The 97,929-nt window shown below is 69.9% G+C and carries 95 protein-coding genes and 1 pseudogene (1 of these 96 only partly in view); 59 read left to right on the top strand and 37 right to left on the bottom strand.

Going from position 1 to position 97,929, the window contains the following annotated elements; translation table 11 throughout:
* A partial coding sequence (locus tag BLQ91_RS31720; RefSeq protein WP_143022906.1) for a 3-deoxy-7-phosphoheptulonate synthase occupies positions 1-441 on the top strand: 441 nt, incomplete at its 5' end.
* A gap of 72 nt (positions 442-513) precedes the next feature.
* Here the strand turns inward: BLQ91_RS31720 and pknB are convergent.
* Entirely contained in the window at positions 514-2,535 is a 2,022-nt protein-coding gene (gene pknB, locus BLQ91_RS31715; protein WP_090102806.1) for a Stk1 family PASTA domain-containing Ser/Thr kinase, read from the bottom strand.
* 77 nt (positions 2,536-2,612) lie between these two features.
* Between pknB and BLQ91_RS31710 the strand changes: the two genes are divergently transcribed.
* Positions 2,613-2,978: an Rv2175c family DNA-binding protein gene (locus BLQ91_RS31710; protein ID WP_236223445.1), complete on the top strand. Its 366-nt coding sequence runs from the start codon at positions 2,613-2,615 to the stop codon at positions 2,976-2,978.
* Between the two features lie 289 nt (positions 2,979-3,267).
* Here the strand turns inward: BLQ91_RS31710 and mptB are convergent, their stop codons facing one another.
* A complete protein-coding gene (gene mptB / locus BLQ91_RS31705) occupies positions 3,268-4,716 on the bottom strand; it encodes a polyprenol phosphomannose-dependent alpha 1,6 mannosyltransferase MptB (RefSeq protein WP_245733946.1) in 1,449 nt (482 codons plus the stop codon).
* A 168-nt stretch (positions 4,717-4,884) separates the two neighbouring features.
* Positions 4,885-5,988, bottom strand: coding sequence for a polyprenyl synthetase family protein (locus tag BLQ91_RS31700; protein ID WP_090102805.1), 1,104 nt, complete (start codon positions 5,986-5,988; stop codon positions 4,885-4,887).
* Between the two features lie 66 nt (positions 5,989-6,054).
* Here BLQ91_RS31700 and metF point away from each other — a divergent pair, with 66 nt between their 5' ends.
* Positions 6,055-6,936, top strand: a complete 882-nt coding sequence (metF, locus tag BLQ91_RS31695) for a methylenetetrahydrofolate reductase [NAD(P)H] (protein ID WP_090102804.1) — start codon at positions 6,055-6,057, stop codon at positions 6,934-6,936.
* Here metF and BLQ91_RS31690 read toward each other — a convergent pair.
* Positions 6,933-7,595, bottom strand: a complete 663-nt coding sequence (locus tag BLQ91_RS31690) for a DUF3153 domain-containing protein (RefSeq protein WP_245733945.1) — start codon at positions 7,593-7,595, stop codon at positions 6,933-6,935. The two genes, metF and BLQ91_RS31690, sit on opposite strands and share 4 nt — an antisense overlap.
* Positions 7,596-7,693: 98 nt before the next feature.
* Between BLQ91_RS31690 and BLQ91_RS31685 the strand changes: the two genes are divergently transcribed.
* Positions 7,694-9,346 (top strand): DUF885 domain-containing protein, encoded by a 1,653-nt coding sequence (locus BLQ91_RS31685; protein WP_090102803.1) that lies wholly within the window; start codon positions 7,694-7,696, stop codon positions 9,344-9,346.
* Between the two features lie 207 nt (positions 9,347-9,553).
* Here BLQ91_RS31685 and BLQ91_RS31680 read toward each other — a convergent pair whose 3' ends face one another.
* Positions 9,554-10,048 carry a VOC family protein gene (locus BLQ91_RS31680; RefSeq protein ID WP_090102802.1) on the bottom strand — a complete coding sequence of 165 codons (495 nt, stop codon included), beginning with the start codon at positions 10,046-10,048 and terminating at the stop codon, positions 9,554-9,556.
* Positions 10,049-10,072: 24 nt separating this feature from the next.
* Between BLQ91_RS31680 and BLQ91_RS31675 the strand changes: the two genes are divergently transcribed.
* On the top strand, positions 10,073-11,647 hold the full coding sequence (locus tag BLQ91_RS31675; RefSeq protein WP_090102801.1) for an alkaline phosphatase D family protein: 1,575 nt from the start codon (positions 10,073-10,075) through the stop codon (positions 11,645-11,647).
* On the opposite strand, the gene BLQ91_RS31670 is transcribed toward BLQ91_RS31675, so the two are convergent.
* Both BLQ91_RS31670 and BLQ91_RS31665 read right to left on the bottom strand, forming a co-directional pair.
* Positions 11,624-12,370 (bottom strand): maleylpyruvate isomerase N-terminal domain-containing protein, encoded by a 747-nt coding sequence (locus tag BLQ91_RS31670; RefSeq protein ID WP_245733944.1) that lies wholly within the window; start codon positions 12,368-12,370, stop codon positions 11,624-11,626. The two genes, BLQ91_RS31675 and BLQ91_RS31670, sit on opposite strands and share 24 nt — an antisense overlap.
* Positions 12,367-12,786: an SAV_6107 family HEPN domain-containing protein gene (locus tag BLQ91_RS31665; RefSeq protein ID WP_090102845.1), complete on the bottom strand. Its 420-nt coding sequence runs from the start codon at positions 12,784-12,786 to the stop codon at positions 12,367-12,369. The genes BLQ91_RS31670 and BLQ91_RS31665 overlap by 4 nt, the downstream gene beginning before the upstream one ends.
* Positions 12,787-12,991: 205 nt before the next feature.
* On the opposite strand from BLQ91_RS31665, the gene BLQ91_RS31660 reads away from it, so the two are divergent.
* On the top strand, positions 12,992-13,480 hold the full coding sequence (locus BLQ91_RS31660; protein ID WP_090102799.1) for a YbaK/EbsC family protein: 489 nt from the start codon (positions 12,992-12,994) through the stop codon (positions 13,478-13,480).
* On the top strand, positions 13,477-14,037 hold the full coding sequence (locus BLQ91_RS31655) for a GNAT family N-acetyltransferase (RefSeq protein ID WP_090102797.1): 561 nt from the start codon (positions 13,477-13,479) through the stop codon (positions 14,035-14,037). Before BLQ91_RS31660 ends, BLQ91_RS31655 begins: the two co-directional genes overlap by 4 nt.
* A 28-nt stretch (positions 14,038-14,065) precedes the next feature.
* Here the strand turns inward: BLQ91_RS31655 and BLQ91_RS31650 are convergent.
* Positions 14,066-14,557 (bottom strand): annotated as a pseudogene (locus tag BLQ91_RS31650) (peptide deformylase); the annotation flags it as partial.
* Between the two features lie 74 nt (positions 14,558-14,631).
* Here BLQ91_RS31650 and BLQ91_RS31645 point away from each other — a divergent pair.
* Positions 14,632-15,240 carry a GntR family transcriptional regulator gene (locus BLQ91_RS31645; RefSeq protein WP_245733943.1) on the top strand — a complete coding sequence of 203 codons (609 nt, stop codon included), beginning with the start codon at positions 14,632-14,634 and terminating at the stop codon, positions 15,238-15,240.
* A complete protein-coding gene (locus BLQ91_RS31640; protein WP_090102793.1) occupies positions 15,237-16,223 on the top strand; it encodes a 1-aminocyclopropane-1-carboxylate deaminase in 987 nt (328 codons plus the stop codon). Before BLQ91_RS31645 ends, BLQ91_RS31640 begins: the two co-directional genes overlap by 4 nt.
* A 357-nt stretch (positions 16,224-16,580) precedes the next feature.
* Here BLQ91_RS31640 and BLQ91_RS31630 read toward each other — a convergent pair whose 3' ends face one another.
* Positions 16,581-21,125: an ATP-dependent helicase gene (locus tag BLQ91_RS31630; RefSeq protein ID WP_425412566.1), complete on the bottom strand. Its 4,545-nt coding sequence runs from the start codon at positions 21,123-21,125 to the stop codon at positions 16,581-16,583.
* A gap of 111 nt (positions 21,126-21,236) precedes the next feature.
* Here BLQ91_RS31630 and BLQ91_RS31625 point away from each other — a divergent pair, with 111 nt between their 5' ends.
* The 7 genes from BLQ91_RS31625 to BLQ91_RS31595 all read left to right on the top strand — a co-directional run bounded on the left by BLQ91_RS31625 (position 21,237) and on the right by BLQ91_RS31595 (position 27,843).
* Positions 21,237-23,087, top strand: a complete 1,851-nt coding sequence (locus tag BLQ91_RS31625; RefSeq protein WP_090102789.1) for an Hsp70 family protein — start codon at positions 21,237-21,239, stop codon at positions 23,085-23,087.
* 53 nt (positions 23,088-23,140) lie between these two features.
* Positions 23,141-24,397 carry an MFS transporter gene (locus tag BLQ91_RS31620; protein WP_176960051.1) on the top strand — a complete coding sequence of 419 codons (1,257 nt, stop codon included), beginning with the start codon at positions 23,141-23,143 and terminating at the stop codon, positions 24,395-24,397.
* 9 nt (positions 24,398-24,406) lie between these two features.
* Positions 24,407-24,601: a DUF3046 domain-containing protein gene (locus tag BLQ91_RS31615; protein ID WP_090102787.1), complete on the top strand. Its 195-nt coding sequence runs from the start codon at positions 24,407-24,409 to the stop codon at positions 24,599-24,601.
* 159 nt (positions 24,602-24,760) lie between these two features.
* Positions 24,761-25,807, top strand: coding sequence for a recombinase RecA (gene recA, locus BLQ91_RS31610; RefSeq protein WP_053738425.1), 1,047 nt, complete (start codon positions 24,761-24,763; stop codon positions 25,805-25,807).
* 11 nt (positions 25,808-25,818) lie between these two features.
* A complete protein-coding gene (locus tag BLQ91_RS31605) occupies positions 25,819-26,325 on the top strand; it encodes a regulatory protein RecX (protein ID WP_090102785.1) in 507 nt (168 codons plus the stop codon).
* 136 nt (positions 26,326-26,461) lie between these two features.
* Positions 26,462-26,917: a MarR family winged helix-turn-helix transcriptional regulator gene (locus BLQ91_RS31600; RefSeq protein WP_176960050.1), complete on the top strand. Its 456-nt coding sequence runs from the start codon at positions 26,462-26,464 to the stop codon at positions 26,915-26,917.
* Between the two features lie 110 nt (positions 26,918-27,027).
* Positions 27,028-27,843 (top strand): alpha/beta fold hydrolase, encoded by an 816-nt coding sequence (locus BLQ91_RS31595; RefSeq protein ID WP_090102781.1) that lies wholly within the window; start codon positions 27,028-27,030, stop codon positions 27,841-27,843.
* A 54-nt stretch (positions 27,844-27,897) separates the two neighbouring features.
* Here the strand turns inward: BLQ91_RS31595 and BLQ91_RS31590 are convergent, their stop codons facing one another.
* Positions 27,898-28,698, bottom strand: a complete 801-nt coding sequence (locus BLQ91_RS31590; RefSeq protein WP_090102779.1) for a S1 family peptidase — start codon at positions 28,696-28,698, stop codon at positions 27,898-27,900.
* A 187-nt stretch (positions 28,699-28,885) separates the two neighbouring features.
* Between BLQ91_RS31590 and BLQ91_RS31585 the strand changes: the two genes are divergently transcribed.
* The 4 genes from BLQ91_RS31585 to BLQ91_RS40615 all read left to right on the top strand — a co-directional run bounded on the left by BLQ91_RS31585 (position 28,886) and on the right by BLQ91_RS40615 (position 32,114).
* A complete protein-coding gene (locus BLQ91_RS31585; protein ID WP_143022905.1) occupies positions 28,886-29,650 on the top strand; it encodes a hypothetical protein in 765 nt (254 codons plus the stop codon).
* Between the two features lie 41 nt (positions 29,651-29,691).
* The gene (locus tag BLQ91_RS31580) at positions 29,692-30,459 is read left to right on the top strand and encodes an RNA ligase family protein (RefSeq protein ID WP_090102774.1); all 768 of its coding nucleotides are present in this window, start codon (positions 29,692-29,694) and stop codon (positions 30,457-30,459) included.
* Positions 30,452-31,594 (top strand): AAA family ATPase, encoded by a 1,143-nt coding sequence (locus tag BLQ91_RS31575; protein ID WP_218130470.1) that lies wholly within the window; start codon positions 30,452-30,454, stop codon positions 31,592-31,594. The genes BLQ91_RS31580 and BLQ91_RS31575 overlap by 8 nt, the downstream gene beginning before the upstream one ends.
* Before the next feature lie 358 nt (positions 31,595-31,952).
* Complete coding sequence (locus tag BLQ91_RS40615) at positions 31,953-32,114, top strand: LuxR C-terminal-related transcriptional regulator (RefSeq protein WP_176960049.1); 162 nt, start codon at positions 31,953-31,955, stop codon at positions 32,112-32,114.
* Between the two features lie 13 nt (positions 32,115-32,127).
* Here the strand turns inward: BLQ91_RS40615 and eda are convergent, their stop codons facing one another.
* Positions 32,128-32,763, bottom strand: coding sequence for a bifunctional 4-hydroxy-2-oxoglutarate aldolase/2-dehydro-3-deoxy-phosphogluconate aldolase (gene eda / locus BLQ91_RS31570; RefSeq protein ID WP_245733942.1), 636 nt, complete (start codon positions 32,761-32,763; stop codon positions 32,128-32,130).
* A gap of 334 nt (positions 32,764-33,097) precedes the next feature.
* Positions 33,098-34,954 (bottom strand): phosphogluconate dehydratase, encoded by a 1,857-nt coding sequence (edd, locus tag BLQ91_RS31565; protein WP_176960048.1) that lies wholly within the window; start codon positions 34,952-34,954, stop codon positions 33,098-33,100.
* Between the two features lie 227 nt (positions 34,955-35,181).
* Between edd and BLQ91_RS31560 the strand changes: the two genes are divergently transcribed.
* The 4 genes from BLQ91_RS31560 to BLQ91_RS31545 all read left to right on the top strand — a co-directional run bounded on the left by BLQ91_RS31560 (position 35,182) and on the right by BLQ91_RS31545 (position 38,945).
* On the top strand, positions 35,182-35,472 hold the full coding sequence (locus BLQ91_RS31560; protein WP_090102769.1) for a hypothetical protein: 291 nt from the start codon (positions 35,182-35,184) through the stop codon (positions 35,470-35,472).
* Positions 35,473-35,556: 84 nt separating this feature from the next.
* The gene (locus tag BLQ91_RS31555; RefSeq protein WP_090102767.1) at positions 35,557-36,321 is read left to right on the top strand and encodes a hypothetical protein; all 765 of its coding nucleotides are present in this window, start codon (positions 35,557-35,559) and stop codon (positions 36,319-36,321) included.
* 9 nt (positions 36,322-36,330) lie between these two features.
* On the top strand, positions 36,331-38,199 hold the full coding sequence (locus BLQ91_RS31550) for a fumarate reductase/succinate dehydrogenase flavoprotein subunit (protein ID WP_090102766.1): 1,869 nt from the start codon (positions 36,331-36,333) through the stop codon (positions 38,197-38,199).
* Positions 38,196-38,945, top strand: a complete 750-nt coding sequence (locus tag BLQ91_RS31545; protein WP_090102765.1) for a succinate dehydrogenase/fumarate reductase iron-sulfur subunit — start codon at positions 38,196-38,198, stop codon at positions 38,943-38,945. Before BLQ91_RS31550 ends, BLQ91_RS31545 begins: the two co-directional genes overlap by 4 nt.
* On the opposite strand, the gene BLQ91_RS31540 is transcribed toward BLQ91_RS31545, so the two are convergent.
* Positions 38,932-39,600: a response regulator gene (locus tag BLQ91_RS31540; RefSeq protein ID WP_090102764.1), complete on the bottom strand. Its 669-nt coding sequence runs from the start codon at positions 39,598-39,600 to the stop codon at positions 38,932-38,934. The two genes, BLQ91_RS31545 and BLQ91_RS31540, sit on opposite strands and share 14 nt — an antisense overlap.
* Positions 39,601-39,713: 113 nt before the next feature.
* On the opposite strand from BLQ91_RS31540, the gene BLQ91_RS31535 reads away from it, so the two are divergent.
* Entirely contained in the window at positions 39,714-39,983 is a 270-nt protein-coding gene (locus BLQ91_RS31535) for a hypothetical protein (RefSeq protein WP_090102763.1), read from the top strand.
* Positions 39,984-40,057: 74 nt separating this feature from the next.
* Here the strand turns inward: BLQ91_RS31535 and BLQ91_RS31530 are convergent, their stop codons facing one another.
* From BLQ91_RS31530 to BLQ91_RS31515, 4 genes are all read right to left on the bottom strand, one after another.
* Positions 40,058-40,933, bottom strand: coding sequence for an amino acid ABC transporter permease (locus BLQ91_RS31530; protein ID WP_090102838.1), 876 nt, complete (start codon positions 40,931-40,933; stop codon positions 40,058-40,060).
* On the bottom strand, positions 40,930-41,577 hold the full coding sequence (locus BLQ91_RS31525; RefSeq protein ID WP_090102762.1) for an amino acid ABC transporter permease: 648 nt from the start codon (positions 41,575-41,577) through the stop codon (positions 40,930-40,932). The genes BLQ91_RS31530 and BLQ91_RS31525 overlap by 4 nt, the downstream gene beginning before the upstream one ends.
* A gap of 79 nt (positions 41,578-41,656) precedes the next feature.
* Positions 41,657-42,547: a glutamate ABC transporter substrate-binding protein gene (locus BLQ91_RS31520; protein WP_090102761.1), complete on the bottom strand. Its 891-nt coding sequence runs from the start codon at positions 42,545-42,547 to the stop codon at positions 41,657-41,659.
* Between the two features lie 40 nt (positions 42,548-42,587).
* Positions 42,588-43,316, bottom strand: coding sequence for an amino acid ABC transporter ATP-binding protein (locus BLQ91_RS31515; RefSeq protein WP_176960056.1), 729 nt, complete (start codon positions 43,314-43,316; stop codon positions 42,588-42,590).
* Between the two features lie 159 nt (positions 43,317-43,475).
* Here BLQ91_RS31515 and BLQ91_RS31510 point away from each other — a divergent pair, with 159 nt between their 5' ends.
* Positions 43,476-44,150: a response regulator transcription factor gene (locus tag BLQ91_RS31510; RefSeq protein WP_089924238.1), complete on the top strand. Its 675-nt coding sequence runs from the start codon at positions 43,476-43,478 to the stop codon at positions 44,148-44,150.
* 54 nt (positions 44,151-44,204) lie between these two features.
* Positions 44,205-45,590 (top strand): sensor histidine kinase, encoded by a 1,386-nt coding sequence (locus tag BLQ91_RS31505; RefSeq protein ID WP_090102760.1) that lies wholly within the window; start codon positions 44,205-44,207, stop codon positions 45,588-45,590.
* Positions 45,591-45,594: 4 nt separating this feature from the next.
* On the opposite strand, the gene BLQ91_RS31500 is transcribed toward BLQ91_RS31505, so the two are convergent.
* Positions 45,595-46,518, bottom strand: a complete 924-nt coding sequence (locus BLQ91_RS31500) for a TAXI family TRAP transporter solute-binding subunit (RefSeq protein ID WP_245733941.1) — start codon at positions 46,516-46,518, stop codon at positions 45,595-45,597.
* Positions 46,519-46,648: 130 nt separating this feature from the next.
* Here BLQ91_RS31500 and miaB point away from each other — a divergent pair, with 130 nt between their 5' ends.
* Both miaB and BLQ91_RS31490 read left to right on the top strand, forming a co-directional pair.
* Complete coding sequence (gene miaB, locus BLQ91_RS31495) at positions 46,649-48,130, top strand: tRNA (N6-isopentenyl adenosine(37)-C2)-methylthiotransferase MiaB (protein ID WP_090102758.1); 1,482 nt, start codon at positions 46,649-46,651, stop codon at positions 48,128-48,130.
* On the top strand, positions 48,127-48,594 hold the full coding sequence (locus BLQ91_RS31490; protein ID WP_090102757.1) for an Rv2732c family membrane protein: 468 nt from the start codon (positions 48,127-48,129) through the stop codon (positions 48,592-48,594). The genes miaB and BLQ91_RS31490 overlap by 4 nt, the downstream gene beginning before the upstream one ends.
* Before the next feature lie 63 nt (positions 48,595-48,657).
* On the opposite strand, the gene BLQ91_RS31485 is transcribed toward BLQ91_RS31490, so the two are convergent.
* Positions 48,658-50,004, bottom strand: a complete 1,347-nt coding sequence (locus BLQ91_RS31485; protein WP_090102755.1) for a DUF349 domain-containing protein — start codon at positions 50,002-50,004, stop codon at positions 48,658-48,660.
* 170 nt (positions 50,005-50,174) lie between these two features.
* Between BLQ91_RS31485 and BLQ91_RS31480 the strand changes: the two genes are divergently transcribed.
* From BLQ91_RS31480 to dapF, 3 genes are read left to right on the top strand one after another with little or no spacing between them, the layout of a single operon-like run.
* Positions 50,175-50,855, top strand: coding sequence for a class III extradiol ring-cleavage dioxygenase family protein (locus BLQ91_RS31480; protein ID WP_090102753.1), 681 nt, complete (start codon positions 50,175-50,177; stop codon positions 50,853-50,855).
* Entirely contained in the window at positions 50,852-51,760 is a 909-nt protein-coding gene (miaA, locus tag BLQ91_RS31475) for a tRNA (adenosine(37)-N6)-dimethylallyltransferase MiaA (protein WP_218130469.1), read from the top strand. The genes BLQ91_RS31480 and miaA overlap by 4 nt, the downstream gene beginning before the upstream one ends.
* Positions 51,748-52,554: a diaminopimelate epimerase gene (gene dapF, locus BLQ91_RS31470; RefSeq protein ID WP_090102751.1), complete on the top strand. Its 807-nt coding sequence runs from the start codon at positions 51,748-51,750 to the stop codon at positions 52,552-52,554. The genes miaA and dapF overlap by 13 nt, the downstream gene beginning before the upstream one ends.
* A gap of 21 nt (positions 52,555-52,575) precedes the next feature.
* Here the strand turns inward: dapF and BLQ91_RS31465 are convergent, their stop codons facing one another.
* Positions 52,576-53,457: an SMP-30/gluconolactonase/LRE family protein gene (locus BLQ91_RS31465; RefSeq protein WP_090102749.1), complete on the bottom strand. Its 882-nt coding sequence runs from the start codon at positions 53,455-53,457 to the stop codon at positions 52,576-52,578.
* Positions 53,450-54,691, bottom strand: a complete 1,242-nt coding sequence (locus BLQ91_RS31460; protein ID WP_090102747.1) for an MFS transporter — start codon at positions 54,689-54,691, stop codon at positions 53,450-53,452. Before BLQ91_RS31460 ends, BLQ91_RS31465 begins: the two co-directional genes overlap by 8 nt.
* Positions 54,692-54,799: 108 nt before the next feature.
* On the opposite strand from BLQ91_RS31460, the gene BLQ91_RS31455 reads away from it, so the two are divergent.
* Genes BLQ91_RS31455 through BLQ91_RS31445 form a run of 3 tightly spaced genes read left to right on the top strand, consistent with a single transcriptional unit; the run spans position 54,800 to position 57,706 of the window.
* Positions 54,800-55,249, top strand: a complete 450-nt coding sequence (locus BLQ91_RS31455; protein ID WP_281199704.1) for an ArsR/SmtB family transcription factor — start codon at positions 54,800-54,802, stop codon at positions 55,247-55,249.
* A gap of 25 nt (positions 55,250-55,274) precedes the next feature.
* Entirely contained in the window at positions 55,275-56,738 is a 1,464-nt protein-coding gene (gene hflX / locus BLQ91_RS31450; protein WP_090102745.1) for a GTPase HflX, read from the top strand.
* Positions 56,735-57,706, top strand: coding sequence for an SdiA-regulated/phytase-like domain-containing protein (locus BLQ91_RS31445; protein ID WP_143022903.1), 972 nt, complete (start codon positions 56,735-56,737; stop codon positions 57,704-57,706). Before hflX ends, BLQ91_RS31445 begins: the two co-directional genes overlap by 4 nt.
* A gap of 24 nt (positions 57,707-57,730) precedes the next feature.
* On the opposite strand, the gene BLQ91_RS31440 is transcribed toward BLQ91_RS31445, so the two are convergent.
* Positions 57,731-58,840, bottom strand: coding sequence for a cytochrome P450 (locus BLQ91_RS31440; protein WP_245733940.1), 1,110 nt, complete (start codon positions 58,838-58,840; stop codon positions 57,731-57,733).
* Between the two features lie 110 nt (positions 58,841-58,950).
* On the opposite strand from BLQ91_RS31440, the gene BLQ91_RS31435 reads away from it, so the two are divergent.
* Positions 58,951-59,700, top strand: a complete 750-nt coding sequence (locus BLQ91_RS31435; RefSeq protein ID WP_090102741.1) for a GbsR/MarR family transcriptional regulator — start codon at positions 58,951-58,953, stop codon at positions 59,698-59,700.
* On the opposite strand, the gene lexA is transcribed toward BLQ91_RS31435, so the two are convergent.
* On the bottom strand, positions 59,675-60,352 hold the full coding sequence (gene lexA, locus BLQ91_RS31430; RefSeq protein WP_218130474.1) for a transcriptional repressor LexA: 678 nt from the start codon (positions 60,350-60,352) through the stop codon (positions 59,675-59,677). The genes BLQ91_RS31435 and lexA overlap by 26 nt on opposite strands.
* A gap of 223 nt (positions 60,353-60,575) precedes the next feature.
* On the opposite strand from lexA, the gene BLQ91_RS31425 reads away from it, so the two are divergent.
* From BLQ91_RS31425 to BLQ91_RS31415, 3 genes are all read left to right on the top strand, one after another.
* The gene (locus BLQ91_RS31425) at positions 60,576-60,860 is read left to right on the top strand and encodes a hypothetical protein (protein ID WP_090102739.1); all 285 of its coding nucleotides are present in this window, start codon (positions 60,576-60,578) and stop codon (positions 60,858-60,860) included.
* A gap of 273 nt (positions 60,861-61,133) precedes the next feature.
* Complete coding sequence (nrdR, locus tag BLQ91_RS31420; protein ID WP_089924179.1) at positions 61,134-61,604, top strand: transcriptional regulator NrdR; 471 nt, start codon at positions 61,134-61,136, stop codon at positions 61,602-61,604.
* 68 nt (positions 61,605-61,672) lie between these two features.
* Positions 61,673-64,516, top strand: coding sequence for a vitamin B12-dependent ribonucleotide reductase (locus BLQ91_RS31415; RefSeq protein WP_090102738.1), 2,844 nt, complete (start codon positions 61,673-61,675; stop codon positions 64,514-64,516).
* Between the two features lie 170 nt (positions 64,517-64,686).
* On the opposite strand, the gene BLQ91_RS31410 is transcribed toward BLQ91_RS31415, so the two are convergent.
* Positions 64,687-65,208: an HNH endonuclease gene (locus BLQ91_RS31410; RefSeq protein ID WP_090102737.1), complete on the bottom strand. Its 522-nt coding sequence runs from the start codon at positions 65,206-65,208 to the stop codon at positions 64,687-64,689.
* Between the two features lie 98 nt (positions 65,209-65,306).
* On the opposite strand from BLQ91_RS31410, the gene BLQ91_RS31405 reads away from it, so the two are divergent.
* From BLQ91_RS31405 to BLQ91_RS31390, 5 genes are all read left to right on the top strand, one after another.
* Positions 65,307-65,858, top strand: coding sequence for a hypothetical protein (locus BLQ91_RS31405; RefSeq protein WP_143022902.1), 552 nt, complete (start codon positions 65,307-65,309; stop codon positions 65,856-65,858).
* A 215-nt stretch (positions 65,859-66,073) separates the two neighbouring features.
* The gene (locus BLQ91_RS43010) at positions 66,074-66,232 is read left to right on the top strand and encodes a hypothetical protein (protein WP_245733939.1); all 159 of its coding nucleotides are present in this window, start codon (positions 66,074-66,076) and stop codon (positions 66,230-66,232) included.
* 13 nt (positions 66,233-66,245) lie between these two features.
* A complete protein-coding gene (locus BLQ91_RS43005) occupies positions 66,246-66,509 on the top strand; it encodes an ADP-ribosylglycohydrolase family protein (protein ID WP_281199703.1) in 264 nt (87 codons plus the stop codon).
* Positions 66,510-66,591: 82 nt separating this feature from the next.
* Positions 66,592-69,108, top strand: coding sequence for a PEP/pyruvate-binding domain-containing protein (locus BLQ91_RS31395; protein ID WP_090102735.1), 2,517 nt, complete (start codon positions 66,592-66,594; stop codon positions 69,106-69,108).
* Between the two features lie 10 nt (positions 69,109-69,118).
* Positions 69,119-69,775 (top strand): EcsC family protein, encoded by a 657-nt coding sequence (locus tag BLQ91_RS31390; protein WP_090102733.1) that lies wholly within the window; start codon positions 69,119-69,121, stop codon positions 69,773-69,775.
* Here the strand turns inward: BLQ91_RS31390 and BLQ91_RS31385 are convergent.
* The gene (locus tag BLQ91_RS31385; RefSeq protein ID WP_090102731.1) at positions 69,772-70,530 is read right to left on the bottom strand and encodes a bestrophin-like domain; all 759 of its coding nucleotides are present in this window, start codon (positions 70,528-70,530) and stop codon (positions 69,772-69,774) included. The genes BLQ91_RS31390 and BLQ91_RS31385 overlap by 4 nt on opposite strands.
* A gap of 87 nt (positions 70,531-70,617) precedes the next feature.
* On the opposite strand from BLQ91_RS31385, the gene BLQ91_RS41705 reads away from it, so the two are divergent.
* The 4 genes from BLQ91_RS41705 (at position 70,618) to BLQ91_RS31360 (ending at position 73,702) form a co-directional block, all read left to right on the top strand.
* Positions 70,618-71,829: a DUF6923 family protein gene (locus BLQ91_RS41705; protein ID WP_425412565.1), complete on the top strand. Its 1,212-nt coding sequence runs from the start codon at positions 70,618-70,620 to the stop codon at positions 71,827-71,829.
* Between the two features lie 185 nt (positions 71,830-72,014).
* Positions 72,015-72,176 (top strand): hypothetical protein, encoded by a 162-nt coding sequence (locus tag BLQ91_RS41700; RefSeq protein ID WP_176960046.1) that lies wholly within the window; start codon positions 72,015-72,017, stop codon positions 72,174-72,176.
* A gap of 145 nt (positions 72,177-72,321) precedes the next feature.
* Positions 72,322-72,750, top strand: a complete 429-nt coding sequence (locus BLQ91_RS31365; protein WP_090102722.1) for a CBS domain-containing protein — start codon at positions 72,322-72,324, stop codon at positions 72,748-72,750.
* A 25-nt stretch (positions 72,751-72,775) separates the two neighbouring features.
* Complete coding sequence (locus BLQ91_RS31360) at positions 72,776-73,702, top strand: MBL fold metallo-hydrolase (protein ID WP_245733937.1); 927 nt, start codon at positions 72,776-72,778, stop codon at positions 73,700-73,702.
* Between the two features lie 96 nt (positions 73,703-73,798).
* Here BLQ91_RS31360 and BLQ91_RS31355 read toward each other — a convergent pair whose 3' ends face one another.
* The gene (locus BLQ91_RS31355) at positions 73,799-74,350 is read right to left on the bottom strand and encodes an SRPBCC domain-containing protein (RefSeq protein WP_090102720.1); all 552 of its coding nucleotides are present in this window, start codon (positions 74,348-74,350) and stop codon (positions 73,799-73,801) included.
* Complete coding sequence (locus BLQ91_RS31350; protein WP_143022901.1) at positions 74,334-74,525, bottom strand: hypothetical protein; 192 nt, start codon at positions 74,523-74,525, stop codon at positions 74,334-74,336. The genes BLQ91_RS31355 and BLQ91_RS31350 overlap by 17 nt, the downstream gene beginning before the upstream one ends.
* Before the next feature lie 182 nt (positions 74,526-74,707).
* On the opposite strand from BLQ91_RS31350, the gene BLQ91_RS31345 reads away from it, so the two are divergent.
* Positions 74,708-75,673 (top strand): DUF3500 domain-containing protein, encoded by a 966-nt coding sequence (locus tag BLQ91_RS31345; RefSeq protein WP_090102716.1) that lies wholly within the window; start codon positions 74,708-74,710, stop codon positions 75,671-75,673.
* On the top strand, positions 75,651-76,310 hold the full coding sequence (locus BLQ91_RS31340) for an endonuclease V (protein ID WP_342670677.1): 660 nt from the start codon (positions 75,651-75,653) through the stop codon (positions 76,308-76,310). Before BLQ91_RS31345 ends, BLQ91_RS31340 begins: the two co-directional genes overlap by 23 nt.
* On the opposite strand, the gene lspA is transcribed toward BLQ91_RS31340, so the two are convergent.
* The 3 genes from lspA to BLQ91_RS31325 all read right to left on the bottom strand — a co-directional run bounded on the left by lspA (position 76,288) and on the right by BLQ91_RS31325 (position 78,487).
* Positions 76,288-76,773, bottom strand: a complete 486-nt coding sequence (gene lspA / locus BLQ91_RS31335) for a signal peptidase II (protein WP_090102710.1) — start codon at positions 76,771-76,773, stop codon at positions 76,288-76,290. The genes BLQ91_RS31340 and lspA overlap by 23 nt on opposite strands.
* Before the next feature lie 38 nt (positions 76,774-76,811).
* Positions 76,812-77,033 (bottom strand): hypothetical protein, encoded by a 222-nt coding sequence (locus BLQ91_RS31330; RefSeq protein WP_090102708.1) that lies wholly within the window; start codon positions 77,031-77,033, stop codon positions 76,812-76,814.
* Between the two features lie 161 nt (positions 77,034-77,194).
* Entirely contained in the window at positions 77,195-78,487 is a 1,293-nt protein-coding gene (locus BLQ91_RS31325; protein WP_090102705.1) for a 6-phospho-beta-glucosidase, read from the bottom strand.
* 334 nt (positions 78,488-78,821) lie between these two features.
* Between BLQ91_RS31325 and BLQ91_RS31320 the strand changes: the two genes are divergently transcribed.
* Positions 78,822-80,846 carry a UvrD-helicase domain-containing protein gene (locus BLQ91_RS31320; RefSeq protein WP_281199701.1) on the top strand — a complete coding sequence of 675 codons (2,025 nt, stop codon included), beginning with the start codon at positions 78,822-78,824 and terminating at the stop codon, positions 80,844-80,846.
* On the opposite strand, the gene cutA is transcribed toward BLQ91_RS31320, so the two are convergent.
* The gene (gene cutA, locus BLQ91_RS31315) at positions 80,829-81,143 is read right to left on the bottom strand and encodes a divalent-cation tolerance protein CutA (RefSeq protein ID WP_090102704.1); all 315 of its coding nucleotides are present in this window, start codon (positions 81,141-81,143) and stop codon (positions 80,829-80,831) included. The genes BLQ91_RS31320 and cutA overlap by 18 nt on opposite strands.
* Positions 81,140-82,141, bottom strand: a complete 1,002-nt coding sequence (gene add / locus BLQ91_RS31310; protein WP_245733936.1) for an adenosine deaminase — start codon at positions 82,139-82,141, stop codon at positions 81,140-81,142. The genes cutA and add overlap by 4 nt, the downstream gene beginning before the upstream one ends.
* A gap of 107 nt (positions 82,142-82,248) precedes the next feature.
* On the opposite strand from add, the gene BLQ91_RS31305 reads away from it, so the two are divergent.
* Positions 82,249-84,048 (top strand): Xaa-Pro dipeptidyl-peptidase, encoded by a 1,800-nt coding sequence (locus BLQ91_RS31305; protein ID WP_090102703.1) that lies wholly within the window; start codon positions 82,249-82,251, stop codon positions 84,046-84,048.
* Between the two features lie 174 nt (positions 84,049-84,222).
* Complete coding sequence (locus tag BLQ91_RS31300) at positions 84,223-85,257, top strand: DUF4192 domain-containing protein (protein ID WP_090102702.1); 1,035 nt, start codon at positions 84,223-84,225, stop codon at positions 85,255-85,257.
* On the opposite strand, the gene BLQ91_RS31295 is transcribed toward BLQ91_RS31300, so the two are convergent.
* From BLQ91_RS31295 to BLQ91_RS31280, 4 genes are read right to left on the bottom strand one after another with little or no spacing between them, the layout of a single operon-like run.
* A complete protein-coding gene (locus BLQ91_RS31295; protein ID WP_090102701.1) occupies positions 85,227-87,224 on the bottom strand; it encodes a S9 family peptidase in 1,998 nt (665 codons plus the stop codon). The genes BLQ91_RS31300 and BLQ91_RS31295 overlap by 31 nt on opposite strands.
* A gap of 6 nt (positions 87,225-87,230) precedes the next feature.
* A complete protein-coding gene (gene galE, locus BLQ91_RS31290; RefSeq protein ID WP_090102823.1) occupies positions 87,231-88,193 on the bottom strand; it encodes a UDP-glucose 4-epimerase GalE in 963 nt (320 codons plus the stop codon).
* Positions 88,194-88,229: 36 nt separating this feature from the next.
* Positions 88,230-89,405, bottom strand: a complete 1,176-nt coding sequence (gene galK, locus BLQ91_RS31285) for a galactokinase (RefSeq protein WP_090102700.1) — start codon at positions 89,403-89,405, stop codon at positions 88,230-88,232.
* Entirely contained in the window at positions 89,402-90,097 is a 696-nt protein-coding gene (locus BLQ91_RS31280; protein WP_090102699.1) for an iron-dependent transcriptional repressor DtxR, read from the bottom strand. Before BLQ91_RS31280 ends, galK begins: the two co-directional genes overlap by 4 nt.
* Positions 90,098-90,175: 78 nt before the next feature.
* On the opposite strand from BLQ91_RS31280, the gene BLQ91_RS31275 reads away from it, so the two are divergent.
* Positions 90,176-91,027 (top strand): sulfurtransferase, encoded by an 852-nt coding sequence (locus BLQ91_RS31275; protein WP_090102698.1) that lies wholly within the window; start codon positions 90,176-90,178, stop codon positions 91,025-91,027.
* A 53-nt stretch (positions 91,028-91,080) separates the two neighbouring features.
* Here the strand turns inward: BLQ91_RS31275 and BLQ91_RS31270 are convergent, their stop codons facing one another.
* On the bottom strand, positions 91,081-91,683 hold the full coding sequence (locus BLQ91_RS31270) for a hypothetical protein (protein WP_090102697.1): 603 nt from the start codon (positions 91,681-91,683) through the stop codon (positions 91,081-91,083).
* A 100-nt stretch (positions 91,684-91,783) separates the two neighbouring features.
* On the opposite strand from BLQ91_RS31270, the gene BLQ91_RS31265 reads away from it, so the two are divergent.
* From BLQ91_RS31265 to BLQ91_RS31245, 5 genes are all read left to right on the top strand, one after another.
* Positions 91,784-92,956, top strand: coding sequence for an acetoin utilization protein AcuC (locus BLQ91_RS31265; protein WP_090102696.1), 1,173 nt, complete (start codon positions 91,784-91,786; stop codon positions 92,954-92,956).
* A 17-nt stretch (positions 92,957-92,973) separates the two neighbouring features.
* Entirely contained in the window at positions 92,974-95,652 is a 2,679-nt protein-coding gene (locus tag BLQ91_RS31260) for a bifunctional acetate--CoA ligase family protein/GNAT family N-acetyltransferase (protein WP_090102821.1), read from the top strand.
* Positions 95,653-95,821: 169 nt separating this feature from the next.
* The gene (locus BLQ91_RS31255) at positions 95,822-96,655 is read left to right on the top strand and encodes a glutamate ABC transporter substrate-binding protein (RefSeq protein WP_090102695.1); all 834 of its coding nucleotides are present in this window, start codon (positions 95,822-95,824) and stop codon (positions 96,653-96,655) included.
* 31 nt (positions 96,656-96,686) lie between these two features.
* Complete coding sequence (locus tag BLQ91_RS31250) at positions 96,687-97,454, top strand: GntR family transcriptional regulator (protein WP_090102693.1); 768 nt, start codon at positions 96,687-96,689, stop codon at positions 97,452-97,454.
* A gap of 340 nt (positions 97,455-97,794) precedes the next feature.
* A protein-coding gene (locus BLQ91_RS31245; protein WP_090102691.1) for a hypothetical protein crosses the window boundary here: on the top strand, positions 97,795-97,929 show its beginning. It continues 207 nt past the right edge of the window; 135 of the gene's 342 nt are visible here — the first part of the coding sequence; it begins with the start codon at positions 97,795-97,797; the stop codon falls past the right edge of the window.

The raw sequence follows: 97,929 nt of genomic DNA, 5'->3' as shown, positions 1-97,929 counted from the left end.
GTCGAGTACGTCGAGCGCCTCGACCCCCGCGGCGAGCCGGGCCGCCTGACGCTCATCTCCCGCATGGGCAACCACAAGGTGCGCGACGTGCTGCCCGCCATCGTGGAGAAGGTCGAGGCCAGCGGCCACAAGGTCATCTGGCAGTGCGACCCGATGCACGGCAACACCCACGAGTCGAGCACCGGCTACAAGACCCGCCACTTCGACCGCATCGTCGACGAGGTCCAGGGCTTCTTCGAGGTGCACCGCCGCCTCGGCACGCACCCCGGCGGCATCCACATCGAACTCACCGGCGAAGACGTCACCGAATGCCTCGGCGGCGCCCAGGAGATCTCCGACGACGACCTCGCCGGCCGCTACGAGACGGCCTGCGACCCGCGCCTGAACACGCAGCAGTCACTCGAGCTCGCGTTCCTCGTCGCGGAGATGCTGCGCTCCTGACGAGTCGCTGAAGACCGGCTGAAGAACGAAGGGCCCCGCGTCGAGAACGCGGGGCCCTTCGCTTCGCCCTGGTCAGAGGCCGACGATCGTGATCTCGGTTCCTCGTTTCACCCGCGTGCGCGGCGGGATCGACTGGTTCACGACGGTCGCGTTGTTGCTCTTGTTGAACTCGACCTTCACGCGCAGACCGGTCCGTTCGAGCTGCTCCTTGGCCTCGCGGACCTTCAGCCGCGTCACCTCGGGCACCTCGACCTCGCGGTTGTTCTGGAAGAACACGGTGACGCGCTTGTTGCCCGTCCCCTCCAGCACCGTGCCCGCGGCCGGGTCGGTCCGCACCACGCGCGACTGGTCGTTCTCGGCGGCGTCGTCACCGCCCGCCTCCACCGGCTCCAGACCGGCGCGCTGCAGCTCCGCGAACGCCTCGTTCTTCGTCTTGCCCGTCACGTTCGGCACCGGGGTGCGCGGCGACGGACCCTTGCTCAGCACGAGCGTCACCGGGCTGTCGAGGTTGAGCGCCGTGCCCGGACGCGGGTCGAGGCCGACGACCTTGCCGATCGGCACCGTGTCGTGGAACGCGTCCTTCGCGGGGTCCTTGACGGCCTTGAGGCCCGCCGCCTGGATCTCCTTGGTCGCGGCCTCCACCTCGGCACCGGCGGTGATGAACGGCACCACGGGCTTGCCGCGCGACACGACGAGCTTGACCGCCTGGCTCTTGCGCAGCTCGGTGTCCGGACCGGGGTCGGAGCTGATGACCGTGCCGGGCGGCACGTCGTTGGACGGCACCTTCTCGACCTGCGCCGTGAGGTCCGCCTGCTGGATCAGCGACACCGCGTTCTGCTCGGTCAGGCCCGTCACCGCGGGCATCGTCGTGTAGCGGCCGGCCGAGACGTAGTAGAAGAACACGCCGATGAGCAGCACCAGCACGCCCGCCACCGCGCCCCAGATGGCGAAGAGCTTCTTGCGGCGCTTGCGCTCCTCCTCGACCGGGTCGACCTTGGGCTTCTTCTTCTGCGGAGGACGGCGCCGCGGTGGTTCGGGCCGCTGCATCGTGCGCGTCGCGGCCACACCGGGAGGCGGAGTCGGCGGACCGGTGCTGACCGTGGTCATCGCCGCGTGCGCCGCCGGCTTCGGCACCGCGGGCCTCGTCGCCTCGGCGGCCACGGACGGAGGCGTGGCGCCGACCGCGACGGGGACGGGCCGCATGACGACGGTCCTGTCGTTCTCCGGCGCCGTGCCGGGCACGGGCACCGGCTGCGGTGTGAGACCGAGGTCCGCGCCCACGCGCTCCAGCTCGGCCAGGAACGCGTCGGCGTTCGCCGGGCGCAACGCCGGGTCGCGCCGCGTCGCCTTGCGCACGAGCGTGTCGAGGGCCAGCGGGATGTCCTGCACGGAGGGGACGTCGGAGTTGACGTGCTGGTACGCGACGGAGATGGCCGTGTCGCCGCGGTAGGGCGCCTGACCCGCCAGCATCTCGTAGAGCACGATGCCGGCCGAGTAGACGTCACTGCGCGCGTCCGCGGCGCCCGTCTCCACCTGTTCGGGTGAAAGATAGGCGACAGTGCCCAGGATCTCGCTGTCGCTCGTGACGCCGTTGCCGGCGATCGCGCGGGCCAGCCCGAAGTCCGCCACCTTCACCTGGCCACCGGGTCCGATCAGCACGTTCTCCGGCTTCACGTCCCGGTGCACGAGCCCTGCGCGGTGCGCGGCGCCCAACGCCGACAGCACCGGACCGAGGACGCTCAACGCCACCGCGGGAGCGAGCTTGCCGCGCTGGTTGAGCAGGTCGCGGAGGTTGCCGCCGTCGATGAGCTCCATCACCAGGTACACCTGGTCACCGTCGACGCCCTGGTCGTGCACGGACACCACGGCCGGGTGATGCAGCTGTGCCGCGGCACGCGCCTCGCGCACGAAGCGCGCCACGAAAGCGGGGTCGGCGGTCAGGTGAGGATCCATCACCTTGATGGCGACATCGCGATCGAGGCGGGTGTCACGACCTCGATAGACGGTGGACATGCCACCCCGTGCGAGCACGGAGTCCACCCGGTAGCGCTGCTCCAGCAGTCCACCCATCACGTTCGAAACCGACCTCTCCACAGTGCGAGATGGTAAAGCTCAGGATGACCCGGTTGGCGGAAGGGCGTTCCCAGTTCGGTTATGGCATCGTGACCCCCGTGAGTGCGATTCCTGCCGCTGCGGATGTACTGGCTGCCGACCTGGAGGTTCTCGGCCTCCCCGAGGTGGCCGACCGAATGGGACTTCCGGTCACCCGGGTCCACCAAATGCTGCGCGACGGGCAACTGCTCGCCGAGCGGCGGAACGGCGTTCTCGTCGTTCCTGAGGCTTTCCTCGCCGCCGGAACCGTGGTGAAGGGTCTGCCCGGCACCATCACGGTGCTGCGCGACCAGAACTTCTCCACGGAGGAGATCCTGCGCTGGCTGTTCACGGAGGACGACAGCCTCCCCGGCACTCCGATCGAAGCATTGCGCGGAGACCGTGGGCGTGAGGTAAAGCGCCGCGCTCAGGCCATGGGCTTCTAGTTCACCCGTTGCAGCGGTTCCGGGTGTCTCGCCGAGCGCGAGACACCCGGAACCCTTGAGCCTGCGCACTTGATCACCAAGACTTTGGGCCTCAACTGCCAGCCGAACGCGACGTTCACCATCGACGCCTCCGCGACGTCCAACATCGTCGCAGTGGTCGTGGTCTAAGGCGGGGCTCACCTCGTCGCCACGGGCGGAGCGCACGCGAGCAGCGCCCTGCCGGCTCCGGGCACCGCGGCCCGCCGCCACAGCACCTCGCAGCCGGTGAGCCCGAGGACGTCCACGGGGCTCATTCGTAGCGGGTGGACAGGCCGAACGGGTCCGGCTTCACCAGCGACCGCGCCGCGAGGCCCGACACCACCAGTGCGAAGAACAGGTAGCCCCACGAGTACAGCGCCGTGTCGCCGTTCGGGAACGTCACCAGCAGGAGGAACAACGACGCGACCGTCACCGCGACCAGCGCGCCCGTGGTCCACGCGAACCCGGCGGCCAGCGCGAGCGGCCAGCTGAAGTACCAGGGCAGTGTCGCGGGCGACAGCAGCGCGACGGCCAGCATCGTGAGCGCGCCGCGGCGGATCGCGTCGCGCACCTCGCCGTCACGGGCCGCCCACCACTGCGTGTACGCGATCCAGACCAGCACCAGGGAGCCGATGCCCCGCGCGACGCCGATGAAGATGCCGCCGTCGACGTAGACGAACCAGTTGACGACCATCCGCACGAAGTCGCCGACCGCGCTCGGCACCGACAGCCAGTTGATGATCATCGACGAGCTGCGCAGCGCCGGGATCCAGCCGAGGGTCACGCCCGCGACCACCGTGCACGCGGCGAACGTCCCGAGGAACGCGATCAGAGCCGGGACCAGGGCCTTGCGGAACTGGGTCCGCTTGTCGCCGTCGAGCCGCGCCGCCCAGATCCAGACGAGGAACGGCACGACCACGACCGCCGTCGCCTTCACCGAGAACGCGAGGGCGAGCAGCACGAAGCCGAGCACGTGCCTGCGGTCGAGCACCAGCAGCACGCCGGCGGCCATGAGGCCGATCATCAGCAGGTCGTTGTGCGCGCCGCCGATCAGGTGGATCAGCACCAGCGGGTTGGCGGCGACCAGCCACAGCGCGATCGCCGACCTGCCGCCCAGGTGCCTGCTCAGGCCCGGCAGCGCCCAGCACAGCAGCACCAGGCCGCCGGCGAGCGAGAAGCGCATGGCGACGACACCGAGGATGACGCTCGCGTCCGTGATCCACACGATCGCTTTGGCGACCAGGATGAACAACGGCCCGTACGGCGCGGGCGTGTGCTGCCACACCCAGCTGACGTTCTCGCTCAGCGTGCTCTGCAGCACCGCGGGCCCGACCGTGTAGGGGTCGTAGCCGCTCAGCGCCAGTTGCCCCTGCGCGAGGTAGCTGTAGATGTCCTTGCTGAACAACGGCGGCGCGAACAGCAGCGGCAACGTCCAGACCGTCACCGCGACCAGCACGGCGAAGTCGCCGATCTCACCCCACCGCACGAGGCGGCCGAGCCGGATCCACGCCCAGATGACGAGCCCCAGCCCCAGGTACAGGACCATGCTCGCGAGGTCGCGGCCGTGGCCGTAGCGCAGCCAGCTCAGCCCGACCTGGGCGAGCAGTGGGTCGCGCTCGAGGATCGCACCGGCACCCATGCCCCCGAGCGCGATCAGCGCCACGCCCAGCAGACCGAGCATGGTCGTGCGAATGGGGATGGCGTAGGTGTTCGCGCGCACGACTGGTTGAAGCTCCTGCGGAGACACCTCGGAGCTCGTTCGGGGGAGGGACGGAGTTGCTGCCATCGCCCGAACATCGTTGCACAACGCGCGGAAGCGTCAGCAGGCAACGGCCCACACGGTCACGAGGAGTTAATCAACTCAGGGGAACCGGACAACATGATCGTCTCAAAAGGTCCGCTTCGTCGAGCTGACCGCGAGGTCGGCCAGCTTGGTCGCGGCCGGTTCGGCCACCCCGGCCGCGTCGAGGGCGGCCAGCGCGCTCTTCGTCAGCTCCTCGATGCGCTCCTCGACGGCGTCGACGGCGCCGACCTTCACGAGCGCGCGGCGGACCTCCTCGACGGTGTCGAGGTCGAGGTCGGGCTTGCCCAGGGCGAAGTCCAGCACATCGGCGCCGTACTGCATGCCCAGGGCCACGAGCAGCGTGCGCTTGCCCTCGGCGAGGTCGTCGCCGGCGGGCTTGCCGGTGACCTCCGGGTCGCCGAACACGCCGAGCAGGTCGTCGCGCAGCTGGAACGCGACGCCGATGTCGGCGCCGAACGCCCGCAGCCCGTCGATGAGCTCCGGTGAGCCACCCGCCATCGCGGCGCCCATGTGCAGCGGCCGTTCGACGGTGTACGCGGCGGTCTTGAGCCGGTCGATGCGCAGCGCCGCGTCCGGGGACGAGTCGCCCCGCGCCTGCGTCAGCACGTCGAGGTACTGGCCGGCGAGCATCTCGGTGCGCATGTCCCGCCACGGCTCGCTCATGCGCCGCAGCACCTCCGGCGGCAGGCCGGCGGCGAAGAGCATGTCGTCCGCCCACGCCAGGGCGACGTCGCCGATGAGGACGGCCGCCGACATGCCGAACCGCTCCGCCGAACCGAGCCAGCCCTGCTCGCGGTGCCGCGCGCCGAACGCGATGTGCACCGTCGGCTTGCCCCGGCGCACCGAGGAGGCGTCCATCAGGTCGTCGTGGATCAGCGCGCACGCCTGGATCAGCTCCAGCGAGCTGACCGCCGTGAGGACCTCCTCCGCGAGGTCGCCGTACGGGTCACCGCCGGCCGCACGCCAGCCCCACCACGCATAGGTCGGGCGGATGCGCTTGCCCCCGCCCAGCACGAAGTCCGACAGCGCGTCGACCGCGCTCGCGAAGCTCGGGTCCATCGCCTCGCCGGACGCGCGCCGGGAGGCCAGGTACGTGGTCAGCGCTTCTTCGACGTGCTGGGGCAGCGCCACGTCGATGGGGTGGTGGGACACACGTCCATGGTCCGCTGTGTCCGGCACCACGCGCATGTCGGGGCGGCGTACCGCATGGTGAGCGGATGTCCCACTCCTCGGAAGTACCATTAGGGTTGACCCATGACGTCGGTGGTGGAGCGGCTCCAGGGAGAGTCACCCAAGTTCTCGGTGGAGTTCCTGCCACCGCGAGACGCGGAGGACGAGAAGGTCCTCTGGAAGGCCGTCCGCGAGCTGGAAGGCCTCGACCCGGCGTTCGTGTCGATCACCTACGGCGCCGGCGGGTCGCGCCGCGACCGCACGATCCGCGCCACCGGCCGCATCGCGCAGGAGACGACGCTGCTCCCCGTCGCGCACCTCACCGCCGTCGACCACTCGGTCGCCGAGCTGCGCAACGTCATCGGCTGGTACGCGGCGATCGGCGTGCGCAACGTCCTCGCGCTGCGCGGCGACCCTCCCGGCGACCCGATGGGCGAGTGGGTCGCGCACCCCGAGGGCCTGAACTACGCGGACGAACTGGTGCGGCTCGTCCGCGAGCTCGGCGACTTCTGCGTGGGCGTGGCGGCGTTCCCGTACGGGCACCCGCGCTCGGCGGACCTCGACACCGACCTGAAGTTCCTGCTGCGCAAGCTGAACGCGGGCGCGGACTACGCGGTGGCCCAGCTGTTCCACGCGCCGGAGCCGTTCCTGCGGCTGCGCGACCGGGTGGCGGCGGCGGGCTGCGACGCGGCGATCCTGCCGGGGATCATGCCGATGCTGTCGCCGCGCGGGCTGTCCAAGATCGTGGAGCTGTCCGGCGCCGACCTGCCGCCGGAGGTCTCGCGCCGGCTGGAGCCGTACGCCGACGACGTCGCCGGGTTCCGCGCGACGGGCATCGACATCGCGACCGAGATGTGCCGGCGGCTGCTCGACGAAGGCGTTCCCGCGCTGCACTTCTACACGATGAACAGGGCCAAGGCGACGCGCGAGGTGCTGGGGCGCCTGGGACTGGTCACCCGCGCTTAGGCGACGGTGCTGCGCCTGTGCGCGATGAGCGCGAGGACGACGACGACCAGCGCGGCACCGCCGGTGAGCCCGGCGACCAGCAACGCCCAGCCGAAGAACGAGCTGGAGTTCTCACCCGCGTACTGCACGGTGGCCTGCAGCATGGAGGCCTGACCGGGCTTCGGGGACCACGCGATCGTGTTGTTCTCCTCCTCGCGGCCGTTGGTGTTCACGACCTTGCCGGGGAAGCTGACCTTGACCTGGATGTCGGCCCGTTCCACGGGCACCTGGGTCAGGTCGACCGACCCGGAGAGCGTCACAAGATCACCCGACCGGCGGAAGTTCAGGCTGTAGCGGCTGTTCGACGAGCTCGTCGACGACGACAGCGTCCGCATCTCGTCGAACGACAGCCCGTTGAAGAACAGCTGCGTGCCCGCGTACGACTCCACCCGGTACGGCCTGGTGGTGACCCGGCTCGCGAGCTCCGGCGGAACCTCGAGCTGGGGACCGGGGTCGTTGTCCTGCGTGGGAGGTGTGGCCGCGATGATCTCGCCCGAGATGCGGTCGTCGTCGGACACGGCCATGGCCGCGTACACGCGAACGCATCCGCTCAACGAAAACAGGGTGAGCAGCAGGAAGACCGGCACCAGCAGTGCCCGGGATCGACGCACGGCGGCCATCCTGCCAGCACGGCGGGGACGACGCAGTCCCCGCCGTTGGTCGTGAGCTTGACTAACTACCTTTTCGAGTGGAAGAGGGCGCTGTAGCGTTTCGACGCATGTCATCCGTGCACGAGATCAGCAACAAGTTCGTCAGCGACTACGTCGCGCTGGACCCCATCGCGGCCACCAGCCTGGGCTTCGCGGGACACGACGACCAGCTGACGGACCTCTCCCCGGAAGGACACGCGGCACGCGACGAACTCGCCGTCCGCGCCCTCGCCGCCGTCACCGCCGCGCAGCCCGCGGACGCCTCGGAAGAAGCGGCCCGGGCCGTCTTCCTGGAGCGGACGGGCCTCGAGCACGAGCTGTACGAGGCCGGGGAGACCGAGTCCTCGCTGAACGTCATCGCGAGCCCGATCCAGTCCGTGCGCGACATCTTCGACCAGATGCCGACCGACACGCCCGAAGACTGGGCCACGATCGGACGCCGCCTCGCCGCCGTGCCCGCCGCTCTGGACGGTCTGCGCGCCTCTCTCTCACGTGCCGCCTCCCGCGGTCAGGTCTCCGCGATCCGCCAGGTCACCCAGGTCGCCAAGCAGTGCGACACCTTCGCCACGACCTTCTTCGGCCCGTTCGCGGCTTCCGCGAACGTCGACGGTTCGCTGCGCTCCTCTCTCGACGCCGGCGCCACCGCCGCTGCCGCCGCCTACGCCGACTTCGCCTCCTTCCTCCGCACGACGCTGGCCCCGCAGGCACCCGAGAAGGACGCCGTCGGCGAGGAGCGCTACCGCCTCGGCTCCCGCTACTTCACCGGCTCGCGCCTCGACCTCGCCGAGGCCTACGCGTGGGGCTGGGAGGAGTTCCTCGGCATCGAAGCCGAGATGAAGGAGGTGGCCGCGCGGCTCAAGCCGGGCGCCTCGCTCGCGGAGGCAGCGGCGTACCTCGACGAACACCCGCACTACCAGGTGCACGGCCAGGACGGCCTGCAGGCGTGGATGCAGGAGCTGTCCGACAAGGCCCTGCTCGACCTGCGCGACGTGCACTTCGACCTGCCCGACGCCCTGATGAACCTCGAGTGCAGGATCGCCCCGCCCGGCGGTGCCGTCGGCGCGTACTACACCTCACCGACCGCCGACTTCTCCCGCCCCGGCCGCATGTGGTGGTCGATCGCCGAGGGCAAGACGGTGTTCCCGACCTGGCGCGAGACCTCGACCGTCTACCACGAGGGCGTCCCGGGCCACCACCTCCAGTGCGCGACGGCGGTGTACCAGTCGGAGACGCTGAACGACTTCCAGCGCCTCATGTGCTGGGTGTCGGGCCACGGCGAGGGCTGGGCGCTCTACGCGGAACGCCTCATGCGCGAGCTCGGCTACCTCGACGACGACGGCGACCTGCTCGGCATGCTCGACGCGCACCTGTTCCGCGCGGCCCGCGTCATCATCGACATCGGCATGCACCTCGAACTGGAGATCCCCGCCGGCACCGGCTTCCACCCCGGCGAGCGCTGGACCCCCGAGCTCGGCCTGGAGTTCATGCTGACCCGGACCCTCTCCGAACCGGCGCACGTCCGCGACGAGATCGACCGCTACCTCGGCTGGCCGGGCCAAGCCCCCGCGTACAAGATCGGCGAGCGCCTCTGGCTCGCCGCCCGCGAGGACGCGCGGACCCGCAAGGGCGCCGACTTCGACCTCAAGCGCTTCCACAAGGAGGCCCTGGAGATGGGCGCGATGGGCCTCGACACCCTTCGTGAACGGTTGGCCGCTCTCTGAGGCACACCTCGTTGCAATGGCTCTGAGCTGCACTAACGCAGCCTTGTGCAAAAGACGTTTGCGGACGTCCGCAAACGTCTTTTGCACAACTGATATATCGGCTGTGACTCGGCACGGGTCAGTTGCCCGTCGAACCGGGGACTCCGCTCACTGCCCCATCTGCTGGAGGCGAGGCAGGCGAACTGATATATCGGGTATCGCCGTCGGTCAGGCCGGTTCCGCCCATCGCACGCGCACGCGGTTCGTGATCGGCTCCGGGTCGTCGGTCCGCACGAACTCGAGCCACGGCCCGGGCTCCGGCCGCACCGAGGCGAACCCGTCCCCGCTGCGCACCACCGGATGCCCGGTCGCCCGAGCCGACGCCAGCGGGTCGGGCGAGTCGACGACGACGGCCGCGATCGCGCCGGAGTACTCGGGCCGGGGCTCCAGGACGCAGAACTCGTTGCCCTGCGGATCGCGCAGCACCACCCACGGCACGTCGGTCTGGCCGATGTCGGCGAGCTCGGCGCCGAGCTTGACCGCGCGCGCGACGATGTCCGCCTGGTGTTCGGCCGAGGACGACGCCAGGTCGAGGTGGACCCGGTTCTTCTCGATCTTGGGAGCGTCGCTCCACACGAACGTCAGCTCGACCTCGTCACCGGCGAACTCCGACCAGAAGGCGGCGAGGGAGGGCGGATCCGCCGCCTCGAACGTGATTTCCACCCGTGCGAGGGTACTGTCTCGCGCGTGGCGAAGCTGGTGCTCGGACCCCTCCTGAGATATGTCGACGAAACATCCGCGACGGTGTGGGTCGAGACGGATGCCTCCTGCGAGGTGGAGATCGCCGGGAGCTCGGCGCGCACGTTCCAGGTGGGCGACCAGCACTACGCGCTCGTCCGTCTCGAGAACCTCGGTCCCCGCACCGAGTACGACGTCGAACTGGACGGCGAGAAGGTCTGGCCGGAACCGGGCAGCGATTTCCCGAAGCCGGTCATCCGCACCGGGCAGGTCCGCCGGATCGCCTTCGGGTCGTGCCGCGCCGCGCCCGGCCAGCCGCTCGGCCCGGACGCGCTCGACGCGTTCGCGCAACGGCTCATGGCCGCCCCGGAGGAGGAGTGGCCGCAGGCGATGATCCTGCTCGGGGACCAGGTCTACGCCGACGAACCCACCGAGTCCACGAAGCAGTGGCTGCGCGACCGCAGGCGCGGCACGGACGAGCCCGACGGTGAGGTCGTGCACTTCGGCGAGTACGCCCACCTCTACCACGAGACCTGGGGCGACCCCGAGATCCGCTGGCTGCTGTCGGTCGTGCCGACAGCGATGATCTTCGACGACCACGACGTGCGCGACGACTGGAACACCTCCGCGGTGTGGCGAGCGCAGATGGCGCAGAAGCCGTGGTGGCGCGACAGGATCCGCGGCGCCATCTCCTCGTACTGGGTCTACCAGCACCTGGGCAACCTCAGCCCGGACGAGCTCGCGAAGAACTCCCTGTACGCCAAGGTGAAGGCGCAGGGCACGGACGTGCTGCCGATGCTGCTGGACTTCGCGGAGGCGGCGGACAGGGAGAACGAGGGCCGCAAGTCGACGTGGTGGAGCTTCCGCCGCGACTTCGGCCGGGCCCGGCTGCTCATGGTCGACACGCGTTCCGGCCGCATCCTCGAAGAGGGCAGGCGGCAGATGGTCAACGACGACGAGTTCGAGTGGATCGAGCGCAACACCAGCGAGAACGACGGCGAGTACGACCACCTGCTGATCGGCTCGTCGCTGCCGTGGCTGATGCCGCACGCCCTCAGCCACGTCCAGTCCATCAACGAGATCGGCGCGAACAAGCCGGGCTGGCAGGGCAAGGCCGCCGAGGGCATCCGGCAGGCGGTCGACCTGGAGCACTGGCCGGCGTTCCGCGAGTCGTTCGACAGGCTCTCCCGCATGATCGAGAAAGCGGCCGGCAACGGTGCCGCCACGGTGTGCGTGCTGTCGGGCGACGTCCACCACAGCTACGTCGCCGAGGCCGAGTTCCCCAGGCCCACCAAGGCCGTGGTCGCGCAACTCGTGTGCTCGCCCATCCACAACGAGGCGCCGAAGGTGTTGCGCCCGGCGTTCCGGCTGTCGTGGTCGCGCGCGGCCTCGAAGGTGTTCCGCCGCCTCGCGACGATGGTCGGCGTACCCGAGGACCTGGTGCACTGGCGCAAGACCAGCGGCCCGCACTTCGGGAACTCCGTGGCACTGCTGGACTTCCACGGCCGCCAAGCCCGTTACCGCCTGCTGTCGGCAACGGGCGAGGAGACCGCGTCCGTCCTACTTGGTCGCGAGACGGAGTAGTGCCCACAGCTGCGCGATCGCGTCGTGGTCGCCGAACACCTCGACCATCCGGTCGGGCAGCCGTCCCCACAACCATCGGTACATCGTCATCGGGCTCGCCGACACCTGCGCGTCGGCGGAGTGGGCGTCCTCCGGGTCGACCACGCGCCACGCCGACGCGCCCTGCGGACCGCAGCGCGTGAGCCACAGGTCGTCCTCGACCTGGACGGTGACGAGGCTGTCGCGCGAGCCCCGCACCCCGAGCACGTCCAGCTTGTGCCCCAGCCACAGCGTGAGCACCTCGTCGACGCCGTCGACCGCGACCTCGTCGGTGACGGCGCCGACCTCCATGCCGGCGGCGCCCTGGACGTCCATGCGGTGCACCGTCGTCTCGTGCGCGAGCCGTCGCCGCCAGAACCCGTAGGTCTGCTGCTCGGGCCACCACGTCGCGCACGGCTCGTCCTCGTCGTGCGCTTCGAGCTCCGCGATCACGGCCTCCGCGCCCGACCGCATGAAGTCCAGCGGGTCCTCTCCCGGCTCCGGGTGGTCCTGCCACTCGCCGTCCACGGGCTCGCGGCCGAGCCTGATCCAGGCCAGCGCACTGCGGTAGCCGCTGCCGATGTGCCGCACGGTCTCCCCGAGGTTCAGCCCGGGACAGGCGGGCACACCCTTGTGCGGAGGCTGGCCGATCGCGGACATGGCGAGCAGATCCGCCTCACGGCGCAAAACGTCGAGCAAGTTCACCGCTTCGCCTCGCTCATCACACGGTCGACGAGCATCACGAACAGAGTGGTCTGACGAACCAGATCGTCGGCCGTGCGCGCGTTGACGTGCCGGGTGATCCCGGCGAGCACAGCGGCCCGTGTTGACGACCACGACGCGAAGAACGCGGCCCACTCGCCCATCTCCGGCGCGATCGCGGACAGCAGCACCCAGGCACTGGTCGGCCGCGAACGCCCGCGATGGGGCCGTCCGCGCAGAGCGAGCACCGCGGCGGCAGCCCGCAACGCGGCGAGGTAGGCGGTCGCGAACCGCTCAGGGGGTTCGGGCGTGCGCTCCGACTCGGCGAGCGAGTCGCGGGCCTGCTGCAGCAGGGTGAGCGCGGACGCGGGGGGCAACGGAACGGGGAAGGCTGCCGGACTCGAAATCTCAGCTGTCATCTCGGCCTCCTCGTGGCGTCGGTCAACGACGTCCACCGCCGAGGGGAAGCCGGCGGCTCTCGGAGGTGGGGTGCTTCCCCCACCCCACCTCCGAGGCATGGTGAGACTCGAACACATGTTCGAGTCCCCGTCAGCGTAGCTCCCGGCCGATGGATTCCTCAACCCGGCCCACCACGTGGGCGTGAGTCGTGGTCTGATTGATGACGTGAGCGCGCTCGAACACCCCGGAATCCGCAAAGTGGCGGAAGCCCTGCCGCCCGCCACCGCAGAACGCATCGTCGTGCTGCCGGACGCCGTGCGGACCGCGGCGGCCGCGGCCGAGGCGGTCGGTGTGCGAGTGGGCGCGATCGCGAACAGCCTGCTGTTCGCCGCGGTGCGCGACGGCGAGGCGGCCCCGTTGCTGGTGCTGACGTCGGGCGCCCACCGCGCGGACACGTCACTGGTCGCCGAACTGGTCGGAGCGGACGCCGTGAAGCGCGCCGACCCGGAGTTCGTCCGCGAGCACACGGGCCAGGTGATCGGCGGGGTGTCGCCGGTCGGGCACCCGGCGCCGATCGAGACCCTCGTGGACGAGGCGCTGTCCGGCTACGAGGAGATCTGGGCGGCCGCGGGCCACCCGCACGCCGTCTACCCCACGACCTTCGCTGATCTCGTCGCCCTGACGGGCGGCCGCGTAGCGGTGGTGTCGGCATGACGGCCTCGCCGCGCGTGGAGCGCATCGTCGAGCTGACCACCACCGAGCTCAACGCGCGGCTGGGCGAAGCGCTCGCGCTGTACGTGACGGCGATGAACTACCCGCCCGGCACCGTCGAGCAGCGCGCCCCGATGTGGCTGGCGCACATGATGCGCGAGGACTGGCGCTGCGTCGTCGCGCTGGGGGAGCAGGACGAGCTCGTCGGCATCGGCTACGGCTACCGCGGCGCGGCCGGCCAGTGGTGGCACGAGCAGGTGCGGCGCGGGCTGATGCAGGTCTCGCCGCCCCCGGTCGTCGACGAATGGCTCTCCGACTACTTCGAGCTGACCGAACTGCACGTGCTGCCGCGCGCCCAGGGCCGTGGCCTCGGTGAGGACCTGCTGCGCAGGCTCATGGAAGGCGTGAAGTCCTCGCACGTGCTGCTGTCCACGCCCGAAGGTCCCAGCAAGGCGTGGAAGCTCTACCGCCGCGTCGGCTTCCTCGACGTGCTGAGGCACTACCAGTTCACCGGTGACCCGCGCCCGTTCGCGGTGCTCGGCCGGACTCTGCCCTTCTAGACCGCACCACCGTTCCGGTTCGGCAGCGGTCCGACTCCCGTGCCGCGCGCATCGTCTTGCGCCGCAGTTCGGGAGTGAGGCGGGACAGGTGCAGCTTCCCGTCCAGGTGATCGGTCTCGTGCTGCGGGCAGCGAGCCGTCAACCCGCTCCCGCGCACGACGACCGGTTCGTTGCGCAGATCGACTCCGCGCACGACGGCCTCCTGTGCGCGGACGGTCGGATGCGCCAGTCCCGGCGCCGATAGACATCCTTCGCCGCCGTCCTGGGTCTCTTCGGCAGCCCACGATCTCCGGGTTGATCACGTACCCGCGCCGGCGGCCGCTCTTCTTCGGCACGTCGTAGCTGAACACCCGCAGCCGACGCCGATCCGCAGCGCCACGAGCCCGGCGCGCCCGTCCGGCTCGACCGTGTCGAGCGAATCCGCGACCAGTCCTTCGAGGTTGCGGTCGAACCGCGTCACAGGGTCGACGGGACTCGTCGGCACCGGGTCGCCGAAGAGCCGGATGTCGCGCATCGCCATGTCATCAAGCCCAGGTTGCGATCATCCGGCCTCGGACCTACGCTCCCGATATGCAATATATTGGATATGGGTCGTTGAAGGAGCGTGCGGCCGCCGAGATCCGCTCGGCGATCGTGCGCGGCGACCTCCAGCCGGGCACGCCCATCAAGGACGTCGAACTGGCGGAGCGGCTAGGCCTGTCCCGCACACCGGTGCGCGAGGCGCTCGCGACCCTGACCGATGAGGGCCTCGTCGAGACCAAACCGCACGCGTACACGCGCGTCACCGCGCTGGAAGCCGAGCCCGTGCTCGACGCGCTCGTCGTCGTGCAGACGATGCACTCCCTCGCCGTGGGCATCGCCGTCCTCCGGAAGATGCCGGCCGAGGACATCGCCGCGATGCGCGCGGCGAACGAGGCCTTCAAGAAGGCGCTCGAAGCCAACGACGCCGTCGCGGCACTGGCCGCCGACGACGAGTTCCACGCGGTGGCCGTCCACCGCTGCGGCAACTTCGCCGTCGCCGCGACCATCGACCGCTACACGCCCCTGGTCCGCCGCGCCGAGCACAGCCGGTTCTCCTCACCGCAGGCCCGCCACTCGGTCACGCAGCACGACCAGATCATCGAGGCGTGCGAACGAGGCGACCACGAACAGGCCTCGCTCCTGGTCGATGAGAACTGGGGCACCCTGAAGGAGGAACTGTGAACAGATTCCCGCTGCTCTTCGGCCCTTCGCCCGTCCACCGCCTCGACCGCCTGACGGCCCACCTCGGCGGCGCCGCGGTCTGGGCGAAGCGCGAGGACTGCAACTCCGGCCTCGCCTACGGCGGCAACAAGACCCGCAAGCTCGAGTACCTCGTCGCCGACGCGCTCGCCACCGGCTGCGACACCCTCGTGTCGATCGGCGGCATCCAGTCCAACCACACCCGCCAGGTCGCGGCCGCCGCCGCGCGGGCCGGCCTGAAGGCCGTGCTGGTGCAGGAGAGCTGGGTCGAGTGGTCCGACGTCGGCAGCGACCGCGTCGGCAACATCCTGCTCAGCCGCATGATGGGAGCCGAAGTCCGCCTCGTGGACGCCGAGTTCGGCATCGGCGTCAAACCCGCCTGGGAACAGGCGATCGAGGAGGTCCGCGCCTCCGGCGGCAAGCCGTACCCGATCCCCGCCGGCGCCTCCGACCACCCGCTGGGCGGCATGGGCTTCGCCTCGTGGGCCGACGAGGTCCGCCGGCAGGAGGAACAGTTCGGCGTCTTCTTCGACACCGTCATCGTCTGCTCGGTCACCGGCAGCACCCAGGCGGGCATGGTCGCGGGCTTCGCGAACGACACCAACCGCCGCGTGCTCGGCATCGACGCCTCGGCCAAGCCCGCCGAGACCCTCGCCCAGATCACCCGCATCGCGCACAACACCGCGAAGCTCCGCGAGGTCACGGTGTCCGAAGAGGACGTCCTCCTCGACGACCGCTTCCACGCCGGCACCTACGGCATCGCCGACGAGTCCACTGTGGAGGCCATGCGCCTCGGGGCGAGCCTCGAAGGCATGATCACCGACCCGGTCTACGAGGGGAAGTCCCTCGCGGGCCTCATCCACCTCGTGTCGTCCGGCGAGATCAGCCGCGACTCCACGGTCCTCTACGCGCACCTCGGCGGGCAGCCGGCGCTGAACGCCTACAGCTCGCTCTTCCCGGCCTGACCTCGGGGCGACCGGACCACCGCGGTCCGGTTCCCGATCGGGTGCGGCGACATCTTGTCCCGGAGCCGCAGCACGGGCGCGCGTCCCGATGTCCGGCTCCGGCTCGGACCGGCTGTCACGGCTATCGCGCCGGCGACGCAGACCTCGGCGGCGCAGACCTCGGCGACGCGAACCCCGGCGCGGGCCGTGTGCGACCTCGGACCGCCGAGACCGTTGTGCCGGACCAGGCACGCCAACTCCGAACCCGTCGGCTCCGAGCTGCCGAAACGCCGCTACGCACCACCACATACGCCACTCCACGCCAACAGGTGCGGGCGTCGCGTGGCACCCCCGTGGACCGCGAACCCGGTCCACGGGTCAGGCCCGCAGGCGCAGACCCTTGGGTGTGGCGCGGAAACCGGCCTCTTGCAGGACCGTCGCCAGGTGCGAGGTGAGTGCGACCTCGCCGTCGGCTCGCTGGACCGCCAGCTGGCCCAGCCAGCCGTCGCGGACCGCCCTGCTCAGGGCGTTCGCGGCGGTGCGCAGGGTCGGGTCGTCGTCGGTGAACGACAGCAGCGATTTGCCTCCTCTCTCCACGTAGAGCGCCGGGGTGCCGTCGACGAGCACCGCCAGCGCGCCGGCCTTGCGGGCCGGCCTGTGCTTGCCCTCGCCCAGCGGATCCGGCCACGCCAGAGCGGCTCCGTAGGGCTGGGCGGGGTCTGCGGCGGCGAGCACCACCGCGGCCTGGTCGTCCTGCAGCGGCTGGCCGGGAGGGCGGGACAACGCCCGCAGGCGGTCCACCGCACCCCGCGCCGCGAACTGGGCGGCGCCCAGGCCCTCGACGACGTAGCCGCGGATGACCTGGCCCGACTCCTCCATTGCCCGCAGCACCTTGTAAACGCCGCTGAAGCCGCCCGTCACGCGTTCGGTGTCCAGGGCGCCCCTGGTCAGCACGCCGTGGCGTTCCAGGAAGGCCTCGGCGCGGGCGTGGGCCCGGCGGGTCGGGTCCTCCGCGGGCCGCACCGCCAGGGACCAGCGACCGGCGGCGGTCGGCGGGCCCGTGCGGGACGGCATGTCCGGGCGTGCGGCGCGCAGCCGGGTGTAGCGGCCGCGCGGTGCACTGCGGCGAGCCTTGTGGGCCGCACCGCCACCGGACACCAGCGCGCGCAACGGCGACAAGGTGTCGTTCGTGACCAGTCCTGCCCACACCAGGTCCCACAGGGTGCCGACGACCTCCTTGTCCGTGCACGTCACGGACACCGACGCCCTGTCGACGACCTGCCGGAAGAACAGCGCCCCGCCGGACAACGCCTCCAGCACGGCGGTGTGCAGTGGCGACTCCGGGATCGACTCCGGCACCAGGTCGGGCAGCAGCAGGTCGGCCACGTCGGTCGGGGCGAGGGCGACCCAGCCGTCGCCACCGGCCAGTGCGCCGCACCCCGTCCACGTCACCTCCCCGGACGCCGTCAGCTCGTCGAGCAGCGCCGGGTAGTAGCCCGGCAGCCGCGCGGGGAAGAGCAGCGACTCCAGCGCACTGGCCGGAAGCGGCGCTCCGGCGAGCTGTTCCACGACCGAGAACACGTCGTCGACCGTCGGCGCCGAACGCAGCCGGCGGCCCAGGCCGTGCCACTGCGGCAGGAACCGGCCCAGCGCCGCGGGTTCGACCGGCTCCACCTCGGAGCGCAGCCGGGCCAGCGACGCACGGCGCAGACGGCGCAGCACGTCCGCGTCGCAGTACTCGGTGTGCGTGCCGCCGGGACGGAGCTCACCGCGGACCAACCGCCCCGTGGCGGCCATGCGTTCCAGGACACCCGTCACCACGGCCACGCCCAGGCCGAAGCGGGCGGCGGGTTCCATGGCGGGGAACGGCCCGTGCGTGCGGGCGTAGCGGCTGAGCAGATCACCCAGCGGATCGGCGACCGGCTCGGTGAACGCCTCCGGGACGCCGACCGGCAGGGCGACGCCGAGCGCGTCCCGCACCCGGCCCGCGTCCTCGATCGTGATCGTGCGTTCCTCGCCGGCGATGCGGACGCGGATCGCCCGGCGCTCGGCCACCAGCTCGTCGAGCCACTCGCGGGGCACACCGCGTTCGAGCGCCTCCGCGTCGGACAGATCTCCCAGGAACCGCAACAGGTCCGCGGTGTCCTCGGCGTGGCGGGGGCGGCGGTCCTCGGAGAGGCGCCGCAGGCTGAGCTCGACCTCGGCCACGACCTCCGGGTCGAGCAGCTCGCGGATCGCCTCCGAGCCGAGCAGCTCCGCGAGCAGTGTCGAGTCGAGCGACAGCGCGGCCGCCCGCCGTTCCGCCAGCGGCGTGTCCGCCTCGTAGAGGAACATGCCCACGTACCCGAAGAGCAGGCTGCGTGCGAACGGCGACGGAGACGGCGTCTCCACCTCGACCACGCGCACCTTGCGGGCGCGGACGTCCGCCATCAGCTCGCGGAGGCCGGGCACGTCGTAGACGTCCTGCAGGCATTCGCGCATCGCTTCCAGGACCACCGGGAAGCTCTCGTACTTCGCCGCCACCGACAGCAGCTGCGCCGAGCGCTGCCGCTGCTGCCACAGCGGGGTGCGGCGCTTCGGGTCGCGGCGGGGCAGCAGCAGCGACCGGGAGGCGCACTCGCGGAACCGGGCCGCGAACAACGCCGAGCCGCCCACCTCCGCGACCACGATCTGCTCGACCTCCTCCGGGTCGAGCAGCACGTCCTCGGCGCTCGCCGTGACCTCCGCGCCGTCGTGGTCGAGCGTGTCGGGCAGCCGCAGGACGATGCCGTCGTCGGAGTGCGCGGCCTGCACCTCGACGCCACGCCGCTCACGCAGGCGTGCGGCGATCGCCAGCGCCCACGGCGCGTTGACCTGGGCGCCGAAGGGGGAGTGCACGACGAGCCGCCAGTCGCCCAGCTCGTCGCGGAACCGTTCCACCAGAACGGTCCTGTCGTTCGGGACGTGCCTCGTGGCCTCGCGCTGCTCGGCCAGGTACGCGAGCAGGTTGTCCGTCGCCCACGCGTCCAGGCCCGCGGACGCCGCCCGTTCCCTGGCCGCCGCGTCGTCCATCGTGGACATCTCGCGGAGGAACCTGCCCATCGCGCGGCCCAGTTCGAGCGGGCGGCCGGGAGCGTCGCCCTTCCAGAACGGCATCCGCGCGGGCTGGCCCGGCGCGGGCACCACGATCACCCGGTCGTGCGTGATGTCCTCGACCCGCCACGACGACGTGCCGAGCAGGAACGTGTCGCCGACGCGGGACTCGTAGACCATCTCCTCGTCGAGCTCGCCGACGCGCGAGCCCGGACCGTTCTCCGACGGCGGCGTCATGACCGCGAACAGCCCCCGGTCGGGGATCGTGCCGCCGGAGGTGACCGCCAGCCGCTGCGACCCGGGACGCCCGCGCAGCTCGGAGTTCACCCGGTCCCACGTGATGCGCGGCCGCAGCTCGCCGAACTCCTCGGACGGGTACCGCCCGGACAGCATGTCCAGCACCGCGTTCAGCGCGGAGTCCGGCAGCCCGGCGAACGGCGCCGCCCGCCGCACCAGCGCCGTCAGGTCCTCGACCGTCCACGTCTCCATCGCCACCATCGCCACGACGTGCTGCGCCAGCACGTCGAGCGGGTTGCGCGGGAACCGGACGGCCTCGATCCCGCCGTTCTGCATCCGTTCCGCCACCACCGCGCACGACACCAGGTCGCCGCGGAACTTCGGGAACATGACGCCCCGCGAGATCGCGCCCACCTGGTGGCCCGCGCGGCCGACGCGCTGCAGCCCGGACGCGACCGACGGCGGCGCCTCCACCTGCACCACCAGGTCGACCGCGCCCATGTCGATGCCCAGCTCCAGCGAGGACGTCGCCACCACGCACGGCAGCCGCCCGGACTTCAGGTCCTCCTCGACGGCGGTGCGCTGCTCCCGCGACATCGACCCGTGGTGGGCGCGGGCGACCGACGCGGTCTTCTGCACCGTCATCCCCGCCTGGCCGATGGCCTCGGCGGGGAAGGACTCCGGCTCGGCGGCTTCCTCGGCGAGCTCGTTGAGGCGCGCCGTCAGCCTTTCGGCGAGCCGCCGCGAGTTCGCGAAGACGATCGTCGACCGGTGCGCGCGCACCAGCTCCAGCACCCGTGCCTCGACCGACGGCCAGATGGAGGTGCGCTGCTCGGCACCGGCGGCCGAACCCGACACCTCACCCGTGGGCTGGCCGAGCACCGTCATGTCCTCGACCGGCACCTCGACCTCGACCTGGATGGTCTTGGGCGTCTTCGGCTGCACGACCGACACCGGCCGCCCACCGGCGAGGAAGGTGCCGATCTCCTCGACCGGCCGCACCGTCGCCGACAGCCCGATCCGCTGCGCCGGCCGCTCCAGCAGCGCGTCCAGCCTTTCGAGTGACAGCGCCAGGTGCCCGCCGCGCTTGGTGCCCGCGACCGCGTGCACCTCGTCGACGATCACCGTCTCCACGCCGCGCAACGACTCGCGCGCCGACGACGTGAGCAGCAGGAACAACGACTCCGGCGTCGTGACCAGCACGTCCGGGGGAGTGCGCCCGAACGCCCGCCGCTCCTCCGGCGACGTGTCGCCCGTCCTCATGCCGACCGCGATCGACGGTTCCGCGAGCCCCAGGCGGTGCGCGGCCTGCCGGATGCCGGCCAGGGGAGCCCGCAGGTTCCGCTCGACGTCCACCGCCAGCGCCTTCAACGGCGACACGTAGAGCACGCGGCAGCGCCGCTTCGGCTCCTCGGGCACGGGGGAGGCGGCCAGCCGGTCGAGCGCCCACAGGAACGCGGCCAGCGTCTTGCCCGAGCCCGTCGGGGCGATGACCAGCGCGTGCTCGCCCGCCGCCGCGGCCGCCCACGCACCTGTCTGCGCCTGGGTGGGCGCGGCGAAGGCCCCGGCGAACCACTGCCTGGTCGCCGGTGAGAAAGCCTCCATCACGTCCATGGAGAACATCATGACCCCGGGGTCCGACAATTTCTGATTACGCAGGTCCGAGCACCCGTCAGAGCCCCCTGTGGCACGATCACCGGCAGTACGTCCTTCGAGGGGAGCACGGTGCGCGTCCTGTCCGTCGACCTGGGCACCGCCAACACGGTTGCGGTGCTGTCCGGCCATGGTGTGGTGGACGTGGACGGAGGGCCCGCGATGCCCTCGTCCGTCTACCTCGAGGAGGACGGCACCCTGCTCGTCGGCAGGGAGGCGGACCGGCGGTCGCGCCAGGACCCGTCGCGCTACGAGCCGAACCCGAAGCGCCACATCGACAAGGCCACGCTCAAGCTCGGCGAGCAGAACCTGCCCGTCAACGACGCCCTCGCGGCCATCTACGCGCGCGTGATGGAGGCGGTGACGCCGCTGCTGATGGGCGCGGCGCTCGACGAGATCCGCCTGACCCACCCGGCCGAATGGGGCCCGAGCAGGCGCAACAAGCTGCTGTCCTCGGCGCGGCTCGCGGGCATGACCGGCGAGCTCGTGCCCGTTCCCGAGGCCATCGCGGTGGCCTCGCTCGGCGGCGGCCGCCCGCTCGCGGTCTACGACTTCGGCGCCGACACGTTCGACGTCTCCGTGCTCGACTCCGAGCACCGCATCCTCGCCGACGGCAGCCTCGGCGACGTCGGCGGTCTCGACGTCGACCAGGCGCTGCTCGAGCACATCGGCCGCATGGTCTCGCACAAGGACCCGGCCGGCTGGCAGCGGCTGCTGCGCCCGACCACCGTCGACGACCACCGCGCCCGCCTGGGCCTGCGCGAGGAGCTGCGCCTCGCCAAGGAGGACCTCTCCGAGCTGCCCCAGGTCGAGGTGCTCATGCCGGAGCCGTTCGAGAAGGTCGTCGTCACGCGCGACGAGCTGGAGGCGCTTGTCCGGCCCAGCCTGATCCGCAGCGCCGAGGTCGTCATCTCGACGGTGCGCAAGGCCGGTGTCACGCCCGAGCACGTCTACCTCGTCGGCGGCTCCTGCCGGATGCCGCTGGTCAGGCAGATCATCGCGGAGAAGGTCGGCATCGTCCCGACCAGCCCGGACCACCCGGAGACCATCGTCGCCTCCGGCGCGCAGGTCGTCGACAAGGCGACGATCACGCTCAAGGCCGAGGACGACAAGCCCAAGTTCGTCGAGCCGCCCACGGTCGTCACCGCGCCGGTCAACCCCGCCGCCACCGGCCCGCACCCGGTGGGCAACCCGAACGTCAGCGGCCCGAACCCCGTGGTCAGCGGGTCGTACCCGAACCCGAACGTGAGCGGGTCGTACTCGGCGAGCGGCAGCTACCCGGTGTCGGGGCCGTACTCGGTGAACCCGAACACCAGCGGCAGCTACCCGATGAACTTCCCGCAGCAGCAGGCCCCGAAGAAGGACAACAAGAAGGTCCTCATCGGCGCCGGCGCCGCGGTCCTCGCGGTGGCGGGCGTCATCGGCGCCGTCTTCGCGTTCTCCGGCCCCAGCCTGCCGAGCGCGGACGAGTGCAAGGACGACACCGCGCAGGACGGCCAGGGCTTCACGAAGTGCCTGCGGCAGCTCGCGGGCACCGTGCCGGACGGCGGCGGCTGCGAGAAGGCCGACTCCGCGCAGATCACCGGCATGGAGGAGATCAAGGGCACCGTCGTGAGCTGCACCATCCGCGACGGCTACGCGGTGCAGTACATCCTCACCGACAGCGTCACCGGCGCCGAGAACAACGCCGACGCCATCGCGAAGTCGTTCCAGACCGACCGCGTCGAGGCCGGCTGGACCGGCAACGGCCTCGAGGGCGACTACCGCGCGGCCACGTCGAGCGGCACCGGCGTCCTCGTCTTCACCGTCAAGGGCCGCCCCATGTTCGGCATCCTCACCAAGACCGCCGAGGAGAACGCGGACGAGCTCAAGCCGGACGAAATGGCCGACTTCTTCGAGAAGACCGTGCAACCGGGTGAGTAACCGCCCCTGATGGACCTGTCGGCGCGCCCGCCGGGCGTGCCACGATCGTGATCATGGTGACTGCCGCGCCGCAGGTGGAGCACGTGCAGCGCAAGGTCGTCCGCGTGCTGACCGGCACCCAGGTCCTCGGGTCGGCGGCGGTGACGATCGGCCTCGCGTTCAGCACGCTGATCGCCGCGACGCTGTCCGGGTCCGAGGCCGTCGGCGGGCTCGCGCAGACCGCGGCCGTCGCCGGGGCCGCGCTGCTCGCCCTGCCCGGAGCCCGGCTCGCCCAGCGCGGCGGGCGCCGGCCCGCGCTCGTTCTCGGCTACGGCGTGGGCGGTCTCGGCGCGTTGACCGCCGCTGTCGCCGTGGGCCTCGACTCGTGGCAGGTGCTGCTGCTGGGACTCCTCCTGTTCGGCGGTGCTTCCAGCGCCAACTACGCGGCTCGTTACGCCGCGACGGACCTGGCGCACCCACATCGCCGTGCTCGCGAACTGTCCCGTGTGGTGTGGGCGGCCATGATCGGCGCGATCATCGGCCCCAACCTCGCCGATCCCGCCGGTCGCGCCGCCGCGGTCCTCGGCCTGCCCGCGGGGGCCGGGCCGTTCCTGCTCGCGGCCGTGGTGCTCGTCGTGGCCGTGCTCGTCATCCAGCTCGGGCTGCGGCCGGACCCGCTCGTCGTCGTGAGAAGCACACGACCGGTTGAATCTCCGCACTGCGCCGGCGGCTCCAGCGCGACTCCCGGTGGCCTGAAGGTCTGGGGAACGCTCGGGCCGATGGCACGACTTGCACTCGTTGGTGTGATGTTGTGCCACACCGCGATGGTCGGGCTGATGTCGATGACCCCGGTGCACATGAACCACGCCGGGTCGTCGTTGCGCGTGGTCGGCGTCGTGATCAGCCTGCACGTCGCCGCCATGTACGCCGCGAGCCCGCTGTTCGGGTGGATGGCGGACCGGCTCGGCCGCGTGCCGGTGCTCGCGATCGGCGCGTCGCTGGTGGTCGCGGCGTCCGGGGTCGCGGGGATGGCGTCCTCGCACGACGCCCCGCAGCTCGCCGTGGGGCTCGCGCTGCTCGGGTTCGGCTGGTCCGCCGGGCTGGTGGCGGGCTCGGCGCTGCTGACGGAGTCCGTGAGGGTGGAGGACCGGCCCGCGGCGCAGGGGCTGTCCGATCTGGTGATGAACGCCGGCGGCGCCATCGGGGGAGCGGTGGCGGGGATCGTCGTCACGGCGTGGTCGTACGCGGCGCTCGGCCTGATCGTCGGGTTCACCGCGCTGCCGCTGCTGGTCGTGTGCCTCTTCGCGTCGCTGCGCAGGCCCGTTCGTTAGTGTCTGGCGGTGCGCATCACCATGTTCCGCAAACTCATGGCGGGGGAGTTCGGCCAGGTCAGGGCCGAGATGATCGCCCAGGACCACGTGCTGTCGTCGCTCGGGGGCCGCACCGCCGACCAGGCGCTGGAGGCCGGGATCGGCGCCAAGGAGGTATGGCTCGCGGTCTGCAACGCGTTCGAAGTTCCGGAGAACCGACGCTGAAATCCGGGCTGAACAGGCCGTTCGGAGCGTCACGTGTGCTCGAACACGTGTTCGGCTACAGTGGCCCCGACCCCCGGCTTCGCAGAATTGTCAGACCCCGCCAGTAGCGTCAGGTCCAACATGACGAAGCAACGGCAGACGACAAAAGGTGGACCCAAGATGGCACCCGCAGCACCCGACCGGGACAAAGCGCTCGAGCTGGCCCTGGCGCAGATCGACAAGCAGTTCGGCAAGGGCTCCGTGATGCGCCTCGGCGAGGAGGGCCGTGCCCCGATCGAGGTGATCCCGACCGGCGCGATCGCGCTGGACGTGGCGCTGGGCATCGGCGGTCTGCCGAGGGGTCGCGTCGTCGAGATCTACGGTCCCGAGTCCTCCGGTAAGACCACCGTCGCCCTGCACGCCGTCGCGAACGCCCAGAAGGCCGGCGGCATCGCCGCGTTCATCGACGCGGAGCACGCCCTCGACCCGGAGTACGCGAAGAAGCTGGGCGTCGACACCGACGCGCTGCTGGTCTCCCAGCCCGACACCGGTGAGCAGGCGCTCGAGATCGCGGACATGCTGGTCCGCTCCGGCGCGCTCGACATCCTCGTCATCGACTCGGTCGCCGCCCTCGTGCCGCGCGCCGAGATCGAGGGCGAGATGGGCGACAACCACGTCGGTCTGCAGGCCCGCCTGATGAGCCAGGCGCTGCGCAAGATCACCGGTGCGCTCAGCGCGTCCAACACCACCGCGATCTTCATCAACCAGCTGCGCGAGAAGATCGGCGTGATGTTCGGCTCCCCGGAGACCACGACCGGCGGTAAGGCGCTGAAGTTCTACGCCTCCGTGCGTCTGGACGTGCGCCGCATCGAGACCCTGAAGGACGGCGGCGAGCCCGTCGGCAACCGCACCAGGGTCAAGGTCGTGAAGAACAAGGTCGCGCCGCCGTTCAAGCAGGCCGAGTTCGACATCCTCTACGGCAAGGGCGTCAGCCGTGAGGGCTCGCTCATCGACATGGGCGTTGACCAGGGCATCCTGCGCAAGTCCGGTGCCTGGTACACCTACGAGGGCGACCAGCTGGGCCAGGGCAAGGAGAACGCCCGCAAGTTCCTGCTGGACAACCCGGACATCGCGAACGAGGTCGAGAAGCGCATCAAGGACAAGCTCGGCATCGGCGCCACCCTCGACGCCGACGAGACGGCTCCCGCCGCGCCGGTCGAGTTCTAAGAGGTCCTGGGTTGGACGAGGCTGAGGAGCAGCGCAAGGCGCGGGACATCTGCTACGCGCTGCTCACCGCCAGGGCCCGCTCGCGGCAGGAGCTGCACGACGCCCTGCTGCGCAAGGGGATCAGCGCCGGCGCCGCCGAGGTCGTCCTCGGCAAGTTCGACCGCGCCGGCCTGATCGACGACGCGCAGTTCGCCGAGATGTGGGTCCGTTCCCGTCACACGTACAACGGCCTGGGCCGCCGCGCCCTCGCCATGGAACTGCGCCGCAAGGGCGTGGCGGACGAGGTGGTCGCCGAGGCCGTGGCCGCGGTCGACAACGAGGCCGAGGAAGACCGGGCTCGCGAACTCGTCCGCAAACGCCTGCGCACCCTGTCCGGTGTGGACGAGACGACGAAGATCCGCCGGCTCGTGGGTGCGTTGGCGCGCAAGGGTTACGCGGAAGGCCTCGCCTACCGGGTGGTGCGCGACGAGTTGCGCAACGCCGGCGACGAGGCCTCGGTGCTGGACGAACCCTGGTAGCAGCCAGGCCGCGGTCGGCCTGGCTCATGTCCCGCAGTCCGGCGCGAGGTGGTGGCCGGGATGGGCCTCGTTCCGTCTTCGGGCGCCGTAACCGATCTCGCCGCTTGACCGGTTGGTCCCGAGTAGCCTGAACTGCGTGAGCACTACTCCCGACGCGCCGTCCGCCGTGACCCCCACGGTCTCCGACCTGCTCTGCTTCGACCTCTACACGACGTCGCGGGCGGTCACCGGCTTCTACCGGCCGATCCTGGACAAGGCGGGCATCACCTACCCGCAGTTCCTGGTGATGCTGCTGCTGTGGGAGCGGGACTCGAGGCCGATCCGGGAGCTCGTGCGAGAGCTGGACCTCGAGTACAGCACCCTGTCGCCGTTGATCAAACGGCTGGAGAAGAGCGGCCTGCTGCTGCGCGTCACGCATCCCGACGACGAGCGGTCTGTGCTCGTCCAGCTCACCGACAAGGGTCGTGACCTGCGGTGGATCGGTGCCGAGATGTTCAGCCAGCTCGGCAAGGCGCTCGGTATGACCGTCGAGGAGATCACCGTTCTCCGCAAGGCCCTGCAGCGCGTGAAGCTCGGCGCCGAACGCCAGTGAGCTGAAACACATCGCGTACGAGGTATCTCGTCCGGTAACTTACATCGTGCACGACCTAATCGAGTGCGATGCACCGCTGACACGGTGCCCGACGAGAGAGTGAGAGACCAATGCGAGTTCGTAAGGTGTTCGCCGTTCTGGGCACGCTGCTGGCGCTGGCCGCTGTCGTTCCGTCCGGTGCCGGTGCCGCGGAGGACGCCCAGAAGCAGGACGCTCAGGAGCAGGGCTCGAAGAAGCCGACCGTTGTGCTGGTGCACGGTGCGTTCGCCGATGCGTCCAGTTGGAACGGTGTCGTGGAACGTCTGCAGCGCAAGGGTTTCCCGGTTGTCGCGGTGGCGAACCCGCTGCGGTCGCTCACCGGTGACGCGGAGTACCTGCGCAAGGTCCTCGCCACCATCGACGGGCCGATCGTCCTCGCCGGACACTCCTACGGCGGCATGGTCCAGTCGCAGGCCGCGCTGGGCAACCCGAACGTGAAGGCGCTGGTCTACGTCGCGGCGTTCGCACCGGAGAAGGGCGAGAGCGCCCTCGAGCTGTCGAACAAGTTCCCCGGCAGCACGCTGGGCGACACCCTGTCGGCCATCGACATCGGTGACGGCAGCAAGGACCTCGTGATCCAGCAGGACAAGTACTGGCAGCAGTTCGCGGCCGACGTCCCGCGCAAGGACGCGACCCTGGCGGCGGCGACCCAGCGCCCGGTCAACGACACCGCGCTGACCGAGAAGGCCGGCGACCCCGCGTGGCACGCCATCCCGTCGTACTTCGTGGTGGCGGGCAAGGACAAGAACATCCCGATCGCCGCGCAGAAGTGGATGGCCGACCGCGCCCACGCCCGTGCCGTCGTCGAGGTCCGGGGCGCCTCGCACTCGATCGCGGTGTCGCAGCCCGAGACGGTGGCCGACCTGATCGTGCGCGCCGCGAAGTAGGGGGAGAACGCGAAAGCCGGGACGCGGGCAGGGGCGTCCCGGCTTTCGCCGTCGTCAGGGCTTCGCGACCTCGCAGCCGGGCAGCGACAGGTTCAGCGTCGTGCCCGGACCGAAGCAGGGGACGAAGCCGTACGTCTGCTGGCCGTAGTTGATGCCCTTGCGCACGGTGATCGCGCCGGAGGCGTCGACCTCGCACGGGTTGTTCATCGTGCAGCGGCCGCCGCTCTCGTTGCCGGTGTTGTTGACGCCGACGACCTTGCCGCTCGCGTCGTCGATGATCGGCGAGCCCGAGGTGCCGCCGATGGTGTTGCACGACGGCGTGTAGCGCAGCGAGTCGCGCCAGGTCCAGGACGCCTCCCTGACCTGGTGGACGAACCCGTCGATCCGGCAGGCGTAGATCCGCTTCCAGTAGCCGGAGGCGATCCGGATCTCCGTCCCGGCGACCGGGCGCGAGGCGGACAGTTCCAGCGCGCGGCTGCCGTACTGCTGCTCGAGCTGCTGGTAGGTCGTGGTCAGCTGGTAGAGCGCGGCGTCGGTGCCGGTCATCGTCGCGTAGAGGAGCTTGGTGCTCTTCACCGTCGCGATGTCCGAGCCGGAACCGTCGAGCAGCGTGAAGTTGCGGGTTACCGTCCGGTTGACGATCACCTGGCCGGCCTTCACCAGTTCGACGCAGTGGCCGTTCGTGAGGACGAGTGCTTTGTCCCCCGGCGCGGAACCGGGCAGGCGGACCACGGAGCCGGAGCAGTTGTCCAGCGCCACGACGCCGGTGAAGTCGGCGGCGGCCTGGGCGGGTGCCGTCGTCACGCCGAGGGCGGCGATCGCCGCGAGCAGGGTTCCGACGAGTCGTCGTGCCATGTGCGGTGTCCTTTCAGGGATGGCATCCAGCGCCAACCCTGTACGGATCGTAGCGGTACCGCTACCGAAGGAAGTCAGCTGACAGGCCGCTGGTAACTCGATCGAGTGGCTCTACCGGGGCGGGGCTAACGGGGCAAGCGGACCACTCGACGTGGTGATCACACATCGCAACCGCCAGGAGTTCTTGATGACCTACACGACGCCACCCGTCCACGCCCAGCCCCAGCTCGCACCTCCGAAGCCCGCGAAGTTCGGTGCGCTCGCCTGGACGGCGTTGATCCTCGGGATCGTCGGCGTTGTTTGCTCGTGGGTCATCCTGCTCAACAACCTCACCGCCATCGCCGCGTTCATCGGGCTCGTGCTCGGCGTCATCGCGTTGTTCGGCACCCGCAAGGTCGTCGCGATCATCGGCATCGTCCTGTGCGTCGCGGCGATCGGGCTGACCGTGGCGGCGCAGCAGGCCGCGGTCGCGGAGCTCGACAAGATCCTCGACGGCGGCACGAACCAGGGGCAGACCGATGTGACGGGTGAGACCGCCAAGCAGGACGCCGCCGTCGAGAACCCGACCTGGGGCAAGCGGTACACCTGGGAGAACGGCCTCTCGGTCGACGTCGCAGCACCGGCCGCGTGCACGCCCGGCGAGTACGCGGCACCGGCGAACATCGCCCGCGCGGTGAGGTTCGAGATCACCATCACCAACGGGACGAGCGCCGCGTTCGAGACCGCGCTGATGTCGGTCGGCACCGACGCGCAGTTCAACGGGCAGAAGGCGAACATGATCTTCGACGCCAGCGGCGGCTGCGACAGCACGTTCGACTCGGCGACGGTGCTGTCGGGCAAGACCTACACCTTCCACGTCGCCTACGCGGTCAGCGCCCAACCCGGTGAGATGCAGCTCGTGTTCGAGCCGACCTTCGACTCCGCCAAGGCGGCGTTCGTCGGTCAGGCGTAAACCGTTCGCCCGCGGGCACGTGGACGGGCTACAAATCGGGCATGTTGCGCAAGTACCCGCGAACGCCCCACCTCGAAAGCTCGCGCCTGCAGCCGGGCGACGAGGACCTCGACCAGGTGCCGTTCCGCGCGATCGCGGGACGGCACCTCGTCGTCGAGGAGAAGCTCGACGGTGCCAACGCGGGCATCAGCTTCGACTCCGGCGGCGTGCTGAAGTTGCAGTCACGCGGCCATTTCCTGGCGGGCGGCCCCCGCGAACGGCAGTTCGCGCCGCTGAAGGCGTGGGCCGCGACGCACCAGGGCGTGCTGTGGGAAAGGCTCGGCACGCGGTACGTGCTCTACGGGGAATGGCTGTACGCCAAGCACACCGTGTTCTACGACGCGCTGCCGCACCACTTCTGCGAGTTCGACCTGCTCGACCGCACAACCGGCGAGTTCCTGTCCACACCGGAACGCCGACGGCTGCTCGAAGGCACCCCGGTCGTCTCCGTGCCGGTGCTGCACCAGGGACCGCTGGGGAAGCTGAAGGACCTGACCGCACTGCTCGGCCCGTCCACCTGCCGCACCCCGCAGTGGCGTGACACCCTCGTCGAAACTGCGCGCGCGGCCGGGCAGAACCCGGAAGTCGTTGTCGCGGAGACGGATCAGGACGACGACATGGAAGGCCTCTACATCAAGGTGGAGGAGGACGGCCGCACAGTCGAGCGCTACAAGTGGGTGCGGCCGACGTTCCACACCGCCGTGCTCGACTCCGGAAGCCACTGGCAGGACCGCCCGATCCTGCCGAACCAGGTGGTGACCCGTGTTTGAGCGACTCTGCCCCACCGGTCCGAAGTGGACTCTCGCCTGGGACGCCGTCCGGTCGGCGTTCCCCTGGGTGCGGGCCATGGAGGGCGTGCCGCAGGACCCGGTGCACCACGCGGAAGGCGACGTCGCCACGCACACCCGGATGGCGTGCGAAGCGCTGGTGTCCCTGCCGGAGTGGCGGGCGCGCCCGGAAGCCGACCGGGTGCGGCTGTTCGCGACGGTGCTGCTGCACGACTCCGCGAAACCGTTCCGCACCCAGACCGCGGACGGCCGCGTCACCGCCCACGGGCACTCCCGCGCCGGCGACCTGCTGGCGAGGAAGGTCCTGTGGGAGATGGGCCGCCCGATCGCCTGGCGCGAGCACGTCGCCGCGCTGGTGCGGCACCACCAGGTGCCGTTCTGGGCTCTGGAACGCCCGGACCTCGACCGCATCGCGTTCCGGGTGAGCCTGCTCGCGCGCAACGACGACCTGGCGACGCTCGCCCGCGCCGACATCCTCGGCCGGATCTGCCAGGACGCCGACGCCGTGCTGGAGAACATCGCGCTGTTCGAGGAGTACTGCCGCGAACGCGACTGCCTCGACCGCCCGCGCGCCTTCCCGTCCGACCACGCGAGGTTCCAGTACTTCCGCACGCCCGGCCGCGACCCGGACTACGACGCCTACGACGACACGCGCGTCGAGGTGACGGTGCTGTCCGGCCTGCCCGGGGTCGGCAAGGACCACTGGATCGCCGCGCACCGGCCCGGCTGGACGGTGGTGAGCCTCGACGCGGTGCGGTCCCGGCTCGGCATCGCCCCCGACGGCGACCAGCGACCGGTGGCCGCCGCGGCGTTCGAGGAAGCGCGGACGCTGCTGAGGGCCGGGGAGCGGTTCGTCTGGAACGCGACCAACATCTCCCAGCAACTACGCGATCGCTGTATCGGACTGGCTGCCGACTACCGCGCGCGGATCACCCTGGTCGGGCTGGAGGCGCCGCGGACCGTGATCCACGCGCGCAACCGCTCGCGTCCCGAACCGGTGCCGGCTGCCGTGATCGACCGGCTCGTCGGCAGGTGGGAGGCGGTTGACCCGACCGAGGCGCACGTCGTCGAACGAGTCGACACCTCGCCGGCCTCGTCGCGCACCCCGGCCGGCTGATCATCAGGTCCGGCTCGGCTGGTCGTGCGCCCGGTCCGCGCTGCTCGCGGTCGGTGGCGCTGGGCAACCGGGATGACGCCGTCCGGCTCGCGTGTGAGGAGCCCGACCCAGCCAAGCGGTGTGGCTCCCCGCGGGTGATCGGCACAGCGCTGATGAGCGTCGGCATCAACACCGACGACGTAGACGTTGCTTGCCGAGGCGGACAGCTGCTGACCGCGACCCAGCACCGGCTGCTGCACGCACTGACTCGGCCACCACCTGCGCCGCAAGCCCCGCACCGATGCGGCGGCCCCGCCCCTGCGGCAGGCGTTCGACCTGGCCCGGCAGCTCAGCGCCCACCCGCTGGCGAAACTCGCGGGTGGGCGAGGTCCACGACGAGGACGAGCAGGGCCCGACGAGCCGGCAGATCGCCGAGACCCCGCACCTGACCCGCCGCATGGTGGAGCTGCACCTGTCGAGCGTCTACCGCGAGCTCGGCATTCACGGACGTGCTGAGCTCGTCACAGCCCTGTGGTCCTGACAGGCAGGGCTGATCACCCGAGCTGCGAAGCCTCGCGGGCGAGCGTCTCAATGCGGTCCCAGTCGCCTGCCTGGAGAGCGTCCTTCGGGGCGAGCCACGAGCCGCCGACACAGCCGACGTTCGGCAGCGCGAGGTACTTCGGCGCCGTCTGGGGCGTGATGCCGCCGGTCGGGCAGAACCTGATGTGCGGGATCGGGCCGCCGATCGACTTCAGGTAGTCGACGCCACCCGCGGCCTCGGCCGGGAAGAACTTGAGCGCGTCCAGCCCGCGCTCGGCCAGCCGCATCACCTCGGACACCGTCGCCGCGCCCGGCAGGTACGGCAGCCCGGTCGCGTCGGCGGCGTCGAGCACGCGGTCGGTCGTGCCGGGCGTGACGAGGAACGCCGCCCCGGCCTTCGCGGCCTGCTCGGCGTGCTCCGGCGCCGTGACGGTGCCCGCGCCGATCACGATCTCCGGCACCTCGCGCGCGACGTTCTCGATCGCGGCGAGCGCGGCCGGGGTGCGCAGCGTGAGCTCGATGACGCGCACGCCGCCGCGCAGCAGTGCCTGGGCGAGCGGCACCGCGTGGTCGGCGTCGTCGACCACGACGACGGGGATGACGGGTGAGAGCGCGAGCAGGTCGGCTCCGGTGGTCGCGCCGTTGGTCACGATGTCACTCCTTGGCAGATCTGGTGATCGGAAACCGATATATCGCATACCGCCCGGCCGACCGTCGCCCTGTTGTCCCCGATCTCACTGCCCGCCACCCTCACCCGGATGCAAAAAACGTTTGCGGACGAAGTCAAAAAACTCGTTGCAAAGGTGGGTGATGGGTGTCGGCCGTGGGTGAGACGAGGTGCTTCGAGTCCGTCGGCGGGACGGCTGGTTGAGCGTCGCCTCCCCTTTGCAACGGGTTTTTGCGGACGAAGTCCAAAGAGTCGTTGCTAAGGGGCAGGTCAGCGGTGGTGCGAAAGTAATATATCGGCGATGGATGGGTTGAGGGTCAGTGGTGGGTGACCGGGGCGAAGTGGTCGGCGGTGATCGGGCCGAACACCGTCGCGCCGCGGTCGGCGGGTCCGACGGTACGGCGCAGGGCGGCGAACAGCTCGCGTCCCGTGCCCGCCCACTCGTGGCTCGACGGCGGGAAGTCGACGAGCGGGCGTGACGCCAGCTCCTCGGCGGGCACCCGGACCTCCAGGGTGCCGGCGGTGGCGTCGAGGCGGACGACGTCGCCGTCGCGGACCCGGCCGAGCGGTCCGCCGACCGCGGCTTCCGGGGTCAGCTGGATCGCCGCCGGGATCTTGCCCGAGGCGCCGGACATGCGGCCGTCGGTCACGAGGGCGACCTTGTAGCCGCGGTCCATCAGCACGCCGAGGGGCGGCGTCAGCTTGTGCAACTCGGGCATGCCGTTGGCCTGAGGGCCCTGCTGGCGGACCACGACGACCACGTCGCGGTCGAGCTCGCCCGCCTTGAAGGCCTGCTGGAACGACTCCTGCGTGGTGAAGACGCGGGCCGGGGCCTCGACGACGTGGTTCTCCGCCGCCACCGCCGACACCTTGATGACCGCACGGCCGAGGTTGCCGGAGAGCATGCGCAGGCCGCCGTCGGAGGCGAACGGGTCCGAAGCGGGGCGCAGCACGTCGGTGTCCAGCGAACGACCGGGGCCGTCGACCCAGATCAGCTCGCCGTCGGCCAGCACCGGTTCCTGGCGGTAGCGGTCGAGGCCGTGGCCGACGACTGTGGTGACGTCGGCGTGCAGGAGTCCGGCGTCGAGGAGCGTGCCGATGACGAACTGGACGCCGCCCGCGGCCTGGAAGTGGTTGATGTCGGCGCCGCCGTTCGGGTAGACCCGCGCGATGAGCGGCACGACCGACGACAGGTCCGAGAAGTCGTCCCAGCTCAGCTCGATGCCCGCGGCCGCGGCGATGGCGACGAGGTGCATCGTGTGGTTCGTGGAGCCACCGGTGGCGAGCAGGGCGACGACGCCGTTGACCACGGCCTTCTCGTCGACGATGTGCGCGATCGGGGTGTAGCCCTCGCCCTTGGCCATCTCGACGGCGCGGCGGCCCGCGTGCTCGGTGAGGGCGCGGCGCAGCGTCGTGCCCGGCGGCACGAACGAGGCGCCCGGCAGGTGCAGGCCCATGACCTCGACGACCATCTGGTTCGAGTTCGCGGTGCCGTAGAACGTGCAGGTGCCGGGCGAGTGGTACGAGGCGGCCTCGGCCTCCAGCAGGTCCTCGCGGGAGGCCTTGCCCTCGGCGTACAGCTGCCGGACGCGGGCCTTCTCCTTGTTCGACAGGCCGGACGCCATCGGACCGGCGGGCACCAGGATCGACGGCAGGTGGCCGAACGACAGCGCGCCGATCAGCAGGCCGGGCACGATCTTGTCGCACACGCCCAGCAGGACGGCGGCGTCGAACATCTCGTGCGACAGGGCGACACCGGTGGACATCGCGATCACGTCGCGGCTGAACAGCGACAGCTCCATGCCGTCACGGCCCTGCGTGATGCCGTCGCACATGGCCGGCACGCCGCCCGCGAACTGGGAGACGCCGCCGACGGAGCGCACGGCGTTCTTGATCCAGGCCGGGTACTCCTGGAACGGCTGGTGGGCCGAGAGCATGTCGTTGTAGGACGACACGATCGCGACGTTGGACTTGCGCAGCGCGCGCAGCGCCGCCTTGTCGCCGCCGGTGATTCCGGCGAAGCCGTGTGCCAGGTTGCTGCACGCGAAGCCGGACCGGGACGTTCCGTCCTGTGCGGCGGCAGCCACGCGTTCGAGGTACACGCGGCGGGAATCGGCGCTCCGGGCGGCGATCCGGCGTGTCACCTCGGTCAGAACAGGATGCAGTTCGGTCATGGGGGTCTCCGGGTCATCACGGGCCGTGGTGGGGCCCTCACGAGACGACGACAATGGCGTCCCACGGACGGGCGTGACGCCACACACAGTAAGTCATGGCTGGTCGTAGACACAAAAACGATTCAGTAACTGGTCTGGAACCAGTTTTGAATCTTGGCGTGTGGTGCTTGTCACATCGCTTGAGATTGGGCAGAGTGCGGGGCACGACCTTGGAACGGAGGTGTCCCATGAACTCCACGGAGATCGTCGAGCTGCGCCGGGTCATCAGTCAGATGCGGCACGCCGTCAGCAACCTGCGCGCCAGGTACGGCGACGTGGCAGCCGTGCAGCGACTCGCCAACGACGTCGAGCGCATGGACATAGACGCCACCGAACTCGTCGACCTCAGCACCCCGAGGCAGCGCGAAGCGCCTCACTTGGAACGCGAGGTCGTGGTCGTGCCCGACACGCCCTACGACGAGTCGCTCTGGAAGGACGCGGACGACGAAGGACTCGGTGGCTACCGGCACCGGACCTGAGCCGACCTGATCACACGGCCCCCGCCTGACGCGGGGGCCGTGTGTGTTCCTCCACAACGACGTGGCCCCCCAGAAAGGTGAGCAATGGCGAGGGCAGAGATCGCCGCCAGGACTCTGCGCACGGACCGATGGTGGCTGCCACCGCTGACGACATTCGTCGGCCTGCTGCTCATCTCGATCTACGCGGCGTTCCGCACGTTCCAGGGGGACTACTACTGGGTCGACCAGTACCACTACCTGACACCGATGTACTCGCCGTGCCTCACCGAGGAGTGCATCCCGGCGGCGTCGCACTTCGGCCAGTGGTTCCCCGCGCTGCCCGGCTTCCTGACCCCACCGCTGCTGATCATCCCGTTCCTGCTGGGCTTCCGGATCACCTGCTACTACTACCGCAAGGCCTACTACCGCGCCGCCTGGGCGTCACCGCCCGCGTGCGCCGTGGCCGAGCCGCACGACAAGTACACCGGCGAGACCCGGTTCCCGCTCATCGCCCAGAACCTGCACCGCTACTTCTTCTACGCGGCCTCGCTCCTGCTGCTGATCAACATCTACGACGCGGTGCTCGCGTTCGGCACCGGCCTGGGTCTCGGCAACATCATCCTGCTGGTCAACGTCAGCCTGCTCGCCGCGTACACGTTGTCGTGCCACTCGTGCCGCCACATCGCGGGCGGACGCCTCAAGCACTTCTCCAAGCACCCGGTCCGCTACTGGGCGTGGACGCAGATCTCGAAGCTCAACAACCGGCACATGCAGCTCGCCTGGGCGTCGCTGATCTTCGTCTGCCTCACGGACCTGTACGTCGCGCTGGTCGCCTCGGGAACGATCTCCGACCTCCGCTTCATCGACTAAGGAGTGGTTTTGCCCGAGCTGGAAAGGCATTCGTTCGACGTTCTCGTGATCGGCGCGGGTGGTGCCGGTCTGCGTGCCGCGATCGAGGCCCGTGAGCACGGCCTGCGCACCGCCGTTCTCTGCAAGTCGTTGTTCGGCAAGGCCCACACCGTCATGGCCGAGGGCGGGATCGCCGCCGCCATGGGCAACGCGAACGAGAGCGACAACTGGCAGGTCCACTTCCGCGACACCATGCGCGGGGGCAAGTTCCTCAACAACTGGCGCATGGCCGAGCTGCACGCCCAGGAAGCGCCGCAACGGGTCTGGGAGCTCGAGACCTACGGCGCGCTGTTCGACCGCACCAAGGACGGCCGCATCTCGCAGCGCAACTTCGGTGGCCACGAGTACCCGCGCCTCGCCCACGTCGGCGACCGCACCGGCCTCGAGCTGATCCGCACGCTGCAGCAGAAGATCGTGTCGTTGCAGCAGGACGACTTCCAGGAGTTCGGCGACTACGAGGAACGCCTGCGGGTGTTCCAGGAGTTCACCGTCACCGAGCTCGTCAAGGACGGCGAGCGGGTCGCGGGTGCGTTCGGCTACTGGCGCGAGTCCGGCCGGTTCGTGCTGTTCGAGGCACCGGCGGTGATCCTCGCGACCGGCGGCATCGGCAAGTCCTTCAAGGTCACCTCGAACTCCTGGGAGTACACCGGCGACGGCCACGCGCTCGCGATGCGCGCGGGGGCCTCGCTGATCAACATGGAGTTCATCCAGTTCCACCCCACCGGCATGGTCTGGCCGCCGTCGGTCAAGGGCATCCTCGTCACCGAGTCCGTCCGCGGTGACGGCGGCGTGCTCCGCAACTCCGACGGCAAGCGGTTCATGTTCGACTACATCCCCGAGGTGTTCAAGGACAAGTACGCCGACAACGAGGAAGAAGCCGACCGCTGGTACACCGACCAGGCGAACAACCGGCGCCCACCGGAGCTGCTGCCGCGTGACGAGGTCGCCCGCGCGATCAACTCCGAGGTGAAGGCGGGCCGGGGATCACCGCACGGAGGCGTCTTCCTCGACGTGTCCACGCGCCTGCCCGCCGAGGAGATCCGCCGCCGGCTGCCGTCCATGCACCACCAGTTCAAGGAACTGGCCGACGTGGACATCACCGCGCAGCCCATGGAGGTCGGCCCGACCTGCCACTACGTGATGGGCGGCGTCGAGGTCGACCCGGACACCGGATCCTCCTCCGTACCGGGGCTCTACGCCGCGGGCGAGGTCTCCGGCGGCATGCACGGCTCGAACCGGCTGGGCGGCAACTCGCTGTCCGACCTGCTGGTGTTCGGCCGGCGCGCCGGGGCGGGCGCCGCGCAGTACGTGCGCGCGCTCGGCGACCGGCCCGTCGTGGCCGAGCAGGCCGTCGCCGAGGCGCGGGCCACGGCGCTCAAGCCGTTCCAGCACGAGGGCGGCGAGAACCCGTACACGCTGCACATGGAGCTGCAGCAGTCGATGAACGACCTCGTGGGCATCATCCGCCGCGCCGGTGAGATGGAGGAGGCGTTGCAGCGGCTGGAGAAGCTCGAGGAACGCGCTCGGTCGCTGACCGTCGAGGGCCACCAGCAGTTCAACCCCGGCTGGCACCTCGCGCTCGACCTGCGCAACATGCTGCTCGTGTCGGAGTGCGTCGCGAAGGCGGCGTTGCTGCGCACGGAGTCCCGCGGCGGCCACACCCGCGACGACCACCCGTCGATGGATTCCGAGTGGCGCCGGAAGCTGCTGGTGTGCACGACTTCCGGCGAGGGCGTTCGCGTCGAGGAGAAGCCGCAGATCCCGATCCGGCCCGACCTGCTGGACCTGTTCGACCGCACCGAACTGGAGAAGTACCTCACCGCCGAGGAGTTGTCATGAGCTACCAGGGGAAGTTCCGGGTGTGGCGCGGTGACGACTCCGGCGGCGCGCTGGAGGACTTCACCGTCGAGGTCAACGAGGGCGAGGTCGTCCTCGACATCATCCACCGGCTGCAGGCCACGCAGGCACCGGACCTCGCGGTGCGGTGGAACTGCAAGGCGGGCAAGTGCGGCTCGTGCTCCGCGGAGATCAACGGACGGCCGGGCCTGCTCTGCATGACCCGCATGTCGATCTTCGAGGAGTCGGAGACGATCACGGTCACGCCCATGCGGACGTTCCCGATCATCCGCGACCTCGTGACCGACGTGTCCTACAACTACACCAAGGCGCGCGAGATCCCGTCGTTCGCGCCGCCGAAGGACCTGGCACCGGGCGAGTACCGGATGCAGCAGGTCGACGTCGAGCGCTCGCAGGAGTTCCGCAAGTGCATCGAGTGCTTCCTGTGCCAGAACACCTGCCACGTGATCCGTGACCACGAGGAGAACAAGGAGGCGTTCTCGGGGCCGCGGTTCCTCATGCGGGTCGCGGAACTGGAGATGCACCCGCTCGACACCGCGGACCGCGTCGACCAGGCGCAGGACGACCACGGGCTCGGCTACTGCAACATCACCAAGTGCTGCAGCGAGGTCTGCCCCGAGCACATCCACATCACCGACAACGCGCTCATCCCCATGAAGGAGCGCGTCGCCGACCGCAAGTACGACCCGATCGTGTGGCTCGGCAACAAGCTGTTCAAGCGGTCCTAGCGAAAGCCTGCGGCACGACCAGCCCGGACTCGTACGCCATCACCACGGCCTGGGCCCGGCTGGTCAGCCGCAGCTTCGTCATCACGCGGTTGAGGTGCGTCTTCACCGTGCCCTCCGCGACCGTCAGCCTGGTCGCGATGGCCGTGTTCGTCAGGCCCGCGCCGACCAGCCTCAGCACCTCGCGCTCGCGGCCCGTGAGCCCGTCCAGGCCCACCGGGCACCACGGCGGCACCGCCGCGTCACCGCGCAGGTAGGCCGCCACGAGTCTGCGCATCACCGTGGGGCTGAACTGCATCTCGCCCGAGGCGACGGCGGTGATCGCGGCGATCAGCCTGGCCGGTTCGGACTCCTTCAGCACGAACCCGGCCGCGCCCAGCCGCAACGCCTCGTGCACGTGCTCGTCGAGGTCGAACGTCGTCAGGACCAGCACCCGCGCCGAGGCCGCGGCCCGCTTCAGCGCGGCCGCCCCCGGCAGGCGGATGTCCATCAGGACCACGTCCGGGCGCGACGACTCGGCCAGGAGCGCGGCGGTGTGGCCGTCCGCGGCCTCGCCGACGACGGTGAGATCAGGTGAAGCGTTCAGCAACGCGACCAGGCCTGCACGGAACAACGGCTGGTCGTCGACCACGAGCACGCGCGCCACAACGTCCCTCATTCATGTGACGTCACCGCGGAAGTTCCCCCACCACGAGCGTACCGCGAAAGTTGACAGGAGATCCACTCCCCGTGAGACGACCGGGTTCCTCTCCCGCCGCTACGTTCCGCTGCATGCGCACCGCATCGGCAGACCTGCTCGCCGCCCGCACGGTCACCGTCGACGGCTCGGAGGTCTGGCTCCGCGTCACGGCCAGCCCGGTCGACCTGGAGATCCGGTGGTGCGGCGGCGACCGGCTGGCGGGCAGCCCCGTGCTGTTCCCCGCCGGAGACCGCTCACGGCGGCTGCTCGGCACCGGTCTGCGCGCCGGCACCACGTTCTGCCTCGACGTCGTGGGGGAGCAGGACCCCGACTGGTCCGGTGTCGTCGACTGGAACGTCTGACACCGCACGGGGAAGCGAACGGGGCGTGTCCGATGTGGACACGCCCCGGTGCACCCGGTTCCGGGCGGCGCCGCTCAGGCGGAAGCGGCGGCGGACTCGGCGACCTGGACCTGCGCGGCCCTGTCGTCGAGGTGGATGACCTTCTTGTTGCGGCGGTTGCGCTTCTCGAGGTAGTTCGCGAACCACGACAGCAACAGGCACAGTCCGATGTAGATCAGCGCGACCACGATCATGACCGAGATCATCGGGCGGCCGAAGTTCGGCGCGTCGTTGCCGATGCGGGTGCCCCAGCGCAGCAGCTCCTCGAACGTGATGAGGAAGCCGAGCGCGGTGTCCTTGAGCAGCACGACGAGCTGGCTGATGATGGTCGGCATCATGGCCCGCAACGCTTGCGGCAGCAGCACGAACGTCATCACCTGCGTCTTGCGCATGCCCAGCGCGTACGCGGCCTCGCTCTGGCCCTTCGGCAACGAGTTGATGCCCGCGCGGAAGATCTCCGCGAGCACCGAGCCGTTGTAGAGCATCAGGCTGATGACGACCGCCGTGAACGCGCTCAGCTTCACCCCGGCCACGGGAAGGCCGTAGTAGAAGAAGAACATCATGATCACGAGCGGGATCGCGCGGAAGATCTCGACGATCACCGCGGCGGGCCCGCGCACCCACGCGTGGTCGGACAGCCGCGCCGCCGCGAAGATCGCGCCGAACAGCAGTGCCAGCACCGCTCCGGCGGCGAACGCGGTGAGCGTGTTGCCGATCGCCTCGAGCAGGGAGAGCTGGATCTGCTTGTAGTTGATCCAGTCGAGCCTGCGCGAGGAGAACTGGTCGGTGGCGATGAACCGCATGGCCACGTACGCGACGGCGGCGACGGCGGCCGCGATGCCGACGACGGCCATGATCCGGTGGCGGACGCGGGCCTTCGGGCCCGGGATGTCGAACAGCACCATGCTCATCGGGCCACGCTCCACCGCTTCTCGAAGACCTGCTGCACGTACGTCAGCGGCATCACCAGGATCACGAACCCGACCGCCACCCACAGCAGTCCGAGCAGGACGTTCTCACCCTGCTCCGACAGCGAGTCGCGGATCGAGCCCGCCTGCACGACGGCGAAACCGGACGCGACCGTCGTGTTCTTCAGCAACGCGATCATCGTGCTCGTCATCGGCGGCACGACCGAACGCAGCGCCTGCGGCAGCACCACGTTCCCGAGCATCTGCGTGAACGTGAGACCGAGCGCGCGCGACGCCTCCGCCTGGCCGACCGGCACGGTGTTGATGCCCGAACGCACGACCTCGCAGACGAAGGCGGCGGTGTAGAGCGACAAGGACACGACAGCCGCGGTGTAGGCGTCGATCTTCACGATCTCCAGCAACGGGTACGCGAAGACGAAGAACACGAACACCAGCGTGAGCGGCGTGTTGCGCAGCACCGTCACGTAGGTGGCGCCGATGCCCCGGAACACGGGCACGGGGCTGACCCGCAGCGCCGCGAGGAGCGTGCCCAGCACGAGCGACAGCACCGCGGAGATCGCGAACAGCTGCAGGGTCTGCCCGAACGTGGAGAGGAAGAGATCTAGGTTGTTGGTGAGGACGCTCATCGGTTTCCTTGCCGTCCGTCCGCCTTCAAAGGAACGGCCGGTGGACCCACGCGGGATCCACCGGCCACGTGAGAAACCGTCAGTAACGGTCGATCGTCGGCTTCTGGGCCGACGAGCCCGACTTGCCGAGCGTGCCGTCGTAGATCTTCTGCCACGTGCCGTCGTCGAGCGAGGACTGCAGGACGTCGTTGAACTTCGTGCGCAGCGCCGTGTCCTCCTTGGGGACGCCGATGCCGTACGGCTCGCTGGAGAACGTCTTGCCGACGACCCTCAGCTTGCCCTCCTCGGCGGAGGCGTAGCCCTTGAGGATCGCGTCGTCCGTGGTGACCGCGTCGATCTCACCGTTGAGCAGCTTGGTGACGCACTGGGAGTAGCCCTGGAACTCCAGGATGTTCTCCGGCTCGGTGTAGCCGTTCTCGCGGATCTTCTTCACCGGGGTGGAGCCGGTGACCGAGCAGACCTTCTTGCCCTTGAGGGTCTCCGGGCCGGTGATGTCGGTGTTGTCCTTCTTCACCAGCAGGTCCTGGCCGGCGACGAAGTACGGTCCGGCGAAGCCGACCTTCTCCTTGCGGCCCGCGTTGATCGTGTAGGTGCCGACGTAGTAGTCGACGTCACCGTTGATCAGCGCCTGCTCGCGCGCGGCGGACTGGATCGTCTTGAACTGGATCTTCTCGGGGTCGAAGCCCAGCTTGGCCGACATCAGGCGAGCGATGTCGATGTCGAAGCCGCTGTACTTGTTGGTCGTCGGGTCCTTGTAGCCCAGACCCGGCTGGTCCTCCTTGACACCGACGATCAGTGAGCCGCGCGCCTTCGCCTTCTCGAACGTGGGCGAGCCGTCGACCTTGACGTCCTTGGCGACCTCGAACAGGCCGGCGGGCGCCGCCTGGTCGGTCGGGCTGCCCTCCTTGCCACACGCGGTCAGGGCCAGTGCGCCCGTCAGCAGCACCGCCGCAAGGGTGCGAACCCTCATCGTCCTTCTCCTGCCATTCCGTTCGAAAGTGGGCTGACTACTAGTGAGTCAGGATCTTGCCAAGGAAGTCCTTCGCGCGGTTGGACTTCGGGGCCGAGAAGAACTCTTCCGGGGTCGAGTCCTCGACGACCTCGCCGTCGGACATGAAGATCACCCGGTCCGCGGCCTTGCGGGCGAAGCCCATCTCGTGGGTGACGACGAGCATCGTCATCCCGTCCTTCGCGAGGCCCGTCATGACGTCCAGGACCTCCTGGACCATCTCCGGGTCGAGCGCCGAGGTGGGCTCGTCGAAGAGCATCACCTTGGGCTTCATGGCGAGCGCGCGGGCGATCGCCGCGCGCTGCTGCTGGCCACCGGAGAGCTGCGCGGGGAACTTGTCGGCCTGGTTCGCGATCCCGACCCGCTCCAGCAGCTCCATCGCGGTCTTGCGCGCGTCGGCGGCGGGGGTCTTGCGGACCTTCACCGGCGCGAGCATGACGTTCTCGACGATGGTCTTGTGCGCGAAAAGGTTGAACGATTGGAACACCATGCCCACATCGGCGCGCAGGCGAGCCAGTTCTTTTCCTTCGGCGGGAAGCGGCTGGCCGTCGACCTCGATGACGCCGGAATCGATCGGCTCGAGGCGGTTGATGGTCCGGCACAGGGTCGACTTACCGGAACCCGACGGCCCCAGCACGACCACGACCTGCCCCTTCGGCACTTCCAGCTGCACGTTCTTGAGCACGTGCAACGGGCCGAAGAACTTGTCCACACCCGCCACGCGAATCATCGGCGGTGCAGAGGCGGCAGTCATCCAGTCCTCCATTTGGGGTCGTCGGCGTTGGCGGAAACCTAGGTGTCCGCCACCACACCAGTCCAGGACATTGAGCAAGACTTAGGGTCTCAACTCTGTCACAGGCAGACATCGGTTGCCCGGGAGGTAGCGAAAGTGCGCGTGCTGCTCGTCGAGGACGACGACAGGGTCGCCGAGGCCTTGGTCCCAGCCCTGACCAGACGGGGTTTCCACGTGGACCGGCAGGCCACGGGCCGCGGCACGCTCGACCGCCTCGCAGGCGTCGACGTGGTGCTGCTCGACCTCGGCCTGCCCGACATGGACGGCGTGACGCTGTGCCGTGCCATCAGGGCCGCCTCGGACGTCGCGATCATCGTGGTGTCCGCGCGAGGCGAGATCGACGACCGGATCCTCGGCCTGCACGCCGGCGCCGACGACTACCTGGTCAAGCCCTACGACGTGGGGGAGCTCGTCGCCCGCGTGCACGCCGTGCGCCGCCGCCGCGGTGCCGACCCGGTCGGGGTGGGCGCGGCGTCCACCGAGGTGTTCGAGACCGGCGACGTGCGGGTCGACCTGGGACGCCACGAGGTCACGGTCGCGGGGGAGTCGGTCGCGCTGTCGCGCAAGGAGTTCCAGGTGCTCGCGCTCGTCATGGCCGCGGGCGGCGCGGTGTGCACGCGGGAGCGGATCCTCGCCGAGGTGTGGGGACGCACCTGGTCGGGCGCGAACCGCACCCTGGACGTGCACGTCGCCACGCTGCGGACCAAACTCGGCAGGCCCGCGCTGCTGGAGACCGTGCGCGGCGTCGGGTACCGGCTGGGGCAGGTGTGATCTCGATTGAGTGATTCTCGCGCGGCGTGCCGCGGTCGGGTGGGGTGACGGCTCGTGAGGTCCCGACTGCTGGGAGTGGTGCTCGCCCTGGTCGTGCTGGTGCTCGTCGGCCTCGGAGTGCCGCTGGGCCGAGGCGTGGCGGCCGCGGAGCAGCAGGAGATGTTCCTCGACCGGCTCACCGACACGAGCCGGTTCGCCTCGCTCGCCGCGCGGCCGCTGATCGACGACAAGCCGGACCTGCTGCGCCCCGAGCTGCAGCGCTACGACGAGCTCTACGGCATCGGCGTGGCCGTCGTCGCCCGTGACGCGCCGACGGTGCCGCTGGTCGCGTCGCGCAACGACCTCGCGCTCGGCGAGAACGGCGTGCAGGACCTGGTCAGCAAGGCGCTGGCCGGGCGCCTGCCGGTCGCGCCGCCGCTGTTCATGCCGTGGGACGACGAACGGCTGGTGCTCGCCGAGCCCGTCCTGGTCGACGGCGAGGTGCGCGGCGCGGTGATCACGTTCTCACCGACCGCGAAGACCCGCTTCGAGGTGCTGGCGTGGTGGGCGCTGCTGCTGGCGGCGAGCCTGCTGGTGCTGGCACTGGCCGTGCTGCTGGCGCTGCCGGTGGTCCGCTGGACGCTGCGGCCGGTGCAGGCCCTCGACGACGCGACGGGCAAGCTCCTCGCCGCCGTGGTGGCGGGCCGGCCGGTGCCGCCGGTGGGCGCGGAGAGCGGACCGCCGGAGCTGAGGCAGCTCAGCCGGTCCTTCGACCAGATGGCCGCGAACGTCAGCGACGTGCTCGCCTCCCAGCGGGCCTTCGTCGCCGACGCCTCGCACCAGCTGCGCAACCCGTTGACCGCGCTGAAACTCCGTCTGTCCAACCTGGAGGGTCACGTCGACTCCGAGGCCGAGGTCCACCAGGTCGAGGCGCTGAGCGAGACCGACCGCCTCAACCGCATCCTCGACGAGCTGCTCGCCATGGCGCGGGCCGAGTCGAGCTCGGTGGACCCGGTGCCGGTCGACGTCGACAAGTCCGTGGCGGCCCGGCTCTCGGCGTGGCACGCGGCCGCGGCGGCCAAGGAGGTGCACCTCGTGCTCGACGGGCACCGCGTCGGCATGGCGCTCGCTCCGCCGCGCGGCGTCGAGACCATCCTGGACGCGTTGCTCGACAACGCCCTCAAGTTCACCCCGGAGGGGACGTTGATCGTGGTCGACGCCCGCAAGGCCGGCGGCGTCGTCCGGCTCTCCGTCGCCGACCACGGGCCCGGTCTGCAACCCGAGGAGCTCGAACGCGCCACCGACCGGTTCTGGCGCAGCCCCGCTCACCAGAACGTGCCCGGCTCCGGCCTCGGCCTGTCGATCGTGCGGCTGGTCGTCGAGCGCGTCGACGGCGTCGTCCGGCTGGAGTCGCCCGAGGACGGCGGGCTGAAGGTCGTGGTCGAGCTCCCGGCCGTCTAGGAGCTCAGATCTTGCTCTCGCGGTAGTAGCGCATGGCGCCGTTGTGCAGCGGTACCGGTGACGTCTCGATCGCCGACCGCTGCTCGATCGTGCGGGCCGCCGAGTGCGCCTTCACGAGCTCCGGCTGGCCCTCGAACAGCTGCCGCACCAGCGCTTCGGCCACGTCGTCGGGCATCTTCTCGCTGACGAGCAGGAAGTTGCGCACGACGAGGGTGATGACCGGCCCGACCGGGTCGGACTGCAGGTTGTAGGTGGACGCGGGCAGCGTCGCCGCCCCGTACACGGGTTTCTCGCGGCGGAACTTCGGCAGCACGTCGCTCAGGTCGAGCATCCGCACGCCGAGCCCCTTGGTGAGGTCCGTGATCGCCTGCGTCGGCAGACCGCCCGACCAGAAGAACGCGTCGAGCCTGCCCTCGCGCATCGCCTGGGCGGAGTCGTCGAGGTTGAGGTTGACCGCCTGGGGCGTGACGCCCGCCGACCTGAGCAGCGCGCTCGCGATGATCTCGACGCCCGACTCCCGGCCGCCGATCGACACGCGCAGGCCGTTGAGCTGGGCGAACTTCCTCACCGGGAGGTCGGCGCGGACGATGACCTGCAGGTAGTCGTCGTGCATGCGGGCCAGGGCGCGGAGCTTGTCCGAGCCGGCGACGCCCTCCAGCGCGTCGGCCTGCGAGAAGCCGACCTGCGCCTGGTCGTTGATGAGGCGGGTGACGTTGTCCTTGGAACCGGCCGTCGCGACGACCTGGGGACGCGTGATGCCGAGGCGCCCGCTCCAGATGTCCGCGAGACCGCGGCCGAGCGAGTAGTAGACGCCGCCGGGGCTGCCGGTCGCCATGGTGATCTTGATGTCCGACACCGTGCCGCCGCACCCCGTCAGGACCGTTGCGGCGGTCAACAGGCTCACGGCGGCGTGCATTCGTCCGAACACCAGCGCATCGTGCCACGGGGACGAGCGGGCGTTGCACCCGACGAAGGTCTCGCCTGGTCACGGCGCTCGTCGGCGAGGCTTTGCCCGGTCCGCGGAACTCGGGCCACTGACCAGGGGTTATCGTGTTGGCGTGAGTACCGCGCAGGTTCGCAAGAGCTTCCAGATCCGCACGTTCGGGTGTCAGATGAACGTGCACGACTCCGAGCGGCTCGCCGGTCTGCTCGAAGACGCGGGCTACGAGCGCGCCAGCGGGGACGAACAGGCCGACGTCGTCGTCTTCAACACCTGCGCCGTCCGCGAGAACGCCGACAACAAGCTCTACGGCACGCTCGGCCACCTCGCCCCGCAGAAGGCGGCGAAGCCGGGCATGCAGATCGCGGTCGGCGGCTGCCTCGCGCAGAAGGACCGCAGCGAGATCGTCCGGCGCGCCCCGTGGGTGGACGTCGTGTTCGGCACCCACAACATCGGCTCGCTGCCGGTGCTGCTCGAACGCGCCCGCCACAACGAAGAGGCGCAGGTCGAGATCCTCGACGCGCTGGAGACGTTCCCGTCGTCGCTGCCGGCCGCGCGCGACTCCGCCTACTCGGGCTGGGTGTCGATCTCGGTGGGCTGCAACAACACCTGCACGTTCTGCATCGTGCCGTCGTTGCGCGGCAAGGAGAAGGACCGCCGCCCCGGCGACGTGCTGGCCGAGGTGCGGACGCTCGTCGACGAGGGCGTGCTGGAGGTGACGCTGCTGGGGCAGAACGTCAACTCCTACGGCGTCGAGTTCGGCGACAGGCTCGCGTTCGGCAAGCTGCTGCGCGCCTGCGGTGACATCGACGGGCTGGAGCGCGTGCGCTTCACCTCACCGCACCCCAAGGACTTCACCGACGACGTCATCGCCGCCATGGCCGAGACGCCGAACGTGTGCCACAGCCTGCACATGCCGCTGCAGTCCGGATCGGACCGGCTGCTCAAGGCGATGCGCCGCTCGTACCGCACGGAGAAGTACCTGGGGATCATCGACAAGGTCCGCGCCGCCATGCCGGACGCCGCGATCACCACCGACATCATCGTCGGCTTCCCCGGCGAGACCGAGGAGGACTTCCAGGGCACGCTCGACGTCGTGCGCCAGGCCCGGTTCTCGTCGGCGTTCACGTTCCAGTACTCGAAGCGCCCCGGGACACCGGCCGCCGAGCTGCCGGACCAGCTGCCCAAGGCCGTCGTGCAGGAGCGCTTCGACCGGCTTGTGGCGCTGCAGAACGAGATGACGCACACGCTCAACAAGGAGCAGGTCGGCCGCACCGTCGAGGTCCTCGTCGCCACCGGTGAGGGCAAGCGCGACGCCGAGACGCAGCGCATGAGCGGCCGTGCCCGCGACGGACGCCTGGTGCACTTCACGCCCGGTGCGACGGTTCCGCGTCCCGGTGACGTCGTCGAGACCGTCGTGACGTACGCGGCCCCGCACTACCTCGTCGCGGACGGGGAACCGCTGTCGTGGCGCCGCACGAAGGCCGGTGACCGCTCCGAGGCCGGCATCAAGCCCAAGACCGCGGGCATCGGCCTCGGCCTGCCGTCGTTCGGAGCCCCCGCGCCGCTGCCCGCCGTCCAGGGGTGTGCGGCCCAGTGAGTGACGAGGACTTCTTGCGCAAGGAAATCGACGCGGTCGAGCACCAGGCGGCCAAGAGGATCGACCCCGGCACGGGCGCGCTGACGATCTCGGTCGCGGTGCTGGCGATCCTGGTGTCGCTGGTGCTGCCGTGGATCGGCGAGCACTCGGGCCTGCAGGTGGTGCTCGGCGAGGCGGACCTGTTCCTGCCGGAGCTGTTCTCCTACCTCGCCCTCGGCATCGGCGTGGTCGGCTCGGGCGTCACGCTCGCGGTGCGGCGCTGGGTCCTCACGTGGGTGTGCTCACTCGGGCTGTTCGCCGGGTCGATCATCGGCGTGCTGTCGATCTGGACGCAGCAGACCACGACGAGCAACAAGACGATCGGTCCCGGTCCCGGCATCGGGCTGATCATCGCGGTGATCGCCGTGGTCGTCCTGCTGGTGAAGTGGGTCAAGATCGCGGCTTCACGCCCGCCGCAGCTGTAACGCACAAGACGACTGAGGGCCCTTCTCCACGCGGGAGAAGGGCCCTCAGGCGTTCAAAGCCCTCTAGCGGGTCGCCAGCGCCTGCTCGGCGGCGGCGAGCCACTCGCGCCACTGCGCCGCCTGCGCCTCGGCCTGCTCGGTGCGGCGCTTGTCGCCCGCGGCACGGGCCTTGGCGGCCTGCGCCTCGAACTGCTCCACGCGCTCGCGGAACTGCGCCACGCGGGCCTCGGCCTCGGGGTCGGACCGGCGCCACTGGGCGTCGACCGCGCCGCGGACCCTCTCCTCGATCGCGCGGAGCTTGCCCTCGAACTCGCGGATGCGCTCGCGGGGGACCTTGCCGATCGCGTCCCAGCGCTCCTGGATCTTGTAGAGGTGGTTGCGCGCCGCCTCGAGGTCGGCCGACGGGTCGATCGTCTCGGCCTCGGCGAGCAGCTCCTCCTTCAGCTTCGCGTTGGCCGTGAACTCGGCGTCCCGCTCGCTGAACGCCTCGGAACGCTTCTGGAAGAACGCGTCCTGCGCGGCGCGGAACCGCTGCCAGAGCGCGTCGTCGGCCTCCTTGGGCGCACGTCCGGCGGCCTTCCACTCGACCATGAGCTCCTTGTAGCGACCGGCCGTGGGGCCCCAGTCGTCGGAGTCGACGAGCTTCTCGGCCTCCTCGACCAGCGCCTGCTTGGAGGACTTGGCCACCGAGCGCTGGCGGTCGAGGTCCGCGAAGTGCGAGCCGCGACGGCGGTTGAACGCGTCACGGGCCTTCGAGAACCGGCGCCACAGCTGCTCGTCGGTCTTGCGGTCGACGCCGCGGATGGTCTTCCACTCGTCGAGGATCGCGCGCAGCCGGTCGCCCGAGACCTTCCACTGGGTCGACTCGTTCGCGATCGACTCGGCCTCGTCGACGAGCGCCTGCTTGCGCGCCACGGACTGGGCGCGGGCGGCCTCCTTGGCCTCCTTGGCCTTCTCCACACCGGCCTCGGCCTGCCGCAGCACGTGCTCGACGCGGGCGGCCAGCGCCTTCAGGTCGCCGACCACGGCGGCCTCGGCGAGCTGCTCCTTGACGTGCTTCGCGCTGGTCAGGGCGTGCTTGGGGTCGCCGGCGCCGGACGCGAGCCGCGAGACGAGCAGCTCGACCTCGGTGCGCAGGTCGTCGAAGCGCCGCGCGAAGTGCGCGAGGCCCTCGACCGGCTCACCGGCCTGCCACGACCCGACGGCGCGCTCGCCGTCCTCGGTCTTCACGTACACGGTGCCGTCGGCGTCCACGCGCCCCCAGCGGTCAGGGTGGTCCGACGCCACGGGGACGGCCGGAGGCGTCGCCTGCGCGGTCTCCTTCGGCGTCTCCTCGACCACACCCTCGGCTGCGACCTCCACCGGGGCGGTCTCGGCCACGGCCTCCGGTGTGCTGTCCTGCTCCGACATCGCCGGTTCCTCCCATCTGACGCCCGTGCCTGCCACGGGCGCCCCGCCGTTGGCGGGGCCGATGCAATACGGGCGCTGAGGGGTCTCCCGTCCCCAGTTCCCCGCGCGCATTCAAACAGGTCAGAGCTCGACTCGGTACTGGGAGTCCACGATAGGTAGCCTCGTCTGTCGTGATCACCCGTGCCGCGGTGGTGCCGCACCCACCTCTCCTGGTGCCAGAACTGGTCGCCGGCGCCGCCGCCGAGACCGAGCCCGTGCGCTCCGCAACCCTTGCCGCGGCGGGAAAACTGCCCGGTCAGTGGATCGCGGTCGCCGCGGACGACAGCGGTCCGGCGACGTTCGCGCCGCCGATGTCGGGAACTTTTCTCGGTTACGGGGTCGACGTGCCGGTGTCACTCGGCGGTGCCCTGCCGCCGGACGCCGGAATTCCTTTGCCCGTGCTAATCACGGCGTGGCTGCGGGAACAGTGCGCAGCCGAGGTGTCACGCGTCGAAATCGTCCCGCGTGACCTGCCCGTTCCCGACTGCGTCTCGTTTGGACGCCGACTGGCGGAGGAGGACTGCGGCCTGCTGGTCCTCGGTGACGGCTCGACCCGGCATGGTCCCCGGTCGCCGGGGTCCGGCGACGAGCGTTCGGGACCTTTCGACTCCCTGGTCCACACTGTGCTGGCGGCCGCCGACGTGGACGGCCTGCTCGGCCTCGACGTGGACCTCGCCCGCGAGCTGGGGGCGCAGGGCCGGGCGGCCTGGCAGGTCCTCGCCGGTGTGCCCGGACCGTGGCGCTGCACCGGCGCCGAGTTCTTCGCACCGTTCGGCGTGGGCTACCACGTCGCCGTCTGGGAGCGCCCGTGATCACGCCCATCGCAGTCGTCGGACCCACGGCGACCGGCAAGTCCGACCTCGCCGTCGCCCTGGCGGAGCGGTTCGGGGGAGAGGTCGTCAACGCCGACGCCATGCAACTCTACCGCGGCATGGACATCGGCACGGCGAAGATGCCGCTGTCCGAACGCAGGGGCGTCCCGCACCACCTGTTCGACGTCCTCGCGGTCACCGAGACCGCGTCGGTCGCCGCCTACCAGCGCGAGACGCGCGCCGTCGTCGAGGACCTGCTCGCCGCCGGGCGCCCGCCCGTCCTCGTCGGCGGGTCCGGCCTGTACGTGCAGGCCGTGCTCGACGACCTGAAGTTCCCCGGCACCGACGACGCGGTGCGGGAGCGCTTCGAGGCGGAACTGGCCTCGGTGGGCTCCGAGGCGTTGCACCGGCGCCTGCGGGAGCTCGACCCGGCCGCCGCGATCGCGATCCTGCCGTCCAACGGCCGCCGCATCGTGCGCGCGCTGGAGGTCATCGAGCTCACCGGGCAGCCGTTCTCCGCGAACCTGCCCAAGCCGGGGCCCGCGCGCTACGGCACCGTCCAGATCGGCGTCGACCGCGAGGTGTCCGAACTGGACGAGCGCGTCGACCTGCGCGTGGACCGGATGTTCGCCGATGGCCTGGAGGACGAGGTGCGCGCGCTGGTCCGCATCGGACTGCGCGACGGCAAGACGGCGTCGCGCGCGTTGGGCTACCAGCAGGTGCTGTCCGCAATGGACGGAGCCTGCACGATCGACTTCGCCGCCGAGGAGACCAAGCGCGCCACCCGCCGGTTCGTGCGCAGGCAGCGCTCCTGGTTCCGGCGCGACCGGCGCATCACCTGGCTCGACGGTGCGCGGCCCGATCTGGTGCGAGCCGCCGGTAACCTGGTGCCGTGGAGTTCGTGAAGGGGCACGGCACGGAGAACGACTTCGTCGTCCTGCCCGACCTCGATGACCAGCTGGACCTGACCGTCGCGCGCGTGCAGGCGCTGTGCGACCGGCAGCGCGGCCTGGGCGCGGACGGCGTGCTGCGCGTCGTGCGCTCCGACGGCGAGTCGGGCGGCAAGTGGTTCATGGACTACCGCAACGCCGACGGCTCCATCGCCGAGATGTGCGGCAACGGCCTGCGCGTCTTCGCCCGCTACCTCGTCGACGCGGGCCACCAGCCGCAGGGCGAGTTCGTCGTCGCCACGCGGGCGGGGGACAGGACCGTGGTGACGCACCCGGACGGCTCCGTCACGAACGACATGGGCCCGGCGCGCGTGACCGGCACGTCCATCGCCGCGGTCGACGGCGCCGGCATCGGCGGCTTCGCGGTCGACGTCGGCAACCCGCACCTGGCGTGCGTCACCGACGTCCCGGTCGAGAGCTTCGACCTCACCGTGCCGCCCGGCTACGACCCGGTGGTGTTCCCGCACGGCGTGAACGTCGAGCTGATCAACACCATCGGCGACAACGCCCTGCGCATGCGCGTCCACGAGCGCGGCGTCGGCGAGACCCGGTCCTGCGGCACCGGCACCGTCGCGTCCGTCGCCTCCTGGCTCGCTGGGCAGGGCAGGACGACCGGCTCGGCGACCGTCGACGTCCTCGGCGGCCAGGTCTACGTGACGATCGAGCCGATGACGTCGACGCTCACCGGACCCGCCGTGCTCGTCGCACGCGGCGAGCTCGACAAGTCCTGGTGGGACGCTCTGGCTTGACCGATATACCGGTTCGGCACTTCAGCCGAGCTGGTAGACCTCGACCTTCCCGAGCCGGTCCGGCTCGACCACGGACGGGTTCGAGTCCGGCGCCGTCAGGCACACCAGGTGGTCGTCGACGACGGCGACGGCGAAGCACGTCTGCGTCGTCTCGACCTTGTGCGTGATCCGGCCGCCCTCGGTCACCCGGAACACGGCGGACTGCAACGAGGGCGCCACCCACACGCCGTCCCCGTCGCCCGCGATCCCGTCCGGCGCGATCCCGAACTCCTTCACCTCGGCCCACACCCTGCGGTTTTGCAACGATCCGTTGCGGTCGACCGAAAACGAAGTGAGCTTGAACGCAATGGTCTCGGCGACGACGAGGATGTTCCCGCTCTCCGACTCGCCTGTCGGGTCGGGCAGCAGCGCCATGCCGTTCGGGAACTTGAGGTCCTCGGCGACGACGCTGACGGAACCGTCGGGCCGCACGAGTGCGAGCGACGCACCGGGCGGGACGAAGTCCGGTTCGAGCAGGCGCGGGACGCCGACCTCGTCGATCAGGCCGTGCAGGTCGAAGCCGAAGTTGCCGACGTACGCCCGGCCCTCGCCGTCGACCAGCATGTCATTGGCGTGGAAGGTCGCGATATCCGATATATCGGCGTGGAGGACGAGTTCGCCGCCTTCGAGACGGCGGACCGTGCGGTCGAGCATCGAGACGACGAGGAGCCGTCCGTCGGGCAGCCAGCCGAGGCCCGAGGGCTGGCCGTCGAAGGCGGCGACGACCTCGTCGGTGCCGCCGGTGAGGTCGAGGGCGTGCACCTCGCCCGCGTAGAAGTCGGAGTAGTAGAGGCGCCCGTCGGGACCGCGCCGCGGTCCCTCGCCGAAGTGAAGACCGTCGCGCACAACCACCGTGTCAGCCATGCATCGCGACGCTAGATGCCACCGGCAGGTCACGCATAGTCCGCAACGGTGAGAACAGCACCCACAACATGCCCGCCACCGAGCCGGCCAGCGCGATCCACAGCGTCGGCACGATGCCGATCCACGAGCCGAGCCCGCCGCCGAGCAAGGCGCCCAGCGGCATCGCGCCCCACACCACCCAGCGGATCGAGGCGTTCATCCTGCCCAGCAGGTGGTCGGGGCAGATCGCCTGGCGGAAGCTCACCTGGCCGACGTTGTAGACGACGACGCCGAACGCGTTGACGGCGAGCCCGGCCATGGCGAACGCGATGCCCCAGCCCGGCTTCGTGAGCGGCATCAGCAGCACGAACGGCCAGGTCAGCAGCGGCACGAGCCAGATCAGGCGTGCCTGCCCGATCAGCACGCCCAGCCGGTGCGCGACCATCGCCCCGAGCACGCCGCCGACACCGCTCGCGCTGAACACCAGCCCCGCCGTGCCCTCGTTCAACCCGGCGACCCGCAGCAGGAACAGCACGCTGACGGCGTTCTGGATGCCGTGGAAGAAGTTCGAGGTGCCGGTGCACGCCACGATCTTGCGCAGGGTGGCGTTGCCGAAGACGAACCGCAGCCCCTCCATGATCTCGCGCCGCAGGTGCGGGTCGGGGTGGCGTTCCGGCGCCGGCTCGGCGCTTTTGATCCGGAACAGGAAGAACGCCGAGCTCAGATAGCCGAGGCCGGTGCCGAGCACGCCGTTGGCGGCACCGAGGAACTGCGCCACGTAGCCGCCGATCGCGGGTCCCGACACGTCGGCCACGGAGAGGCTCGCCTGCAGTTTCGAGTTGCCCTCGACGAGTTGCCCGCGACCCACCAGCGACGGCAGGTACGACTGGTACGCGACGTCGAAGAAGACCGTGCACACACCGACCCCGAGGCTCACCAGGACCAGTTGCGGCAGGTCGAGCACGCCCAGCCACCACGCGACCGGCACGCTCAGCATCAACGCGGCCCGCGCGACGTCCATCGAGATCATGAGCGGCTTGCGGCGCATCCTGTCGACCCAGACGCCCGCCGGCAGGCCGATCAGCAGGAACGCCACCGTGCTCGCCGCGGCCAGCAGTCCCATCTCGAACGGTGTCGCGTGCAGCACACCGGCGGCGAGCAGCGGAATGACCGTGATGCCGATGCTCATGCCGAACTGGCTGATCGTGTCGCCGATCCACAGCCGGCGGAAGTCGTGATGCCCCCATAGCGCCATCCGGCGAGTCTGCGCCGAGTGATTGGAAACTGTCAATCACTCATCTAGGCTGAACTCGTGGCCCTCTCCAGGAAACGACGTCCCGCGACGAGCGAGGAAGCCGCCGCGCTGAGCTCCGACCTGCGGCTTCGCATCATCCGCATGACGTTCGAGCGCCCGCTCACCAACAAGGAGCTGGCGCAGCGCCTCGGCAAGGACCCGGCCACGACGCTGCACCACGTGCGCAAGCTCGTCGCCGCCGGATTCCTCGAGGCGATGCCGCCGCGAGCGGGCAACAGAGGGGCGAAAGAGATCCCCTACCGGTCGACGGGCCTGTCCTGGCAGCTCGACAACAGCGAAAATGCGCTCGCAGTCGGTGAGGCGATGTTGCACGCTTTCCTCGGCGAGGTCGCCGACATCGGGCTCGGTGACGTGGATCAGAGCCGTCTGGTCGTCACCGTCGACCCGGAGGAACTAAAGCAGCGGCTCGCGACGTTGATGGATGAGCTGGCCGCACAACCGGTCAAGCCGGATGTTCCCCGTGTGGCGATCTACCTCGCGGTGTATCCGGGGGACTAACGGTCCGTGGGACGATGAAGGGCAAATGACGGAAAACATCCAGAGCACAGAGTTCGACCCGGAGTTCGACAGCACCTGGGACGAGGAGGACGACTTCTCGACCGGCGACTTCGAACGTGCCGAGCGCGCCGCACTGCGCCGCGTCGCCGGGCTGTCCACCGAGCTCGAGGACATCACCGAGGTCGAGTACCGCCAGCTTCGCCTGGAGCGGGTCGTGCTCGTCGGGGTGTGGACCGAGGGCACGGCGGCCGACTCCGACGCCTCGATGGAGGAGCTGGCGCGCCTCGCCGAGACCGCGGGCTCCGAGGTCCTCGAAGGCGTCGTGCAACGGCGGGACAAGCCGGACGCCGCGACGTACATCGGCTCGGGCAAGGTCTCCGAGCTGCGCGACGTCGTGCAGTCGACCGGCGCCGACACCGTGATCTGCGACGGCGAGCTCTCTCCCGGCCAGCTGCGCCAGCTGGAGGAGAAGCTCAAGGTCAAGGTCATCGACCGCACCGCGCTCATCCTGGACATCTTCGCGCAGCACGCGCGGTCCAAGGAGGGCAAGGCGCAGGTCGAGCTGGCCCAGCTGCAGTACCTGATGCCGCGCCTGCGCGGCTGGGGTGAGACGTTGTCGCGGCAGGCCGGTGGTCGTGCCGGTGGCGGCAACGGCGGCGTGGGTCTGCGCGGTCCCGGTGAGACGAAGATCGAGACCGACCGCCGCCGGATCCGCGCGCGCATCAGCAAGCTGCGCCGCGAGATCGCCGCGATCGGCGTCATCCGCGAGACCAAGCGGGGCCGCCGCACGGCGAACGAGATCCCGAGCGTCGCCATCGCGGGGTACACGAACGCGGGCAAGTCGTCGCTGCTCAACGCGCTGACGGGCGCCGGTGTCCTGGTGGAGGACGCGCTGTTCGCCACCCTCGACCCGACGACGCGCCGCGCGCTGACGCCCGAAGGCCTGCCGTACACGCTGACGGACACGGTCGGCTTCGTCCGGCACCTGCCGCACCAGCTGGTCGAGGCATTCCGCTCGACCCTCGAGGAGGTCGGTCAGTCCGACCTGCTCGTGCACGTGGTCGACGGCTCCGACAGCATGCCGGAGAAGCAGGTCAAGGCCGTGCGCGAGGTCCTCGCCGAGATCAACGAGAAGACCGGGGCGCCGATGCCGCGCGAGCTGCTCGTCGTCAACAAGATCGACGCGGTGGGCGATCTGGGCATGGCGCGGCTGCGTCACCTGTTCCCGGACGCGTCCTTCGTGTCGGCGCATTCGGGCGTCGGCATCGAGGAGCTGCGGGTCCGCATCGCCGAGCTGATGCCACGGCCCGAGGTCGTCGTCGAGGCCCTCGTGCCGTACGCGCGCGGCGAGGTCGTCGCCCGCGTGCACCGCGACGGCGAGGTGCTGTCCGAGAAGCACACGGAGTCGGGCACGCTGCTCAACGCCCGCGTGCGCCCGGATCTCGCCGGCGTCCTCGAGGAGTTCGCGACGAACGGGACGCCTGCTTGATCCTCCCGCCTCCCCCGGTGGACGTGTGCCCGGTAGCCATGCAGGAGCTCTCCGGGCTCACGTCCGACGGCAAGCAGTTCTTCGCCGTCAGCGACAGCGACAACGGCACGCTGCGCATCCAGGTCATGGGCCGCGACTGCGTCGTGAAACGCACGATCACCGCGCCCGTCGACCCCTACGACGTCGAAGACCTCGCGATGACGCCGGACGGCACCCTCTGGGCGTCCGACACCGGCGACAACAACAAGTCCCGCTCCACGGTCGCCTTGCACAAGGTCTCGCCTTCCGGCGCCGTGGAGCGGTTCCGCGTGACGTACCCCGACGGCAAGCACGACGCCGAGGCGCTGCTCGTCGACAAGACGGGCACGCCGTACATCATCACCAAGGAACCGCTCGGTTCCGCGCTGGTCTACCGTCCGACGGCTCCTCTCCGCACTGATGCGCCGGTGCCGCTGGAGCAGGTCGGACGCGTGTCGCTGTCGACGACGGACACCCCGGGCGGGCCGCTCGAAGGCACCCTCGACTCGCGCCTGGTGACCGGAGCCGCCTCGACCGCCGACGGCTCCGTCATCGCCCTGCGCACCTACACCGACGCGTACCTCTTCCCGGTCCCGGACGGCGACCCGAAGGGAGCGGTCGCCCAGGCCCTGGCCGGCGACCCGGTCCGGGTCCCGCTGCCGAACGAACCCCAGGGCGAGGCCATCGCCTTCGACCCGGACGGCACCCTGCTGTCCGCCTCGGAGGGCGCCGGCACCGCGATCCGCGCCGTCACGGGCGCCGCATCCCTGGCCCAGCCGGCCGCGCCGACGACCACGACGCCACCACCCCCGGCCGCCGGCCAGCCGCAGGCCGCCCCGCCGGAGTCGTCGAACGGCTCCTGGCAGAACTGGCCCCTGGCCCTGACCCTCGGCGGCATCGTGCTCGCCGCCGCCCTGGTCATCGGACTGCGCTTCCGCCGCCGCGCTTAGAGGCCGCGCGGAAGGCCCGGCACGTCAGTCCCAGGCGACCGGCATGCGCTCCAGCCCGCCGATCACCAGGCTCGCCCGATGCGGCAACTCGTCCTCGGGCACGGCCAGCCGCAACCCCGGGAACCGCGTGAAGAGGCCCGGGAAGGCGATCTTCAACTCGATCCGCGCGAGGTGCTGGCCGATGCACTGGTGGACGCCGTGCCCGAACGCCAGGTGCCCGGTCGCGCCCCGAGCCAGGTCGAGGACGTCCGGATCCGCGTACCGCGCCGGATCGCGGTTCGCCGACGCCAGCTCGACGAACACCGTGTCGCCCTTCCGCACGACGACACCGTCGACCTCGACGTCCTCCAACGCCGTGCGCACCGTCGCGGGCGTCAGACTGATGTATCGGAGCAGCTCCTCCACGGCGGCCGCGGGATCGGCGAGCATCGCCTCCACCCGCGCCGGCTCCCGCATGAGCTCCAGCGCGCCGAGCGACAGCATGTTCGTCGTCGTGTCGAGCCCGCCGCCGAGCAACGCCATGCCCATCGCGGCCATCTCGTCGTCGCTCAGGTCGTGGTCCGCGTTGACCAGATCGCTCAACACGTCGTCGGTCGCCCGAGCCCGCTTCGCCGCGACCATCTCCAGCATGAACCGCTGCAACCTCCCGAACGCGGCGAACATCGCCTCCGCCTCGCCGGCCTCCGCGCCGCTGCCGCCGGTGAGCACCATCGCGTCCTGCTGGAACTCGGCACGCCGCTCGTACGGCACGCCGAGCAGCTCGCAGATCATCAACCCGGGCACCGGCACCGCGAAGTGCTCGACCAGGTCCGCAGGCGAGCCCACCGCCGAGAGCTCGTCGAGGTGCGCGACCGTGATCACCTCCAGCCGCTCGGCGAGCAGCCGCATCCGCCGCACGGTGAACTGACCCGTCAGCCTGCTCCGGTACCGCGTGTGCTCCGGCGGGTCGTGGTCGGTGAACGCACCAGGCGGCGACGGTGGCGCGTCACCGGGACGCCCCGGCCCGAACGGGTTGTGCATCAGGTCCGGCCGGATGCTGAACCGGTCGTCCGCGAGCACCGCACGCACCGAAGCGTGGTCGTGCGCTCGCCAGCCGGCGTGCCCGTCCGGGTACGTCATCGGGCTCAGTGGCATTGCTTCCCCCTTGCAACGAGCTTCTTTCCCCTTCCTGCAAGCTAGGAACGTTTGCGGACGGAGTCAAAAGACTCATTGCAATGGCTTGAAGTGCAAGGCACCATGATGTCGTGCCCGGTAAACGCCTGGATGAAGAAGAACGGCAGCTCATCGCCCAGTTCCTCTGGGACGGGCTCGGCTACTCCGAGATCGGGAGGCGGTTGCAAAGGCCGGCCTCGACGATCCAGCGGGAGGTGGTCCGCAACGGGGGGCACAACAACTACCGGCCGGGTGCCGCGCACCGGGCGGCGAGCGAGCGGGCGACGCGCCGGATGCCCGCCGTGGACGACCTCGACGTCGACGAGGAGTCCTGCTCGTTCGACCGCGGTCCGGGCGAGGTGCAGGAGTTCCACCTGAGACTGGTCGGCGTGTTCCGGCAGACCGGACTCACGCGCACGGCGGCGCGGATCCTCGCCGAGATCTTCATGACCGACAGGGGCAGTCTCACCGCGACGGAGCTCGTGCTGCGGCTGTCGGTCAGCCCCGGCACGGTCTCGCGCTCAACCGCCTACCTGCAGGAACTCGACCTGCTGAGCGCCGAACGCGACGGCAAGCGCGTGCGCTACTTCCTGGGCGACGACCTCTGGTACCAGGCGTGGCTGTCCAGTGCCCAGCGCAACTCGACCTGGGCGGACACCGGACTGGACGGTGCCGAGATCTTCGGTCTCGACACGCCGGTCGGTGCCCGCCTCAAGGACATGGGTCAGTTCTTCGCGTTCGTCGTCGTGGACATGGAGGCCACGAGGCAGAAGTGGCTCGACTTCTTCAGCAAGAAGAAGCGCGCCCGCGGCGAAGCTACGGCAGACGCCTCAGCACCGTGACGACCTTGCCGAGGATGGTGGCCTCGTCGCCGTTGATCGGCTGGTAGGCCGGGTTGTGCGGCATCAGCCACACGTGGCCGTCCTTGCGCTTGAACGTCTTCACGGTCGCCTCGCCGTCGATCATGGCGGCGACGATCTCGCCCTGGTCGGCCGTGGGCTGCTTGCGGATCACGACCCAGTCGCCGTCCGTGATCGCGGCGTCGATCATCGAGTCGCCGACGACGCGCAGCAGGAACAACTCGCCCTCGCCGACGATCTCGCGCGGCAGCGGGAACACGTCCTCGATCGACTCCTCGGCCAGGATCGGGCCACCTGCCGCGATCCGGCCGACCATCGGCACGTACGCGGGCGTCGGCTTGGACATGGGGTCGAGACCGGGGTCGATCTCGGTGGGCAGCATGCCGACCGCTCGCGGGCGGTTCGGGTCGCGGCGCAGGAAGCCCTTCCGCTCCAGCGCGCGCAGTTGGTACGCCACGGACGAGGTCGACGTGAGACCCACGGCCTCACCGATCTCACGCACGCTCGGCGGGTAGCCGAAACGGTCGACCCAGTCGCGGATCACGTCGAGCACCTTGCGCTGACGCAGGGTCAGGCCGGCGTTTCCCGCGATCTCGTTCACCTTCGTCTCCGCGAGAGCGGGCTCCGGGTCGATCGTCTTGCCTGCCACGGTCGCTGTCCTCCTCGCCGCCCCCCAGTTCGAATGGGATTCCGGCCTCCGTCGATCTTCACGGTCGACGGTAGTCGTGTTTGCTGCGCAGATCAAACACCTGTTCGAGCTATTTGGGCGCGTGTTGTGGCGCCCGGCCATCCGGTCTGGTAGAAATTCGCACGGACGTTCGATCGAACCTCTGTTCGATCAAGGTGGCTGACCTGCGATGGAGGTCGTGATGGCGGTGCTCGTCGAGAAGCGGTTGCGCGTTGTCGAGGACGCGGACGTCGCAGCGGGACGCCCACTCCGTTCGGGGCCTCGTGTCATGCCGAGGCGTCCGGCGACGCGGCCGCACCAGATCGTGGTTCCCGCGAAGCGCGGGTCGAGCTCGTGCGAGGTCCGTGCGAAGCGCGAGTCGATGCTCGAGCTGATCGCGGCCGGCGTCCTGAGCGCGTTGACGGTCGTCGCGGTCGGCGTGCTCTACCTCCAGCAGGTGGGGGTCACCCCGTAGGCCTGCCCCTACATCTTGTGGTTCCGCGCCCACCCTGACGTGTTCGCTGCGTCATGAGGTGGGCGTCGCTGTGTAATCACCGCTGATCGTCGGCGGTTCGTCCAACAGGGTGACACGCGACGCGCCGTGTCGAGTTGCGCCCGGCATCGATTGCGATCTAGGTTCTACCCCTACATCTAGTGGTTGCACCGTTCCAAGTAGTCCACAGGTTGTGGGTAACCCGACCAGTGAGGCTGCTGTGGTGAGTGCTGCGCGGGGAAGGGGTGAGGTGGCGTGCGGTGTCCGTTCTGCCGCCATTCGGACTCGCGGGTGGTCGACTCCCGTGAGGTCGACGAGGGTCAGGTGATCCGCCGCCGGCGCTCCTGCAACAGCTGCAGCCGCAGGTTCACCACGGTCGAAGAAGCGGTTCTCGCCGTGGTCAAGCGCTCCGGCGTGACGGAGCCCTTCAGCCGCGACAAGGTGGTCGTCGGCGTGCGCAGGGCGTGCCAGGGCCGCCCGGTCGACGAGGACGCGTTCCAGGTTCTGGCTCAGCAGGTGGAGGAGTCGATCCGGTCGACGGGGTGCGCGGAAATCGCGAGCCACGAGGTGGGTCTCGCCATTCTCGGCCCCCTGCGCGAGCTCGACGAGGTCGCTTATCTGCGCTTCGCGAGTGTTTACAGGTCCTTCTCGTCCGTCGAGGACTTCGAGAAGGAAATCCTCGATCTTCGCACTGCCCGCGCCGAGGAAGCACCGGCCGAGCAGTGATCCGCGCGCCTTTTGCGGCGCGCAGGGCAAACCATCTTTCTAAAGCACCAGCACGAGGGAGATCCACCGTGACCGAGACCGTCGGCGGCTCAGCCAAGAAGACAGCCGCGCGGGCGGCTGCCAAGCCCGCCGCGTTGAAGGTCCAGCGCGTCTACACGACCGAGGGCCGCCACCCCTACGACGAGGTCACCTGGGAGCGCCGCGACGTCGTCATGACGAACTGGCGCGACGGCTCGGTGAACTTCGAGCAGCGCGGTGTCGAGTTCCCCGAGTCGTGGTCGGTGAACGCCACCAACATCGTCACCAGCAAGTACTTCCGCGGTGCCGTCGGCAGCGAGAAGCGCGAGCAGTCGCTGCGCCAGCTGATCGACCGCGTGGTGAAGACCTACGTGGGCGCCGGCAAGGAGCACGGCTACTTCGCGGGCGAGCAGGACGCCGAGATCTTCGAGCACGAGCTCACCTACATGCTGTTGCACCAGGTGTTCAGCTTCAACTCGCCGGTGTGGTTCAACGTCGGCACCAGCTCGCCGCAGCAGGTCAGCGCGTGCTTCATCCTCGCGGTCGACGACACGATGGAGTCGATCCTCAACTGGTACCGCGAGGAGGGCCTGATCTTCAAGGGCGGCTCCGGTGCCGGCCTGAACCTCTCGCGCATCCGGTCGTCGAAGGAGCTGCTGTCCTCCGGTGGCACCGCGTCCGGCCCCGTGTCGTTCATGCGCGGCGCCGACGCGTCCGCGGGCACCATCAAGTCCGGTGGCGCCACCCGTCGCGCGGCCAAGATGGTCGTCCTCGACGTCGACCACCCGGACGTCGTGGAGTTCATCGAGACCAAGGCGCGCGAAGAGGACAAGATCCGGGCGCTGCGCGACGCCGGGTTCGACATGGACCTCGGCGGCGCCGACATCGTCTCGGTGCAGTACCAGAACGCGAACAACTCGATCCGCGTGTCGGACGAGTTCATGCACGCCTACGAGAGCGGCGGCGACTTCGGCCTGCGCGCCCGCCAGACCGGTGAGGTCATCGAGCGCGTCGACGCCAAGGAGCTGTTCGGCAAGCTCGCGAAGGCCGCGTGGGAGTGCGCCGACCCCGGCATCCAGTACGACGACACGATCAACGACTGGCACACCTGCCCCGAGTCGGGCCGCATCACCGCGTCCAACCCGTGCTCGGAGTACATGCACCTCGACAACTCGAGCTGCAACCTCGCGTCGCTGAACCTCATGAAGTTCCTCGGTGACGACGGCAAGTTCGACGCCGTCACCTTCGCCAAGGCCGTCGAGCTGATCATCACCGCGATGGACATCTCGATCTGCTTCGCGGACTTCCCGACCGAGCCGATCGCGGACACCACCCGCAAGTTCCGCCAGCTCGGCATCGGCTACGCCAACCTCGGCGCGCTGCTGATGGCGACCGGCCACGCGTACGACTCCGAGGGCGGCCGCACGCTCGCCGCGACCATCACCTCGCTGATGACGGGTGTCTCGTACCGCCGCTCCGCCGAGCTCGCGGGCATCGTCGGCGCCTACGACGGCTACAAGCGCAACGCCACGGCGCACCAGCGCGTCATGCGCAAGCACGCCGCCGCCAACGACCTGATCCGCACCTACCACGCGAACGACTCGTCGGTGCACAAGGTCGCGACCGAGGCCTGGCAGCAGGCGCTGGAGATCGGCGCGAAGAACGGCTGGCGCAACGCCCAGGCGTCCGTGCTGGCCCCCACCGGCACCATCGGCCTGATGATGGACTGCGACACCACCGGTATCGAGCCGGACCTGGCCCTGGTCAAGTTCAAGAAGCTCGTCGGCGGCGGCTCGATGCAGATCGTCAACCAGACGGTGCCGCGCGCGCTGAAGTCCCTGGGCTACCAGGACGAGCAGATCGAGGCGATCGTCGAGTTCATCGGCGAGCACGGCCACGTCGTCGACGCGCCGGGCCTGCGCCGCGAGCACTACGAGGTCTTCGACTGCGCCATGGGTGAGCGTTCCATCGCGCCCATGGGCCACGTGCGGATGATGGCGGCCACGCAGCCGTTCCTGTCCGGCGCGATCTCCAAGACGGTCAACATGCCGGAGTCGGCGACCGTCGAGGAGGTCGAGGAGATCTACTACCAGGGCTGGAAGCTCGGCCTGAAGGCGCTCGCGATCTACCGCGACAACTGCAAGGTCGGCCAGCCGCTGTCGGCCGGCAAGTCCGCGAAGGCCACCGAGAAGAAGGCCGCCGCGGCAGAGGCTTCCGCGACCGTCGTCGAGTACCGCCCGGTCCGCAAGCGCCTGCCGAAGAAGCGCCCGTCGCAGACCGTGTCGTTCACGGTCGGTGGCGCCGAGGGCTACCTGCACGCCGGTTCCTACCCGGACAACGGCCTCGGCGAGATCTTCGTCAAGCTGGGCAAGCAGGGCTCGACGCTGGCCGGCGTGATGGACGCGTTCTCGATGTCGATCTCGGTGGGTCTGCAGTACGGCATCCCGCTCGAGTTCTACGTCTCGAAGTTCCAGAACCTGCGCTTCGAGCCGGCGGGCATGACCGACGACCCGGACGTCCGCATCGCCACCTCGGTGCTCGACTACCTGTTCCGCCGCTTGGCGCTCGACTACCTGCCGTACGACAAGCGCGCGCAGCTCGGCATCTTCACCGCCGACGAGCGTTCCGCGCAGGTCGCCGGCGAGTACGGCGCCCCGGCGACGTCCGATGTGGACCTCGAGGGTCTGCGCGGCTCGGTCGAGGCGGCCCCGGCCGTCGAGACCGCGGTCGAGCCGTCCGCGCCGAAGCAGGTCGGCAGCTCGACCGAGCTGCTGGAGCTGCACCTGGGCAAGGCCGCGGACGCGCCGCTGTGCATGACCTGCGGCACGAAGATGCGTCCGGCCGGTTCGTGCTACCTGTGCGAGGGCTGCGGCAGCACCTCCGGCTGCAGCTGATCCTGTACCGGGTACACCCGGTACGGCAGTGAGCCGGATGTGCATGACGTGCACGTGAAAGTGGGGGCCACCGTGAGGGTGGTCCCCACTTTCACGTCTGGGGCGTTCTACCGGGTGCGGCCCTAGATCTCGCTGGTTGAGTTAGATGCTGTAACCGGCGTTGCGGGTCGTCACGGAAGCTTGATGCCGTGACGGTCCGCCAGCTTCTTCTCGACCTCCGCGATCACGCACGCGATCGTCGACGGGTTGAGCCGCCCCTCCCCGAACCGCACGACGGTCTTCGCGAACTCGTCCGCCGCCAGCGCCCGGCACTCGGCGTTCAGCGACCGGTGGTCGACCTCCGCCTCCTTGAAGCACTCCAGGGGCTTGCGGCCGAAGATGACCTCGAACTCCTCCCACCCCCGCAACGTCCAGTACGTGTCGGCCGACAGCGCCGAAGTCGCGCGCAGCCACCGCCACAGGTACCGCGGGTCCTGGTGGCTCGGCGACTCGCTGACGCACCGCCCGCACAGCAGCACGACGTTGTCCGTGGTGCGCGCGCCACCCATCGACGGGGGCACGACGAGGTGCTGCTCCAGTGAGGACCTGTAACCGCAGCGCCAGCACCGTTCGTGGGCCGTGCTCCAGTCGATGACGAGGTCGACCTCGTGCTCGACCCAGTACGCGACGATCTGCCGGTTGCTGATGCTCATGTGGTCCCTCCCCGGTCGTTGCCTCCCCTGTCGGTCGTGAAGGCGATTCTGTTTCGCCTCCGTGCAACTGATAGAACATCTCGCAGTAAGGGGGAGAGATGCCTTCGTTCGACGACTTACGTCGCTACCTGCTCGGTCAGCTCAATGCCGCTGTCCGGCGTCCCGGTATGTACGGCGGTGAGGCGGTGATCCTCACCCTGCTCGACGCGCTGGCGTTCGCCGACGACCGCACGGATCGCTGGCAGAACGAGCTGGAGGCGCTGGTGAAGCGCGGCGCGGCGAACGCGGCGATGGTCAGCGGCGCGGTGCAGGAGGCGCTCGGCCACCGCAGCGAGGACGTCATGGCGTCGGTGTACGCGGACCTCGCGCACCGGCAGGGCTGGCTCAGCCTCGACGCCGACAGCCGCATCCCCGGCGTGCTGGGCGAGCACGACCGCCTGCTCGACGACGTGATCGCCGAGTACGGCGAGCCGCCGCTGTGGCTCGGCGGCACGAACCCCAAGTACTCGAAGACGCTCGGCTACCCGGACCGCTCGGGGGCGCTGGTGTTCTTCCACTTCATGCCGGAGCTGCGGCTGATGGCGACGAGGCGCGGCGACGGGGGCTTCCGCGACAGCTTCGTCTTCACGCCCGCCGGGCAGGCGCGCTGACCCGCGACATCACGCGACCAGGGCAGGGTGAACGGGTAAAATCCCAGGTGATGCGCATAGTTCTGCGCGCGCCTGGACCTCGCCTACGCCTCGCTCGACGGGCTCTCCGCCGGCGACGCTCTGGGCGCGCAGTTCTTCATGGTCGGCCGCTCGGTGCCGACCTCGTGGCCGGCAAGCCGCTGCGGGGCCCGTGAGAGTGGACCGACGACACCGAAATGGCCTGCAACCTCGTCGCCGAGCTCCGCGACCACGGTGAGGTCGACCAGGACAGCCTCGCCGCGACGTTCGCCGACCGCTGCGAGCCCTGCCTCGGGTACGGCGCGGGGGCTTTCACCATCCTGCAGGGGAACGCCGTGGAAGCAGGCCGCCGGTAGCGCCTCGCGCAAGATCGACGACGCCGAGGAGGCCGCACACGTCCTCGGCAACGGCTCGCGAGTGACGGCGCAGGACACCGTGCCGTTCGCGCTCTGGGTCGCCTCGCGCCACCTCGACGACTACCGCGCCGCCATCACGACGTGCGTCGAGGCGGGCGGTGACATCGACACGACGGCCGCGATCGTCGGCGGCGTCGTCACGGGACCGCCGGAGGAGTGGCGGCAGGCCCGCGAGCCCCTGCCGGACTGGGTGGGCCGCTCCGGGCGGGAGCTGTGACCCGGTAATTTATTCATCACGTGTTGAGTTTTTGGGCGAAGGCTCGTAACCTCCTCTCCAGGCGGATCCGGGAGGGGCGGCCATGGCGCTCACCATCGACTTCGAGTCCATCGACGGCTCGATGCTCGCCACCGTCGGCGGCAAGGCGGCGAACCTCGGTGAGCTGACCAGGGCCGGCCTGCCGGTGCCGCCGGGCTTCTGCGTCACCACCGACGCCTACCGCGCCGTCGCGCGGGCCGTCGACCCGGCGAGCACCACACCGGGCAACGCCCGCGGGACGTTGCTGGGAACCCCTGTGCCGCAGGAGATCCGGGACGCGATCGTCGCCGGGTACCGCGCGCTCGGCGACGACGTGCCCGTGGCGGTGCGGTCCAGCGCCACGGCCGAGGACCTGCCGTTCGCGAGCTTCGCGGGCCAGCAGGACACGTTCCTCAACGTCATCGGCGAGGACGCGGTGGTCGACGCCGTGCGCCGCTGCTGGGCCTCGCTGTGGACCGACCGCGCGGTCAGCTACCGCGAGACCAACGGCATCGACCACACCACCACGTACCTCGCCGTCGTCGTGCAGCGGATGGTGCAGTCGGCGGTGTCGGGCGTGATGTTCACGGCGAACCCCGTCACCGGCAAGCGCGACCAGATCGTCATCGACGCGAGTCCCGGTCTCGGCGAGGCGGTCGTGTCCGGCGCGGTCAACCCCGACCACTTCGTCGTCGACGGCTCCGACATCGTCGAGAAGCGACTGGGGGACAAGAGGTTCGTCATCCGCTCGCTGCCCGGCGGCGGCACCGAGCACGTCGAGGCCGGGGAGAGCGGCGAGCAGTGCCTCACCGACGGGCAGGTCCACGCGCTCGCCGTCCTCGGCCGCGAGGTGCAGCGGCACTACAGGACACCGCAGGACACCGAGTGGGCCATCGACGACGAGGGTGAGCTGCACCTGACGCAGGCCCGCCCGGTCACGACGCTGTTCCCGTTGCCGGACAACCCGGACGGCGGCAGCCACGTGTACTTCTGCTTCAGCCTGGCGCAGGGCCTCGAACGCCCGATCACCCCGATGGGGCGCGCGGCGTTCCGGGAGGTCTCCAAGGCGGCCTTCGAGATCGTGATCGGAGACCCGGGGAGCCGGTCCTATGTGGAGAACGGCGAGCGCATCTTCTTCGACGTCACCAAGGTCCTGTGGAGCAAGGTGGGCCGCGAGTTCGTCACACGCCTGCTCGCCGTGATGGAGGCGCGGTCCTCCGAGGTGCTGCGCGGGCTGTTCGACGACCCGCGGTTCGCGGTCAGGAACTCCTCGCCGACGCCCGCGGTGAAGCGCGTGCTCCGGCTCGCCCGCCGGTTCCGCGTGCCCGTGACGGTGGTGAAAGCACTGGTCGACCCGGAGAAAGCCGTGCGCACCGCGTTGCGGACGGAGCGGGAGGTCCTGGAGAAGGCCGCCGGTCTCTCCGTCGAGCAGGCGCTGCGGCAGTGCGTCGTTCCGGTGCTGCCCCGGCTCGCACCGGCCGCGCTGGTCGGCTTCGCGATGCTCGGCCTGGCCGGCAAGGTCGTGAAGACCCGGCCGGGGGAGCTGCAGACCGTTCTGCGCGGCCTGCCCAACAACGTCACCACCGAGATGGACCTGGCGCTGTGGGACCTCGCGCAGGAGATCCGGCACGATCCCGTCGCGCTGCGGCAGTTCCGCGACGGCGAACGCCCGGCCGCGCTCGACCGCTTCCTCGCCCGGTGGGGGCACCGCGCCGTCGCCGAGATCGACCTCGGGCTGCCCCGCTGGTCCGACGACCCCGCGCACGTCGTCGGCGTGGTGAAGAACTTCCTGCGCCTGGAGGACGACCGGGCGCACCCCGACGCGGTGTTCGCCCGCGGCGCCGCCGACGCCGAGGCGATGATCGAGACGCTCGCCCGCCGCGCGTGGGGACGCGGCTGGTTCGTGCGCTTCGCGTTGCGCCGCACCAGGGTGCTGGCCGGTCTGCGGGAGTACCCGAAGTACCTGGTAATCACGCTGTTCGGCACGCTGCGGAAGCGGATCGCCGAGGCCGGCGCCCAGCTCGTCGCCGACGGGCACCTCGACGCCGTGGACGACGTGTTCTTCCTGAACTTCGAGGAGATGCGCTCTCCGCAGGGAGATCTGCGGCCGCTCGTGGCGGCGCGGCGCGAGGTCTACGACCGCGAGCTGCGGCGCCGGCGCATCCCGCGCGTGCTGCTGTCGGACGGCACGGAACCCGAGGCCGTGCACCACGGCGCCCCGGTGGAGGGCGATCTCGTCGGCACACCGGCGTCGGCGGGCACGATCACCGGTGTCGCGCGCGTCGTCATGGACCCGGTGGGCGCGCACCTCGAACCCGGCGAGATCCTCGTGGCGCCCTCGACGGATCCCGGTTGGACGCCGCTGTTCCTGACCGCGGGCGCCCTCGTCATGGAGATGGGCGGTGCGAACTCGCACGGCGCCGTCGTGGCGCGCGAGTACGGGATTCCGGCGGTGGTGGGCGTGCGGGAGGCCGTGACGCGGATCAGGACGGGCGAGCGGATCACCGTGGACGGCAGCACGGGCGCGATCACGACGCTCGACTCGCCGGTTGAGGTCTCACCGCGCCAACCGGACGCGTAATGTCGGGATCGTGGCTGAGTCCAAGGGTGAGCTGAACAAGGTCCAGCAGGGCATCGCCGACTACCTGCTGCGTGCGGGCGTGGACGGCTTCGGCCCGTTCAAGAGCGCTCGCGAGTCCGCGTCCGACGCGCTCGCCAAGAAGGGCGACGAGACCGACGCGATCAAACACCTCATCCGCACCCACGTGGCGCTGGCGGGCGCACAGGGCTTCCTGACGAACCTCGGTGGCCTGATCACGCTGCCGATCTCGCTGCCGTCCAACGTGGCCGCCTCGTACGTCATCCAGACGCACCTCATCGCGTCCATCGCGTCGTTGCGCGGCCACGACGTGGACAGCGAAGAGGTGCAGATGGCGATCCTGCTCTGCCTTCTCGGGAACGCCGGGACCGAGCTGTTCAAAAAGGTCGGCATCAAGCAGTTCACCAAGAAGGCCGCGTCGGCGCTCATCACGAAATACGGCACGAAGAAACTCGGCAGCGTCGTCGCCAAGGGCGTTCCGGTGCTGGGCGGCGTCATCGGTGGTGGCGTCGACGCCGCCTCGACCCGTGCGGTCGGCGCCTTCGCGAATCGCTACTTCGCGCAGACCGACCCGCTGCCGAAGATCCTCGACGGAGAGGTGTTGTCCGTCGAGATCGAAGAAGCGGACGGCACGGCGGATTCGCGCTAGCTCAGCCTGTCGACGGCGGAGCTGAACGCGTCGGACGGGATGAGCACGCCGCCGTCGAACGGGTTCTGCAACTGGTAGATCGCGAACAGCAGCAGGACCAGCGTCGAGGTGAGCGTGACCGTGATCAGCAGTTGCGAGACCAGCGTCGGGCCTCGGAACAGGTACGGGAACAGCAGCGACAGACCCGTGCCGATCACGAGAGCGAGCCAGACGACCGGGTTCACGCCGTTCTCGGCCGCGTCGAGGCGTTGCTGACGGGCCTGGTAGACCTCCCAGAGCTGGTTCGCCGCCTCGGCCTTGCGGTCCTGCGGCCAGTCGCCGTCCGGTGCCGCCGACGCGATCGTGTCCCTGAGCTGGTTCAACGTCAGCCAGCCCTTGTTGCCGACGTTCTCGCCCTCGCGCATGCGGGGCCACTCGTCCCGCACGACGATCGACACGTAGTCCCGGATCAACTCGTCGACCTTGGTCTTCGCGGGCTCCGGCAGCGAGTCCGCCGACCAGTTGACCGCGACAAGCGCGTTGGCCTCCTTGTGGACCTGCTCCTCCGCGCTGTTGGCGGAGTCGAACAGGGAGATCAGGACGAACGCGGCCAGCACCGCGTGCAGGCCGGCGACGATGCTGAACACCGAACCGCCCGCGCCGAGGTTCTTCTCGCCCACCTCGTCCGAGCCGAACCGGCGGGTGAGGACGACGAGGACCGCGGAGATGACGGCGGCACCGAGAACCCAGAGCGCGCCGCTGAGGTAAATGCTCAATTCGGCTCCTTTCTGGTGTGGGATTAGACCACGGTCTACTGTGACCGGTACAGCACGGTCTGGTTTACGAGCAATGGTCAGGTGGAAATGCGCGGCAACAGCACGAATGCCCGGTTGTCGTATCGGGTTACTCCATTCCGGTTGCGGCGGAATGTGTTCGCGTTGGGCTCCGTCTCGGCGCTCATGGTGCTTTCCACGCCGTTCACCAGCGCCGTTGCTCAGACTGCACCGTCGAACTGTGACGCTTATCAAGTAAGTTCACACCATCGTGGTTCGTTTTCGACGTTCACGAAAGTGGAGCTGTCATCCGGTGGGGTGACAGAAGTGGCTCGGCTGGACTACGCGGTGAATGCACTGGGGTACTCGTCGTCGTTGGGCCGGCTGGTCGGTCTCACGTCCCAAGGCCACCACTCGTGGAAGAACCCGTCGCACGTCGTGTTGATCGACACCAAGGGCGCGGTAGACGACCTGGGACCCGTCGGCGCGCACTGGTTCCGCACCGACGACGTGTCCGCGGGCGCGGTCGTCGGCACCACCTTCTACGTGCGCGACCACGCCAGGCTGCACGCGATCGACATCGACCCGGCCAGCCCCTCGTACCTCAGGATCACGCGGACCGCCGTGCTGGGCTGGCCCGCTCTGACGCTCGACGACTTTACGGCCGACCTGGGTGGGAAGCTGACCGGGGTGTCGGCGGCGGGCCACGGACCGGGCGAGGTCGTGTCGTTCGACCCGGCGACCGGGCGGGTGGTGGGCAGGACCGAGATCGCCGGCCTTCCCGGCAAGTCCACCTACGGCGCCGTGGTGATCGACTCGGCCGGCACCGTCTACGCCGTCAACAACGGCTACCAGGGCCGCAGCCGCCTCTACCGGATCTCCGGCGGCGCCGCGGTGGAGCTCTCGTCGGGCCCGCCGATGGCCATGATCGACGCGGCGGGCTGCCTGCCGGCCCCCATGCCCCCGCGCGTCCAGCCACCCGCACCGCGCCCCGAGGTGCCGGCGCCCGCACCGCCTTCTTCCGCACCGCCTCCTCCCGCGCCCGCACCCGTTCCGGCTCCGGCACCGGTGCCCGCGCCGGTGGTCCCGCCGCCCCCTGCCGCGATGGCCAAGCCCGCACCTGCTCTCGTTGCGCCGCAACCGGTTCCGGTGCGTGCGGCGCGACAGAGGCCCGAGTCGCGCCAAGACCTCCCGCTCGACCCCGAGACGACGCCGATGACGAAGCCCCGCAAGTGGGCCATGGTGACGCTCGTCCTCGTGATGCTGGGCGCCGGCGCGGCCGCGGCACGGGCCCGCGGTTAATTCGGTTGGCGTGCGGCGTCGTTGTCGCTAGCGTTGCGGGCATGTTCTTCATCTGATGAAGCCTGCGGCGCTCTCGACGCCGCCTCCGCGACCTCGTCGTCGCGCTCTCCTCGGTGACCCTTGCGGTTCATCTCCCACGGCTTTCGCCGTGCCCTTGCACGCCCTCTTCGTGAGGAGGCTTTCGCATGCCCGACACCACCCCGCCCGAGCAGGGCAACCGCGCCGCGCGCCGTGCGCAGAAGCGGAACAAGCACGACCAGACCACGCACTTCCCGCTGCCGCAGCAGCGCGTGCCCATGGTCCAGCCGCGCCAGTTCGCGACCCGTCGCCGCGGAGGAACCGCTTAGCCGACGCCGAACCAGGCGCGACACCGGCGGGGGACGCGTTCACACCGGACGCGTCCCCTGCTCCCTTCGAGGGCACGACCTCCCGTTCCACCCGGATCCGATCTAGCCTGAGGTGCTACCGGACCGACAGGATCGGAGGCGCCAGGTGAGGATCGCTGACGTGTTGCGGACCAAGGGATCGGCGGTCGCGACGATCGGCCAGGACGTACCCGTGTCCGAACTGCTCAGAGTGCTCGCAGAACACAACGTCGGTGCGATCGTCGTCGTCGGTGCCTCCGGCGTGGCGGGAATCGTGTCCGAACGCGACGTCGTCCGGAAGCTGCACGAATCCGGCGCGGATCTGTTGTCGTCCCCCGTGTCGGCGATCATGACCGCCGACGTGTTCACCTGCAGCCCGTCCGACACCGTGGACAGCCTCACGGTCGTGATGACCGAACGACGCTTCCGCCACGTACCCGTGCTGTCCGACGGCCAGCTGGTCGGGATCGTCAGCATCGGTGACGTGGTGAAGAGCCGCATCGGCCAGCTCGAACAGTCGCAGGACCAGTTGCAGGCCTACATCGCCCAGGGCTGACCCGGCTGTCTCTACGCTTGAACGGGTGAAGCCCTCCGCTCAGCCCGAACTCGTCGAGATCGCCCCCGGAGTCCACGCCTACGTCCAGCCCGACGGGTCCTGGATGATCAACAACACCGGCGCGGTCGTCGGCTCCGACGACTCGCTGCTGCTCGTGGACACCACGTCCACCGAGGCGCGCAACCGCGCGTTGCTCGCCTCGGTGGCCACGGTGAGCTCCGCCGAACCCGGTTACGTCATCAACACCCACCACCACGGCGACCACACGTTCGGCAACTGGCTCGTCCCGCCGTCGGCCGTGATCATCGGCCACGAGGCGTGCCGCGAAGAGGTCCTCGCCGCCGGCCTGCTCGCCGCCCAGGTGCTCACCGGCCCGGACTACGGCCACATCGAGGTCCGCCCGCCGTCGCTCACCTACACGAAGTCGCTGACCCTGCACCTCGGCACGCGCGTCGTCGAACTGCACCACCCCGGCCCTGCGCACACCCGCGGCGACACCGTCGTCTGGCTCCCGGCCGAGCGCGTCCTGTTCACCGGCGACCTCGTCTTCGCGGGCGGCCAGCCGTTCCTCGCCGAAGGCAGCATCACCGGCTACCGGTCCGCCCTCGAGTTCCTGCGCTCTTTCGACGCCGCCGTCGTCGTTCCCGGTCACGGTCCGCTGCTGCGAGGCGCCGAGATCAACCGTGTCCTGGACGACCTCGCCGCCTACACGACGTACCTCGCGGACCTGGCGTCATCCGGCCACGCCTCCGGCAAGACCCCGATGGAGGTCGTCCGCGAGGCGGGAGAGTCACGCTTCTCGTCGTGGCAGGAGTCCGAGCGCCTGGTGGGCAACCTCCACCGCGCCTACCACGAACTGGACGGCAAGCCCCTCTCCGAACGCCTCGAACTGCCTCGCGTCTGGATGGACATGATGGAGCTCCACGGCGGCCCCATCACCTGCCACGCCTGACACAACCGATATATCAGCGTCGCCACCTCACCCACCCGCACCTTTTGCAACAGGTCTTTTGACTTCGTCATCAAAGACCTGTTGCAAAAGCAGGATTCACGTTTCAGCCGCTTGGCCGATACCTGGCGGCTCCGGGACGTTCCCAGTCTTCGTGCTCGCTGGCATCGCCCGCATGAACGCGCGCATGAACGCGTACTGGACTTTCAGACCGGAGCCGACGTCACCGGTCTCGACGACCTGCTTGAGCGCGGCGAGGATGCCCTTCCACGTCGAGTCGACCTTGTCGAGCCGCTTGACGCCCTCTGGCCAACCGGAGTTGCGCACCGTGACGCGCGTTCCGCCGTCCACCGCTTCCAACTGCCAGGAGACGACGGTCCACGGGTCGTCGCGCATGGTCAGCCGCTGCGTGTGGGAAAGCAGCCGCGGCGGATCGACCTCGACGACGCGGCCGACGACGAACACCCGCTTGCCGTCCGGCGATCGGTAGTACAGCGGCGCACCCGACTCGAGCGTGGAATCGAGAACGGCGTCCATCATGGCGCGCTGCTTGCCGTCGAGTCGGGTCATCTCCGCCCACACCTCCTCGATCGGCGCGGCGATCACGATGCTGTGCACCAGTTCGGTGCCGGGTTCAGCCAACGTCCTCATCCTCCTGCCCGGCGCTCTCGACCGTGAGCTTCAAGCCGACAAGCGCCGCTGCCCAGTTCGGCTCGTGATGCGCGACCCAATGCTGGTGGATCTGCTGGATGGGCACAGCGTCGAGGTGGTTGACCCGCTTCCGGCCCAACGGCTCCACGAACACCAGATCGGCCTCTCGAAGCACGCAGAGATACTGCATGACGACGTGCCGGCCGGGTCTTCAACGCCTCCTCAACGGGCTCGCCAGCGCGCCAGACCGCGTCGTCATCCTGTGCCATCTTCACTACGCAAGGTTTTCGACACCCATTGCGGCCGGCGTCGACCGCATCCACTGCTCTGTGACCGCAAGGCCGATAGGTTCGGACGATGCTGCACGACGTCGCTGACGCCACGCACCACTACATCGGCTTGCTGGACGGTGACCAGCGCGAACACGGGATCCGCGCCATCACCGACGACGACCTGAGGCACCGCTGGGCGTACACACCGGGCACACGACCGGGCCTGGCGCTCGGAGACCTCCGACGCGACCAGCGCAAAGCAGTTCACGGCATGCTCGCCACCGTGCTCAGCCCACACGCCTACGCCCAGGTGGCCGCGGTCATGGCGCTGGAAGACGTGCTCGACCACCGCGAAGGCGGACACCGCGACCGGCACAGCGCCGACTACTGGACCGTCCTGTTCGGCACACCCGGCAGCGACGAGCCGTGGGGCTGGCGAATCGACGGGCACCATCTCTCGGTCAACGTCGTCGTCGCCGACGGCCACGTCTCCGCGACGCCGTTCTTCCTCGGCGCGAACCCCGCCCGAGTCACCTACCGAGGCCGCGTGGTCAGCCAGCCGCTGAAGCTGGAAGAGGAACTGGCTCGCGAGCTCCTCGACCGCATGGGCCCGACCGCTCGCCGCCTGGCCGTCGTGTCCGACACCGCGCCGCACGACATCCGCAGCGGCAACGCCCCTCGGATCAGCGCGTCCGAACCGGTCGGAGTGACGCCGCCCCAACTCGGCAAGCCGGCCGGTGAGCTCCTCGTCGACATCGTCCGCTTCTACCTGGACAGGCTCGCGTTCGAACTCGCCGACGAGGAGTTCGCGCGAGTCGACCCCGAACGCCTGCACTTCTCCTGGGAGGGCTCGCTGCGCCGGGGCGAGGGTCACTACTACCGCATCCAGGGCCCGGAACTGCTCATCGAATACGACAACACGGCCAACGAGGCGAACCACATCCACACCGTCTGGCGTCGTCATTCGGGTGACTTCGGCGACGACCTCCTGACCGCTCACTACGAGGCGTCACGGCACACTGTCGTACGTGGAGTGGCCCAAAACGGTTGAAGACGCCATCGCGATGCAAGAACGCCTGCGCACGCAGGTGATCACCACCAGTGCCCCTGACCTGCGCATAGACACCGTCGCAGGCCTGGACGTCGGCTACCGCAGCAACGACACAGTTGCGGGCGTCTGCGTGGTGTTCGATGCAAAATCGCTGGTCGTGCTCGACGAAGTCGTCGTCGAGGGCACGACCGACTTCCCCTACATCGCCGGTCTCTTCGCGTTCCGGGAGATGCCCGTTCTGCTGCGCGCCCTCGAACAGGTGACCGTCACACCGGACCTGCTCGTCGCGGACGGTCAGGGCCTCGCACACCCCCGGCGCTTCGGCCTGGCGTGCCATCTGGGCGTGCACACCGGCATCCCCAGCATCGGCGTGGCGAAGAACGTGATGGGCAGGTTCGACCCGCCCGGCCACGACCGCGGGTCGATGAGCGACCTCGTCATGGACGGCGACAACGGCGACGAGGTCGTCGGCAGGGCGTTGCGGACGCAGGCCGGCGTGAAACCGGTCTTCGTGTCGGTCGGCCACAAGATCGACCTGGACCGGGCGTGCGCCGAGGTGCTGCGTCTCGCTCCGCGCTACCGGCTGCCCGAGACGACCCGCCGCGCCGACACGCTCACGCGGCAGGCTGCTTCGTAGGTGTGAAGCTCAGCAGCACGAGCAGGATCGCACCGCACACCAGCGCGATGTCCGCGACGTTGCCGACGAACCAGCCGTTGTAGTCGATGAAGTCGACGACGTGCCCGCGCGCGAACCCGGGCTGGCGGAACAGCCGGTCGAGCAGGTGCGTCGTCGCGCCGCCCAGCATCAACGCGAGTGCTAAAGCCCGCAGCCTCGTCTGCGGCTGCATGCCGTACCGCGCGAGCAGCACGACGGCGACGGCCGCGACGATGGTGAAGATCCACGTCGACCCCGCGCCGATCGAGAACGCGGCACCGGGGTTGTAGAGGAGCCTGAACTGCAGGAACTCCCCGAGCACGGGAATGGGCGCGCGGCCGGTCAGCGCGCTCTCGGCCCAGAACTTCGTGGCCTGGTCCAGCAGCAGCACGAGCACGGCGATGCCCATGACGAGCGGCACGCGGCGAGAGGTGGTGGTGTCCATTTGTGGACGAGCGTAGTTAAGAACACCACCACTCGGCATCAGGCCTTGGTCACGTCCTTGGTGTTGAACGCGTCGACGCCGAGCGCAGCGAGGAACTCTTCCTCCAACGACCTCGGCCGTTCATCGCGGATGTGTGGAAGCGGACCTGGCGCCGTGCGGCCGTCATCGTCCGCACGTCTCGACACGAGTTGGGAGACGCCGCGCTCGCTCGCAAGGTCGTACGCGGCGATGCGCTCGACCAACCGGAACGTGGTGCTCACCGGGCTGACCGCGGTCAGCCAGTTCGGCGACCTGCTTCTCAACCTGGTCCGAGCAGTCCGCGAACCTCAGCACCTGCTTCGCCGGACCACCCACACGACCGACTTCGACGACTGGGAGCTGGTGCGAACGCCGCGTCGAGGTCACTCGGCTTCTGCAGCGGTCATGGCGTGGAGAACCGCTGCAACAGCGGATGGGTGTCGACGATCCTGCGAGCCACGTTGACGGAGTCGACGAGCGGATGCAACGCCAACGCCTTCACCGCGTGCGCGCGTTCACCGCTGATGGCCGCTTTGATCGTGGCGCGCTCGACGACCTTCAACGTCGTGACGAGTCCGACGCCCTCGTCCGGAACCTGGCTGACCGAGATGGGGCGCGCGCCGTTCGCGTCGACCAGGCTCGGCACCTCGACGACGGCCTCCGAGTCGAGACACCTCAGCGTCGTCCTGTTCGGGACGTTGAGGATCAAGGTGGTTCGTTTGTCCGACGCGATCGCGTGCATCAGGTCGAGGGCGACGCGTTCGTAGCCGCCGCCGTCGAGGTCGTCGCTGTCGCGTTCCTCGTCACGGGTCTCGGCCATGTACGTCTGTTCGCGTTCCAGCCGCGTGCGGTCCCAGCTCTCCCAGGACGGCGCCGCGTAGAACCGCTTCTGCTGCTCCAGCAGGAACGCTCCGCGCGAGGCACCAGCCTCCACGGCCTCCCGCGTGAAGTAGTAGTAGTGCAGGTACTCGTTCGGGATAGCACCCAAGGAGCGCAGCCACTCCGCACCGAACAGCTTGCCCTCTTCGAACGACTCGAGCCGGGCGGCGTCGGCGAGCAGATCAGGCAGCACATCGCGCCCTGCCACGTGAACGCCCCGCAGCCAGCCGAGGTGGTTGAGGCCGGCGTAGTCGAGCCATGCGTCTTCGAGAGTCACGCCGGCGGCACGGGCCACCCGCTTGCCAAGTCCGACGGGGGAGTCGCAGATGCCGATGACGCGGTGGCCGAGGTGCGCCGACATCGCCTCGGTGACCATGCCGGCGGGGTTCGTGAAGTTGATGACCCACGCCTCCGGCGCGAGTTCCGATATACGACGCGCGATGTCGAGCGCGACAGGAACTGTGCGCAGCCCGTACACAACGCCGCCGGCGCCGACGGTCTCCTGCCCGAGCACGCCACAACCCGCCGCGACGCTCTCGTCGGCGGCGCGTCCTTCCAGACCACCGACGCGGATGGCGGAGAACACGAAGTCCGCGCCCCTCACCGCTTCGTCGAGGTCGGTCGACGTCGTCACGGCGGGCGCGTCCGGTACCCGCGCCGCGAGCTCGGCCAGGACGACACCGATCGCGGCAAGACGACCGGGGTCGAGGTCGAACAGCGCGACTTCGGTGACGCGGCCCGGCGACCGGTCGGCGAGCAACGCGCGGTAGACCAGCGGGACGCGGAAGCCGCCTCCGCCCAGGATGACCAGCTTCATGCTTCGACCACGTCCATTCCGGCCTCTCCAGCTGTGCGAGCCGTGTAGCCAGATCCTACATTTTTCGGTGCAGTCGCCGACGATTCGAAGGGGTCGGCGCGGCGCACTGCCGGCTCAGCATCCCCTTGAATTGTGTGGCCCAGGCTTCTGGGCGCACGTCTAGCGTACTGCTTCGACCCAAGACGATCGAACCGCATCGCAGCACGTCAAGCGCATGCAATGGTTGATCTCGCGAGGGGTTCCGCGCACAGCGGAGATGTGATAAAAAGAATGGCTTTGCATTATCGGAATTAAGTTTCCGAGTATATAGCTCTATTGTATCACAGGGGGCAATGTGTTGGCGAGTGAACAAGCGCGAATCACCTCTCTGTACGAAAAGCTCGACCAGGAACGGAACAAGGCGGCAGCGGATCTCGCCGCCGCGCTGCGGGACGACACGGCCCAGAGGCAGGACCGCGAAGCCGCGGTCGAGGTGCTGACCAAAGACCTGGGGAAGTACCGCGCGGCGGAAGACGGGCTGTGCTTCGGCCGCATCGACTCGGAGACCGGCGACCGCACCTACGTCGGACGGGTCGGACTGTTCGACGACGACTTCGAGCCACTGCTCCTGGACTGGCGCGCACCGGCGGCGCGGCCGTTCTACACGGCGACGGCCGCGAACCCCGAGGGTGTCGTGCTGAGGCGGCACTTCCGCGTTCGCGACAGGGAGCTGCGCGATTTCCACGACGACGAACTGTTGGCGGACACGACCGCGTTGCTCGACGCCCTCAACGCACCGCGAACGGCGACGATGCGGGACATCGTCTCGACCATCCAGGCCGAGCAGGACGAGATCATCCGCTACTCCGGCGCCGGTGTGCTCGTCATCGAGGGCGGCCCCGGAACGGGCAAGACCGCGGTGGCCCTGCACCGCGTGGCGTACCTGCTGTACACGCGCCGTGAACGCCTGTCCCGGCACGGTGTGCTGGTCGTCGGCCCGAACACCGGCTTCCTCCGCTACGTCGGCGACGTCCTGCCGTCGTTGGGGGAGACCGACGTCGTCTTCGCGACGCCCGGTGAGCTCTACCCCGGTGTCGTCACCGACGCCGAAGACGCACCGTCGTTGCAACGGCTGAAAGGCGATGTATCCGTTCTCGACCTGCTGGCCGTCGCAGTGGCCGACCGGCAGGAACTGCCGGACGAGCCCATCGAGATCGAACTGGAAGACATCATCGTGCCGCTCGACGCGCACATCGCCGCCGTCGCACGCGAGAAGACGCGCTACTACGAGCTGCCGCACAACGCCGCCCGCAAGTACTTCTTCCTCGCGCTCGCCGAGGAACTCGTCGCGCCGGCGATGCGCTTGATCGGCGTCGACTGGCCGGAGATCGAGGAGGACGTCCGCCACGAACTCCGCCACAGCTCCGCGTTGCGCGACGCCGTCGACGAGCTGTGGCCGCTGCTGACACCGGAACAGCTGCTCGCCGACCTGTACGCGGGTCGCTGTTTCCGGATCGGTGCGCCGGAGCTGTACCGGGCAGACGCCGACGCGTGGACCGTGTCCGACGTGCCGCTGCTCGACGAACTCGCCGACCTGCTCGGGTCCGACGGCACCGCAGAGCGCGAGGCGAGGCGGGCGGAGGAAGAACAACTCGAGTACGTCCGCGGCGTCATGGACGTCCTGTCGATCGACGAACGCGCCGACGCCGACGAGTACATCGTCACCGACTTCGTCAACGCCGATGTGCTGGCCGCTCGGCACGAGGTGCGCGACCACCGCACCCTCGCCGAACGTGCCGCCGCGGACCGCACGTGGACATACGGCCACGTCGTCGTCGACGAAGCACAGGAACTGTCCGCGATGGATTGGCGCGTGCTGCTGCGCAGGTGCCCCAACAAGTCCATGACCGTCGTCGGTGATCTGGCTCAACGTCAGGCCGCGGGAGGAGTCCGGAGCTGGGGATCGGTGTTCGAGCGGTTCACCTACCGCCGGCTGGAGGTCAACTACCGCACCCCGGGCGAGATCATGGCCGTCGCCACCCCGGTCCTCAAGCTCGTCGACCCCGACGCGTCGGCTCCGGTGTCGGTGCGCAAGACCGCTGAACGCCCGTGGGCGCGCCGCGTGACTGATATATCGGCAGCCGTGCGCGACGAACTCGACGCGCACGCCAACGCGTGCGACGGCCGCACGATCGCAGTCATCGGCGAAGGCTGGATGCCGCCGCGTGCGTCGAAGGGGCTGGAGTTCGACGTCGTCCTGGTCGTCGAGCCGCAACGCATGTCGCCCAGCGAGCTGTACGTCGCGCTGACGAGAGCGACGCAGCGGCTCGGCGTGCTGCACACCGAGCCGCTGTCACGTCACCTACGAGGTCTCCTCTGAGATCCACGCGAGGTAGTCGTCGTTGCCCCCGACCACGGGGGTGACGACGACCTCAGGGACGTCGTAGCTGTGATGCGCCTTGATGTGCGCGACGAGGTCGTCGACGCGGACGGAAGACGTCTTCACGACGCACTGCCACTCCGCGTCGACGCGCACCTCGCCGTCCCACCGGTAGACGCTGCGGATGGGCACGATCTGCACGCACGCGCCCAGCCTCGCCTCGACGATCCCCTTCGCCAGCGACTCGGCGGCCTCCGGCGAGTCGACGGTCGTCGTCACCACGTTCGCACCACTCATACCGCGTCGATCTCCTTCAACATCCGGTCCTTCAGCTCGGCCGGTGCGTAGGACGCCCGCACGGCGGCACGGGCGAGGTCCGCGAGCTCGTCCCGGCCGAACCCGAAACGCTCGTGGCACAGCAGGTACTCGCGGTCGAGGTCGGTGTGGAACATGCCGGGGTCGTCGGTGCTGATCGTCACCGGGACGCCCGCCTCCAGGAGGCGCGGCAGGTGGTGCTCGTCGAACGAGCGCACCGCGCCGGTGCGGAGGTTCGACGTCGGGCACACCTCGACGACGACGCCTGCGTCGGCGAGGTGCCGCAGCAGGTCGGGATCCTGCACCGCGCTGACGCCGTGCCCGATCCGTTCGGCCCGCAGATCGTGCAGAGCGGCCCAGATCTCGCTGGGCGGCGTCGTCTCACCGGCGTGCGGCACCATGTGCAGCCCGGCGTCGCGCGCCATCGCGAACGCCTCGCGGAAGTTCGCCCTCGGTGAGTCCGACTCGAACCCGCCGAGCCCGAAGCCGACCAGTCCCTCCGGCCGGTGTCCGGTGGCGAACCGCGCACTCGTCATGCCCCAGTCGCGATCCCAGACACCGGGAACGTCGAAGATCCACTGCAACGTCACGCCGTGCACGGCGAGCGCTTCGTCGCGTCCCGCGCGCAACGCCTCGACGAGCTCGTCGGGCGCGATGCCGGCTCGCAGGTGGCTGGTCGCGCTGATCGTCAGCTCCGCATATCGGATGTTGGTCCGTGCCGCGTCACGCGCGTATCCGACGACGAGAGTGCGGACGTCCTCGCCCGTGGTGACGAGGTCGTTGACGATGCCGTAGACGTTGATGAAGTGCCGGAAGTCCGTGAACTCGTAGAACTTCCGCAGCTCGGTCTCGTCGGTCGGCACTCGCCCGCCGGGGTGGTTGCGGGCGAGCGCGAGGACCGTGTCGACGGAAGCCGCGCCCACGAGGTGGACGTGCAGCTCGGCCTTCGGCAGCGCGTGGACGAAGTCGGAAATGTGCACGGTCCATGCTCTCAGGTCAAGAGCCGATCGACGGGTGACATGTCTTGCAGTCAAAGGAGAGGGTGCAGGGCGATCCCTGTCTCTGGCTTCCGCATTGGGGGTGCCTCGTGAGGGGCGCACGAAGAGTCGCACTGCTGACCGCGGTGCTCGTTCTGCCATTCCTGCCCGTCACCGCTCAAGCCGCCGAAGGGCCCGTTTTCCAGGACGGCGAGGCCCAGCCCGTCTTCGACCCGAAAGACGTGGTGAAGGAGAGCCTCTGGGTCCGCGCCCCGGTCGACAGCGACCGCGACGGCAAGGACGACGAGGTCTACACCGAGGTCGTCCGGCCACGCGCCACCGAACGCGGCCTCAAGGTCCCGGTCGTCTACATGGTCAGCCCGTACTTCTCGGGCGGCAACGACGTCGCCAACCACAACGTCGACGTCGAGCTGTACGTGCCCGACAAGCGCAACGGCCGCCTGCTCAAGGCCAACTCCGACGAACGCATCACCGCCGCCCTCGGCCCCAACCCGATCACCTCCGGCCGCTACGAGGCCTACTTCATCGCCCGCGGGTACGCGGTCGTCTACGCCGAGTCCCTCGGCACCGGCAAGTCGACGGGTTGCCCGACGACGGGTGACGTCAACGAGACGATCGGCGCTCGTGTCGTCGTCGACTGGCTCAACGGCCGTGCGACAGCGCGGACCGCCACGGGCGAGGCCATCAAGGCCACCTGGTCGACCGGCAAAACCGGCATGATGGGCGTCTCCTACAACGGAACGCTGCCCAACGCCGTCGCCTCCACCGGCGTCCGCGGCCTCGAGGCCATCGTGCCGATCGCCGCGATCTCCAGCTGGTACGACTACTACCGCGCGGACGGCGCCGTCGTCGCACCCGGCACCTTCCAGGGCGAGGACGCCGACGTGCTGGCCGAATACGTCTACACGCGTGCCGACCGGGAGATCTGCAAGCCGATCATCGCCGAGATCGCCCAGGACCAGGACCGGATCACCGGTGACTACAGCCGGTTCTGGGACAAGCGGAACTACCTCAACGACGTCCGCAAGGTCCGCGCGGCCGTTCTCGCGGTGCACGGGCTCAACGACTGGAACGTCAAGATGACGCACGTCGAGCAGTGGTACTCGGCGTTGAAGAAGGTCGGCGCGCCGCACAAGATCTGGCTGCACCAGTCCGGGCACACGGACGCCGACACGCTCCGTTCGGCCGAGTGGCGGCGCACGCTGAACCGCTGGTTCACCCAGTACCTGTGGGGTCACCGCAACGGCATCGACAAGGAGCCGAAGGCGACGATCCAGCGCGAGGACAAGACGTGGGTCGACGAGAAGGACTGGCCGGCCCCCGGCACGTCCGACGTGCGGCTGCGCCTGTCCGCGGGCGGATCCACCAAGGGCGGCCTCGGTGTCCTGCCCGGCCGCGGCGTGGAGAAGCTGACCGACGACGCGACGAAGACCGCCGAGTCGTTGATCGACCAGGCGACCTCGCCGAACCGGCTGTCCTACACCTCGGAGCCGGCGCAGAAGCCGGTGCGGCTGTCCGGCAAGTCGACCGCGAACCTGCGTCTCGCGTTCGACCGGCCCGCGGCCAACGTGACGACGCTGCTGGTCGACCGCCGTCCGGACGGCACGTCGCACGTCATCACCCGCGGTTCGACCGACCCGCAGAACAGGGAACGGCCGGACAGGACGTCGCCGATCAAGCCCGGCAAGTTCTACGACGTCGAGGTGCCGATCGTGCCGGACGACTACGTCCTGCAGGCCGGTCACCGGCTCGAGTTCGTGGTGATCTCCAGCGACTACGACTACACGCTGCGCCCGAAGCCGGGCGCCGGACTGTCGCTCGACCTCGCCCGGACGTCGGTGGAGCTGCCGGTCGTCGGCGGCTGGCGCTCGGTGTTCGAGGCGTTCTGAGGTGTTGCCGTGCTCCGGTCGACGGGACCGGGGCACGGCAACCTAGCACCCACCCCTGACAGAACCCCGCTCCAGGGCGGTCCAAGATCTCGACCTGTCCACAACCGCTGAGTTGTCCACAACCTGGCGTCCACCCCGGCTCACCACCCGGCCCGCTCCGCCACAGTGAGCCCCATGCCCACAACCCTCCCGAAACCGATCCGGGTCCGCGATGCTGGCGACCTCTACGCCGCGATCCCGCACCTGATGGGTTTCCACCCGTCCGACTCGCTCGTCGTGCTGGTGCTGAAGGACGACCTGGTCAGCATGACCATGCGCGTCGACCTGCCACGCCCGCGACATAGGGGCTTCCTGGCGGCCCAGCTGGAAGGGCCGCTGCTCGACCAAGGCGCGACAGAAGTGATCATCGTGGTCGTGTGTCCGCCGACAGAGCACATGCCCGAGGAACTACCTCACGAACCGCTGGTCACTGCCCTCAGACACGGGCTGGGTGGCGTGGGCATCGACGTCGTCGAAGCCGTCTGGTTGCCGTCGTGCCAGAAGGACGCGAAATGGCTCTGCTACCTCGACATCGACTGCCACGGCACGCTGCCGGACCCCCGGCTGTCCCCGGTCGCCGCCGCGTCGGCCCACGAGGGCAACGTGACGTTCGAGTCGCGTGCCGCGATGGCGGCGATCCTCGCGCTTGACCCACCCGACGCGGTGGAGCGCAGGTCCGCGATGCTCGACGAGCTCATGACGAACTCGGCCGAACCCGATCCCGGCACCGAGCTGCGCCGCGTGAGCGACGCGATCGCCGCGGTGGAGAACCGCAAGGGTCCGTTGCGGGACGACGAGGTCGTCGCACTGGCACGGGCCCTGGCGATGCCCGACGTCCGGGACGCGAGCCTGGGCTTCGCCGCCCAGGCCAGGTCCCGTCTCGCCGAACGCCTGTGGCTCGAGCTCACCAGAGCCTGTCCGGCGCCGGAACGTGCGGAGGCCGCGTGCCTGCTCGCGTTCTACGCCTACCAGCGCGGCGACGGCGGAATCGCGTCCGTCGCCCTCGACGTGGCCGATGAGGCCTGCCCCGGTCATTCGTTGAGCAAGCTCATCAGGGCCGCCGTCAGCGCCGCGATCCCGCCCGCGGAGATGCGGGCGCTGGCCGTGAGGTACATGGACAGCGCCCGCCAGTTGCTCGCTCAGAGCAGTTCGGGTCGCTCCCAGCCCTGATCCAGCACGTGCTCGGCCAGGAACGCCCACACCGTCTCGTACCAGACCCGAGAGTTGCCGGGGGTGAGGATCCAGTGGTTTTCGGTTGGGTAGTAGAGGTACTTCGCGGTCACCCCGTGGCGGACGAGGTCGAAGTACAGCCGGTGCCCCTCACCGATCGGAACCCGGTAGTCCTTGTCCCCGTGGATGACGAGCATCGGGGTCTTGATGTCGGCGACCCGCAGGTGCGGGGAGTTGGCCTGGATCCGCTCCGGGTGGGTGAGGGGGTCGCCCATCTCCCGCATCCAGAAGTAGGAGCTGTCGGTGCCGCCGGAGAACGCGTCGAGGTGCCAGAGGGACGCGTGGGTGACGATCGCCCGGAACCGGTCGGTCTGGGTGGCGATCCAGTTGACCATGTAACCGCCGAACGACCCGCCCATGGCGGCGGTCCGGGAGGCGTCGATGTCGGCTCGCTCGACCGCGACGTCCGTGATGGCCATCAGGTCGGTGTAGGGCTCGGCGCCCCAGCGGCCCCAGCCGGCCTTGATGAAGTCCGGCCCGTACCCGGTCGAGAGGGCGGGGTCGGGCAGCAGGACGGCGTAGCCGCGAGCGGCCATGAGCCACGGGTTCCAGCGCCAGGTCCAGCCGTTCCAGCTCATGACCGGGCCGCCGTGGACCCACAGCAGGAGCGGGGCGGGGGAGTCGGCGGAGGCATCCTCGGGCAGCACCAGCCAGGAGCGGACGGTCCTGCCGTCGGCGACGACCGTGGAGATCTCGGTGAGCGTGCCGGGCACCGACGCGAGGGCACCGGGCGCGCGCAGCCGTTCCGGGTTCTGGTCGGTTCCCTCGCAAGCGAACCGCACGGGCTGTGGCGGGTGGTCGACCGAGTTGCGCAACGCGTACAGCGTCTTGCTGTCCGGGCTCACCACCAGATCGCTGTAGTAACCGGTCACCGTCAGCTTGGTGACCTCGCCGGTCGCGAGATCGAGCCGCCAGACCGGCTGGTGCCCGAGGTGGCTCGCGGTGAAGAACACCGCCGACCCGTCCGGGCTCACCACCGGGTGGTCCGGCTCCTCCTGGAAACCGGGCGCCAGTGGCGTGATCGAGCCCTCCGCCAGGTCGATGCGCACGAGGTCGCGCCGGTGTGGGGAGTCCGGAGTGGACTCGCGGTACCGGATCGCGATCACGGCGGCCGAGTCGGGCGTGAACGTCGCGCCACCGAAGGAGAAACCCTCTTCGGAGGCGATGGTCCGCGGCGCGCCACCGCGGGTGGCGACGACCCGCAGTTCGGTCCGGCGACCGTAGGAGGGGCTGACGTCGACGTCGTGGCCGAAAACGGCCCACTTCCCGTCTGGGCTCAGCTCAACGTCCTCGTCGCTGAGCCTGCTTTCGGCGTCTTCGCTGAGAGCGGTGACGGTGCCGGCGTCCGCGAGAGGAGCCGCGAACAGGCGTGGGTAGGTGGGACCGAGGTCCGCGTCCCAGTACCGGATCGGGTACGACTCGTGCAGGATCGCCGTCACCCCGGCGTCCTCGCGTGCCTTGCGCTTGGCGTCGTCCTCGTCACCGAACTCCGTGAAGCGGTGCGCCGACGACGTGAACAGCACCGTCTCGCCGGCGGCCCGCACCTGACCGACGCCGCCGCCCGGCCGCAGCACCTCGGCGGCCTCGCCGTGGACGGGAAGACGCCACAGCGCCTTCTTGTCCTGGGACTCGCCCGGCTTCGCGAGCGGGTCCGGACGGCCCGACAGGAACAACAACGACCCGTCCGGCGCGAACACGGGGGAGGAGTCGCCCTTGGCGGAGCGGGTGAGCCGGACGGCCTCCCGCTCTCCGGTGGGGTCGACCTCCCAGAGAGCGCCCTGCCACGTCTTGCCGTCCGGGGCGAGCGTGGAGACGACCGTGACGAGCCGGGTGCCGTCCGGGGACAGCGCGAGCGACGCGAGCCGTGGGGTGGCGTTGTAGCTCTCGAAGGAGGCGAAGTCGGTCATCCCGGCTCAGGCTCCGTGCCGGGCGCGGGTGAACTCCCACGCGTCGCGGACGATGCCGGTGATGTCGGCGCGCTCGGGCTTCCAGCCGAGCTCGGTGCGCGCCCGCTCCGCGGAGGCGACCAGGACGGCGGGATCGCCGGCGCGCCGGGGGGCGACGACGGCGGGGATCGGGTGGCCGGTGACCTCGCGGCAGGTGTCGATGACCTGCTTGACGGAGAAGCCGGTGCCGTTGCCCAGGTTGTAGATCCGGTGCTCGCCCGCGGTGGCGTTCTCGAGCGCGAGGAGGTGGGCGTCCGCGAGGTCCAGGACGTGGATGTAGTCCCGGACGCAGGTGCCGTCCTCGGTGGGCCAGTCCTCGCCGTAGATCGAGATGTGCTCGCGCTGCCCGAGGGCGACCTGGAGCACCAGCGGGATGAGGTGGGTCTCGGTCGCGTGCCGCTCGCCGATGCTGCCGTAGGCGCCGGCGACGTTGAAGTACCGCAGGCTGGTCGCCGCCAGGCCGTGCGCGGCGGCGTACGACGTGATCGCGTGGTCGATGGCCAGCTTGGTGGCGCCGTAGGTGTTGGTCGGCGCGGTCGGCGCGGTCTCGGGGATCGGCACCTCCCGCGGCTCGCCGTACGTCGCGGCAGTCGAGGAGAAGACGAGCTTCGGCGTGCCGTGTTCCTTCATGGCGTCGAGCAGGCGGACCGCCGTCAGGACGTTGCCCGTCCAGTACTTGCCGGGGTCCTGCATGGACTCGCCCACCAGGGACTTCGCCGCGAAGTGCAGAACGCCGTCGAACCCTTCTGCGAGGACATCGCCGATGACCTCGGCGATGTCACCCCGGATGAAGCGCGCTCCCGAGGGGACGGCGTCCTCGTGGCCGGTCGAGAGGTCGTCGAGGACGACCACCTCGTGCCCGGCTTCGAGCAGCCTGGCAGCGCACACACTGCCGACGTATCCGGCCCCGCCCGTGACGAGCAGCTTCACCACAGTCCTCGCATTCCTGGTCAGGATCGTTCTCTGCTACCGGTCCCTGCCCGCGCCCGCGGACGGAACCGCCGTGAAGAGCCTCGGCCGCGTGAGCGAGCGCGAGGCGAAGCCGGTGAGCACGGACCGCTCGACCTCGTCGTGCCTTTCGACGGGCACGAGGGCGATGGCCGAGCCACCGAAACCGCCGCCGACCATCCGGGCACCCAGCGCGCCGGCCGCCATGGCGGAGTCGACGGCGACGTCGAGCTCCAGGCAGGAGACGCGGTAGTCGTCCCGCAGGCTCGCATGGGAGCCGGAGAGCAGCGGTCCGACGTCGGCGAGTTCGCCCGCGCGGAGCAGCTCGACGCTGCGCAGGACCCTGTCGTTCTCGGTCACGACGTGCCGCACCAGCGGACGCAAATCTTCGGGCAGTCGGACGAGCGTCTGGTCGAGCTCGGCGATGTCGACGTCGCGCAGAGCGGGAACGCCGAGGATTTCAGCGGCGCGCTCGCAGCCGGCCCGCCTGGCGCCGTAGCCGCCGTCGACGAGCGCATGGCTCGCGCGCGTGTCGATGACCAGGACCTCGAGCCCGCTGGCAGCCGCGTCGAACGCGACCTGTTCCGGCTTGCCCGAGCGCACGTCGTAAAACAGGGCGTGCGCTTCGATGCAGCACAGCGATGCGGTCTGGTCGAGGATGCCGGTCGGCGCGCCCACGAAGTCGTTCTCGGAGCGCTGCACCCAGCGCGCGATGTCCGGCCGCTCGGCGTCGACACCGGCGAGGCCGAGCAGGGCGAGCGCGACGGCGCACTCCAGGGCGTGGGAGGACGAGAGTCCGGCGCCGGCGGGCACGTCGCCCGCGATGACGAGGTCGGCTCCTCCGGTGACGGCGATCCCCTGCTCCCGCAGGGCCCAGGCGACTCCGCCGGGGTACGCGGGCCACCCCTTGACGGTGCCGGGGGCTAGGTCGGCCACCACGACCGGGTCCGCCTCCTGCAACCCACCGTCGTCGCCCATCGTGCTGACGGTCATCACGCCGTCGGCGCGGGGAGACGCCGCGACCGCGATGCGGTGCGGCAACGCGAACGGCAGCACGTAGCCGTCGTTGTAGTCGGTGTGCTCGCCGATGAGGTTGACGCGGCCGGGAGCCGACCAGACCCCCTCGGGAGCGCGTCCGTGCAGGCGCTGGAACGCCTCGGCCGCCTTCGCCGCCGGTGCCGTCGACTGGGTCACCGGGCGAGCACCAGGACGGCGTGGGCGACCGCGGGGTCGAGTTCAGCGGAGTTGCCGTTGCCGCCGCGCACCTGGACGACCTTGGCGCCGGCGAGCGCCTCGACCTCCACGGTGCCGCCGGGCACGACGCCGGCTTCCTTGAGCTCGGCCATGAGGTCCGGGTCGAGCTGGACGTGCTCGGCGATGCGGCGCACCTCGACGCGGCCACCGCCGCGGCGGGCCACCTCGTCCACGCGCACCAGGTCCGCCTCGGCGGGCGGGGCCGGCTCGCCGTCGCCCAGCTTGTCGAGTCCGGGGATCGGGTTGCCGTAGGGCGAGGTGGTCGGGTTGCCGAGCAGCTTGACGAGCTTGCGTTCGACCGCTTCGCTCATCACGTGCTCCCAGCGGCACGCCTCGCTGTGCACGTGCTCCCACTCGAGCCCGATGATGTCCACGAGGAGGCGCTCGGCGAGCCGATGCTTGCGCATGACGGCGATCGCGAGGTTGCGGCCCTGCTCGGTGAGCTCGAGGTGGCGGTCCTCCGCCACGATGACCAGGCCGTCGCGCTCCATGCGGCCGACGGTCTGGCTCACCGTCGGTCCACTTTGGCCGAGACGCTCGGCGATGCGGGCGCGCAGAGGTACGACGCCCTCTTCTTCGAGCTCGTAGATCGTGCGGAGGTACATCTCCGTGGTGTCGATGAGGTCGTTCACACCCGCTCCCCTTCGTATGGTGTCGATGGTAGTCGTGCCGGGGGACACAGGTGTCCGCGCGGGTGCAGGATGTGAGCCGTGCATCCCTTGATCACTCCTGAGGCCCTCGCCGACGCGCTGCGTGCGCAGCCGGCCACCGTCGTGCTGGACGTGCGGTGGCGTCTCGGCGGACCACCCGGACGCCAAGACTACGAGGTCAGCCACGTGCCCGGTGCGGTGTACGTGGATCTCGACATGGAGCTGTCCGCCCCGCCCGGTGCGGGTGGGCGCCACCCGCTGCCGGATCCGGAACCGCTGCAGGAGGTGCTGCGGCGTGCGGGCGTGCGCGAGGGCGGTCGGGTCGTCGCGTACGACGCGGGAGACGGTTCGGTCGCCGCGCGGGTGTGGTGGTTGCTGCGGTGGTCCGGGTACGGCGAGGTCGCGGTGCTGGACGGCGGGTTCGCCGCGTGGGAGGCCGCCGGGCTGCCGGTGACCGCGGAGGAGCCGCCGGCCCTGACCGGCGAGGCGGCCGGAGACGTCGTGGTGCGGCCGGGGCAGATGCCCGTGCTGGACGCGGACGGGGCGGCGGCCCTCGCTCGGGACGGTGTTCTGCTCGACGCGCGGGCGGCACCCCGGTACCGGGGCGAGACCGAGCCGGTGGACCCGAAGGCCGGGCACGTTCCGGGGGCGCTCAACGCGCCCAGCACCGGGCACGTCGGTCCGGACGGGCGGTGGCTCGGCGCGGCCGAGCTGGCCGCGCGGTTCGCCGAGATCGGGGTGACGGGAGAGGCGGCTGTCGGTGCCTACTGCGGGTCCGGCGTGACCGCCTCGTCCGTCGTACTCGCGCTGGAGGTCGCGGGGATCACGTCGGCCGGGAAGCCGGCGGCGTTGTACGCCGGGTCGTGGTCCAACTGGTGTGCGCTGGACCGGGAGGTCGCCACCGGCGGCTGATGCCGACTGCTGCCTGACTGCTGCCCACGCCGTCGCCTGACGGCGTGGAGCGGTCAGGCGTTGGGGATGCGGTTGAACCCCTCGGTGGCGAGCTTGAGGGCCGTGCCGCAGGTGTCCAGGTCGTCGATCGCCAGGACGCTCACGGAAAAAGCTGGGGTGATGACGGCCGGGTCGTCGGTCAGCATGACGGTGACCTGGCAGTCCTCCTTGGAGGCGGCGACCTGCCACGCGGTGTTGCCGCCGATGTCGATCTGCTTCTTCTCGCCCTCCTGGTCCACGACGTCGGGGATCGTGACCAGCTGCGTGATGACGGCGGACGGGTTGGTGACGGTGTGGATGCAACCGCCGTCCGCCGAGGACTTGCCGCCGGTCGCGGCCTCGATGTCGGCGGGCTTGAGGACGCCGCAGGTCTCGAGGCCCGTCGCCTTCTTCTTGGTGCCGATCTTCACGTCGCCCTGCTTCGGGGCCGTGGGGGCCGTCGGCTTGGACGGCGTGGCACTTCTCTGCGGTTTCCGCGACGTCGTGGAGGGCGCGGTGGACTGCTCCACGGCTTTCGGGTCGGGGGAGGCCGAGCCCCGGACCTGTTCCGCGCAGCCCGTGGCGGTGGCGAGGGTCAGGCCCAGTGCGAGGAGGACGGCGGCTGGTCGCAGGTGCATGTCGCCTCTGACCCCTGTTCGGTGAGATCGGTTCCGGGGTGGTGGTCCCGGGTTCGTGGCCGGAGGTGCGCCGACGGGGAGCGACTGTAGGTTGCTGGACATGGGTAAGCCAGCCGCGGTTGTCTGGGACAGGTCCTTCCTCGGGTACGACCTCGGTGGCGACCATCCGCTGAACCCGGTCCGGCTGGACCTGACGGTCCGGCTCGCGACCGCACTCGGAGTGCTGGACGGCGTCGAGCTGCGGGTGCCGGTGCCCGCCGGTGACGACGAGATCGAGCTCGTGCACAAGCCCGGCTACCTGAGCGCGGTGCAGGCGGCGCCGACGGCGGGGTGGGACGTCGGGCACGGGCTGGGGACGGCGGACAACCCCGTGTTCGAGCGGATGCACGAGGCATCGGCGCTGGTCGTCGGCGGATCGCTGGTGGCGGCCCGGGCCATCGCGTCGGGGGAGGCGGACCGGGCGGTCAACATCGCCGGCGGCCTGCACCACGCGATGCCGGACAACGCGGCCGGGTTCTGCGTCTACAACGACTGCGCGGTGGCCATCGAGTGGTTGCTGCGCAGCGGAGTGGAGCGCATCGCGTACGTCGACGTCGACGTGCACCACGGAGACGGGGTGCAGACGGCGTTCTGGGACGACCCGCGGGTGCTGACGGTGTCGTTGCACCAGCATCCGATGAGCCTGTGGCCGGGGACCGGGTGGGCCGGCGAGGTAGGCGGCGCCGGCGCCGAGGGGAGCGCGGTCAACGTGCCGCTGCCCGCCGGCACGCGCGACGGCGCGTGGCTGCGGGCGTTCCACGCGACGGTGCCCGCGCTGCTGAAGGCGTTCCGGCCGCAGGTGCTGGTCACGCAGTGCGGGGTCGACACGCACAGGGAGGACCCGCTCGCGGACCTGTCGCTGAGCGTGGACGGGCACCGGGCGATCTACCAGGCGTTCCGCGACATCGTGAACGAGCACGGGTACAAGTGGCTCGCGCTCGGCGGTGGTGGGTACGAGCTGCTCAGGGTGGTGCCGCGGTCGTGGACGCATCTGCTGGCGACGGTGCTGGACCGCGACGTCGACCCGAACCGGCCGTTGCCGGCGGAGTGGGTCGCGCATGCGACGCAGATCGCACCCGAGTGGCCTCTGCCTGCGTCCATGACTGATGGATGCGACCCTGGGTACCAGGCGTGGGGCGGCGACGCGGAGCAGCCGGTAGACAAGGCGATCCGCGACACGCGCCGTGCGGTGTTCCCGTTGCATGGGCTTGACCCCGACGACCCCAGGGACTGACACAAGTGCCGGACAACGTGCCGAAGGACGTCCCGACGGGCGTCTCCAACGACGTTCCGAAAGACAGCACCGACGACGCGGCCAGGGACCCGTTCGACTTCCCGCGGCGCTGGGAGGCGGACGTCGTCCTCAGCGACGGCGGCACCGTCCACCTGCGGCCGATCACGCCGGCCGACGCCGAGGAGCTCCGGGAGTTCCACGGCCGGCTGTCCGAGCGGACGCGGTACTTCCGCTACTTCGGGCCCTACCCGCGGATCCCGCGGCGCGACCTCGAGCGGTTCAGCACCGTCGACCACCACGACCGCGTGGCGCTCATCGCGTTGCTGGGCGACGACATCGTCGCCGTCGGCCGCTTCGACCGGCTACACCACGGCGACAGCGCCGAGGTGGCGTTCGTCGTGCAGGACGGGCACCAGGGGCGCGGGCTCGGCAGCATCCTGCTCGAACACCTCGCCGCCGCGGCCAGGGAGGTCGGGCTCACGCGGTTCGAGGCTGAGGTGCTCGCCGAGAACGGGCAGATGGTCCGGGTGTTCCGCGATGCCGGCTACCAGGTCAGCAGGGCGTTCGAGGAGGGGGTGCTGCACCTGGAGTTCGCGATCGACCCCACCGACGAGTCCGTCGCCGTCGCCAGGGCCCGCGAACAGGCCGCCGAGGCCCGCAGCGTGCACAACCTGCTGCACCCGCGCAGCGTCGCCGTCATCGGCGCCTCGACGGATCCCACCAAGATCGGGCACGCGGTCCTCAAGAACCTCCTCGAAGCCGACTTCAACGGTCCCGTCTACCCCGTCAACGCCGAGCATCGCGCGGTGCGAGGCGTACGGGCCTATCCGACCGTGCTCGACATCCCCGACGACGTCGACCTCGCCGTCGTCGCCGTCCCTGCGGCCAGCGTCGACGAGGTCATGGACGGCTGCCTGGCCAAGGGCGTGAAGGCACTTGTCGTCGTCAGCTCCGGCTACGGCGAGACGGGACCTGACGGTCTGTCTGCCGAACGCAGGCTCGCGGCGGAGGCGAGAGCGCACGGCATGCGCGTCGTCGGTCCGAACGCACTGGGTGTGCTCAACCTCGACCCGAAAGTCCGTCTCAACGCGAGCCTCGCCCCGCAGCTGCCGTCGCGGGGCCGCGCGGGCTTCTTCTGCCAATCCGGTGCCCTCGGCACGGCCATCCTCGCCAACGCCGCCGGTTGGGGCCTCGGCCTGTCCACGTTCGTCTCGGCGGGCAACCGCGCCGACGTCTCCGGCAACGACCTGCTGCAGTACTGGGAGACCGATCCGGCCACCGACGTCGTCCTGCTCTACCTGGAGTCGTTCGGCAACCCGCGCAAGTTCGCGAGGCTCGCGCGCAGGCTCGGCCGCACCAAGCCCATCGTCGCGGTGAAGTCCGGCCGCCACGCCGTCGTGCCCGGCCTCGCCGCCACGGACGCGAAGGTCGACGAGGCGAGCGTCCAGGCCCTGTTCGAGCAGGCCGGCGTGATCAGGGTCGACTCGCTGGCGCAGCTCTTCGACACCGCGCTCCTGCTGGCCCACCAGCCGCTGCCCGCGGGCAAGCGCGTCGCCGTCGTCGGCAACTCCACCGCGATCGGCCTGCTGGCCGCCGACACGCTGCTCGCCCAGGACCTCGACCTCGCGGGCGACCCCGTCGACGTCGGTGCCCAGGCCACGCCGGAGGAGTTCGCCAAGGCCGTGAAGGAGGCCCTGGACCGTCCGGACACCGACGCGCTCGTCGTCGTCTTCGTGCCCCCGATCGCGGTCCCCGGCGCCGCCTACGCCCGCGCCCTCAAGGAGGCCGCGCCCAGCACGAAACCGATCGTCTCCACGTTCCTCGCGGTCGAGGGCATCCCCGACGAGCTGAAGATGCCCGGCAAGGGCTCCATCCCGAGCTACGCCAGTCCCGAACGCGCCGTGCTCGCGCTGGCACGCACGGTCCGCTACGCCCGCTGGCGCGCTGCCCCGCAGGGCACCTTCGTCCGGCCGGAGGGCATCGACACCGAACGGGCGAGGTCCATTGTGGACTCTCCGGCGTCCGAGGTCCGGCTCGACGACCACAAGGCCGTCGCACTGCTGGAGTGCTACGGCATCGACGTCGTCCCGTTCCGCATCGCCTCCAGCGAGGAGGAAGCCGTGGAGGTGGCGGACGAACTCGGCTACCCCGTGGCGATGAAGGCGACCAGCGAGCGGTTGCGCCACCGCACCGACCTCGTCGGCGTCCGGCTCGACATCGCCCAGCGCGAGTCGGTCAGGGCCGCCTACCACGACCTCGCGGCGCTCTCCGGCAAGCCGGGCGTGTACGTGCAACGCATGGCGCCCAAGGGAGTCAGCTGCGTCCTCGGCCTCCAGGACGACCCGAGCTTCGGCACGCTGGTCTGGTTCGGACTGTCGGGTCTGGTCAGCGACCTTCTCGGCGACCGGGCCTACCGGGCGGTACCCCTCACGGACACCGACGCCGCGGAACTCGTTGCCGCACCCAAGGCCGCGCCTCTGCTCACCGGGTATCGCGGCGACGAACCAGCGGACCTGAAAGCACTTCAGGAACTGGTACTCCGTTTGGCCGCGTTGGCCGAGGACCTTCCGGAGGTGCGGTCGCTGAAGCTCGAGCCCGTTCTTGCTTCTGCCGCAGGGGCTTTCGTCAGCAGTGCCCGCATAGTGATCGGCCCGCCCCCGTCCCTGCACGACGCCGGTCCGAGGCGTCTGCGCTAGACCCGCGCCAGTCTCGGCGCTGAACTGTTACAGCAACGATTCCGTTGTTTTCATTCGCTCCCAGGTATGGACATGCGTCCTGCCGCCGCTTAGGTTTCCCGCATCGCCCAGCAGCGCCGACCCTGGTGCGCGGGCGCACGCCCGTGGAATAACGCTCTAAGAGGGACGAATGACGCCGAGAGCACTTCTCCGCCTGGCGGCGACAACAAGCGCGGCCGTGCTCCTGCTGGCCTCGTGCGCGGGTGGTGACGCGTCCACGATGGCAGGGAAGGTCGGCTCGAGCGACCGCATGGTCATCGCCGTGTCGTACGACCAGCCGGGACTGTCGGTGCGCAGGCTCGACGGCAGCTACCGCGGTTTCGACATCGACGTCGCCAAGTTCATCGCAGGCGAGCTGGGCGTCAAAGAGGAGAACATCACCTGGAAGGAGGCGCAGCCCGGCAACCGGGAGACGCTCCTGACCAGCGGTGAGGCCGACATGGTCGTCTCCACCTACTCGATCACCGACAAGCGCAAGCAGATCGTCGACTTCGTCGGCCCGTACTTCGTCGCCGGCCAGGACCTGCTGGTGCGCATGAACGAGAACCGCATCGAGGGCCCGAAGTCGCTCAACGCCAGCCTGAGGCTCTGCTCCACCGCGGGCTCGACCTCCGCCGAGTACGTGCGCGACCAGTTCGCGAAAGACGTGAAGATGGTCGAGTACGCGAAGTTCAGCGACTGCGTCACGGCGCTGCTCGCGGAGAACGTCGACGCCGTCACCACCGACGACGTCCTGCTCGCGGGCTACGCCGCCCAGAACCCCGAGCTGCTGCGGGTCGTCGGCGACCCGTTCAGCAAGGAGGAGTACGGCGTCGGCCTGCACCGCGACGACCCGACGAGCAAGGCGAAGGTCCAGGCCGCGCTGCAGAAGATGATCGACACCGGTGCCTGGCGCAAGTCGCTCGAGGTCAACATCGGATCTTCCGGCTACAAGATCCCCGACCCGCCGAAGCTGTCGTCCTGATCGCACGGGGAGTCACGTAGGCTCACGCCACGTGAACCGCGTCCCGCCGCACCGTGCTGATCGACCCGTTCGCGCGGGCATCCCAGAACACGGCCGAGTCCCGCGCTATTACGCGGTCAAGGCCGAGCTGTTCGACCTCGTCGAGACCCTCGGCGAAGGCACCGTCCTGCCGTCCGAACGCGAGCTCGCCGAACGGTTCTCCGTCTCGCGCGTCACGCTGCGCCAGGCCGTCAGCGAGCTGGTGCTCGAAGGCAAGCTGATCCGGCGCCAGGGCAGCGGCACGTTCGTCGCGCCGCCGAAGCTCGTCCAGCCGCTGTCCCTGGTCAGCTACACCGAGGGCATGCGCCGTCAGGGCGTCGAGCCGAACCGCACCGTGATCACGGTCGAGGAGCTCGGCGCCGACGAGGGGCTGGCCCGCGACCTCGCTCTCGACCCCGGCGACCCGGTCGTGCACCTGGAACGCGTTCTGCTCGCCGACGACGAGCGCATCGGCCTCGAGTCGACTTATCTGAGTCTGGGGCGTTTCCCGGACCTGCCGGAGAAGCTCGACCCCGCCGGCTCGCTCTACGCGTGCCTCACCGAACGGCTCGGTGTGCGGTTCGCCGAAGCAGAGGAACGTGTCGAGACGGTGCTCGCCACACCCCGGGAGGCGCTGCTGATCGGCACGAACCCCGCGCTGCCGATGTTGTTGCTGCACCGCGTCTCCTACGACGTCGGCGGTCACCCGATCGAACGCGCCCGGTCGCTGTACCGGGGTGATCGGTTCAGCTTCGTCGCGAGGCTCCACGCGGACCGCTGAAGCATTCGTCCACAATGGAACTGGCGTGCTCTCTTCGCCGTCAACGGAATGCACAGCGGCATTCCTTTCGGACCCCAACGGTTTCGTGATTTCGGGGCGTTGCACAAGCCGCGCACTTTGCGTGACCCACCCGGCGCGTCCGGGCGGCTGACAGCGCCGCGCACCGCGCCGGAATGCACGTCCGGCGGCTCGGAGAAGTGACTGCGGGTCACCGGAAACCCGTGCGGGCTCAGGAAGATACCGCCCGTTCGCACTCGTTCCCCGCTCAAGTCGCGGAGGTACTGTTGTTCTCACGAACTTCAGGACGTCCGCGAAGGCGCGGAGGAGCGGGGGGTGTGCCGTGTCCTTCAAGGCGGAGTTCCTCGCAGAACTCGAGGACTGCCTGCGCGGCTACGGCGCGGTTCCGGTGAGCAATCCCGACGCACTCGCTCTGTTCATCGAGTTCGTGCGGGGGCTTCCGGCCACCGACCGGGGA

The organism is Lentzea jiangxiensis (genome assembly GCF_900104175.1).
In the GTDB taxonomy this organism is placed as follows: domain Bacteria; phylum Actinomycetota; class Actinomycetes; order Mycobacteriales; family Pseudonocardiaceae; genus Lentzea; species Lentzea jiangxiensis.
Note: the sequence above shows the minus strand (reverse complement) of the source record. Positions and strands in the feature narration are given on the sequence as shown.

Coding starts and splice junctions, on each gene's coding strand:
- BLQ91_RS31255 (WP_090102695.1), top strand. CDS start 95,822: ATGACGCCGAGAGCACTTCTCCGCCTGGCGGCGACAACAAGCGCGGCC.
- BLQ91_RS31300 (WP_090102702.1), top strand. CDS start 84,223: ATGCCCACAACCCTCCCGAAACCGATCCGGGTCCGCGATGCTGGCGAC.
- BLQ91_RS41705 (WP_425412565.1), top strand. CDS start 70,618: ATGCGCGGCAACAGCACGAATGCCCGGTTGTCGTATCGGGTTACTCCA.
- BLQ91_RS31410 (WP_090102737.1), bottom strand. CDS start 65,208: ATGAGCATCAGCAACCGGCAGATCGTCGCGTACTGGGTCGAGCACGAG.
- BLQ91_RS31685 (WP_090102803.1), top strand. CDS start 7,694: ATGTCATCCGTGCACGAGATCAGCAACAAGTTCGTCAGCGACTACGTC.
- BLQ91_RS31460 (WP_090102747.1), bottom strand. CDS start 54,691: ATGGCGCTATGGGGGCATCACGACTTCCGCCGGCTGTGGATCGGCGAC.
- BLQ91_RS31585 (WP_143022905.1), top strand. CDS start 28,886: ATGACCTACACGACGCCACCCGTCCACGCCCAGCCCCAGCTCGCACCT.
- BLQ91_RS31425 (WP_090102739.1), top strand. CDS start 60,576: ATGGAGGTCGTGATGGCGGTGCTCGTCGAGAAGCGGTTGCGCGTTGTC.
- BLQ91_RS31630 (WP_425412566.1), bottom strand. CDS start 21,125: ATGGACGTGATGGAGGCTTTCTCACCGGCGACCAGGCAGTGGTTCGCC.
- BLQ91_RS31530 (WP_090102838.1), bottom strand. CDS start 40,933: ATGAGCATGGTGCTGTTCGACATCCCGGGCCCGAAGGCCCGCGTCCGC.
- BLQ91_RS31690 (WP_245733945.1), bottom strand. CDS start 7,595: ATGGCCGCCGTGCGTCGATCCCGGGCACTGCTGGTGCCGGTCTTCCTG.
- BLQ91_RS41700 (WP_176960046.1), top strand. CDS start 72,015: ATGCCCGACACCACCCCGCCCGAGCAGGGCAACCGCGCCGCGCGCCGT.
- BLQ91_RS31295 (WP_090102701.1), bottom strand. CDS start 87,224: ATGACCGACTTCGCCTCCTTCGAGAGCTACAACGCCACCCCACGGCTC.
- BLQ91_RS31325 (WP_090102705.1), bottom strand. CDS start 78,487: ATGAAGCTGGTCATCCTGGGCGGAGGCGGCTTCCGCGTCCCGCTGGTC.
- edd (WP_176960048.1), bottom strand. CDS start 34,954: ATGACCGAACTGCATCCTGTTCTGACCGAGGTGACACGCCGGATCGCC.
- BLQ91_RS31595 (WP_090102781.1), top strand. CDS start 27,028: ATGCGAGTTCGTAAGGTGTTCGCCGTTCTGGGCACGCTGCTGGCGCTG.
- BLQ91_RS31535 (WP_090102763.1), top strand. CDS start 39,714: ATGCGCACCGCATCGGCAGACCTGCTCGCCGCCCGCACGGTCACCGTC.
- BLQ91_RS31620 (WP_176960051.1), top strand. CDS start 23,141: ATGGTGACTGCCGCGCCGCAGGTGGAGCACGTGCAGCGCAAGGTCGTC.
- BLQ91_RS31395 (WP_090102735.1), top strand. CDS start 66,592: ATGGCGCTCACCATCGACTTCGAGTCCATCGACGGCTCGATGCTCGCC.
- BLQ91_RS31590 (WP_090102779.1), bottom strand. CDS start 28,698: ATGGCACGACGACTCGTCGGAACCCTGCTCGCGGCGATCGCCGCCCTC.
- BLQ91_RS31545 (WP_090102765.1), top strand. CDS start 38,196: ATGAGCTACCAGGGGAAGTTCCGGGTGTGGCGCGGTGACGACTCCGGC.
- BLQ91_RS31485 (WP_090102755.1), bottom strand. CDS start 50,004: ATGTCGGAGCAGGACAGCACACCGGAGGCCGTGGCCGAGACCGCCCCG.
- BLQ91_RS31555 (WP_090102767.1), top strand. CDS start 35,557: ATGGCGAGGGCAGAGATCGCCGCCAGGACTCTGCGCACGGACCGATGG.
- BLQ91_RS31520 (WP_090102761.1), bottom strand. CDS start 42,547: ATGAGGGTTCGCACCCTTGCGGCGGTGCTGCTGACGGGCGCACTGGCC.
- BLQ91_RS31540 (WP_090102764.1), bottom strand. CDS start 39,600: ATGAGGGACGTTGTGGCGCGCGTGCTCGTGGTCGACGACCAGCCGTTG.
- recA (WP_053738425.1), top strand. CDS start 24,761: ATGGCACCCGCAGCACCCGACCGGGACAAAGCGCTCGAGCTGGCCCTG.
- hflX (WP_090102745.1), top strand. CDS start 55,275: ATGACGGAAAACATCCAGAGCACAGAGTTCGACCCGGAGTTCGACAGC.
- BLQ91_RS31525 (WP_090102762.1), bottom strand. CDS start 41,577: ATGAGCGTCCTCACCAACAACCTAGATCTCTTCCTCTCCACGTTCGGG.
- BLQ91_RS31515 (WP_176960056.1), bottom strand. CDS start 43,316: ATGATTCGCGTGGCGGGTGTGGACAAGTTCTTCGGCCCGTTGCACGTG.
- BLQ91_RS31405 (WP_143022902.1), top strand. CDS start 65,307: ATGCCTTCGTTCGACGACTTACGTCGCTACCTGCTCGGTCAGCTCAAT.
- BLQ91_RS31700 (WP_090102805.1), bottom strand. CDS start 5,988: ATGCGCGTGGTGCCGGACACAGCGGACCATGGACGTGTGTCCCACCAC.
- cutA (WP_090102704.1), bottom strand. CDS start 81,143: ATGAGTGGTGCGAACGTGGTGACGACGACCGTCGACTCGCCGGAGGCC.
- BLQ91_RS31665 (WP_090102845.1), bottom strand. CDS start 12,786: ATGACAGCTGAGATTTCGAGTCCGGCAGCCTTCCCCGTTCCGTTGCCC.
- BLQ91_RS31560 (WP_090102769.1), top strand. CDS start 35,182: ATGAACTCCACGGAGATCGTCGAGCTGCGCCGGGTCATCAGTCAGATG.
- BLQ91_RS31345 (WP_090102716.1), top strand. CDS start 74,708: ATGCTGCACGACGTCGCTGACGCCACGCACCACTACATCGGCTTGCTG.
- BLQ91_RS31270 (WP_090102697.1), bottom strand. CDS start 91,683: ATGCACCTGCGACCAGCCGCCGTCCTCCTCGCACTGGGCCTGACCCTC.
- BLQ91_RS31580 (WP_090102774.1), top strand. CDS start 29,692: ATGTTGCGCAAGTACCCGCGAACGCCCCACCTCGAAAGCTCGCGCCTG.
- BLQ91_RS31465 (WP_090102749.1), bottom strand. CDS start 53,457: ATGGCTGACACGGTGGTTGTGCGCGACGGTCTTCACTTCGGCGAGGGA.
- BLQ91_RS31440 (WP_245733940.1), bottom strand. CDS start 58,840: ATGCCACTGAGCCCGATGACGTACCCGGACGGGCACGCCGGCTGGCGA.
- BLQ91_RS31355 (WP_090102720.1), bottom strand. CDS start 74,350: ATGAGGACGTTGGCTGAACCCGGCACCGAACTGGTGCACAGCATCGTG.
- BLQ91_RS43010 (WP_245733939.1), top strand. CDS start 66,074: ATGGCCTGCAACCTCGTCGCCGAGCTCCGCGACCACGGTGAGGTCGAC.
- BLQ91_RS31265 (WP_090102696.1), top strand. CDS start 91,784: ATGGGTAAGCCAGCCGCGGTTGTCTGGGACAGGTCCTTCCTCGGGTAC.
- lspA (WP_090102710.1), bottom strand. CDS start 76,773: ATGGACACCACCACCTCTCGCCGCGTGCCGCTCGTCATGGGCATCGCC.
- metF (WP_090102804.1), top strand. CDS start 6,055: ATGACGTCGGTGGTGGAGCGGCTCCAGGGAGAGTCACCCAAGTTCTCG.
- BLQ91_RS31655 (WP_090102797.1), top strand. CDS start 13,477: ATGACGGCCTCGCCGCGCGTGGAGCGCATCGTCGAGCTGACCACCACC.